Source organism: Stappia stellulata (assembly GCF_020176715.1).
Taxonomy (GTDB): domain Bacteria; phylum Pseudomonadota; class Alphaproteobacteria; order Rhizobiales; family Stappiaceae; genus Stappia.
Genome location: NZ_JAIVMF010000002.1, coordinates 1 through 110,332, shown reverse-complemented (window position 1 = coordinate 110,332; position 110,332 = coordinate 1). Strand labels below are relative to the sequence as shown.

Annotated in this window: 116 protein-coding genes, 1 tRNA gene, 4 pseudogenes and 1 other annotated feature (1 of these 122 cut by a window edge); of the genes and pseudogenes, 56 read left to right on the top strand and 65 right to left on the bottom strand. The window is 63.6% G+C overall.

Going from position 1 to position 110,332, the window contains the following annotated elements; all coding sequences use genetic code 11:
* The 3 genes from LC092_RS03555 to LC092_RS03545 all read right to left on the bottom strand — a co-directional run.
* Nucleotides 1–180: the 5' end (the start) of an aldehyde dehydrogenase gene (locus LC092_RS03555; protein ID WP_224805061.1), read on the bottom strand. It extends 1,320 nt beyond the left edge of the window; the window shows 180 of its 1,500 coding nt (coding positions 1–180); the start codon lies at nt 178–180; its stop codon lies beyond the left edge, outside the window.
* 499 nt (nt 181–679) lie between these two features.
* A complete protein-coding gene (locus tag LC092_RS03550; protein ID WP_224805060.1) occupies nt 680–2,092 on the bottom strand; it encodes an amidase in 1,413 nt (470 codons plus the stop codon).
* Nucleotides 2,089–2,367 (bottom strand): hypothetical protein, encoded by a 279-nt coding sequence (locus LC092_RS03545; RefSeq protein ID WP_224805059.1) that lies wholly within the window; start codon nt 2,365–2,367, stop codon nt 2,089–2,091. The genes LC092_RS03550 and LC092_RS03545 overlap by 4 nt, the downstream gene beginning before the upstream one ends.
* 566 nt (nt 2,368–2,933) lie before the next feature.
* Between LC092_RS03545 and LC092_RS03540 the strand changes: the two genes are divergently transcribed.
* Complete coding sequence (locus LC092_RS03540; RefSeq protein WP_224805058.1) at nt 2,934–3,506, top strand: UbiX family flavin prenyltransferase; 573 nt, start codon at nt 2,934–2,936, stop codon at nt 3,504–3,506.
* A 300-nt stretch (nt 3,507–3,806) separates the two neighbouring features.
* Here LC092_RS03540 and LC092_RS21330 read toward each other — a convergent pair whose 3' ends face one another.
* Nucleotides 3,807–4,265: a helix-turn-helix domain-containing protein gene (locus LC092_RS21330; protein WP_224805057.1), complete on the bottom strand. Its 459-nt coding sequence runs from the start codon at nt 4,263–4,265 to the stop codon at nt 3,807–3,809.
* Between the two features lie 570 nt (nt 4,266–4,835).
* Here LC092_RS21330 and LC092_RS03530 point away from each other — a divergent pair.
* The 5 genes from LC092_RS03530 (at nt 4,836) to LC092_RS03510 (ending at nt 9,173) form a co-directional block, all read left to right on the top strand.
* A complete protein-coding gene (locus LC092_RS03530; RefSeq protein ID WP_224805056.1) occupies nt 4,836–5,504 on the top strand; it encodes a hypothetical protein in 669 nt (222 codons plus the stop codon).
* 524 nt (nt 5,505–6,028) lie between these two features.
* Nucleotides 6,029–6,472, top strand: a complete 444-nt coding sequence (locus tag LC092_RS03525) for a hypothetical protein (RefSeq protein ID WP_224805055.1) — start codon at nt 6,029–6,031, stop codon at nt 6,470–6,472.
* Nucleotides 6,469–7,785, top strand: coding sequence for a relaxase/mobilization nuclease domain-containing protein (locus LC092_RS03520; protein WP_224805054.1), 1,317 nt, complete (start codon nt 6,469–6,471; stop codon nt 7,783–7,785). Before LC092_RS03525 ends, LC092_RS03520 begins: the two co-directional genes overlap by 4 nt.
* Before the next feature lie 264 nt (nt 7,786–8,049).
* On the top strand, nt 8,050–8,271 hold the full coding sequence (locus tag LC092_RS03515; protein ID WP_224805053.1) for a hypothetical protein: 222 nt from the start codon (nt 8,050–8,052) through the stop codon (nt 8,269–8,271).
* Nucleotides 8,229–8,345 (top strand) — a sequence feature (AL1L pseudoknot). Its footprint overlaps the gene before it by 43 nt.
* Entirely contained in the window at nt 8,271–9,173 is a 903-nt protein-coding gene (locus tag LC092_RS03510) for an IS3 family transposase (RefSeq protein ID WP_224805052.1), read from the top strand. Its footprint overlaps the feature before it by 75 nt. Before LC092_RS03515 ends, LC092_RS03510 begins: the two co-directional genes overlap by 1 nt.
* Nucleotides 9,174–9,183: 10 nt before the next feature.
* On the opposite strand, the gene LC092_RS03505 is transcribed toward LC092_RS03510, so the two are convergent.
* The 8 genes from LC092_RS03505 to LC092_RS03470 all read right to left on the bottom strand — a co-directional run bounded on the left by LC092_RS03505 (nt 9,184) and on the right by LC092_RS03470 (nt 17,429).
* The gene (locus LC092_RS03505; RefSeq protein ID WP_224805051.1) at nt 9,184–9,471 is read right to left on the bottom strand and encodes a hypothetical protein; all 288 of its coding nucleotides are present in this window, start codon (nt 9,469–9,471) and stop codon (nt 9,184–9,186) included.
* Between the two features lie 553 nt (nt 9,472–10,024).
* The gene (locus LC092_RS03500; RefSeq protein WP_224805050.1) at nt 10,025–10,717 is read right to left on the bottom strand and encodes a GntR family transcriptional regulator; all 693 of its coding nucleotides are present in this window, start codon (nt 10,715–10,717) and stop codon (nt 10,025–10,027) included.
* A 90-nt stretch (nt 10,718–10,807) separates the two neighbouring features.
* Nucleotides 10,808–12,226 carry a M20 family metallopeptidase gene (locus LC092_RS03495; protein WP_224805049.1) on the bottom strand — a complete coding sequence of 473 codons (1,419 nt, stop codon included), beginning with the start codon at nt 12,224–12,226 and terminating at the stop codon, nt 10,808–10,810.
* Between the two features lie 34 nt (nt 12,227–12,260).
* Entirely contained in the window at nt 12,261–13,025 is a 765-nt protein-coding gene (locus tag LC092_RS03490; protein WP_224805048.1) for an ABC transporter ATP-binding protein, read from the bottom strand.
* On the bottom strand, nt 13,006–13,869 hold the full coding sequence (locus LC092_RS03485; RefSeq protein ID WP_224805047.1) for an ABC transporter ATP-binding protein: 864 nt from the start codon (nt 13,867–13,869) through the stop codon (nt 13,006–13,008). The genes LC092_RS03490 and LC092_RS03485 overlap by 20 nt, the downstream gene beginning before the upstream one ends.
* The gene (locus LC092_RS03480) at nt 13,862–14,782 is read right to left on the bottom strand and encodes an ABC transporter permease (RefSeq protein ID WP_224805046.1); all 921 of its coding nucleotides are present in this window, start codon (nt 14,780–14,782) and stop codon (nt 13,862–13,864) included. Before LC092_RS03480 ends, LC092_RS03485 begins: the two co-directional genes overlap by 8 nt.
* The gene (locus LC092_RS03475; protein ID WP_224805045.1) at nt 14,782–15,855 is read right to left on the bottom strand and encodes an ABC transporter permease; all 1,074 of its coding nucleotides are present in this window, start codon (nt 15,853–15,855) and stop codon (nt 14,782–14,784) included. Before LC092_RS03475 ends, LC092_RS03480 begins: the two co-directional genes overlap by 1 nt.
* A gap of 2 nt (nt 15,856–15,857) precedes the next feature.
* On the bottom strand, nt 15,858–17,429 hold the full coding sequence (locus tag LC092_RS03470) for an ABC transporter substrate-binding protein (protein ID WP_224805044.1): 1,572 nt from the start codon (nt 17,427–17,429) through the stop codon (nt 15,858–15,860).
* A gap of 222 nt (nt 17,430–17,651) precedes the next feature.
* Between LC092_RS03470 and pip the strand changes: the two genes are divergently transcribed.
* Together pip and LC092_RS03460 are read left to right on the top strand one after the other, a co-directional pair.
* A complete protein-coding gene (gene pip / locus LC092_RS03465; RefSeq protein WP_224805043.1) occupies nt 17,652–20,426 on the top strand; it encodes a prolyl aminopeptidase in 2,775 nt (924 codons plus the stop codon).
* Complete coding sequence (locus tag LC092_RS03460) at nt 20,423–22,072, top strand: amidase (protein ID WP_224805042.1); 1,650 nt, start codon at nt 20,423–20,425, stop codon at nt 22,070–22,072. Before pip ends, LC092_RS03460 begins: the two co-directional genes overlap by 4 nt.
* Before the next feature lie 30 nt (nt 22,073–22,102).
* On the opposite strand, the gene LC092_RS03455 is transcribed toward LC092_RS03460, so the two are convergent.
* The 9 genes and pseudogenes from LC092_RS03455 to LC092_RS03415 all read right to left on the bottom strand — a co-directional run bounded on the left by LC092_RS03455 (nt 22,103) and on the right by LC092_RS03415 (nt 30,715).
* A complete protein-coding gene (locus tag LC092_RS03455; RefSeq protein WP_224805041.1) occupies nt 22,103–23,065 on the bottom strand; it encodes a Gfo/Idh/MocA family oxidoreductase in 963 nt (320 codons plus the stop codon).
* A 325-nt stretch (nt 23,066–23,390) separates the two neighbouring features.
* Nucleotides 23,391–24,314, bottom strand: a complete 924-nt coding sequence (locus LC092_RS03450) for an acetamidase/formamidase family protein (protein ID WP_224805040.1) — start codon at nt 24,312–24,314, stop codon at nt 23,391–23,393.
* Between the two features lie 90 nt (nt 24,315–24,404).
* Nucleotides 24,405–24,524, bottom strand: a pseudogene (locus LC092_RS03445) (IS5/IS1182 family transposase); the annotation flags it as partial.
* A 125-nt stretch (nt 24,525–24,649) separates the two neighbouring features.
* Nucleotides 24,650–25,951: an amidase gene (locus LC092_RS03440; protein ID WP_224805039.1), complete on the bottom strand. Its 1,302-nt coding sequence runs from the start codon at nt 25,949–25,951 to the stop codon at nt 24,650–24,652.
* Nucleotides 25,952–25,975: 24 nt separating this feature from the next.
* Nucleotides 25,976–26,740, bottom strand: coding sequence for an ABC transporter ATP-binding protein (locus LC092_RS03435; protein WP_224805038.1), 765 nt, complete (start codon nt 26,738–26,740; stop codon nt 25,976–25,978).
* Between the two features lie 3 nt (nt 26,741–26,743).
* Entirely contained in the window at nt 26,744–27,469 is a 726-nt protein-coding gene (locus LC092_RS03430) for an ABC transporter ATP-binding protein (protein WP_224805037.1), read from the bottom strand.
* Complete coding sequence (locus LC092_RS03425) at nt 27,466–28,386, bottom strand: branched-chain amino acid ABC transporter permease (protein WP_224805036.1); 921 nt, start codon at nt 28,384–28,386, stop codon at nt 27,466–27,468. The genes LC092_RS03430 and LC092_RS03425 overlap by 4 nt, the downstream gene beginning before the upstream one ends.
* A 7-nt stretch (nt 28,387–28,393) precedes the next feature.
* Nucleotides 28,394–29,395, bottom strand: coding sequence for a branched-chain amino acid ABC transporter permease (locus tag LC092_RS03420; RefSeq protein WP_224805035.1), 1,002 nt, complete (start codon nt 29,393–29,395; stop codon nt 28,394–28,396).
* Nucleotides 29,396–29,488: 93 nt separating this feature from the next.
* The gene (locus LC092_RS03415; RefSeq protein ID WP_224805034.1) at nt 29,489–30,715 is read right to left on the bottom strand and encodes an amino acid ABC transporter substrate-binding protein; all 1,227 of its coding nucleotides are present in this window, start codon (nt 30,713–30,715) and stop codon (nt 29,489–29,491) included.
* A gap of 148 nt (nt 30,716–30,863) precedes the next feature.
* Here LC092_RS03415 and LC092_RS03410 point away from each other — a divergent pair, with 148 nt between their 5' ends.
* Nucleotides 30,864–31,736, top strand: a complete 873-nt coding sequence (locus LC092_RS03410) for a helix-turn-helix domain-containing protein (RefSeq protein WP_224805033.1) — start codon at nt 30,864–30,866, stop codon at nt 31,734–31,736.
* A 217-nt stretch (nt 31,737–31,953) separates the two neighbouring features.
* Here LC092_RS03410 and LC092_RS03405 read toward each other — a convergent pair.
* A pseudogene (locus LC092_RS03405) lies at nt 31,954–33,213 on the bottom strand (NAD(P)/FAD-dependent oxidoreductase).
* Nucleotides 33,187–34,087 (bottom strand): annotated as a pseudogene (locus LC092_RS03400) (IS3 family transposase); the annotation flags it as partial. The pseudogenes LC092_RS03405 and LC092_RS03400, both read right to left, overlap by 27 nt.
* Before the next feature lie 167 nt (nt 34,088–34,254).
* Here LC092_RS03400 and LC092_RS21325 point away from each other — a divergent pair.
* Complete coding sequence (locus LC092_RS21325; RefSeq protein ID WP_412103520.1) at nt 34,255–34,641, top strand: DNA adenine methylase; 387 nt, start codon at nt 34,255–34,257, stop codon at nt 34,639–34,641.
* Nucleotides 34,638–34,934, top strand: a complete 297-nt coding sequence (locus LC092_RS21110) for a DNA adenine methylase (protein ID WP_318245903.1) — start codon at nt 34,638–34,640, stop codon at nt 34,932–34,934. The genes LC092_RS21325 and LC092_RS21110 overlap by 4 nt, the downstream gene beginning before the upstream one ends.
* A 230-nt stretch (nt 34,935–35,164) precedes the next feature.
* On the opposite strand, the gene LC092_RS03390 is transcribed toward LC092_RS21110, so the two are convergent.
* A complete protein-coding gene (locus LC092_RS03390) occupies nt 35,165–35,917 on the bottom strand; it encodes a hypothetical protein (RefSeq protein WP_224805032.1) in 753 nt (250 codons plus the stop codon).
* The gene (locus LC092_RS03385) at nt 35,917–36,288 is read right to left on the bottom strand and encodes a hypothetical protein (protein ID WP_224805031.1); all 372 of its coding nucleotides are present in this window, start codon (nt 36,286–36,288) and stop codon (nt 35,917–35,919) included. Before LC092_RS03385 ends, LC092_RS03390 begins: the two co-directional genes overlap by 1 nt.
* A gap of 190 nt (nt 36,289–36,478) precedes the next feature.
* Between LC092_RS03385 and LC092_RS03380 the strand changes: the two genes are divergently transcribed.
* Nucleotides 36,479–37,033 (top strand): recombinase family protein, encoded by a 555-nt coding sequence (locus LC092_RS03380; RefSeq protein WP_224805030.1) that lies wholly within the window; start codon nt 36,479–36,481, stop codon nt 37,031–37,033.
* A 192-nt stretch (nt 37,034–37,225) separates the two neighbouring features.
* Here LC092_RS03380 and LC092_RS03375 read toward each other — a convergent pair whose 3' ends face one another.
* Complete coding sequence (locus LC092_RS03375; RefSeq protein WP_224805029.1) at nt 37,226–37,699, bottom strand: recombinase family protein; 474 nt, start codon at nt 37,697–37,699, stop codon at nt 37,226–37,228.
* A gap of 475 nt (nt 37,700–38,174) precedes the next feature.
* Between LC092_RS03375 and LC092_RS03370 the strand changes: the two genes are divergently transcribed.
* Nucleotides 38,175–38,714, top strand: coding sequence for a hypothetical protein (locus LC092_RS03370; protein ID WP_224805028.1), 540 nt, complete (start codon nt 38,175–38,177; stop codon nt 38,712–38,714).
* Nucleotides 38,715–39,045: 331 nt separating this feature from the next.
* On the opposite strand, the gene LC092_RS03365 is transcribed toward LC092_RS03370, so the two are convergent.
* A complete protein-coding gene (locus tag LC092_RS03365; RefSeq protein ID WP_224805027.1) occupies nt 39,046–39,348 on the bottom strand; it encodes a hypothetical protein in 303 nt (100 codons plus the stop codon).
* A complete protein-coding gene (locus tag LC092_RS03360; protein ID WP_224805294.1) occupies nt 39,348–39,740 on the bottom strand; it encodes a hypothetical protein in 393 nt (130 codons plus the stop codon). Before LC092_RS03360 ends, LC092_RS03365 begins: the two co-directional genes overlap by 1 nt.
* Before the next feature lie 13 nt (nt 39,741–39,753).
* Here LC092_RS03360 and LC092_RS03355 point away from each other — a divergent pair, with 13 nt between their 5' ends.
* The 3 genes from LC092_RS03355 to LC092_RS03340 all read left to right on the top strand — a co-directional run bounded on the left by LC092_RS03355 (nt 39,754) and on the right by LC092_RS03340 (nt 41,322).
* Nucleotides 39,754–39,960 carry a relaxase/mobilization nuclease domain-containing protein gene (locus LC092_RS03355; protein ID WP_263626990.1) on the top strand — a complete coding sequence of 69 codons (207 nt, stop codon included), beginning with the start codon at nt 39,754–39,756 and terminating at the stop codon, nt 39,958–39,960.
* Entirely contained in the window at nt 39,957–40,109 is a 153-nt protein-coding gene (locus tag LC092_RS03350) for a type II toxin-antitoxin system RelE/ParE family toxin (protein WP_224805026.1), read from the top strand. Before LC092_RS03355 ends, LC092_RS03350 begins: the two co-directional genes overlap by 4 nt.
* A gap of 472 nt (nt 40,110–40,581) precedes the next feature.
* Nucleotides 40,582–41,322 (top strand): hypothetical protein, encoded by a 741-nt coding sequence (locus LC092_RS03340; protein WP_224805025.1) that lies wholly within the window; start codon nt 40,582–40,584, stop codon nt 41,320–41,322.
* 153 nt (nt 41,323–41,475) lie between these two features.
* On the opposite strand, the gene LC092_RS03335 is transcribed toward LC092_RS03340, so the two are convergent.
* The 3 genes from LC092_RS03335 to LC092_RS03325 form a co-directional block, all read right to left on the bottom strand.
* Nucleotides 41,476–43,368 (bottom strand): ParB/RepB/Spo0J family partition protein, encoded by a 1,893-nt coding sequence (locus tag LC092_RS03335; RefSeq protein ID WP_224805024.1) that lies wholly within the window; start codon nt 43,366–43,368, stop codon nt 41,476–41,478.
* Nucleotides 43,310–43,819: an antirestriction protein ArdA gene (locus LC092_RS03330; RefSeq protein WP_224805023.1), complete on the bottom strand. Its 510-nt coding sequence runs from the start codon at nt 43,817–43,819 to the stop codon at nt 43,310–43,312. The genes LC092_RS03335 and LC092_RS03330 overlap by 59 nt, the downstream gene beginning before the upstream one ends.
* A 541-nt stretch (nt 43,820–44,360) precedes the next feature.
* A complete protein-coding gene (locus tag LC092_RS03325) occupies nt 44,361–44,942 on the bottom strand; it encodes a hypothetical protein (protein WP_224805022.1) in 582 nt (193 codons plus the stop codon).
* Nucleotides 44,943–45,261: 319 nt separating this feature from the next.
* Between LC092_RS03325 and LC092_RS03320 the strand changes: the two genes are divergently transcribed.
* Genes LC092_RS03320 through LC092_RS03290 form a run of 7 tightly spaced genes read left to right on the top strand, consistent with a single transcriptional unit; the run spans nt 45,262 to nt 49,614 of the window.
* Entirely contained in the window at nt 45,262–46,554 is a 1,293-nt protein-coding gene (locus tag LC092_RS03320; protein ID WP_224805021.1) for a DUF4407 domain-containing protein, read from the top strand.
* A 38-nt stretch (nt 46,555–46,592) separates the two neighbouring features.
* A complete protein-coding gene (locus LC092_RS03315; RefSeq protein ID WP_224805020.1) occupies nt 46,593–47,126 on the top strand; it encodes a hypothetical protein in 534 nt (177 codons plus the stop codon).
* A gap of 35 nt (nt 47,127–47,161) precedes the next feature.
* Nucleotides 47,162–47,590, top strand: a complete 429-nt coding sequence (locus LC092_RS03310) for a hypothetical protein (RefSeq protein WP_224805019.1) — start codon at nt 47,162–47,164, stop codon at nt 47,588–47,590.
* The gene (locus tag LC092_RS03305) at nt 47,587–47,931 is read left to right on the top strand and encodes a hypothetical protein (RefSeq protein WP_224805018.1); all 345 of its coding nucleotides are present in this window, start codon (nt 47,587–47,589) and stop codon (nt 47,929–47,931) included. Before LC092_RS03310 ends, LC092_RS03305 begins: the two co-directional genes overlap by 4 nt.
* Nucleotides 47,931–48,734, top strand: a complete 804-nt coding sequence (locus tag LC092_RS03300) for a hypothetical protein (RefSeq protein WP_224805017.1) — start codon at nt 47,931–47,933, stop codon at nt 48,732–48,734. Before LC092_RS03305 ends, LC092_RS03300 begins: the two co-directional genes overlap by 1 nt.
* A 30-nt stretch (nt 48,735–48,764) precedes the next feature.
* Entirely contained in the window at nt 48,765–49,334 is a 570-nt protein-coding gene (locus LC092_RS03295; RefSeq protein WP_224805016.1) for a type IV secretory system conjugative DNA transfer family protein, read from the top strand.
* Nucleotides 49,324–49,614, top strand: coding sequence for a hypothetical protein (locus LC092_RS03290; RefSeq protein WP_224805015.1), 291 nt, complete (start codon nt 49,324–49,326; stop codon nt 49,612–49,614). Before LC092_RS03295 ends, LC092_RS03290 begins: the two co-directional genes overlap by 11 nt.
* A 62-nt stretch (nt 49,615–49,676) precedes the next feature.
* On the opposite strand, the gene LC092_RS03285 is transcribed toward LC092_RS03290, so the two are convergent.
* Complete coding sequence (locus LC092_RS03285) at nt 49,677–49,928, bottom strand: hypothetical protein (RefSeq protein WP_224805014.1); 252 nt, start codon at nt 49,926–49,928, stop codon at nt 49,677–49,679.
* 62 nt (nt 49,929–49,990) lie between these two features.
* On the opposite strand from LC092_RS03285, the gene LC092_RS03280 reads away from it, so the two are divergent.
* The 3 genes and pseudogenes from LC092_RS03280 to LC092_RS03270 form a co-directional block, all read left to right on the top strand.
* A complete protein-coding gene (locus LC092_RS03280; RefSeq protein ID WP_224805013.1) occupies nt 49,991–50,470 on the top strand; it encodes a hypothetical protein in 480 nt (159 codons plus the stop codon).
* A gap of 126 nt (nt 50,471–50,596) precedes the next feature.
* Nucleotides 50,597–51,322, top strand: coding sequence for a hypothetical protein (locus LC092_RS03275; RefSeq protein WP_224805012.1), 726 nt, complete (start codon nt 50,597–50,599; stop codon nt 51,320–51,322).
* A gap of 481 nt (nt 51,323–51,803) precedes the next feature.
* Nucleotides 51,804–52,808: pseudogene (locus LC092_RS03270) on the top strand (recombinase family protein); the annotation flags it as partial.
* 547 nt (nt 52,809–53,355) lie between these two features.
* Here the strand turns inward: LC092_RS03270 and LC092_RS03265 are convergent.
* A tRNA-Ser gene (locus LC092_RS03265) sits at nt 53,356–53,445 on the bottom strand.
* Nucleotides 53,446–53,671: 226 nt separating this feature from the next.
* Here LC092_RS03265 and LC092_RS03260 point away from each other — a divergent pair.
* Both LC092_RS03260 and LC092_RS03255 read left to right on the top strand, forming a co-directional pair.
* Nucleotides 53,672–54,394, top strand: coding sequence for a helix-turn-helix transcriptional regulator (locus tag LC092_RS03260; protein WP_224805011.1), 723 nt, complete (start codon nt 53,672–53,674; stop codon nt 54,392–54,394).
* A 149-nt stretch (nt 54,395–54,543) separates the two neighbouring features.
* The gene (locus LC092_RS03255; RefSeq protein ID WP_224805010.1) at nt 54,544–54,768 is read left to right on the top strand and encodes a hypothetical protein; all 225 of its coding nucleotides are present in this window, start codon (nt 54,544–54,546) and stop codon (nt 54,766–54,768) included.
* Nucleotides 54,769–54,964: 196 nt separating this feature from the next.
* Here the strand turns inward: LC092_RS03255 and LC092_RS03250 are convergent, their stop codons facing one another.
* Together LC092_RS03250 and LC092_RS03245 are read right to left on the bottom strand one after the other, a co-directional pair.
* Entirely contained in the window at nt 54,965–55,234 is a 270-nt protein-coding gene (locus LC092_RS03250; protein WP_412103515.1) for a hypothetical protein, read from the bottom strand.
* Between the two features lie 212 nt (nt 55,235–55,446).
* Nucleotides 55,447–55,599: a hypothetical protein gene (locus tag LC092_RS03245; RefSeq protein ID WP_224805009.1), complete on the bottom strand. Its 153-nt coding sequence runs from the start codon at nt 55,597–55,599 to the stop codon at nt 55,447–55,449.
* 67 nt (nt 55,600–55,666) lie between these two features.
* Between LC092_RS03245 and LC092_RS03240 the strand changes: the two genes are divergently transcribed.
* Nucleotides 55,667–56,089, top strand: coding sequence for a DUF2147 domain-containing protein (locus tag LC092_RS03240; protein ID WP_224805008.1), 423 nt, complete (start codon nt 55,667–55,669; stop codon nt 56,087–56,089).
* Between the two features lie 81 nt (nt 56,090–56,170).
* On the opposite strand, the gene LC092_RS03235 is transcribed toward LC092_RS03240, so the two are convergent.
* From LC092_RS03235 to gatB, 4 genes are all read right to left on the bottom strand, one after another.
* Nucleotides 56,171–56,884, bottom strand: a complete 714-nt coding sequence (locus tag LC092_RS03235; RefSeq protein ID WP_224805007.1) for a glutathione S-transferase N-terminal domain-containing protein — start codon at nt 56,882–56,884, stop codon at nt 56,171–56,173.
* Between the two features lie 216 nt (nt 56,885–57,100).
* Nucleotides 57,101–57,796: a class I SAM-dependent methyltransferase gene (locus tag LC092_RS03230; protein ID WP_224805006.1), complete on the bottom strand. Its 696-nt coding sequence runs from the start codon at nt 57,794–57,796 to the stop codon at nt 57,101–57,103.
* The gene (locus LC092_RS03225) at nt 57,793–59,028 is read right to left on the bottom strand and encodes a DUF3419 family protein (RefSeq protein WP_224805005.1); all 1,236 of its coding nucleotides are present in this window, start codon (nt 59,026–59,028) and stop codon (nt 57,793–57,795) included. Before LC092_RS03225 ends, LC092_RS03230 begins: the two co-directional genes overlap by 4 nt.
* Before the next feature lie 90 nt (nt 59,029–59,118).
* Nucleotides 59,119–60,603: an Asp-tRNA(Asn)/Glu-tRNA(Gln) amidotransferase subunit GatB gene (gatB, locus tag LC092_RS03220; RefSeq protein ID WP_224805004.1), complete on the bottom strand. Its 1,485-nt coding sequence runs from the start codon at nt 60,601–60,603 to the stop codon at nt 59,119–59,121.
* Nucleotides 60,604–60,852: 249 nt separating this feature from the next.
* Here gatB and LC092_RS03215 point away from each other — a divergent pair, with 249 nt between their 5' ends.
* Together LC092_RS03215 and LC092_RS03210 are read left to right on the top strand one after the other, a co-directional pair.
* On the top strand, nt 60,853–61,368 hold the full coding sequence (locus LC092_RS03215; RefSeq protein WP_224805003.1) for a twin-arginine translocation pathway signal: 516 nt from the start codon (nt 60,853–60,855) through the stop codon (nt 61,366–61,368).
* A 5-nt stretch (nt 61,369–61,373) separates the two neighbouring features.
* The gene (locus tag LC092_RS03210) at nt 61,374–61,985 is read left to right on the top strand and encodes a ferric reductase-like transmembrane domain-containing protein (protein WP_224805002.1); all 612 of its coding nucleotides are present in this window, start codon (nt 61,374–61,376) and stop codon (nt 61,983–61,985) included.
* Nucleotides 61,986–62,001: 16 nt separating this feature from the next.
* On the opposite strand, the gene LC092_RS03205 is transcribed toward LC092_RS03210, so the two are convergent.
* Complete coding sequence (locus tag LC092_RS03205; RefSeq protein ID WP_224805000.1) at nt 62,002–62,265, bottom strand: EscU/YscU/HrcU family type III secretion system export apparatus switch protein; 264 nt, start codon at nt 62,263–62,265, stop codon at nt 62,002–62,004.
* Nucleotides 62,262–63,485, bottom strand: coding sequence for a flagellar hook-length control protein FliK (locus tag LC092_RS03200; RefSeq protein ID WP_224804998.1), 1,224 nt, complete (start codon nt 63,483–63,485; stop codon nt 62,262–62,264). Before LC092_RS03200 ends, LC092_RS03205 begins: the two co-directional genes overlap by 4 nt.
* A 181-nt stretch (nt 63,486–63,666) precedes the next feature.
* Here LC092_RS03200 and LC092_RS03195 point away from each other — a divergent pair, with 181 nt between their 5' ends.
* A complete protein-coding gene (locus LC092_RS03195) occupies nt 63,667–63,921 on the top strand; it encodes a DUF6455 family protein (RefSeq protein WP_224804997.1) in 255 nt (84 codons plus the stop codon).
* Nucleotides 63,922–64,016: 95 nt separating this feature from the next.
* On the opposite strand, the gene LC092_RS03190 is transcribed toward LC092_RS03195, so the two are convergent.
* Both LC092_RS03190 and LC092_RS03185 read right to left on the bottom strand, forming a co-directional pair.
* On the bottom strand, nt 64,017–64,361 hold the full coding sequence (locus LC092_RS03190) for a DMT family transporter (RefSeq protein WP_224804996.1): 345 nt from the start codon (nt 64,359–64,361) through the stop codon (nt 64,017–64,019).
* A gap of 115 nt (nt 64,362–64,476) precedes the next feature.
* Nucleotides 64,477–64,779 (bottom strand): phosphatidylglycerophosphatase, encoded by a 303-nt coding sequence (locus tag LC092_RS03185; protein WP_224804995.1) that lies wholly within the window; start codon nt 64,777–64,779, stop codon nt 64,477–64,479.
* A gap of 311 nt (nt 64,780–65,090) precedes the next feature.
* On the opposite strand from LC092_RS03185, the gene LC092_RS03180 reads away from it, so the two are divergent.
* A complete protein-coding gene (locus tag LC092_RS03180) occupies nt 65,091–65,348 on the top strand; it encodes a YjhX family toxin (protein WP_224804994.1) in 258 nt (85 codons plus the stop codon).
* 298 nt (nt 65,349–65,646) lie between these two features.
* Here the strand turns inward: LC092_RS03180 and gatA are convergent, their stop codons facing one another.
* The 5 genes from gatA to LC092_RS03155 all read right to left on the bottom strand — a co-directional run bounded on the left by gatA (nt 65,647) and on the right by LC092_RS03155 (nt 69,330).
* Nucleotides 65,647–67,122 carry an Asp-tRNA(Asn)/Glu-tRNA(Gln) amidotransferase subunit GatA gene (gene gatA / locus LC092_RS03175; RefSeq protein ID WP_224804993.1) on the bottom strand — a complete coding sequence of 492 codons (1,476 nt, stop codon included), beginning with the start codon at nt 67,120–67,122 and terminating at the stop codon, nt 65,647–65,649.
* A 27-nt stretch (nt 67,123–67,149) separates the two neighbouring features.
* Nucleotides 67,150–67,623 (bottom strand): GNAT family N-acetyltransferase, encoded by a 474-nt coding sequence (locus LC092_RS03170; RefSeq protein ID WP_224804992.1) that lies wholly within the window; start codon nt 67,621–67,623, stop codon nt 67,150–67,152.
* A 3-nt stretch (nt 67,624–67,626) separates the two neighbouring features.
* Nucleotides 67,627–67,914 (bottom strand): Asp-tRNA(Asn)/Glu-tRNA(Gln) amidotransferase subunit GatC, encoded by a 288-nt coding sequence (gatC, locus tag LC092_RS03165; RefSeq protein WP_224804991.1) that lies wholly within the window; start codon nt 67,912–67,914, stop codon nt 67,627–67,629.
* Between the two features lie 150 nt (nt 67,915–68,064).
* A complete protein-coding gene (locus LC092_RS03160) occupies nt 68,065–68,547 on the bottom strand; it encodes a hypothetical protein (protein WP_224804990.1) in 483 nt (160 codons plus the stop codon).
* A 75-nt stretch (nt 68,548–68,622) separates the two neighbouring features.
* A complete protein-coding gene (locus LC092_RS03155; RefSeq protein ID WP_224804989.1) occupies nt 68,623–69,330 on the bottom strand; it encodes a metal-dependent hydrolase in 708 nt (235 codons plus the stop codon).
* Between the two features lie 127 nt (nt 69,331–69,457).
* Here LC092_RS03155 and ruvX point away from each other — a divergent pair, with 127 nt between their 5' ends.
* From ruvX to LC092_RS03095, 12 genes are all read left to right on the top strand, one after another.
* Complete coding sequence (gene ruvX, locus LC092_RS03150; RefSeq protein WP_224804988.1) at nt 69,458–70,003, top strand: Holliday junction resolvase RuvX; 546 nt, start codon at nt 69,458–69,460, stop codon at nt 70,001–70,003.
* The gene (locus tag LC092_RS03145) at nt 70,000–70,926 is read left to right on the top strand and encodes an AEC family transporter (RefSeq protein WP_224804987.1); all 927 of its coding nucleotides are present in this window, start codon (nt 70,000–70,002) and stop codon (nt 70,924–70,926) included. Before ruvX ends, LC092_RS03145 begins: the two co-directional genes overlap by 4 nt.
* 95 nt (nt 70,927–71,021) lie before the next feature.
* A complete protein-coding gene (locus LC092_RS03140) occupies nt 71,022–71,978 on the top strand; it encodes an aspartate carbamoyltransferase catalytic subunit (protein ID WP_224804986.1) in 957 nt (318 codons plus the stop codon).
* Nucleotides 71,979–71,989: 11 nt separating this feature from the next.
* On the top strand, nt 71,990–73,291 hold the full coding sequence (locus LC092_RS03135; protein ID WP_224804985.1) for a dihydroorotase: 1,302 nt from the start codon (nt 71,990–71,992) through the stop codon (nt 73,289–73,291).
* Between the two features lie 33 nt (nt 73,292–73,324).
* Nucleotides 73,325–73,945, top strand: a complete 621-nt coding sequence (gene plsY / locus LC092_RS03130; RefSeq protein ID WP_224804984.1) for a glycerol-3-phosphate 1-O-acyltransferase PlsY — start codon at nt 73,325–73,327, stop codon at nt 73,943–73,945.
* Nucleotides 73,942–75,093 carry a DNA-processing protein DprA gene (gene dprA / locus LC092_RS03125; protein ID WP_224804982.1) on the top strand — a complete coding sequence of 384 codons (1,152 nt, stop codon included), beginning with the start codon at nt 73,942–73,944 and terminating at the stop codon, nt 75,091–75,093. The genes plsY and dprA overlap by 4 nt, the downstream gene beginning before the upstream one ends.
* A gap of 832 nt (nt 75,094–75,925) precedes the next feature.
* Nucleotides 75,926–78,646, top strand: a complete 2,721-nt coding sequence (gene topA, locus LC092_RS03120) for a type I DNA topoisomerase (RefSeq protein ID WP_224804980.1) — start codon at nt 75,926–75,928, stop codon at nt 78,644–78,646.
* A gap of 65 nt (nt 78,647–78,711) precedes the next feature.
* Entirely contained in the window at nt 78,712–80,991 is a 2,280-nt protein-coding gene (gene rnr / locus LC092_RS03115; RefSeq protein ID WP_224805280.1) for a ribonuclease R, read from the top strand.
* On the top strand, nt 80,988–81,458 hold the full coding sequence (locus tag LC092_RS03110) for a DUF983 domain-containing protein (RefSeq protein ID WP_224804978.1): 471 nt from the start codon (nt 80,988–80,990) through the stop codon (nt 81,456–81,458). Before rnr ends, LC092_RS03110 begins: the two co-directional genes overlap by 4 nt.
* Nucleotides 81,455–82,198, top strand: coding sequence for an NUDIX hydrolase (locus tag LC092_RS03105; RefSeq protein ID WP_224804977.1), 744 nt, complete (start codon nt 81,455–81,457; stop codon nt 82,196–82,198). The genes LC092_RS03110 and LC092_RS03105 overlap by 4 nt, the downstream gene beginning before the upstream one ends.
* Before the next feature lie 151 nt (nt 82,199–82,349).
* Nucleotides 82,350–82,517 carry a 50S ribosomal protein L33 gene (rpmG, locus tag LC092_RS03100; protein WP_224804975.1) on the top strand — a complete coding sequence of 56 codons (168 nt, stop codon included), beginning with the start codon at nt 82,350–82,352 and terminating at the stop codon, nt 82,515–82,517.
* A 675-nt stretch (nt 82,518–83,192) separates the two neighbouring features.
* On the top strand, nt 83,193–83,831 hold the full coding sequence (locus LC092_RS03095; protein WP_224804973.1) for a DUF2799 domain-containing protein: 639 nt from the start codon (nt 83,193–83,195) through the stop codon (nt 83,829–83,831).
* Nucleotides 83,832–83,856: 25 nt separating this feature from the next.
* Here LC092_RS03095 and LC092_RS03090 read toward each other — a convergent pair whose 3' ends face one another.
* Together LC092_RS03090 and LC092_RS03085 are read right to left on the bottom strand one after the other, a co-directional pair.
* Complete coding sequence (locus LC092_RS03090; RefSeq protein WP_224804971.1) at nt 83,857–85,299, bottom strand: PleD family two-component system response regulator; 1,443 nt, start codon at nt 85,297–85,299, stop codon at nt 83,857–83,859.
* Nucleotides 85,300–85,315: 16 nt separating this feature from the next.
* On the bottom strand, nt 85,316–85,684 hold the full coding sequence (locus LC092_RS03085) for a response regulator (protein WP_029057504.1): 369 nt from the start codon (nt 85,682–85,684) through the stop codon (nt 85,316–85,318).
* A gap of 154 nt (nt 85,685–85,838) precedes the next feature.
* On the opposite strand from LC092_RS03085, the gene LC092_RS03080 reads away from it, so the two are divergent.
* The 3 genes from LC092_RS03080 to LC092_RS03070 are packed head-to-tail and all read left to right on the top strand — an operon-like array spanning nt 85,839 to nt 88,174.
* The gene (locus tag LC092_RS03080; protein WP_224804970.1) at nt 85,839–86,138 is read left to right on the top strand and encodes a DUF3572 domain-containing protein; all 300 of its coding nucleotides are present in this window, start codon (nt 85,839–85,841) and stop codon (nt 86,136–86,138) included.
* Nucleotides 86,131–86,796, top strand: coding sequence for a hypothetical protein (locus LC092_RS03075; protein ID WP_224804968.1), 666 nt, complete (start codon nt 86,131–86,133; stop codon nt 86,794–86,796). Before LC092_RS03080 ends, LC092_RS03075 begins: the two co-directional genes overlap by 8 nt.
* A gap of 40 nt (nt 86,797–86,836) precedes the next feature.
* Entirely contained in the window at nt 86,837–88,174 is a 1,338-nt protein-coding gene (locus LC092_RS03070; RefSeq protein ID WP_224804966.1) for a DNA polymerase IV, read from the top strand.
* A 21-nt stretch (nt 88,175–88,195) separates the two neighbouring features.
* Here the strand turns inward: LC092_RS03070 and LC092_RS03065 are convergent, their stop codons facing one another.
* The gene (locus LC092_RS03065) at nt 88,196–89,053 is read right to left on the bottom strand and encodes a cell envelope integrity EipB family protein (RefSeq protein ID WP_224804964.1); all 858 of its coding nucleotides are present in this window, start codon (nt 89,051–89,053) and stop codon (nt 88,196–88,198) included.
* Between the two features lie 212 nt (nt 89,054–89,265).
* On the opposite strand from LC092_RS03065, the gene LC092_RS03060 reads away from it, so the two are divergent.
* From LC092_RS03060 to LC092_RS03045, 4 genes are all read left to right on the top strand, one after another.
* The gene (locus tag LC092_RS03060) at nt 89,266–89,730 is read left to right on the top strand and encodes a RidA family protein (RefSeq protein ID WP_224804962.1); all 465 of its coding nucleotides are present in this window, start codon (nt 89,266–89,268) and stop codon (nt 89,728–89,730) included.
* A 36-nt stretch (nt 89,731–89,766) separates the two neighbouring features.
* Nucleotides 89,767–90,531: a glycerophosphodiester phosphodiesterase family protein gene (locus LC092_RS03055; RefSeq protein ID WP_224804960.1), complete on the top strand. Its 765-nt coding sequence runs from the start codon at nt 89,767–89,769 to the stop codon at nt 90,529–90,531.
* A 114-nt stretch (nt 90,532–90,645) separates the two neighbouring features.
* Complete coding sequence (locus LC092_RS03050; RefSeq protein WP_224804958.1) at nt 90,646–91,908, top strand: GNAT family N-acetyltransferase; 1,263 nt, start codon at nt 90,646–90,648, stop codon at nt 91,906–91,908.
* A gap of 178 nt (nt 91,909–92,086) precedes the next feature.
* Nucleotides 92,087–92,515 (top strand): HIT family protein, encoded by a 429-nt coding sequence (locus LC092_RS03045; protein WP_224804956.1) that lies wholly within the window; start codon nt 92,087–92,089, stop codon nt 92,513–92,515.
* Nucleotides 92,516–92,618: 103 nt separating this feature from the next.
* Here LC092_RS03045 and LC092_RS03040 read toward each other — a convergent pair whose 3' ends face one another.
* From LC092_RS03040 to LC092_RS03015, 6 genes are all read right to left on the bottom strand, one after another.
* On the bottom strand, nt 92,619–93,254 hold the full coding sequence (locus LC092_RS03040) for a glutathione S-transferase family protein (RefSeq protein ID WP_224804954.1): 636 nt from the start codon (nt 93,252–93,254) through the stop codon (nt 92,619–92,621).
* A 110-nt stretch (nt 93,255–93,364) separates the two neighbouring features.
* Nucleotides 93,365–93,709, bottom strand: a complete 345-nt coding sequence (locus LC092_RS03035) for an AzlD domain-containing protein (RefSeq protein ID WP_224805279.1) — start codon at nt 93,707–93,709, stop codon at nt 93,365–93,367.
* 2 nt (nt 93,710–93,711) lie between these two features.
* Entirely contained in the window at nt 93,712–94,491 is a 780-nt protein-coding gene (locus tag LC092_RS03030) for an AzlC family ABC transporter permease (RefSeq protein ID WP_224804952.1), read from the bottom strand.
* A gap of 161 nt (nt 94,492–94,652) precedes the next feature.
* Entirely contained in the window at nt 94,653–97,085 is a 2,433-nt protein-coding gene (clpA, locus tag LC092_RS03025; protein WP_224804950.1) for an ATP-dependent Clp protease ATP-binding subunit ClpA, read from the bottom strand.
* Nucleotides 97,086–97,094: 9 nt separating this feature from the next.
* On the bottom strand, nt 97,095–97,424 hold the full coding sequence (gene clpS, locus LC092_RS03020) for an ATP-dependent Clp protease adapter ClpS (protein ID WP_224804948.1): 330 nt from the start codon (nt 97,422–97,424) through the stop codon (nt 97,095–97,097).
* A gap of 532 nt (nt 97,425–97,956) precedes the next feature.
* Nucleotides 97,957–98,286 (bottom strand): phasin family protein, encoded by a 330-nt coding sequence (locus LC092_RS03015; RefSeq protein ID WP_224805278.1) that lies wholly within the window; start codon nt 98,284–98,286, stop codon nt 97,957–97,959.
* 612 nt (nt 98,287–98,898) lie between these two features.
* Here LC092_RS03015 and LC092_RS03010 point away from each other — a divergent pair.
* A complete protein-coding gene (locus tag LC092_RS03010; RefSeq protein WP_224804946.1) occupies nt 98,899–100,389 on the top strand; it encodes a D-alanyl-D-alanine carboxypeptidase in 1,491 nt (496 codons plus the stop codon).
* A 46-nt stretch (nt 100,390–100,435) separates the two neighbouring features.
* On the opposite strand, the gene LC092_RS03005 is transcribed toward LC092_RS03010, so the two are convergent.
* On the bottom strand, nt 100,436–101,149 hold the full coding sequence (locus LC092_RS03005; protein WP_224804944.1) for a DnaJ domain-containing protein: 714 nt from the start codon (nt 101,147–101,149) through the stop codon (nt 100,436–100,438).
* A gap of 113 nt (nt 101,150–101,262) precedes the next feature.
* A complete protein-coding gene (locus LC092_RS03000; protein ID WP_412103514.1) occupies nt 101,263–101,988 on the bottom strand; it encodes a VWA domain-containing protein in 726 nt (241 codons plus the stop codon).
* Between the two features lie 150 nt (nt 101,989–102,138).
* On the opposite strand from LC092_RS03000, the gene panC reads away from it, so the two are divergent.
* Nucleotides 102,139–102,993 (top strand): pantoate--beta-alanine ligase, encoded by an 855-nt coding sequence (gene panC, locus LC092_RS02995; RefSeq protein ID WP_224804942.1) that lies wholly within the window; start codon nt 102,139–102,141, stop codon nt 102,991–102,993.
* Between the two features lie 12 nt (nt 102,994–103,005).
* On the opposite strand, the gene LC092_RS02990 is transcribed toward panC, so the two are convergent.
* Complete coding sequence (locus LC092_RS02990; protein ID WP_224804940.1) at nt 103,006–103,440, bottom strand: DUF1489 family protein; 435 nt, start codon at nt 103,438–103,440, stop codon at nt 103,006–103,008.
* Between the two features lie 144 nt (nt 103,441–103,584).
* On the opposite strand from LC092_RS02990, the gene LC092_RS02985 reads away from it, so the two are divergent.
* The gene (locus LC092_RS02985) at nt 103,585–104,475 is read left to right on the top strand and encodes an NAD-dependent epimerase/dehydratase family protein (RefSeq protein ID WP_224804938.1); all 891 of its coding nucleotides are present in this window, start codon (nt 103,585–103,587) and stop codon (nt 104,473–104,475) included.
* 18 nt (nt 104,476–104,493) lie between these two features.
* On the opposite strand, the gene LC092_RS02980 is transcribed toward LC092_RS02985, so the two are convergent.
* The 3 genes from LC092_RS02980 to LC092_RS02970 form a co-directional block, all read right to left on the bottom strand.
* Entirely contained in the window at nt 104,494–106,431 is a 1,938-nt protein-coding gene (locus LC092_RS02980) for a biotin carboxylase N-terminal domain-containing protein (protein ID WP_263626987.1), read from the bottom strand.
* Nucleotides 106,432–106,491: 60 nt separating this feature from the next.
* On the bottom strand, nt 106,492–108,057 hold the full coding sequence (locus LC092_RS02975) for a carboxyl transferase domain-containing protein (RefSeq protein ID WP_412103519.1): 1,566 nt from the start codon (nt 108,055–108,057) through the stop codon (nt 106,492–106,494).
* A gap of 181 nt (nt 108,058–108,238) precedes the next feature.
* Nucleotides 108,239–108,883: a glutathione S-transferase family protein gene (locus LC092_RS02970; protein WP_224805274.1), complete on the bottom strand. Its 645-nt coding sequence runs from the start codon at nt 108,881–108,883 to the stop codon at nt 108,239–108,241.
* Between the two features lie 93 nt (nt 108,884–108,976).
* Here LC092_RS02970 and LC092_RS02965 point away from each other — a divergent pair, with 93 nt between their 5' ends.
* Nucleotides 108,977–109,549 carry a hypothetical protein gene (locus LC092_RS02965; RefSeq protein ID WP_224804935.1) on the top strand — a complete coding sequence of 191 codons (573 nt, stop codon included), beginning with the start codon at nt 108,977–108,979 and terminating at the stop codon, nt 109,547–109,549.
* Between the two features lie 13 nt (nt 109,550–109,562).
* Here LC092_RS02965 and LC092_RS02960 read toward each other — a convergent pair whose 3' ends face one another.
* Both LC092_RS02960 and LC092_RS02955 read right to left on the bottom strand, forming a co-directional pair.
* Nucleotides 109,563–109,979: a rhodanese-like domain-containing protein gene (locus LC092_RS02960; protein WP_224804933.1), complete on the bottom strand. Its 417-nt coding sequence runs from the start codon at nt 109,977–109,979 to the stop codon at nt 109,563–109,565.
* Between the two features lie 144 nt (nt 109,980–110,123).
* Nucleotides 110,124–110,332 (bottom strand): hypothetical protein (locus LC092_RS02955; protein ID WP_224805293.1); only part of this gene is annotated, 209 nt, incomplete at its 5' end.

Genomic DNA, 110,332 nt, shown 5'->3' with positions numbered 1-110,332 from the left:
GCGTGCCGCAGCAACGGCGCGGTCGATATCGGCAGCCCCGTCCTCGATCAGCGTCGCGACCCGGCCTCCGGTTGCCGGATAGAAGACCGGGATCTCAGCCCCACCGCCGCGCACCGGCGCACCATCGATCAGCGCCGTCACCGTTTGCCGGATATCGCTGTCAGCAAGCGGCAGCTTCATCGTCCCTCGCCCATCTTCATTCTTATCCTCCCGCTTGGTGTCGACAATCTGCGCAGAAGCCGCCTCGATCGAGCCCCTCGCACCGCGCCGCAGCCACGCGACAATGCGCATGCCCGGGGCAACGACAACCACAGCACGATGATCATGCCTTGGCCGCCTCAATCTGTTAACACTTTGCTATCACAACCCTATGACATGGGTCAACATGACGCAGCGGCAATGCGCCATATCCTGATCGCGCAAATGCCATGAGCGCATGACCCCGCCGGGAATTAAATGCGCTGCAAACGGCGTTAGGTGCAACAAGAATCCGTCATATGTCATTGTAGTAAATTGAATATTATAACTTCTTCAAGAGCCTTTGCACTTCCACCATCCGTCCTGAGCGTCCGGCTTCCGGCCGGATCAAGCGCGGCACGAGGGCCTCTCGCCTGGCTGCAGAATTTCGAGCACTCAACCCTATACAAACCAAAAGTGTTAACAATTTTGGAGATCGCGATCAGCCCGCCGGATCCGGCAGTGCGGTTGGCAACCCCTCCTCCCAGGCAAAACCCGGCGGCGTGCTCATCCGGCCGAGAGCCCGCTCCAGGCCGTCGGCGATCCGCAGCAGGCGTGCCTCGCCATAGGGATGCGCCGAGAGCTGAACAGCGAGCGGCAGACCGGTCCTGGACAGTCCGACGGGCATCGACAGCGCCGGATCACCGAGAACATTGAAGGGCGTGCGCATGTGGCGCCGATAGGTCGCGCCGAGCGCGGCCGGATCGTCGATCCGGCAGGGAAGCGTGAAGGAAGACAGGCCGACCACGGCGTCGACCTCCGCCGTCGCATGCCGATAGCGCGCGATAAGCTCGGCGCGCGCCTGTTGTGCGATGATGAAGTCGGACGCGCCGAGGGTCGCACCGGCCTGCAGTTTTTCGCGGCTGATGGCGCAATAGTCGTCGGGCCGCTCAGCAAGCCAGGCCCGGTGCACCGTATAGGCCTCCGCGCGGTGGATCGTCAGCGCCGTGGCCTGAAACGCAGCAAAGGGCGGCAAATTGTTGATCACGACGATCTCGGCGCCGGCATCACGCAGGGCGGCAAGGGCATTGTCGAAACCCGCCTCGATCTCCGGGTCGACCGCTCCCCCGGCCGCCTCGTGAAAGGGGTCGAGCGTGCCGATGCGCAGACCCTTGAGGCCGTGCCCGAGTTCCGAACCATAGGAGCGGCCCCCTCGGGCGGGCTCGGCGATAACGTCCATGACGAGCGCGCAGTCCTCCACAGTGCGGGTCAGCGGCCCGACATGGTCGAGCGAAAAGGCAAGCGGGAAACAGCCCCGGCGCGGCACCACATCATAGGTGGGCTTCAGGCCGACGAGGCCGCAGGCCGTGGCTGGACTGCGCACGGATCCCAGCGTATCCGTGCCAATCCCCGCCATGGCGAGCCCGGCGGAGACGGCAGCGCCCGACCCGCTGGTCGAACCGCCCGGATGATGGTCCCGGTTCCATGGATTGCGCGCCGGCGGAAAAGGCAGGTCGAAGGTTGGGCCGCCCGTGCCGAATTCGTGCAGGGCGGTCTTGCCCAGGAGAACGCCTCCGGCCGCGGCGAGCCGGGCGACAACGGCGGCGTCAGCGGTCGCCGGCTCTTCGGGCACAATCCGCGAATGGCATGTTGTGACCATGCCCGCGACGTCGAAGATGTCCTTCAGGCAATAGGGGATACCGTGCATCGGGCCATGGTCCATGCCGGCGCGAAAAGCGGCGTCGGCCCGTTCGGCCGCGGAAAGCGCCTGCTCTTCCATAACGACCAGATAGGCATCGACCCGATTATCAAGTCGCGCAATCCGGTCGAGATGAAGCCGGGTCAGGTCGACACTGGTGATCGCGCCGGCGCGCATGAGGCGGCCGGCCTCGGCAATGGTCGGGTACGAGGTCATGATGCGCCCGTCCCATTGTCTGGCGCGAAGTTAGGCACGAACCGGTAGGCCGGCTCGGCAGTCGGATCGAGCGCAATTCCGGGATCGAACAGGGCGCGGTGATCGCGTCCGCCGTCCGGTCGGACCAAACGGCCCATGGCCTCAGCGATCGGACCGGTCTGCCGGGCCTTCGCGGCCGACTGCCCTGCCGGCCCCTGGCCGATCGTCTCCAGCCCGCCCGTCCGCGCGCCGGTGCCATCCCCGCCTTCTGTCGTGTTGTCATCGTCTCTCGTCATGTCCTGCCTCCCTTCCTGTCTCCCCCCGCCCCTTGAAGGACCGGCATGGTGCGCGCCCAGACGCACATGCCTTGCCAGCTTGGGCCTTTCCATCCGGTACCGCCTTGATTAAAGTGTCAACACTTTTCAAGCAATGTGCCGTCACGTCTATCAGGCTGGTACAGACCCGCAGGCTATTGCGAAGGACACAGAGGGAGACAGCGCATGGATTGCGAACGACCAGCCTGGCGGACAGGCCTTGCCACGGCGCATGACAGCCGGCACTTGGCGCGTGTTTCGACCGGATGGAATCGTCTGATCGAAAAAAATTCACGCAAGTCCAATGCCTTGAAGCATGTTGTCGTAGGAAGAAACGGTCAACTTTTCCGCAGTTTGCTCATGGTTCTTGCCGTTGTCCGATCCGAAGGAATGCGGCCGCTCAGGCAACTGGCTTTCGGTCGGCCTGGAGCAGTCCATGCATCCGCGGCCTTTCGCGAATGGGACCTTCCCGCAGGCGCCATCGTTCCCCCCGCATTGCCTTGCGCTTTCACGCTCCCCGCCGCTTCCGATCAGCGCGTGGTCCCTTCATGACAGCATCGCTGCCCATGATCGTCGGCATTTCGGGAGCCTCTGGCGTCATTTACGGGATCCGGGCCCTGGAAATCCTGCGCACGCTTGGCATCGAGACGCATCTTGTGGTCACCAAGTCGGCGGAAATGACCATGCGCTCCGAGGTCGACATCGCGCCGCGCGACGTGAAGGCGCTTGCCGATCACTGCCATCCAATCGGCGATGTCGGCGCATCGATCGCGTCTGGATCGTTCCGCACGCGCGGCATGCTGATCCTGCCCTGCTCGATCCGCACGATGGGCGAGATCGCCACGGGCGTGACGTCGTCGCTTCTGCCCCGCGCCGCCGACGTCATCCTCAAGGAGCGTCGCAGGCTGGTGCTCGGCCTCAGGGAAACGCCGCTTCATCTCGGCCATATGCGGTCCATGACGGCCGTCACGGAGGCCGGCGCGATCGTTGCCCCGCTGGTGCCGGCCTTCTACACCCGTCCCACTGAGATCACGCAGATCATCGACCATTCGGTCGGCCGGCTTCTCGATCTGTTCGATATCGATGCCGGCATTGCCGGTCGCTGGGCGGGGCGGGGCTGATCCTTGGCCGATGGCTGGCGCATGGTCGTCGTCGCCACCACAACGCTTGTCATTGCTGCTGCGGCAGGGCTCGGAGCGAGCCTCCCCGGCCGGCCTTTGCCGTGGCTCCTTGGGTCCCTGATCGGGACCGCCATCCTCGCCGTCAGCGGCTTTCGGATTGCGGGCGAGCCCACGGCCTTTCCCGAACGGATCCGTCCGATCGCCGTGCCGGTGATCTGCGTCACAATCGGCGCGAGCGTCAGCGCCGACGTCTTCTCCGCTCTCTGGAGTGGTGGCCGAGCCACATGCTGCTAGTACCGTTTATCTAAACGATGCAACTGGTGAACTTCGCCGTTTTCCATCGCCTCGGCGGTTACGATCTGCCGACGGCCTTCTCGCAGCATGCTTCGGCGGTCTTATCGAGTCGGTGCCGATCGGCAAGAGTCGCCGAGTCACGTCCGCTCTAATGAGCCTGCAGCATTGCAGCGGCATCGCGCTCAGCGTGCCCACCATTCCTGTCCCGTCACCTTCGTCACCGACCAGAGCGTCGAAAGCGCCGCCTCGCGCCAGGCTTTCGCCGCCAGAACGAAGCGGCAGCCTCGAGAGGTTCGCGAACCCAGCTTCGCCCTCGGCCCGAAAGCGCGCGCGCCAATTGAACACCGTGCGCTCAGACACCTCGAACGCCGCCGCGATCTCACGCACCAGGACGCCCGCATTGTAACGCGCCACCATTCGGGTTCGCGCATAAGGCGTCGTTCTGGCATTGATATGACTATTCATCCGGGCTCTCCCCTCACTGCTGACTGTCTCGCAACAGCCAGCTTCAGGTGGTCAGCTCGGATGAACAGCCTTATGAGGCATCACAGCTAGCCGGCGGTCACGCCCCGATCGCTCCATAGGACCCAATCGCTCAATCGATTTTTTTGCCATTTGATCGAGAGCGCCGCGCGATCTGATTTTACGCGCTACAAGACAATCGACAACCCGTTCGGCACGAGGTTGTAACCCATGTCTCCGGTACAAACCGTGACCTATGTCTCCGGATCGGACAGATATGCAAAAAGGGAAAATGGCGGAGAGCCGAGGAGAGACTTCGAACCGCCTTGGTTATCTTGAAGACGACCTTTTCAAGGAACTGGAGAATTGGGAAGCGATATTGAATGCGCTGCCTGATTTGGAAGTGGATGAAAATTGCATACCAATCCAGGAACTGAATTAAAGATGTCGTGAACGGTAGTTTCGGGGCTGCAAGCGATCATTCCCAGCAGAATAAATGCGTGTAAATCAGATGTTCAATCCCATCGCGGGATAGGCAGAATTTCGACTAGCGGACCGTAGTGGAGGGCTCGATTGCAGACGGACGATCCTCCCAGCTACCGCTTCACTGCGAAGGTCCAGGGGCGCGATGCCGCGCAAAAGGTCGAGATGGCCTACGTCATCGAGCGCCGGGGCCTGTCGGTGATGCAAGGGAGGGCCGTCCGCCTCGTCCCGTGGACGTCGCTTCGATTCCTGCACCTCCATGTCACGAGTGGGGTCGGCACCACTGGCTTTCCAGTCTACAGCGCGCGTCTGAGGACGCGTTTCATGTCATGGGAAATCTCCTCACTCGATTGGCTCGGAGAAACGGCGGTTGATCGATCCGCGGAGTACGTTCGCTTCATGGAAGAACTGATTCCGGTTGCGGCCGCACGGAACCCACTGCTCCGCTTGCGATACGGCGGCGACCCGTTGTTGGAAACAGTGATACCGCTGGTGCTGAGCCTCATCGCAGCCCCGCTCATTTTCCTCCCATTCTTGATCCTAAAGGTGCCGGCCGGGTTTTTTGCAATCGCGGGGAAGAATTCCCTTGGGAAGCTCGTGGCGGGGCTTCTTAGCGTAGGGTTCGCCGTGGTGTTGCACGCGCTCCCCTGGTCCAGCGGGAAACCCTTCGAGGCGCACGATCTGCCTGCGCCCGAACTTCCGATGAGATATCGGAAAGGTGCTGTCTACAAGGGGCATGTCGATCTTGACCAACGGTGACGCACTAGCCCCGTACTATTACTCTCGGGGATCTCGCGCATAGCAGCTTGGCTGGCACACGCAACGTCGCCTTTGCCCGTTCAGGCCCTGAAGCTGTCCCGGCGCGAACCACCCAACCACGACATCGATCCCAAGCACGCACACGGCTGCTTTGGGGAAAATTTCCGGTCTGCGTGAACGGCCGCAATGGCGGCGCTTAGCTGCCATTCGTGTGTGTGCGTCTAAAGGTTACCACGGGGCGCAAAGCGTCTGATTGAGAGTTTTTGCGTTGTCGCCCGGAGAACGCCCACTTACAAAAGTAGACAGGATTATCGTGTCTCGAAAATCTTGCAACTTTGCTCCGGTGGGATCACTCACGCCGGAGACAACATCGTTTTATGGAAAATGGCGGAGACCGAAGTAGTAACTTCGAACTCCCTATTCGAAATACTTGAAGACTGGAATAGGCAGCTTAAAGCTGAAAATCATAAGTTCAATCAGATTGCCAAGGCACCGCGTACCCCGCGCCGCAGAGGGCCGTCACCATGACCGCGGTAGATGACGCGAGCGGGACACGCCAAAGCAATCGCTCCGGTAGGTCGGCGACGGTAGAAAAGGGGCTTCGGTGTCCGGCTCCCTTTTCAATACGCTTCTCTTTCGAGGAAAGGGCGCGGCTGGACGATGAACGGGGCAACAAGCCACTAAGCGTCTATGTTCGCGAACGGCTGTTCGGCGAGGGCGCCGCGCCGCGTAAGAAGCGCGGCAATGATCCTCTGAAAGATGCCGAGGCCCTGGGCCGCGTCCTGGGGGCCTTGGGCCAGTCGCATCTTCCATCGAATCTCAACCAGCTTGCCAGAGCCGCGAACACCGGCTCCTTGCCGGTTACACCGGAAACCGAAGCCGAACTGAAAGACGCTTGCCGAAAAGTGGCTGACCTGCGGGCCGATCTTTTGCGTGCGCTCGGTAGGCACCCGGGGGACAGCGAGTGATACTCAAGGCCAAAGAGCGCGGCGATGCCCGGCAACTGGCCGGCTACCTGCTGGCGATACGCGAAAACGAGCATGTCGAACTGCATGACGTGCGCGGCTTTGCCAGTGACGATTTGCGAGGCGCTTTCCACGAGGCAGATGCCATCGCATCGGGCACGCGATGCAAGAACCACCTTTTTTCGATGAGCCTGAATCCGCCGATGGGTGCAAGGGTTGGCGTCGACGCTTTTGAGCAAGCGATCGCAAAGATCGAAGATAAGCTTGGGCTGACAAACCAGCCTCGCGCCATCGTCTTCCACGAGAAAGACGGTCGGCGTCACGCCCATGCGGTCTGGTCGCGGATCGACCCTCAGCGCATGCGCGCGATCAACCTTGCGCATTACAAGATCAAGCTCCGCGATGTATCCCGAAAACTCTACCTGGAACATGGCTGGACAATGCCGCGCGGCCTGCAGGATCGCAGCTTGCGCGATCCGCTTAACTTAACGCGCGAAGAGTGGCAGCACGCGAAACGTGTCGACCGCGATCCCCGCGAAATAAAGGCCGCCGTTCGACAATGCTGGGAGAGGTCCGACAATCGGGCATCATTCGAACGGGCACTCAAGGAGCGCGGTTTCTGGCTCGCAAGAGGCGATCGACGCGGCTTTGTCGCCGTCGACTATCGCGGCGAGATCTATTCGCTCTCCCGCTATGCCGGGGTCAAAACCAAGGACATCGAAGCAAGGCTCGGTGATCGCGAGCGGCTGTCATCGGTCGATAAAATCAAGGCCGAAATCGCGAGCGGCATGCCCCAGAAGCTCGCGGGTTTTATCGAAGAGGCAGAGCGCAATGCAAAGCAGCGGTTTGCCGTGCTGGCGTTTCGCAAGATGGAAATGATCGCACGGCAGCGGGACGAACGCAGAAACCTCCGGGACGCACACGAAAAGCGCTGGCAGGCCGAAGCGATCCGCCGATCGCGCCGCGTTCCAAAAGGCCTTTCCGGCATCTGGTATCGTCTGACGGGGCAGTATTCAAAAGTGAAGGCGCGGAACGAGCATGAAGCGCTCGAAGCACATCGTCGCGACCTTGCGGAAAAAGATAAGCTGATCTTCAGGCAGCTTGAGGAGCGAAAAACGCTCCAGCAAGACATCAAAGCTCAACGCGCAACGGCGCATGAGGCGTTGATGCGGTTGCGAGAGGATGTGACAAACTATCGAAATCTTGAACTCTATGACCGCGACCATCGGCACGAAGGCTGCCGTGACAATGATGATGAGCGCAAACGGCGAACGCGCGATCAGCACCCACGTCGCCGCAGGGGCTTTGAGCCATAAACTTCCCAAGAAGCAAGCAGCTCCGGCTCAGAAAGGCGACTGAACAGGCTAGGCGTGACGGAAACATCCATGCTAGCAGCCTCAATTTCGAAGCATGCAGCAACTCGTTTGAACCGCGCCGGGTTTGCCGGAGGCTCCAGCTCCTGAGTAGGATGGAGTATCATGAGCAAGACGACGAATAAGTTTTCCCCTGAAGTGCGCGAGCGTGCGGTTTGGTTGGTTCTCGACACTGAGGGTCAGCGCCCGTCGCGGTAGCAGGCGATCGTGTCGATTGCGACGAAGATGGGCTGCACGCCGCAGACCCTCCTCGAGCGGGTCAAGAAGGCAGAGGTCGACAGCGGCCGACGCGCGGGCGTCTCCACCGAGACAGCCGAGAAGATGAAGGCGATGGAACGCGAGAACCGCGAGCTTCACCAGGCGACCGAGATCCTGCGCAAGGCGTCAGCGTATTTTGCGATGGCGGAGCTCGACCGCCGGTCGAAGTGATGGTGGGGTTCATTGACGCGCATCGAGATGCGCATGGGGTCGAGCCGATCTGCGCGGTGCTGCCGATCGCCCTTTCACCTACTACGATCGTTTGGCGAAGCGGGTCGATCCGACGCGTCTGTCAGACCGTGCCCGTCGTGATGTCGCCTGCGGCCCGAGATCCGGCGCGTTTGCGAAGAGAACTGGCAGGTCTGCGGTGTCCGCAAGTCTGGCGGCAGCTCGTCCGCGAAGGGTTCGACGTTGCGCGTTGCGCGGTGGCTCGGCTGACGAAGGATATGGGCATTCAGGACATCATCCGTGGCAAGCCACACCGAACGACGATCCCGGACAAGAAGACGCCGTGTCCGCTGGTCAAGGTTAACCGTGAGTTCCGGGTCCCAGAGCCCAACATGCTCTGGGTCAGCGATTTCACCTACGTCGCAACGTGGAAGGGCTTCGTCTATGTCGCCTTCGTCATCGATGCCTATGCGCGAAAGATCGTTGGTTGGCGCGCCAGCACGTCAGCGCAGACTGGTTTCGTGCTGGATGCCCTGGAACAGGCGGTCCATGATCGACGGCCGACGAAGGCCATGGGGCTGGTTCATCATAGCGACCGCGGTTCGCAGTACCTGTCCATTCGCAACACCGAGCGACTGGCCGATGCCGGCATCGAACCTTCGGTGGGCAGCGTCGGTGACAGCTATGATAACGCCCTGACCGAAACCATCAACGGCCTCTTCAAAGCGGAAGTCATCCATCGCCGCGCTCCCTGGCGCAGCTTCGAGGCGGTCGAATACGCGACGTTGGAATGGGTCGACTGGTTCAACAATCGTCGCATCCTCGAGCGCATCGGGAACATCCCGCCAGCCAAGGCTGAGGCCAACTCTTACGCGGCTCTGGAAACGAAAGGCATGACCGCGTAACTAACCGCATTCAGCCTCCGGCCGGTTTTTTCTCCGGCTCGGCCGCCGGGACGACATGTTCGAGGTGGATGTAGGGCCACTGATTATCACTGGCAAAATCCTCCGACAGGTCTCGGATATCGACCGATTTGACCGTGCCGGAACCGTCGTAGACCCAATAGTCGATGACCTCCGTGCAGGTGGTCGCCCCGCTGCTTGTCACACAGCCCGCCTCTGCGGCCGGGGTCAGGCTCGTGGCCGAAAGAAGGACGGCCAGGACCGGCAGGGCGACCGGTCGCGACATCGCAGATCTGGTCATGAAAATAATCCGGTGGGGACGATAGGAGGGTGCAGGAGACAACGATTCGATTAAGATTGCCTATCCTACCACATTGCCTTTTCTCGCGAGGAAGCGAAACCATACCGCGCCTGCAAGGCGCGCTGCGTTCGGGCACGAACCTTCGTCGATGGCGGCCGGGCCGTCGCACGTCATGCGCGCGTGCAATGCGGAAGGATGATCAAGCCCAACCGTTGGCCGAAGTCCCCTCGATGCGGCGCGGTCGCCGCCTGGACGCAAGACCGGTGATGTGATGGCGAGCGGCGTTGGCGTGCTCCGGCGGGAGCCAGCGCCCGCCCCGCGCACAGCGAGGCCGCGCCGCGCTGCCGCCGGTTTGGCGCGCGCATGCTCCGCCCTTGGGCGGACCGGAGACATACCGTCTGCATCAAACGGTCTGACCGCGCGCATCGTCGGCACTACGGGAGAGCCTACCGTCGCACCTCCGGTCGGCGAGCATTCGTAAGATCCGATGTAGGTCCCAATCCCGCGCGACTTGAATGCGGCCTCGGCTCCGCAAGGAAGCCGCGACCAAGCCTCAAGCCGTGTCTCGATTCAACTGGCGGAGCGCGGATTTCAACGCCATCTGCAAATAGCGACGCAATTCGATCTCGGCGTTCACCACGTCCCGCTCTGCGACTTTCTGAAAGATCCGATCGAACTGATCCACGCCGGCCATGGATTGCCCGGGCCAGGAGATCGCAAGCGAACGCAGCAATTCGATCCGCGCGTTCAAATGCGCCAGGATCTCGCCCGCAAGATGGTTATCGGCGGTCTCGTTCATAAAGGTGATGAAGCGAGCGGAATGCTCGATGATCCTCTCGACATCCTCCTCCAGCGCCGCCTTCCTGATGCGCTTCAAAATCTCGTTGAGATGGTCTATCTGGCGATCGGTTGCCTTGACGACAAACGCCCGAAGGATCATGACCTCCAACTCGGCGCGAACCTCGTAGATCTCGCGGACCATTTTCTCGGTCAGCCGGACGATTCGCAGCCCCTGGTGCGGCACGACCTCGCCGAGGCGCTCGGCATCCAGTTGACGGATCACTTCGCGTGCGACGGTTCGGCTGACACCATACGCCTCGCACAAGCTTCTCTCCGTAACGCGCGCGCCCGGCTTGAGATCTCCGGACGCTATGGCACGGCGCACCTTGCCCAAGACTTTCTGACGCAGAAGATCGGAGCGGGATGCGCCGTCCAACTCCTGCGCGGCGCGACGTGTCTCAGGCATGGGCTCTCGTTTTTTTCGCGTGTTACGGCCCACCAATCGTGGCCGGGCAGACGCTATGTATCGTTTCATCTGCCCGGGATCAAACGAACGTCAGCCAACGGCGATCGGCGGGCGCGTGTCGGGCGGGATCGGGCAGGCATAGGGATAATCCGCCAAATACTCCTCATGCACCTTCTTCGCGCTCGCCAGAAGCGCTTCGTCGGCGATCACACGGCGCGCCGTGGCCGCCATCACCTTGGCGGCGTGCTCCATGCCCTTGTGCGCGAACGGCTGTTTTCCCTGGGCCGTCAACTGCCACGTGTGGAACGGCGTTCCCATCGCGCAGGTGGCGACGCGCGCCTGAACCGTGGGAACCGCCCAACTGACGTCGCCGACATCGGTCGACCCCATGCCGCCGGCAAACGGCCGATCCAGCGGCGCGACGAAGTCGCAAAGCGCCATATCGAAATCGGGTTTCATGCTGAGGCGTTCGAACGTATCGGCGATATCGTCCCGCGTCAGCGTCTCGCGGATCTGGCGGGCGAACGCGAGATCGTCCTCGTCGAACCGCACCGGTCCGAGTGCCTCGAACTCGGCCTGCATCGCCTCCTCGAGGGGGCGGTTGCCGATCAGGTTTGACACCGCGGAATAGACTTTCGACTGCACTTGCGTGCCCGACATCTGTGCCGCGCCGTCTCCGATCGCGCGCACGCGCGCAACCAGATCCGCCAGCCCCTGCAAGTCGCGGCTCCGGACCAACTGGCGAACAGTCGCCTTGGCCTGCACGACGTTGGGCGCAGGTCCGCCGGCATCGAGATAGGCATAGTGGACCCGCGCATCATCGGGCATGTGCTCGCGCATGTAGTTGACGCCGATGTTCATCAACTCCACCGCGTCGAGCGCGCTACGCCCCAGTTCGGGCGCGCCCGCGGCATGTGCCGCCTTGCCGGTGAATGTGAAGTCGATGCGGGTGTTCGCAAGCGATCGGGCATCGTCCACGCCATTGAAGCTGGCCGGATGCCAGGTAATGGCGACATCGACATCGTCGAAGAGCCCGTCCCGCACCATGTAGGTTTTCGCGGCTCCGCCTTCTTCGGCCGGACAGCCATAATACCGCACGCGCGCCTCGATACCCTTGGAGGCAATCCAGTCCTTCACCGCGGTGGCCGCCAGCATCGCGGCAGAGCCCAGCAGGTTGTGACCGCACCCGTGGCCGTAGCCGGTGTCGTTGACGCTCCTGGGCTCGGCAAGACCGGCTTCCTGGCTCAGGCCCGGCAGGGCATCGTACTCCCCGAGGATGGCGATCACGGGGCCACCCTCGCCCGCCTCGCCGATCACTGCCGTGGGAATACCCGCCACGTTCTGACGCACGCGAAAGCCTTCCGCCCGGAGCATCGCGGTGTGTTCGGCGCAGGAGCGGGTTTCTGTATAGGCGATCTCGGGCATGTCGAAGACACGGTCCGACAGGCCGATAAACTCTTCCACCTTGGCTTCCACGTAGGGCCAGATCGGATTTTCGTTTGTTGACATCTTGCTATTCTTACCCTTCCTGCAAGGTGATTGATCAATCTGCGGTCACGGCCGCACGGCTCGCCGCGATTAACGTGCGTGTGTATGGCTCTTCTGCGCGCTGAGCCCGCAGGTCCTCGACGCTCAATTCCTCGACGATGCGGCCATGGGTCATCACGGCAATGCGGCTGCACATATGCGCCACGACCCGCAGGTCATGACTGACCATCACGTAGGTCAGGCCGCGCGCGCGGCGCAGCGCGTTCAAGACGTTGAGAACACCGGCCTGAACCGAAACATCGAGTGCCGATGTCGGCTCGTCCAACAGCAGGATACGCGGCTCCAGCAGCAACGCGCGCGCCACGGCGACCCGCTGACGTTGCCCGCCGGATAGTTGATGCGGATAGCGATAGGCATACTCGGGCGCCAGCCCGACGTCCGACAGAGCCTGAGCGATCCGCGCATCGCGGCGGTCGAGACCGTAGATCTCCAACGGCTCCATCAACGTCGCGCGGATCATGCGGCGCGGATGCAGAGAGCTGTAGGGATCCTGAAACACCATCTGGACCGTCTTGAAGAAGTCCCGGTTGCGCGGCCGCGGCGCCATCTGGCCATCGATCAGCACATCGCCGTCGTAGTTGTCATGCAACCCGGTGATGGCACGCAGGATGGTGGACTTGCCGCTGCCCGACTCGCCGATGATGCCAAAGGCCTCGCCGGAGCCGACACGAAAATTCGCCCGATCCACCGCCAGGACGCCCGAGCGTCCAACTCCGAAGGAGATGGAGAGGTTTTTGATTTCAAGGCTTGGGATGCTCATTCGTTGTCTCGGTCAACCAGGATGGGTCGTACTCAGGCACAATCAACTCTTCCACGGCGTGATCGAGCGGCGGCAGACTTGCGTGCAGGGACACGGTGTAGGGATGGCGGGCTCGGGACAGATCTCGCGCGGCGAGTTCCTCCATGACCTGACCGCCATACATGACCAGAACCCTGTCGCAGAAGTCGCTCACGAGCGGCAAGTCATGGGAGATCAGGATCAGTCCGGCACCCTGCGCCTCGACGCGTTCGTTCAGGATTTCGAGGATCTGCCCGCGCACTGTCACGTCAAGCGCCGACGTTGGCTCATCCGCAATCACAATTTCCGGAGAGGCGATCAGCATCATAGCAATCATGACCCGCTGCCCCATGCCGCCGGAAAGCTCATGCGGATAGAGGCCGGCCACCCGCCCTGGATTGTGGATATGAACATCCTCCAGCATCGCCAGCATGCGGTCGCGCGCCTCTGCCCGACTTGCCTTGGTGTGGATGCGATAGGACTCCATGATCTGGGACCCGGCCGTCTTGAGCGGATTGAGCGCATACCGCGGATCCTGAAGGATCATGGCGACACGACCACCGCGAATATCACGCATTTCGCTTTCGCGCGCCGCCAGGAGATCGACATCTGACAGTCGAAGAACATCGGCGGTGACCCGTGCCTTGGCCGGCAACAACCGCATGATCGCGCGCCCCGCCGTCGACTTGCCCGAGCCGGATTCACCGACGATGCCCAGTTTCTCGCGCCCGAGGGTGAAGGAAATGCCCCGCAGTGCGTCCGAGTAACCGTGGGCCGATGGGTAAGCGACGCGAAGATTGCGTACCTCGAGCAAGGGATCAGTCATTTCGCGGGTCCAGAACATCGCGCAGGCCGTCGCCCAACAGGTTGAACGAAAGGCTGACAAGCATGATCGCGGCACCGGGGGTTGCCGCCAGCCACCAGCTCGTCAACATGAACTGACGGCCCGAGGCCAGCATTGCACCCCACTCCGGGCTGGGCGGCTGCGCGCCGAGGCCGAGAAAGCCGAGCCCGGCTGCGGTGAGAATGATGCCTGCCATGTTCAATGTCACACGCACCACCACGGAGGGTAGGCAGATCGGCATCACATGCTTCAGGATCAACCGCATGGAGCTCGCCCCCTGAAGTCGGGCCGCGGCGATGTAGTCGGATTTTCGCACGGTCAGCGCTTCGGCGCGCGCGAGCCGCGCGATCGGCGGCCAGGCTGAAAGCGAGATGGCGATCACGGCATTCTCGATGCCCGGGCCCAGCGCGGCCACGAACGCCAGTGCCAGAATAAGCGAGGGAAAGGACAAGAAGATATCGACCAGCCGCATGGAAACGATATCGAACCAGCCTCCGAGATACCCGGCGGTCGCTCCGACCGCCAGGCCGACCGGCCCCGCGATCGCCGCTACCAGGAGCGCCATCATCAGCGTGATCCGCGCACCGTGCAGGATGCGGGTCAGGATATCCCTGCCCAGATCGTCGGTGCCCAGCCAGTGCAGCGCGGAGGGCGGTTGCAGCCGCGTGCCCAGGTCCTGCCCAAGCGCCGAGTACGGTGTCAGCCACGGTCCGACTGCCGCCAATGCTACCAATAATGCCAACACGACCAGCCCGGCCAGGGCCGCACGATTGGAGATCAGGCGTAGCCAGCCGCGCCAGACGACCTGCGCCCGGGCTTGCCTGGGCGAGTTCGCGGTCGGTGCCTGCAGCCAGTCGCGCAAGCTTTCGCGCGCGGGTGTTGCGGGTGCATCCATTATCGGGTTCTCGGATCGAACATGCGATAGAACACATCGCTGAGAAGGTTGAGGGTGATGAAGATCAGACCGACGAGCATCGTGCAGCCCAGGACGGCGTTCATGTCCGCGCGCAGCAGGGCCGTCGTGAGGTAACGTCCAAACCCCGGCCAGGCGAAGACGGTTTCTGTCAGCACAGCCCCTTCCAGAAGGAAGGCATAGGACAGGGCGACCACGGTGACGAGTTGCACGGCGATGTTCGGAAAAGCATGCCACCAGATGACGCTCGAGCGCGAGGCGCCCTTGGCGCGTGCTGCGATGATGTATTCCTGGCTGAGCTGCTCAAGCATGAAACTGCGTGTCATGCGACTTATGTAGGCCATTGCCCCATAGGCCAGGATGGAGGCAGGCAGCACGATGCGGCTGAAGACGTCTGCAAAGATATCCCAGTGTCCGGATATCGCCGAGTCGATCAGGTAAAGACCCGTCCTGACCTCCAGATCGTACTGATAGACGATGCCGATGCGCCCCGGCGCCCCGACCCAGCCAAGGCCGGCGTAAAAAACCGTCAGTCCGAGGAGGCCGAGCCAGAAGATCGGCGCGGAGTACCCGATCAGGGACACGACGCGCACAAATTGATCGACCCAAGTGTCGCGGTTGGCAGCAGCCAACACGCCCAGCGGAATACCGAGCCCTGTTCCTAGGATCATCGCCAGCGTGGCAAGCTCCAGTGTGGCCGGAAACACCCGGAGGATATCCTCGATAACGGGTCGGCCGCTGGTCAGCGACGTTCCGAAATCGAACTGCAGGCTGTTCCAAACGTAGTTCAGGAACTGTTCCCACAACGGTTTTTCGAGACCCAATTTTTGCACCATCCGGTCATAAGCTTCCTGACTGGCATCGTCGCCCAGGATAGCCAGAACCGGATCGAGCGGCAGCAGCCGCCCGATGAAAAAGGTCAACACAAGCAGGCCGAGGATCGTTACGGAAACGGAAACAACGGTCCTCAGAAACTGTCCCCCTATCCTGCCCCATCGAAGCGATGAGACAAGATGGGGGGACGATTCCAAGCCGGCAGGATCGCTTGCCGACATGCTCAGTCTTTCTCGACGTCGGAGTAGTAAGCGCGGAACGCATTCCATTTCCACGTCGTCACGGCCTTGCTCAAGGCCGCGGTATCGAGAAGCTGGAAGGAGTAGGCAAAGGGCCCCTTCTGCATATGATCCCTCTGAATCTGCTTGTACATCTCGATCTGCTTGGCCTCGTCCCGCTCGAACAGCGCCTCGTCGATGCGCCGGTTGAAGTCCTCGCTGAACCACGAGGCGCGCCAGGTCGGGAACATCGTCAGGGAGGCTTCGGCCGAATTGTCCGGGTTCACGGCATGACGCGACAGCATGCCGTGCGCATGCGGAACGGCGGTCTGCCACGACAACATGACGGTGTCGAACTCACGCCCCCGGAAGGCCGAGAAGAGCTGCGCGTTGGCCATCTGCTCGATTTCGAGATCGATGCCGACCTGGGCGGCGTTTTCTTGCACGTGCTGCGCGATTGGCGACGCATAGGGAAGCGTCCCGATAAACAGCCGGGCCGAGAAGCCATCGCCGTAGCCCGCCTCGGTCAGCAGCGCCTTGGCCTTATCCAGATCGAGCGAGAACGGCTGTCCCTCGGCTTCATCGAGCGCGCCGAGCGCCCCCAAGGGCACCACGCTTGCGCGCGGCATCCCGAGAAAGGCCATGACCGTCTCGGACATCGCGTCGTAGTCCATCAGATACTTGAACGCCAGCCTGACGCGGTCATCGGCGAACTTGGGATCGGCGTTGTTGAACCCCATGTAGTACAGCTGATGCATCGGCGCCGAGACGACCTCGATGTCAGGGTTTTCGTTCAGATCGCGAAGATCTTCGGCTCCGAGGTCGCGCGCCACATCGATATCGCCCTGCTCCAGCAACAGGCGCTGCGCCTGCGCTTCGGCCACATGCCGGATAATGATGCGGTTCATCTTGGGCGCCGGACCGTAGTAATTCTCGTTTGCCTCGAGAATGACAACTTCGCCGGCATTCCACTGGCGCAGCGCATATGGTCCGACACATGCGCTCTGGGTGGTGAGGTACTTGTTGCCGAGATCTCCGTCGACTTCCTTGTCCATCAGATATTTGCTGTCGAGCACATTGGCCACCCGGTTTGCGGCAATGGCCTGAAGAATCAGCATGACCGGATACGGTCGCGACAGGTTCATCTCGAACGTCGCATCGTCGATCGCGACGAAATCGGTCTCCGCGTTCTCGGCGGTGAACCCGTACTCGGTCAGCGTTGCCGCATTGCCGAAACCAAGCGTCAGAACGCGCTGCAGGGACCACGCCACGTCGGACGCGGTGACCGGATTGCCCGACGGAAAGGCCGCGCCTTCAACCAGGTTGAAGGTGATCTTCAAGCCGTCATCCGACACCGTCCAGTCCTTGGCGATCGAAGGGACAACAGCGGCCTCGTCCTCGGGGTCGATTTCAACCAGGCTGTCGCAGATGTTCAGAACGATCTCATTGGTGACGACCTCGCCGATCTGGGCGGGGTCGAAGGTGCTGATCGCGTCTATGTTGCGCGCCATGATCAGCGTGTCGGTCGGCGTTTCCGCAAGCGCGGTTGGCGCGCCCACAAACGCCGCCACGGCCACGCACCCCGCAAAATTCCAAAACCTATTCATGGTCGGCTCCCCTCGTGTGAAAAATTGCTCTTTGTGCGGACCGAACGAAAGATTCTTGCTACAGAAGCCTTGCGTCCCAAACTTTGTATGACAATACATGTGCGATGGGGGTAGTCAAGGATAGACAGTTCGTCGCTTTGGAGACCCGCTCCGTACTCCCGCCTGGCCCGTTTTCAGCTCAAAGGAAAACCGATGAACAATGAGGCACTTTATCCACCGATCCAGCCCTTCGCGATGCATGAGATTTCGGTCGCGGCGCCTCATGTTCTTTATGTCGAGGAATCGGGAAACCCGGACGGGGTTCCGGTGGTGTTTCTGCATGGCGGGCCGGGCGCCGGCTGCAAACCCGCGCAGCGACGAAGCTTCGATCCCGCCCGCTATCGAATCGTGCTGTTCGACCAGCGCGGCTGCGGCCGCTCCTCCCCCTCGGCCACGCTGGAGGGCAACGACACCCAGGCTCTGATCGGCGATATCGAGCGGATCCGCGACCACCTCGGGATCGACAGATGGATGGTCGCGGGCGGGTCCTGGGGCAGCTTGCTGTCTTTGGCCTACGCCATCGCCCACCCCGACAGATGCCGCGCCCTGCGTGTGCACGGTATCTTTCTGGGCCGCCCGCAGGAGGTCCGTTTCTGGTTCTATGGCATCGGCACCCTGTTTCCCGATGCGTTCGAGGCCTTCGCGAATCATGTCGAACCGCACGAGCGAGGCGATTTGCTGACGGCGTATCATACGCGTCTGATCGACCCGGATCCGCAGGTGCACATGCCCGCCGCGCAGGCGCTGCGCGGATTTTCCGCCCGCACGCAGACCCTGTTGCCCAGCGATGCGCATGTGAACGCGCTGACGCAGCCAAAGGCGGCGTTGGAGATTTCGCGCATCTTCGCGCATTACTGCGCGAACGGGTTCTTCCTTCCCGAAAACCACGTTCTGGACAACATCGCGCGCATCCGGCACCTGCCCTGCGAGATCGTACAAGGCCGCTACGACGTCGTGACGCCCATGCAAGGAGCATGGGATCTGCACCGCGCCTGGCCCGAGGCGCGCTTTACGCCGGTCGCGCTCGCCAACCATGTGGCAACCCCCGAAGCCCCCGATCTCAGCACCGCGTTGCGCGCGGCCTCCGACAGGTTGGCCGATGGGACGGACCTGCCGCCGATCGAAACCTACCTCGCCGCGCGCGCCCACCATTCCCCGGCCGTGTCCGAGGATGGCACCGTGTTGGCTTGGCTGTCCGACGAAACCGGGTTCGATCAGCTCTGGTCGCGCGATTTGACCGTCGCGGATGCGCCAGCGGTTCTGCGCACCTCCCTCACCGAAAGGGTCTGCGGGTTCGCCTTCCGCCCCGGCAGCCGCGACATCCTGTTCACCACCGACAGCGGCGGCGACGAGCATCACCAGCTCAGCCTTCTGCGCGAGGGGGCTGCCACGGCCGAACCGCTGACGGAGGCGCCGGGCGTTGTGCACAACTGGGGCTGCTTCGATGCCAGCGGCAAGCGGATTGCCTATGCCAGCAACGCGATCGACGCCACGGCGATGCAGATCCATGTGCGTGATCTGGAAAGTGGCGAGGATCGGGTGATCCTGAGCGGCCCTGGCTACCGCACGCCGCGCAACTTCACCCCCGATGGATGCGCCCTGCTGATCGAGGACAACCGCGACGGCATGTATGATGCGGCTCTCCATCTGCTGCCGCTCGACGGCGGTCCATCGAAGGAGTTGCTCGCGGGCAAGCAAGGACACGGCAAGGGCGCGCACATCAATGCGGCGCGCTGGGTCGACAAGGGCGCGGGACTGCTACTGGCCACCGATCACGGGCAGGCCTTTCACGGCGTTGCCCAGATCGATCCGCAGAGCGCCGCCCTCACCTGGCTTGCACAGCCCGACGGCGATGTGGAGGCGATGGCCGTCAGCCAGGACAACGCCACCATCGCCTATGCCTGGAACGATCGGGGCTACAGCCGAATCGTGCGGCTCGATCGCGCGACGGGGACCGAGACCGAGCTGTCCCTGCCGGCCCCCGGCAGGGTGACGACGCTGGTGTTCGCGCCCGATCAGGCGGCACTGATCGTCGCGCTCACCGGGTTTCAGGCGCCCTCGCGGATTGTGCGCCTCCCGCTGGACGGCCAGACCGCCACATCCCTGTGCCAGGGCGCGCCCGTCCTTGCACCGCAGGACACGGTCGAGCCTGAGATCGCGCAGTTCACGAGTTTCGACGGGGCCGATGTTCCCGCCTTTGTGTTCACACCCACCACAGCGGCACCGCCTGAGGGGAGGCCTGTGTTCTTCATCGTCCACGGCGGGCCGGAATCGCAATATGCGGCACATTGGCGATCGGACGTGCAGTATCTTGTGCGGCGTGGATGGCTGGTTGTCGCGCCGAATGTGCGCGGCTCTACCGGCTACGGGCGCGACTGGCAGGCCGGCGACGATCTCGAGCGGCGAATGGATCCGGTGCGCGATCTCAAGGCGATGCGCGACGCCGTGGCGGCCCGTACCGACGTGGATGACCGGCGCATGGTGGTCTCCGGGCAAAGCTACGGCGGTTTCATGGTCCTCGCAGCCATCACCGAGTATCCCGACGACTGGTGTGCGGCGGTCGATCTTTACGGCATCGCCGATTTCAACACGTTGCTCGCCGCGACCGGCCCCTGGCGGCGCAAGCTGCGCGCGGTGGAATATGGCGACCCGGATACGGAGGATGGCCGCGCCATGCTGGCCGCCCTGTCGCCCTATCGCAAGGTGAACGAGATCCGCACACCGCTGTTTCTGGCCCATGGCGGCGACGATCCGCGCGTCACCCCGGCCGAAAGCGAGTTGGTGTATGCGTCGCTCCGCGGACGGGGCCACGATTGCGAACTGATCCGCATCGACCATGAAGGGCATGGGTTCACGCGCCGGACCAACCGCGAAAAGGTCTTCGGCGCAATGATGCGGTTCGTGGAAACCCGTGCGAGGAGCGCATGATGGAGCGAGAAGACATCACCCCCGAGACCGTCGCCGCCGCGGAGCCGCTGGCAGGCGTCGACTTTTCCGATGCCGAGCGGGCGCAGATCGCGGTCCTCATGCCCCAGCAGAAGGAGGCCACCCGGCGGCTGCGGGCGCTGGGCATCGGGAACGGCGTTCCGATGGCCTGTCGGTTCGATCCGCGCCTGCCGGGGTTCCGGATGCCGGATCTCGCCGACACCCAAGTGTACAGCGCGATCGATCCCGGCCCCCTGCCCGCCGACCCCGCCGATATCGCCTTTGCCCCGGTCACGCGGCTGTCCGCATGGCTGGCCTCTGGCGCGATCGACAGCGCCGGACTGACCGAAATCTACCTCGATCGGATCGACAGGATCGCGCCGATGCTCAGATGCATGGCCGCCGTCACCGCCGATCTGGCGCGGGAACAGGCAGCGATGGCGGACGCCCGGCGCGCGCGGGGCGATATCCCCGGTCCGCTTCTCGGCGTTCCCTATGTGCTCAAGGATCTTTTCGATACCAAGGGAATCGTCACCGGTTGGGGGGCCGAGCCCTATCGCGACCGGATACCGGAGGAGGATGCCGCACTCGTTTCGAGGATGCGCGAGGCCGGCGCGGTTTTGCTGGGCAAGTCCTCTCTGGGTGCGCTGGCCCGCAACGACGTGTGGTATGGCGGCCGCACGAACAATCCATGGAACCTGAACGAAGGCTCCAGCGGATCGAGCGCGGGCTCCGCCTCGGCCACCGCGGCGGGCTTGTGCGGCTTTTCCATCGGGACCGAAACGCTGGGCTCGATCATGAGCCCGTCACAGCGCTGCGGCACCACCGGCCTGCGCCCGACCTTCGGCCGGGTGTCGCGCCGCGGCGCCATGGTTCTGGCCGCCACGCTGGACAAGGTCGGGCCGATATGCCGTGCGGTCGAGGACACGGCCATGGTCCTGTCGGCACTGAACGGCGTCGATCCCGATGACCGGGGGTCGATTTCGGCCCCGTTCCATTTCGACGCCAACGCGCGCATCGACGACCTGCGCGTCGGCTATCTGCCGGAGGCGTTCGGCGATGGGGCGACCGCCACCGACCGCCGAGCCCTGGAGACCGTGCGAGGGCTCGGCTGCACGGTCGTCGAGACCGCCTTGCCCGATCTGCCCTACGACGCGCTCCGCCATATCCTGATCGCCGAGGCGGCCGCGAACTTCGAGGACCTGACCTTCAGCGACCGCGACGAGTTGCTGACGGTGCAGACCGACGAGGCCTGGCCCAACACCTTTCGCCGCGCGCGCTTCCTGTCCGCCCCGGATCACGTGCAACTCGACAAGCTGCGATACCTGACGATGCAGGCGCTCGACGCCCTGTTCCGCGACGTCGACGTGTTGATCGGTCCGCTGTCGACGGGTCCGATGATGGTCGCCTCGAACTTCACCGGACACCCCTGCCTGCACCTGCGCGCCGGTTTCGAAGAGCGTCCCAACCGACCGCCCTCCGGCCCCGATCGCCCGGCCGAACCCGGCGAGCCGCTCCATACCGTCCCGATGGGCATCTCGCTTTGGTCCGGGCTGTTTCGCGAGGACCGGATCCTGTCCCTGGGGCTGGCGCTGGAGCGCGCCTTCGACGTGGCGGACCGGCGCCCACCGGCTGCCGGTCCGGCATAGGACGGGGAACGCGGTCCGCCGCCGCCGATATCAGGCCTTGCCGACCAGCATCGCCTCGATGAGGCGCTGTACGCTGAGCGCCTCTTGCGGTGTGGCGAGTGGGTGCGGCTGGCCCTTCAGGCACAGCGCCAGGGCGTCGAGTTGCGCCTTGAGGCTCGCCGCGCGGGTGTCGGAGGGCGCAGGCTCCAGCGGCGCGAAGGGGCCGCCGTCGGAGCGCGTCAGGATGCTGAACTCGCTGATCCGGTAGCTGGCGCGCGCGCCCTTGACGGTGACCTCCTGCCGATCCGGCTGAGCTCCGCCGACGCTGGCCATCACGGTGACGGGAACGCCCGCAGCGGCCTCGAGCCGGGCCTGCATATGGGTTTCACAGAGCGACGGATCGGCGGGATAGGACGGCTTCGCCCACATAAGGGTCAATGGCCCGACGACGCGTTCGGAGAAGAACAGGAAATGCGACAGGACCTCGCGCGTCATCCCGCCCTCGGCGCGAAACCGCAGCCAGTCCGCAGCCTTTTGCCAGGCCCGCGGCCATGCAGGATAGGTCACGACGATATCCACGCCGACGACGTCTCCCATGGCGCCGGACTGTGCGGCCTCGGACACTTGTGCCAAGGCGGAACCGGCAGCTTGGGTGAAATTGACCGCGGCCGGAACACCAAGCCGGTCCAGCCCCGCCACGAGGGTTTCGCTTGCCGCGACATTGACGCCGAGCGGTTTTTCAAGAAACAACGCCTTCCCCCCGGCGGCGGCTTTCAACGCATAGGTTTTGCGCGGTTGGGGCGGACACGCAAGATAGACAAGATCCGCGGCCTCGATCGCGTCGTCCGCGCTTGGCGCGACCGATGCCTCGGGCGCGAGGGCCAATGCGGCCGCGCAAGCCTTTGGGTTCGGATCCCACAGGATATCGGGTGCATATTCCTCATGCACCCGCATGTGCTCCAGCATGCGTTGCCCCATGATGCCCAATCCGATGATCGCGGTTTTAGTCGCCATGCGCTGTCGCCTCTATTTGCTGATTTTTGAAATAATATTCGATGAAGTGTCCCATGGGTTTCGCCCGTGAAGACTTGCTATCCGGGCAACTTGTTCGCAAATCGCCGCAGCCAAGTGCAGCCTCTGATGCGATGCCGATCAGTGGGCCTGCGCGCAAAAATGACTAGGCCTCGTTGACGCCCCCGTCTGTTGCCATGACGCTGTCTGACGGAACACGAACGGCGGCTTCCGGTGTCGAAGCGCTTGGCCTTGGTGTCCCCCGGACCGCCACCGCGCGACCTTGCAGTCCGCCGGCGCTTTGCCGGCACCGACCTGAGATCACAGGTCAGAGCAACGCTTTTTCCATCATCATATGCACCCCTTTTTCGCGGTTCACCGTCTGTGTCACGCGAAGGTTTCCGGCCAGCGAACACAGCATGTAGGCCTCTGCCGCGCCAATCGCTGCGCGTTTGGAAACGACGTCAATCATACGGCGCACTGCGATTTCGACACAGGTATCCAGATCGGCATGCATGCCCATGGTGATCAGATGGGTGGGTGTTTCAGCCTCGGGGTAAGTGATGTCCAGATCCCGGCGCACCGTCAGGCGGAACCGGCCTTGCAACGCCGTCTCGACGGCAGTCACGCAGACCTCGCCATCGCCCTGTGCGCCATGCCCGTCGCCGCATGAGAAAAGCGCGCCGTCATTGAAGACCGGCAGATACAGCGTCGTCCCCGCGACAAGTTCCTTATTGTCAAGATTGCCGCCATGCACGCGCGGTTCGATCGTTGAAATCCGTCCCCAAGACAAAGGCGGCGCCACCGCCATCACACCGAAAAATGGCGCAAGAGGCAGTGTCTTTCCCCACGGCAGCGTCGCCTCGCCCGCCTCTGGATCCAAAGGCAGGATCATCATGTGTCGCTCTGGAAAGTCCAGTGGCAGTGTTCCAGCTAAAGGCCTCACATACGTATAGCCCCAGTCCTGCCGAAGCTTCACATCAAGAATATCAATCTGAAGCACATCGCCGGCTTTGGCACTTTCGACGGCCACTGGCCCTGTCAAAAGATGGCCCGGGACAGACGGCGCGCCCGCGGCATGAATTGCGCGCAGTTCGGGCGGGACATGAAAGCCATCACCGGGAAGTACTTCAGGTCCGCCGGACACCGTATTGATCGTCACCTCCGCTCCGCTTGGCACCGTAGCGACAGGTTTTCGCGTGGCGTCAAAATACCCCCAATGGCAAGTGTCGGGTCCCGCATCGACCATCATACCGGCATTCCTTGTTCTGTTGGGGTGCGCAAATTGGCACAGTGCACCCCGATCCTATGGTCTTCAGCGTCATCATCAGGCGGACGCACCGCCGGCCCTAAGAACATGGATGATGCCAGGGATCACCCTGCGATCGCCACCGCCGTTCCTCGGTAAGATCGGCTCAATCACGGCCCATTGTCTATCCGACAGCCAAAACAGGTGTCCAATCGATGCCTCCAAATCACTGATTTCGCAATTTGAATCTGATTAGCTACATCAAATCAATGCTATCAAAGGTTGTTGAACCTAGTGACTGTACTCGTTCAGTTCGCCCCGATCAGAACAACCTGCATTCATGACCTGTTCAATAATTTTTCGACTTCATCTGCAATCGCCAGAAGCTTTGGGTCTTGTCCGTGCGGCAACGCGAGTTGGATCCCGATCGGCAGAGACTGCGTCGGCACCGGCAACGCGATGGCGCAGAAGTTCAGGCAATTGCCCAAACGCGTGTAGCGCGACATCGGGACTTTGCTTTCATCCACGCGATCAACGGTCGGCGCCACCATCGGCGTGCCCGGCAAGAGCAGAGCGTCGACACCTTCAAACAAACCGAGACTCTCTTGCCGCATCGCCTGCAACTCGATCAACCTTTGACGATATGTTGCCTCGCTGATCGTGGCGCCATATTGCACCCGCTGCCGCACGAACTGGTCCAATTCGGCCGCGTGGTCGTCCACGAGGGCCCTGAGCTGACGATACGCTTCGAAGGCGACGATATCGCCGTTCAACTGCTGGAACTCGACGAATGACATCGGCAGCTTGACTTCCTTAAAGGTCACGCCCGCCTCGCAGAGTTGCGCGAGCACCCGTCGATATCCCTCGAGTACGGCAGGTTCGATCGGCGCCAGATCCGCCTCGGACACGCGGATCATGCAAAGACCGTCTAGAGCGACGGCGGGGTGTTCGAAACGAACGCCTGCCGCGGCTTCGGCGGCGCGCTTGGCATCGGCGATCGAACGTGCCAGCGGGCCCAGCGTGTCGAAGCTGGGGCCGGTCGCCGCGACGCCCTGCAAGGGAATGAGGCCGTAACTCGGTTTGTAGCCCACCACCCCACACAGGGTTGCGGGGATCCGAATGGAGCCGCCCGTATCGCTTCCAAAGGCAACGGGCGCGAAGCCCGCCGCGACCGCGACGGCCGAACCGCTGCTCGATCCGCCCGTGATACGATGGTTCTCCTTGTCCGCCGGATTCCACGGCGAGCCCTGAACCGCGTTCGTCCCCCAACTGCCCACCGCGAACTCGACCATGTTGGTCGTGCCAAGAATAATGGCGCCTGCCGCTTCCAGTCGGTCGATGAGCGGGGCGTTGCGCGCGGCCGGTCCGCTCGCATAACACAAGGAGCCGAACCCCGTGGGGTGGCCGACGATGTCGACCAGGTCCTTGATCAGGACCGGAACGCCATGCAGAGCGCCAAGCGGCTTCCCCTCGCGAGCGTCCCGATCCAGCGCGTCGGCCCTTTGTCTCGCGGCCTCGGCAAACACGGTCGAGACGGCGTTCAGCTTCGAGTTGCAATCATTAATCAAAGCGATACATGCGTCGACCCGTTCGCGCGCGCTCGGTCCAGTTTCTGATTGGGGTGCTACTTCGAGTACCATGTCAATCTTCCGTCTCTCAACGCATCAGTCGATCTGATAGTCCAGCCATTCCTGGATCATCGCCTTCAAGCCCTCGTCATCGCCGAAATCGGCGCTGGCGCCTTCGGCGCGGTTTGCGCCCAAATCAAGAACGTAGAGGTAATCCGAAACCGCCGCGCACTGACGGACGTTCTGATCGACCAGAACGACGGTGACGCCTTTTTCCGGCAGGCCCGAGATAAAGTCGTACAATTCCCGGCTTACCTTTGGCGCCAGCATGGCGGTGGGTTCGTCCAGCATGATGATATCGGGATCGATCACCAGCGCGCGGGCGAGCTCCAGAAAGCGTTGCTGACCGCCCGACATGGAACCGGCGGAATCGTGTCGCTTGTCCTTGAGGATAGGGAACATTTCGTAGGACCGCTCAAGCGCTTCTTGAATGCGTGCCTTGTCGCTCCGGATCCCCCAACAGCCCAGACGCAGATTGTCCTCGACCGTGAGATCGTTGAACAGGCTCCGGTTCTGCGGAACGAAACTGACCCCGCGCCCCACCATATCGGAAGGTTTGGTCCCGTTGATGCGCTGACCGTTGTGACGAACTTCGCCTCGAGAAACCTTCAAGAAGCCGTAGAACGTTTTCAAGGCTGTCGATTTGCCTGCGCCGTTAGGGCCGATAATCCCGGTGACAATCCCCTCGCGAACTTTGATATTCAGTCCGTTCAGGACGGAAATATCGCCATGATAGGCGGCGTAGACGTCTTTCAGTTCCAATGGCACGGGGCCGTCAAGTCTCCGGACAGTGGCGTTCATGGCCTAACCTCCCAAATAGGCTTCGACCACCTTGGGGTCGTCGCGGATGTCGTCGACACCGCCTTCGCAGATCACTTCGCCCTGATTGAGGACATAGATGTGATCGGACAGGCGATAGATGGAAGTCAGGTCGTGGCTCACCAGAAGAAAGCTGATACCCGCTTCTTTCATTTGCAGGATCTTGTCGGTAATCAGGGTGCAAAGCGTGGGGTTCACGCCGGCAAAGGGTTCATCCAACAGGATCAGCTTCGGCTCCAGCATCATGACGCGGGCCAGCTCCAACAGCTTTTGCTGGCCGCCCGAAAGTTCCTCGCCGTTGTTCATCTTCAAGTCGTGAAGGTTGACTTCCGCCAACCCCGCCTCGGCGAGGGCGATCAGTTCGTCTTCCGACTCCGGCCGGTTCAACATGGGGATCATCAGATTGTCGATCAGCGTCAGTCGCTCGAAGGTCCGGGGAACCTGGAAGGTTCGTCCGATGCCGGCCGCAGCAATCTCGTGCGGCGTGAGTCCGATAAGGTTTTGACCATCGAACTCCACACGCCCCTCGTCGGCCCTGTACATGCCTGCAATGCAGTTCATCAACGTCGATTTGCCGGCACCGTTGATGCCGATCAGCCCGACGATGGTCCCGCGTCCGACCTCCAACGTGGCCTGGTTCACCGCCACGTTGCCGCCGAAGCGTTTCACAAGGCCATCGACCACGAGAATTGGGTCACTTGTCCAGCTCATCGCATCACCTTCCGTCCGAAGAGGCCTTCGGGTTTGAACATGACCACGGCCACCAGCATCACGAAGCCGACCATCTGGGCGGCCGACTGCGGTAGAAGGACATTCGAGAACTGCTCGACCATGCCAAACAGCATCCCGGCGAGCAGCGCACCGATCGGGTGGCCAAGGCCGCCCAGCACGATCACGATGAACGCAAAGAGCGTCAGCGGAGCGCCGCCGTTGGGGTCGACCGAGGGGATGACCAAGGTAAGGATCACGCCGGTGACACCAGCAAGGGCTGCGGCCAACCCGAACGCGTTCGCCGAAAGACGATCAATGTCGATGCCCACCACCTGGATGGCATCCCGGTTCATGATCGCACCGCGCAGCGCCTTGCCGGGAAGCGTTCGGTATATGAACCAGGTCATCGCGGCGATGATCGCCAGGTTGATCACCAGCGCCACCAGACGTGCGGTGGGCACGAGAACTTTGCCGTCGCGGCCCTTGCCATAGGCGTCCTCCACCGTGAGCAGCGCGATATTCACCGGATCAAAACTGAAGTTCACCGGACGGATATCGGCGCCGTAAATCCAGGTGATCGAAGAAACCAGCATCAGCGACACACCGAACATCAAAAGAAAGCTCGATGTCTCGGCGTCGTCTGAGTATCGCAGGCGCGGAATCAGCAGGTAGTAAGCCGCAACGCCACCGAAGAACATCGCGATCGCCACCACCGGCAACGCAGCGAGCGGGTTCAGTCCGGTCAGACTGAACACCGAGTAGGCCAGGAACGACCCGATGAGGACAAATTCACCGTGGGCGAAATTCACAACGCGCAGGACGCCCATCATTACGTTCAGGCTTGCTCCGATCAGTGCGTAGATCGCGCCGAACACCAGACCGCCGATGAGCGCATTGTAGAGAAGGATAGAGCTCATGGTGTCCTCACATGAAGTAGTTGCGCAGGCGCGGATAGCGGCGGATCAGCGTGCCGATGATTCCGCGCGGCGCAAAGAGAATGAGAAGTGCGATCACCAGTCCCAACAGGAAGCTGTTGAGCTCGGGGAAGGCGCGCCAGACGAGCTCGTCCGCCCAGACCAGCACAACCGTGCCCACGACAGGGCCGATCACCGTGCCCAGGCCGCCCGCCATGGCGTAGATGATCGCCTTGGCCGTAACCAGCACATCGAACGCCGTGAATGTGTCGAAGGCTCCGGTAAACCAAGCCTGCACTCCGCCGACAAGCGAGGCGAAGAATGCAGACACCAGCCACGCGTATAGTCGCGAGCGCACCACGTTCACGCCCATGGCGTCCGCGGCCTCGGCATCTTCGCGGATTGCCTTGAGCGATCGTCCCAAACGGGACTCGGCCAGCCAGGATGCGGTCAAAAGCGCCATGACCAGGACGACCAGCATCGCGTAGTAGCCCTGGATGCGATCTGTGAGCACGCCGATGTTCATGCCGAGGCTGCCGCCGGTGATCTCTTCTGGCATCAATGCGATGCTGCGCTGCAAGATAATTGCCAGCGACAGGCTCACGATCGCGAAGTATATCCCCGACAGCCGAAGCGTGGGCGCGAACGCCAGCGCCAGGAGGATGCCCGCACAACCGCCCATCGGCACTGCCAGATAGACCGGAATGCCCAAGAGTTTCACGGCGATCCCGGTGACATAGGAGCCCAGGCCGTAGAAGGCGACGTAGCCGAAGGGCATATACCCTGTGAAACCCGCAACGAAGTTCAGTCCCGTCGCCATCGTCGCCCCCAGCATGAAGGCGAAGTAGATCGACAGGTTGCCGTCACGGACGGGCACCATCGCGCACCAAATGACAATGGCCAGGATCAACGCGTACCAGATCGCGCGTCGGATCCGGCGCTGTCGTTTGATGTCACTGCCTCGCCCCAGCGCGCCTGTCGCGGTGGGGGCCGTTTGGGAAAGATCAGCCATTGAGCGCTTGCCCTGCATCCATGAGATTGAGGAAAGGTCAGAAATGTCCAAGTGGCCGCCGCGTTGCGCGGCGGCCTCATGGGATGCCGCCGGTCACCGGTCGCTATAGGCCGGCGCCGGGAAGACGGGGTCCGCAGTGGCGACCGCAGGCGGAAAAATCACCTCTAGGTTTCCCTCGCCTTGGTTCTGCATGACAACGAACTCCATGGACACCTGCTTGCCCGTTTCCTCGATCGCGTAGGGACCGGTCATCACGGTCAGGTTGCCCGACAGGTCGATGGCAGCCTGTTTCATCTCTGCCGGGTCGGTGGAGTCGGCCGCCTTGATGACTTCCTCCAAAACGACGCCCGCACCGTAAGCCAAGGCCGTCTGGAAGTCCGGCTCATAAGCCGCATCGGGGAAGAGCGCCTCATACCGCTCCATCATCTCGGCACGTGTCAGGCCTGCGGTAACGTCCCAGTTGACCTTGGGATTGATCAGCGTTTGCGAGAAAAGGAACTCCGCATCCTCACCGATTTCGAGGAACTGCGGCTGCGCGCCATAGAACATACCGACAGCGTCGAAGTTCGCATCCAGCTCGCGCAACTGGCGGGCGATAATCATCTGATCGCCCTCGTAGGACGTCGGAATGAACGCCTGCGCGCCGGAGGCCAGCGCCTTCTGGATCAGGATCGAGTAGTCCTTGGTGCCGGTCGAGAAGCTCTCCACCATGGTCACCTCAATGCCATTCGCTTCAGCCCATGCCTGCTGACCCTTGGCGATGCCCGCCGGGAAAGGTTCGTCCAGATAAGCAATGGCCACGGACTTCACACCATTGGCGTGCATCGCCTTGATGGTCGGCAGTCCCAGAAGGGATGCGGCAAGCTGCGTGCCGGACACAACGTTCCGGTACCCCTGGGCATAGATGCTGTCGGCGGACGCGGACCAGATCATCAGGAATTTGTCGAACTGCTCTGTCGTGTTTGCGGCGGCACCGGTCAACGTCGATCCGAAGGGTCCGAAGAGGATATCGACCCCTTCTTCCTTGATCAGCGTTTCATACACCCGCGGGACAAGCGCCTTGTCCGAACGATCGTCAAGCGCAACCAATTCGACCGGACGCTTCTCGCCGCCGACTTCGATGCCACCGCGCGCGTTCACGTCGTCCAGCCAAATCTGGAGGCCGCGTTCGCCCGATTGCGCGGCCAGAGCAAAACGACCGGTTTGCGAAACGGTCATGCCGATCTTGATCGGTTCCTGCGCCATAGTGATATCCGCGCTTGCAAGGGCGCCGATTGATACCATGGCCAAGGCAAGCGTCGCCTTCCTGAGAATAGACATGTTACCTCCATCTGTTGTGTTGGATGCCCAAGGTGATTTGCCCCGGCCAAACAGTCTGCAGCTGACGACAGTTCGCGCCTAAACTGCCCGCGAACTGACGGGACCAGTATCGAATCCGTTCGTCGCGTATTGCAACGACATGACGAATATGACCATGTCGCTTGTTGACGCGATTCAAGGATCAAGCAGCGACATGTCCGACGATGAGTTTTCGTTCCTGCCGATGAATCTGAAATTCGCCGCGGGTTACTATCCGTCGGTGTCCGAGCTGTGCCGCAGGCTGGGAATCAACCGGCAACAGTTCATGAAGTACCTCTCCGGCGCCGCGTATCCTTCCCGCAGGAGCCTACGTACGATCTGCGACTTTCTGGGCGTCGATGAGTTCGAACTGCTGCTGCCGCCGGATCAGTTTCGAAAGATCATCGCGCTCCGTCCGACCAAGAAATCCGACTTGCCCCCGGTTTTGAGCACGGTTCCCGATCTTCTGTCTCTCTCACCCCAGCAACGCAGCCAGGTCGCGAAGATCCATGGGTACTACTACGAGTATTATCTGTCGTTCTCGACGCCCCAGCACATTTTGCGCGCGCTGATCCACATTTACCCATCGGACACCTACACCTTCTTCAAACGCATCGAGAGATTGCGGATGGATGGTCAGGACGGCCCGCCCGATGTCTACAAGTACGAGGGGATCGTCACCAATGTCGGCGACCGCTTCTACCTGTTCGATCAAGAGTCGATTACCGGCTCTGAGCTATCCCAAACGATTTTGTTCCAGAGCTACCGAAACCGCGTGTCCTACTTGTCGGGCTTGCGGATGGGCGTTTCAGGCGCGGATGGACACGAGCCGGTGGCGTCGCGCATTGTCTTGGAGTTCATCGGAGGCTCGGTGAACCGCAGAGAGGCAATGTCCGGCTGCAGCATTTACCGTGTCGGTTCGCCTGAAATACCATCGGGGATACGCGAACACCTGACCGCTGGCGGCCGCATGTCGAACCCGCTTCGGGGGGCGATCTTTTAGCTGCGCAGCCGAAACAGGGCACCCATACCCCGCGGAGGCGTGATGTCAGGCGCGTCCGGAACCGCACGTGCGCGACGTGTGGTGCCGCCGGTGGATGCCGAAGGCGTCTTCCCGCACGCGGCAGCCGATGCACAAAGGTTTGCCTCAGCGTGCAATCGCCACGATCATCATGCGCGGACCCGGAGAACGATGGTTGACCGGGCAAGTTCGTTTGCCGTTATCGGAAGCGATCCGGCGAGAAGGGAGCGAGGTCCAAGGTAGGAGGCAAGCCGGCGATCAGACGTGCAATCTGCGCCGCGCTCGCTGGCCCGACGACCATGCCGATGTGGCCGTGACCGGAGGCGATGAAAAGATTGTCCCAGCCACCAGGGCGCCCCAAGATCGGCAAGCAGTCCGAGGACGAATCCCGGTCTCCGTACCATCTCGAAACGACCGAGCCCGCGGGCCTGTTCAAAACGCGGAAGGCACGCTCGACCAGCCTCCGGGAGAGCGCCCATTTCGGAGGGGACGTGCGTCAGCACAGTTCGGAGCCGGTGGTGAACCGCAGACCATCGTGCATCGGACTGATCACCACTCGGTCATCGGATGCAATGACCAGGATGCGGATGTTACCGGCCGCGGGAGCGAATGTGAAGTGATAGCCGCGTTCGGCCTGAACCGGGGTCGCAATGCCCAACGGGCGTGTGAGATCACGCGAAGCGGCGGCGGCCGCGATCACCACATGGTTGACCGCAGTCGATCGGGCTGAAAAATCCACGTGCGAGATCCGGCCCTCCGAGCTGGTCAGCCCGGTTGCCTGATCCGCGACGACGCTTCCACCGTTGCGGCGAAAGGCGTCGACGATGGCCCACACCAATCCGGCGGGATCACGCAAATACCCGCCGTCGGCGTTGAAGTAAGCATAGCGGATCGACGGTGATATACCGGGCTCGATCTCGTGGGCCTCGTCGCCTGTCAGACGGCGGACAACGATGCCCCGCTCCTGCCGGCGCCGTTGAGCTGAATGCGCGGCGTCGAACTTTTCCTTGGTCCGGAAGACGACGAGGCGCCCGCAACTGCTGATGAACTCCGCTCGTTCCGCCGGCGACAACAGATCGTCATAGCCCTCGAACGCCCGTGACGTGAGGCTCCAGAGAGCCTTGCACTGCAGCTTGTCGCAGGAGTTCCAGAATCGCATCAGCCATTCGGCTGTCCAGGGCAACTGCATCAGGCGCACATCGAGCGGATGATGACGGTCGAGCAAGTACGAGAGCGCGTTCAGCCGTATGGACGGTCTCGGAATGGGCATGAAAGAGCCGATCCCGATGTTGCCCGCATTGCCCGCCGAGCAGCCGCCGGCCCCGAGGTCGGCTTCGATCAGGGCGACGGACAAACCCAGCTTCTGGCAAAGTTGCGCGACGCTGGCACCGACGATCCCACCTCCGATGACATGAACATCATGGACGCTTCGGGACATGAGCCGTTTTCCGGATGCGATGTAGTGCAATTCCACCCGATGATCCTTCGACCAGGCGAGGATGGCGTTCGAGGTGAACTCGGTGCCGTGGTCGGAAACGATCATGCCTGGCTTGCCGCGGCGGCCGATCAGATTTGTCAATTCCCGTGCGACGCGTCTACCGGAGATCGAGGTGTCCGGGATGGCAGCCAGACACTCGCGCGTCACGTCATCGACGATGTTGAGAACGCGAAAGCGCCGGCCGCAGGCGAACTGGTCGTGGACAAAGTCCAACGACCAGCGGGCATTGGGCAGCGCCTCGACCAGGATGGGGGCGCGTGTACCGACTCCGCGTCGTCGTGCCCGTTGCTTGCGCACCGCCAAACCTTCCTCACGGTAGAGCCAATAGATGCGGTTGATGCCGGACGGTTCGCCCTCGCGCCTGAGCAGGATGAACAGCCGGCGGTAACCGAAACGCCGCCGTTCATTGGCAAGATCACGCAGCCGGCCGCGCAGCTCCGTCTCAGGCGGCCGGCAGGGTCGGTAGCGGATCATCTTGCGATCGGCACCAACGATCGTGCAGGCCCGCCGCTCCGACAGGCCCATGGCGGACCTCAGATGCGCGACGGCGTCGCGTTTTGCAGCGGGCCCTAGCATTTTTTTGCAAGCAGATCGCTAAGTGCCGAGGCTTCCAGCATCTGATCGGCAAGCAGCTTCTTCAGCTTCGCGCTCTCGTCCTCCAGAGCCTTCAAGCGCTTGGCGTCGGAAACGTCCATCCCGCCATACTTCGCTTTCCAGTTGTACAGCGTCGCCTCGGAGATACCGTGCTTGCGCGCAAGATCGCCCGCCTCGCTCCCGCCTCATGCTCGCGCAAAACCGCGATAATCTGCTCTTCCGTAAATCGCTTTCGCTTCATCCGTCCATCCTTCAAAACGAGGCCGGACTCTAATCCAATCTGGAGGAAATTACCCGTGGCAGGTCAAAATGGGCAACTGGAAAGCGCTGGCTGTTTGATAGTGAACAGTTTGAAGCTCCCCAATTTGACGGCAGTTACATCGAACCGTTTTTGGGTGACGGCGCTGTATTTTTTTCAGGCTTGCTCCTGAAACCGCCGTCCTCAGCGATGCGAATTCGCGCCTAATCGAGCTATATAACGTTGTCAAAGTGCAACCTATTGCTTTCAAAACACCCCTAAAGAGAAATTCAGACGAGAATATTGAAAACTACTACCATGAGGTCAAAGCGACTAATTTTTTCTCCGAATTGGAGCGTGCAACTCAGTATCTGCACTTGAACAGTACCTGCTATAATGGTCTGTATTGTGAAAATAAACTTGGACAGTTCAAGGTTCCTATCGGCACGAAAGACACGGTGGTGTTTGAGACGGATGATTTTTATGCCTGGTCCGCAGCGCTTCAAAACGCAAACCTGATTTGTTGCGATTTTGAGTTAACGATAGACGGCGCATAGGAAGGGGTTTTGTATTCGTGGATCCACCTTACACTGTGATGCACAACCTCAACGGGTTCGTGAAATACAACCAGAACATTTTCGCATGGGAAGACCAAGAGCGGCTGTGCAAGGCATTAAAGCGAGCATCCGAGCGCGGCGTGATGTTTGCCCTAACCAATGCTGATCATTACAGCATTCGAAAGCTTTATGATGGCTTTGGAACGCAAAGAAGATTGAGCCGCTATAGCATGATCGCAGGCGGTGCCAACTACCGTTCCAAATCAACCGAACTTTTTATCACCAATTACTAAGCCGATTTTACAAAGACTGGCCGGGGGGATGGAACGGGGGCGCGCAGCGGGCCCCCTTCCCAAGATGGTTTTGTACTACAAGACACATCTTGCGCGCGTTGCGGAAACGAGCTGTTCACGCGGTCCGTTGTGGCAGTTTTTCTATAGCAAAAAAGGCTCATCGGTGGTTCATATGACCCGAGTTGCACCGGATAAGGTCAGCTCGCTTAGCACTTGCTGCTGCGCTTATCTTATCGCCCCATGCCCGGGATCGGGCCGGTCGAGATCATGTCGGGGCTGATGCTGAGGTCTTCGGCGGCTGCAGGGTCCGCACGCCCGGAGGCCAAGTCTCTCTCGGCGCCTGCGTCGAGTTGCAGACCGGGAACGCGGGCCCGTACGGCATCCGGGGCGTGTTCCTTGAGATCCTCGCGCAGCGCGTCGAACTCCTCCCGTGAAAGATCGCCGGCGTCGAGACGGTCGCGGGCGCCGTCAAGCCGGGCCTGGTAGTCGAGAAGGTCCATTCGCTCCTGTGTGAGATGCTGCTCTTCGTCAAAGGTAGCCTTGTAAGCTTCCCATCGCGGGCGAGCGTCGTCGATCTCCTGCGGTGCGATGGTCTGCGCTTCGATGGCGTTGCCGTGCTCGTCGAACACCTGCAGGCCGTCTTCGGTCTTGAACACGCGGCGTCCATCCGGCAGGACATGCGCCCTGGCAAGCATCGCGTCCAGACGGTCCCGGACCTGCTCCAGCGCCAGACCGTTTTCCTGCAGGGCGGCAACGGTCGCCGCATCGTATGTTTCAAGCTCGACCCGGAAGTCCGCGATCTCGGCGGCGGTTACGACCAGAACCGCCGCATCGAGCATGTCGGACATATCGTTTTCGGCTTTTTCCGCCTTGGCCTTGCGCTCCCGCTCCTCGTGCAGGCGAAACATGTGCTGGTGACGGCGCAGGGCGTCGGCACTGCGCGTGAATTCCCGTCCCAATGTCCCTGACGCCACGATCTGCATTATTCGCCGCACTCCTTCTTCACCATGGCCGCGATCACGACCCACGGCGCGTAATCCGAGTATTTTTCAAAGGTGCTTCGAATTCTCAACGAAACCCCTCTATTCTCGTGAAACCAGTCGCGGATGCAGTTCGATCCGGTTGTGACCCTCTCCCCGGCTGCGATCGTATCCTTGCGAAACCGTGCGTAGGCCAGACCCTCGACGATCCCGCCCACGAACCAGACGAACTCGTTCGGTGGCAATTCCTTCAGAACCTTGCCCGCCGTCACATACTCTTCTTCTGCCTGAGCGCCGGGCGCTGTCGAGAGCACCACGCCGCCCGCCAGAAACGCGACTACCGCATTGATAAAAAGTGGCTTTCTGCGCTGCATAAAGGAACCATTTTGCTAAATTTCCATTACACAATCGCGCTATGGTAGAATCGAAAAAGACATTGGAAGAACCGCCGGTCCGCGCATGCAATGCGACGTTCGGCAGCGACAAACACAAGATGAGCAGAAGGGTTCCATTCTGCTCGATGGAAAAGGAAGTCCCGGAAAAACGCTATCTGACTGAAACGAAATGAAAAAACTTGGATATTTACGCATATCCACGCATGAACAGCGGCCCGACCGGCAAATCGACGGGTTGCACGGCCTGTGTGACGAACTCCATATCGAGACGCTTTCCGCCGTCTCTGCGCATCGTCCGGTTTTCGACACTCTCCTGTCCAGACTAACGACCGGGGACCGGCTCATCGTCTGGGATCTCGACCGGGCGTTTCGCTCGACCATCGATGCCATCGTCACCGCCGAAGCCTTGCGCGAGCGCGGTGTGGGGTTCCAGGTCGCCACGCTGATGATCGACACGGAAACGCCGGCGGGCGAATACACCTACACGATCATGGCCGCGACGGCGCAGTTCGAGCGGCGCAATCTCGCCAAGCGCACAAGGGAAGGGATGGAAGCCGCCCGCAGGCGCGGCGTGCGGCTCGGCAGGCCGCCGCTCTTGAGCCATGACCAAGTCGAGGACGCCAGACGGCGCATCGACGCCGGGCTCGCCGATGCCGCCACCCTTGCCACGGAGTTCGGCGTATCCAGATGGACGGTGGAGCGGGCGGTGCGACCTCAGGGATAGCAGTCATTTTTGGAAGCCGCCTTCAAGAACCTCATGAAATCACATGTTTATTTCCATGGAACCGGCCGGCGAAAATCTGGTATAGTTGAACGATGAGCAAGACTGACACGATCGACGCCAATAACCGGCGGGAAATGGGATTTGTACCCGGTTTCCGTGACCGGCAAAGCTTGGCGGGTATAGCTCACGATCTCAAGATGAGCAAATGCGATTCCGCCCATCTGGCCGCACCAGGCCGCGCAATAGCGAATTTTGAGGGCAATACGCGCCCTTGTCTTCGAGATCCCGCACCCTTCCGATCAAATGCGGGAGCGACCGTCCAAGACGATCGAGCCGCCAAACAGTAAGAACGTCGCCGGGCGCGAGCGACCGCATCAGCTTTGCCAACCCCGGCCGTTTCTCCGATGCGCCGGAGGCCGTTTCGGTCACGATCGTTTCACATCCCGCCGTCGTCAGTGCGTTGCGTTGTGCGTCTGGATTCTGGTCGATCGTGGAAACGCGAGCATATCCGACTTTCATGCGGATATTTTGCGACAAGATTTTGCAACGCCCAAGTGTTTGATTTTGTTCATCCACAAGTGGCGTTGCAAAAAGGATCGTTTTCGCAAAAATCTTTCCGAGATTAAGCAGAAGTAAACAGTGTTTGATCTGAAAAATTCGCTTCAATATTTTTAACGATCTTTTCGAGTTCTACTTTTGCTTCAGCTTGTAAACCTAGGCAGACGCTACTCTGGCGGTAAATCGCCCTGCAAAGCGGGGCGATTTTAATTTTCACTCTTGGTTCGCTCCTACTCACCAAAGATCAGGGGGCGGATTTCCCTTTGACCTCCCCGCCGTCCTCTTCTCGCTCCCCATGCCACCAGTCAGCCAGCCCCGACAAGGGACGCTTCGCTCAAGCCCTTGTCCGGTCTGTCCGCCTGTCGGCTTTTTATGGGGGCGAGGACGGCTCCGAAGATCAGGGAAATTCAAAAGCCACAGATCAACAAAACCACATTTGTGGTTTTGTGCATAACCCTGAATAGACGCTTTCAATCCGCCATTGGTTCGAGGATGAAAGCGTCCGACCGCCTGGGAGGCGATCTCTTTTTTTCGGTTTAAATAAATATTTGCATAAAAAAGAATTAATGCTTACAATAAAGCTATGAAATTCATATTTTTATTGAATATCGCATTTATTTTTATTTCCTTTAATTCATCTGCACAAGCAGCGTGCAGTTCCCCGCCAGGCCAAGCCAGCCAAACACGCTACGATTTCACTGCAAATAAATTATATTATTGCAATGATACGGATTGGGTTGAAATGGGTGGCAGTGGTGGCGGTTCTTCAATAGTACCGATTGATGTAAAATTAACGACTGCGGCAAATAACGGAAATTTTGGCGGTTTTTCTGGTATGAAGTCTTTCATTGAAGCAAATGGATGTACCGGGTATCAGGTTTGCACAGGTAATAATATTTTTCGATACATGGAAAATGGAGGAACATCACCATCAGAAATGGTGTGGTTATCTCCAAACAGTGGAAATTGGATCTCCACTTGTAACTCTTGGACTTCAGTAGATAGTTCGTGGACTTTCCATGGGACTGTTTGGGGAACGCCTGTTAGCGGAGGAAGTATCAATCCCGGAGTAGGTAACCACCGCTGTTCAGACACATTCAAGGTGGCTTGCTGTAAGTTTTAATAGCTTGTTTTCGGGTGTTGATTTGAAAAATTCAGGCCTTTTAAGCCCTTCGGGCTATCTGAGACAGAATACCCCAAATAACTGATCCAATGAAAAGGTAGAATCCTCTCTTCACCATTTCGCCAGTCGTTGCCCCATAGCGCCGATCATAGAATGCTTGGGCTTGGGCCATGGCCTCATCGGTCGGTAAGTTGAAGCCGAGAAAGATGCCCATCCCCAGAAAAAGAACCCCAAATACAAACCCCAGCCACGCCAGCACTGATCCAATACGAACAAAAAACATCATTCTCTCAATCGTTGTTACAAACGCATTAGTCTAATGCGCCAAGAACTAAAACGGGATTTCATCCGATTCCGATCCAGATTGCCCTTCTGAGGGCTTCTCTGGCTTTTTAGGGATAAAGGATAGGCCAAGGGCTTTCTCTGCCGTGCCGATCGCCTCAAGTCCCTGATCGAGGGCATTGGCGATCACCTGCAATGTCCCGTTCTGATCCTCACCGGCATGAATGCGGGTCATGGCCTGCAACATCGCTTCGTTCATGGCTGACCAGGCGACGTGCAAGGCCTTTTCCTCCGGCTTTTGAGCAAACTTCGCCGCCGCATCCAGGTAGAGATCCTCGCCCCTCTCATCCATCAGAATTCGGCCTTTTTCACACCCTGGGACGGATCATGCTCTTTCGGTGCTGGTTTGCCGACCTCGGCAATAACCTCATTCATCCACACCACATATTCGGGCGCATGGTACTTGTTGACCATGTAATCCAAATCCTCGCCCCATCGGCCATAGGCGACACGAAGCCCCGACACACCCATGAAGTGATCGCCCATCACCGTATTGAATGCGCCGATATTGACGGCCTCGCCTTGAACTTCATAGCCGATGCGCATCCCGTGATAATGCTGGTGATCGAAGATCAAATGGGCAACCTGGAGCGTGTCCGGCTTGGCAATGATTTTCAGCTTGGGATGGCCTTTCAGCCATGCCCAGACCATCGTCAGAACGACAACAACGCAGAGAATAACCATCGGGATTGCCGCTTTGGGCTTGTCCGATCGGCAAGCCCTGATCGTTTCTCACAACGATACCGCGCATCCTCATGTGCACGTGATCGTCAACCGTGTTTGCCTTGAAACAGACCGCGCGGCGATCATGGGCAAGGTCGAGACCGGCCTGCGTGGCCCGGCAGCGACCAAAGCTACCAAGGCCGAGATCCTGGCGGAGCTTCGCGCCGAACGGGGCGCATGAACTATCAGCTTTCCGAGCAAGCCCGCACCGATATCAAGGAGATCATCCGCTACACGATCGCGCATTTCGGCGAGGCGCATGCGGACGAATACGCCGACGGGCTCTTCTACAGCTTCGATCTGTTGATCTATAATGCGCCAGATTTTTAAAAGATCGGGTTGGGTCCATCGGCCTGGGGCCAAGGGGCTACGGAACCCATTCGCTAAAACGGACCAAGGCGGCTCAGATCTACAAGAAGACCGGAAACTTGAGGGCTATTCAACTTCTGCTCGGCCACACAAATATGGACAGCACAATCCGATACCTCGGTGTTAATCTGGAAGACGCGCTTGCGATCACGGAGGGCCTCGAAATCCAATGAAGCGGCGGGTTGTCGGCCAATCCGGTGACCCGCTCTCCATTGCCGCCATTCACCGCGCGATCGAAGGACCGGAGCGCGGGACAGAGCGGTCGTTCCGAATAGAGAGCTTTGCAACCGATTTTCATAAATTGTGATTTCATCGAACTGAGCGTCACAACGATTTGTCGCGAAGTAACGGCTCGACCTTTGAACTATCTGGTGCTCTGCCGTGATATGGTTACAAAACTATATATGTTCGATGCGCAGTTCCGATTCTAGGGATGGATAAGATGGTGATAGTTGAGACTGAGCTGTGGGGTAAAAACAACCCGCTTTTCATGTATGGTAACCCAGAAAAGCTTGACGACCTTCTGGGTAGGGCATTTGGTGAAGTAGTCACAGGATTTGAAAAATCCGCGGCGAAGTCCGTTGGTAGTCAAATGGAAATGGCTGCCAAATTTGGTTCATTTTTGTCAATTCTAGGGTTAGGAGAAATAGAAGGTAAAATATCTGGAGAATTTGATTCTTCGAAAGCGAAAACAGTATTATCAAAAATTCCATTCGATCAAAAATTGAAGGCACTTGAACAATACGCACTTACGCAGGATTTTTTTCCCTACTTAAACGCATTTGAAGGGAAATCACTTGAAAGGCGACCGGGACAATTAGTTCAATCTTGGCCTTCAACTACAATTGGCCCGGAACATCAGGTCGATAACATAGGGCAGATTCTGGGAATTTTTGAAGCCGAGAGGCTTGTTCCGCCGCACGACGACAACGCTAACATAGGTAGTGAATATTTCGGATCGCAGGATACTTGTTGGCTCTTGAGATCTGTAAGTGACTCGGTTGTCTATGTTGAGATGCCCATATTCTTGAGACACACTAGATCAAACAGTCAACACGGGGTTATGGCCTTCATCAAATCCAACGGACGTTACAAAATCGAGTGCTTTGGGCTTTTGACCTGGTCTGACGACAAGGTTACAACCGATCCGATAGCATGGCGCCTATTCTATTAGATTCGATTTCTTAGTGGTTACATAAAAGATCGACTTCACGCGAAGCGAGCGTCTCCTTTGGGCTCAAAGCGGTTATTTGTTGCAATCAAGACGAAGGTGAACCCGAAACGCAAATCCGCCCGCTGGCCGATGCCAGCGGGCGGATTTTTTGCCTTAAGCCGCGTGTGTCTTGATCGCCTCGGCGAACGGCTTGGCGGTTTTGATTGCGTCCAGTCCTCCGCGCTCGGTGTAGCCCCGCATCGGGAACCCCATGTAGCGCGGTTGCCAGTCGGTCTTGCGCGGTTTGCGGGAGCCGTCCAGATGCTGGCGGATGATGCTTTTCTGCACCTTAGCCGTGGAAGCGGTGTGCGCCTCCGCCGTGTGTTTGCCCGCCACCTCTTCGACCATGGCGTTGATCGCGTCCTTGTCGCGCAGGAGATCGAAGAACGTCTCGTCCGGCGTCCAGTGATTGCGCATGTCGGTGCCGAGCCTGTCGCCCAAGGCCTCCACGAGACCGGAGCCGCAGCACAGCGTTTCGGCGACGGCGAAGGTGAAGATACGCCGCACCGTGTCGTCATTCAGCCCGCACAACCGCCCGAAGATATCCGCGAGATCGTGCCCGCGCCCGTAATCGGCCTTCCGGCAGACAAGCATGTCGGCGTTGCTCTTTTCAAGGCCGAGAAGAGTTCGGATCTCCTGCCGCTCGGCGTCGAAAGCGGTGTGTGCCGTGTTGTCCGGCAGGCTTTGCGCGATGGCCTCGCTGTTCGCCCGTTGCGGATCGGCGTGCACCTGCCAAAGGGCGGAGCCCGCGATGATCTGCGCTGTTGCAACGCGCAAGGCAAGGCCCTGATTTGAGAGCAAATCCAGCCGGACGGCGGCATGACGGTGCAAGGCCAGATAGTTCTGCATCGCCTTTGTCAGTTCGGGCCTGCCCGGTGCGTCCGCACCATCGCCTGCATCTCTTGCCCTCTCGCGCCGCCGGGCTTCGGTGTCGGTGATCCAGCCTTCATGACAGGTGACCTCGCCGTTATGGCCGATCTGGATGTAGACGCGGCCTCCCTCGGCCTTATCGGCTTCCCTGTGCTCCCATTTTGGCCAGTGCCGGCCGATATCCAGTACGACAACCTCTTGCCAGCCATCCGCGAGATACGCGGCCTTGCGTTTGGCAATGGCGGCGTTCTGCAAGGCCCAGAATTTCGGCGCATCGTCGAACCGCCGCGTATCGTCAAACAGGTCCGATACGATGCTTCCGTCATATGCGTCCTCGTCGAAAAGCGCGTTTTCGACCGGGATGTCCGCCCCGCCAAACAGCCAGTTCCGCAGCGCGTATCCTGTCGGGGCGCGGGCGGTTTCGTCCTTGAACAAGGCCCACCATTCCTTTTGCTGGCGCCTTGTCGCCATGGTGAGGGTGCGGATCGTCTGCGCGCCGATGTCTTCGCGGCGATAGGCGTTCAGGATCGGGTCGATCACATTGGCGATTGCCAAGCGTTGGGTGACAAGCCGCTCCGTCACGCCGAACCGGGCCGCGATGTCGGCCACGCTGCCGCCCTGTTTGGCGAGCGCGGCGAAGGCCTTGTACTGGTCGATCTCGTCCATCGGCAGGCGGGCGATGTTCTCGGCCAAGGATGCCTCGACGGCCCGCGCATCTTCGCCGTCTTCCATGATGATGCAGGGGACGGGGTCGGATGGGGTGTTTTCGGCCAGCTTGGCAAGCGCATGAAAGCGGCGCTGTCCGGCGATGATTTCATATCCTTCACAATTCGCCCGCACCAAGAGCGGCTGCAAGAGCCCGAGCGAGCGGATGCTCGGCAGGAGATCGGCAATGTCCTTGCCGCCGCGCTTTCGGACATTGACGGGCGCGGGCTTCAGTTGGTCGAGGGTGAGATGGGTGAGTTTCATGGGTCTGTCTCCTTTTTTGGTCGGTTGAAAATCGGTGCGTCCTTGCACCATCGGACGGCCTTGGCTTCGTGGGGCCGCAACCCGTGCGGGCCGTCCTGTGCTGCGAGGATCAGTCGAAACGAACAATGAGGCGCTCGCCCGCGACGATGGCCTCGACGAAGCCGTCATGCTGGAGATCGCGGGCGATGCGCTCGAAATCGAGATAGGGGGCAAGCCGCTCGGGGATGTCGCCGAAGAGCCCCTCGTCGACGAACTCCTCGGCGAGTTCGGTGAGGGTCGCGGTGTGGTAGACGGTGAGATCGATGCGACCGGGCGCGTCGATCACCGCCGCAGGCGGGTAGCCGCCAAGACGGATCGCGAGGATCGCGTCGCGCTTGTCCTCGTAACTCCAGTCGTCAATGGCCTCGATGAAGGCCGCGATCCCGGCCTGTCCGGGCTGCCATGCCTCGAAAAGCTCAAGGTCGATCTGCCCACCCTCGATGACCTGGAGTTCGACTTCCTCGACCGGCTGGCAGAAACTGTCGGTGAGCTTGGCGATTTTTTCGCGGTATTGATCGATCGTCTGGAAGTAAAAGCCCTCGACGGAAATGGTGTAGGGCTGGGCGTAGAAAAGCATCATGGTGGCCTCGCTTTGGGTAAGGGTTGAAATCGAGCGAAGCCCTTCGAACGAAACGCCGCGCATGCACCCTTGGCCAGCGCCGAGCGTCCAATCAGACTCATGTAAAACGCCGCCCCCGGCCCCGGTCGGGGGCGATCCGCATATGGACGGGAGACCGCAAACACGGGCGCCCCAAAGCCGCACCGCTTGGCGCGCGCGCGCAAGCGCGGTCCGACCCACACGGGAGCCGAGCGTCACGCGAGGCGAAGGGAGCGGGCCGGGAGGACTGGGGCTATTGGATCAGGCGGCCTGTGGCGGTGTAAGCTGGCAGGACGGGTGCCAAGCGCGGGATATCCCGCGCGGCAAACTTCATATACGGCGGCACATGTGCCGCCGCAGCCATCGCCTTTTCTGTCAGGGATCGTCACCCGCATGGGCCGGGACGCTGAAGACAAAGCCGAGGCGGCCCGGTGACGCCGCAGGGGCATTGCCTCCCTGCGGCGGAATAGAGCCCGGCCTCATCCGCGATGAGGGACAGCGGGACTTTTCCTCGTTCCATCCTTCAAAGCGGATCATTCGCCAGATCGGTCAAGAACACATCGATCAACGACCCGCAGGCAAGGTAGGACATGTCCGTGGGGTCGAGGAGACCGGTCTGGAGTTTTCGCGAATGGTTGAGCACCGTGCCGACGACGGTGGTATGGAGCAATCGAAGCCGAAACAACCGAACCGGATCGTGCCCTTTTTCAAGACGCAGACCCAGCCGCCGGTAGAGTTCGTGAACGGCGTCAATCAACGCGAGGGCATCGGCTTTCGTTTGGTCGGTCTGGAATTTTCCGGGCAAGGGGCAGGAGCGGCACTGACGCGCCTTGCGATTGCCGAGGGTCCAATTCCGGTGGCATGTCTGATTGAAGTAACACTCCGCCAGAACATCAAAGAACGTCACACGGACAAGGGCCTCATGGCCCGGATCGACGAGCTTGAGAAGGCGCCTGTGTGTCCCGTGCCAGCGATTGAAAACGGGCCGCGTCAGGCGATCCCGCAACTTGAGAAAGACGGTGCGAACCGTCTTTTTCGACAGACGCGTCGAGCGCGCCGTGATCTCGATACTGATCCCTTGCGCAAACATGTAGATGAGCCGCATGAGCGTTTCGTCGCTCAGCTTGCTTGACGCCCGGAACTGGCTCGCAGGTGTCTTCGACATGCTTTGGGTTCCGCTCGACAGCCTCGAATTTCCATCATCCAGAAATCAATGTCATTTCAGCACGATAATGCAGTCACCCTGAAGCTTTTCTTCCATAACTGATTAGATCGACCCGGGCAGTGCTTGATCGCGCTTGCCCCAGCGCCGACTATTTAGATCGACGCTTTTCCAATCCCTTCAAAAAACGACCGCGCCTTGAAAGGCGGAGTCCGCCTGCGTTCCGGCGGTCGCGGTCTCATCGGCAATGAAGGGATACATCATGCCAAATCAGCACACTGACCTATCCACCGCCCCGACCCGCCGGGAGCGCGGGCCGGCCATGGGGTTCACGGCGGCGATCCTTGCGACCACGGCCGTGTGTTCGGGCGGCATGATGGCGCTCGGCCTGCCGAACATTTTGAGCGGCGACGGGCTGTGGCTTGCCGCCAAGGTTTCTCTGGTGACGGTGGCCGCGACGGCGATCGCCTTTGCGGTCAACAAATTCGCGATCGAGCGCGGCGCCCCGCTCACGGTGATCGGCTATCGCTCGGCCGGCGCGGTCTCGCTCGCCTCGATGCTTGCGGTCGGCGGTACGATGTTCGCCGCGACCTATCCGGGCCTTGTGCACAAGGACGTGGCGTTCTTGGCGCTGCAGAGCCATGGGGAGGCGTTGAGTGCGGGGATTGCCGCGCGCAATGCCGCCGCCGGGCGGGCGGCGCGCATCATGCCGGTGGTCGATGCCGGGGTTGCCGATCTGTCGCGCACGCTGGAGTGCGAGATCCGCGCCTCCTGTATCTCCGGGCGGGGTTCGGGCGGCTACGGCCCGGTCGCTAGGGCCATTGAGGAAAAGCTCGGACGCGCGCAAGGCGTTGCCGGAGAGATGGCGCGGGGCCGGTCGGCGCGCACGCAGGCGCTCAAGGAGCTCACCGGTCTGATTGCGGACTACCAATCGGTTCTGTCTGACACGACGCGGGAGATCGCGGCGCGGCGCGTCGCGCTCAAAACCATCGATGCGCGGCTGCGCCAGCGGGCCATCGATCTGCGTGAAGCCTTGCCGCTCGCCCTGATCCGCGCCTATGCGGCGGACCTTGAGGCAGGCGCCTCCATCCCGGGGCGAACGGAGGCGACGCGGCGGCTGAGCGCGGTTTTGGCAAGGCACGGCGCGGCGCTGCGCGAGGTGCTTTCGACGGCTGAGACGGAGGCAGCGGCCTTTCCGCCCTTTCCGGGGCGCACGGGCGTCAGCGCCACCTTCGGCCATATCCCGCACTTCCTGCCTGTCGCGGCGGTCGCCGCGCTGGTGGAGCTGGTGCTTCCGCTCACCTTGTGGATCTACACGCTGCTGACGCTCTCCTGGCGGAGCTACCGCCGCGAGCGCCCCCGTCCGCGCCCGGCGACCAGGGTCGATCTGATGGCCGAATTTTATGCCGACGACGCGAGGGACGACCCAGCGCCGGCAGACGACCGCACGGACGCAGGCGCCCCGCACAGGCCGCGCCGCCGCGACCGATCCGATCCGCGCGCAAACGGGCGCTGGCGCGATCCGGGCCACCGCCCAAACGGCGGAACACGCTGAGCTGAACCGGAACCCCACACATTCCAACGGAGAGACCCATGATCCAGGATGGACACGGACTGCCGATCGCGGGCGGCGCGCTTGTCGCCGCTCTTCTCTACGGCCTGACCTCGGCCTTTGTCACCGGGCCGCTTGTCGGCGCGCGTCTGATCGACAAGGCCGACTGGGCCCCACGCTGCGAAGCAGGCTTGCACGTCGCGGCGGCGCGGCGCGATCCGCCCGCCGCAAGACTTCCGAAGATCGGCTGCAACACGATCTTCGGGATATTCGGCCGCGACGGCGATGCCTATTGCGCGGTCCATGGCCATCGCTTCGGTCGATTGCCGGGCGCCGATCTGCTCGATCAAATTCAGACACAAGCCGAGGACGCCCGGCGAAAGCGGCTTGAACATGCGGCGTCCGAGGCCGGGACGCGCTGTGCCTGCGCCAAAACCACGCTGCTCGAAGACAAGCGCATCGCCTTTGCCCTGCATGCGGGATCGCTGCGTCTGCTGACCCCGCCTGCGGTCGAAAGCCTCGATGCGCAGCTCGCCCGCACGCTTGCAAGCCCCGCCTGCAGCCTGAACCCGTGAATCCGTCCCGTGATTTGGCCCCATGACTTGACCCCATGACAGGAGACTTCGCCATGATCTTCGGCTCCATTCGCATCGACACCAAGGCGGGCTGCGTCGTCACCCACCGCGACAGCTATCTCATGCGCGCGCTCACGGTCGTGTCCGTCCGCCGCCCGCTATTTGCCGGCGGGCTCGTGTTCGGCGCCGGCCTTGCCGGGTTCGGACTTGCCTTTGGCGATCTGCTCTATCCGGGCGAGATCGCCGCCGCCATCCTTCTCGGAATTGCCGCGCTCGGGATCGGCTGGGAGACGGGGCAGCTCAAGCTGCTCTCACGCGATCTGCGGGGCACGGATTTGTCTGGCGTGATCTGGGGCCGCTACGGGCGGCTCAATACCGTGCGCCGCGAGATCGTCGATGCGATCCGGGCCAGCGACCACGCCGACGATCCGTCCGAAACGCGCGCCCGGGAGGCGGGATCATGACCGGCGCGCCGCGAGCGAACGCATCGCCGTCACCCTTGCCCTTTGCCCGCAGCCGGACGGGCGCGGTGATCGCGATCAACGTCAATTTGCTGGCCGCCGCGCTATTTGCCGGTTTTGCCTGGGCGATCTGGCCGGAGAACGGATATCTGTGGTGGCCGCTTTACCTGCTGTCGATTGGAAGCGCGATTGCAGGCCTTGGAACCCTGATCGTCGCGGTGAAGACGATGATCGCCCTTCGGGCCCGCGCGGTGGAACTTGCGCGGCTGGAGGCGATGGGCGGGGCGCTCAAATCCGCCCGGCTTGCCGGTCTGGACGATCAGATAAAAGCGGGGATGCGCTGATGGCCGGGTCCGTCCGCCGCATCCTCGGCCTCGACTTCGACGGCAGGCCGATCTTCGCGCCCAGGCACGCGCATTCGCTGCTGCTTGCCGCCGCAGGCGGGGGCAAGACCACCTCCGGCGCCATTCCCTGGCTGCAATCGCTGATCGCCGATACGAGCCGCGCCATCGTGGTCACCGATTCCAAGGAAGGCGAGATCGCCGCCCAATGCGCGCCACTTTGCGCCGGATACGGGCGCAAGGTCGCGATCGTCGACGATTTTGGCGTGCTAGGCCCCGAGACGCCGTGGCGGGTCGCGCTCAACCGTCTGGGCGCGATCACGCGCAGTCACGAAGCTGCGCGCCGCGAGTTGATCTTTGCCACGGAAACGGCCTGCCACGCGCTGATCGAAGAGCCGCCGCGCGATGAACGCAACCGGTATTTCCGGGACGAACCGCGCACGCTGATCGAATATGCGATCTGCTCGCTGCTCCATCGCACGCCCCGGCTGGTCACGCCGGGCGGGGTGTGGACGTTGCTGTCCGATCCCGAGTTGCTCTTGCAAGCAGCCGCGATCGATGCCGAGGAAGGCGACGAGGCCTTGCGGGCGCTCGCCCGCCATGTGCTCGGCATGAGCGGCAATGAGGAGCACTTCCCGCAGCATCTCGCCGCCGCCTTGAAGGCGCTGCGCATCTATGGCGCGGGCAGCGCGCTGCATCATGCCGGGATCGGCGCGACGCACACCCATGACGATCTGATCGCGGGCAAATACGTGGTCTTCCTGGTCGGGCCCGTGCGTCATATGGAGCGGCTCGGGGCCGATTAAGCCCTGCTGCTTCAGGGCTTTCTAGAGGCCTTGCTGACGGGCAAGGCCGGGCCGGTCGTCTTCGTGATGGACGAGTTCACGAACGCGCCCCTGAAGGCGTTGATCGCACAGCTCACCACCATGCGCGGCTATGGCGGCACCTGCCACATGATCGCCCAGTCGCGCTCGGAGATCGAACGCCGCTACGGCGAGAAGGAAGCGCTGACCATCGACGAAAACGCCGTGGTCAAGCAGTGGTTCGGCTTTTCTTCCTATCGGGAGGCCGAGCGCGTCTCCAAGGCGATGGGCGATGCCCTGTCCGTGTCGCCGTCGATCGGGGTCAATTCCGACCGCATGGCGTTTTCCGGGAATCTCTCACTCGGCAAACAGCCGCTCTTCACGCCCGATGAATTGATGCGCCTGCCGGCGGACGAACAAATCCTTCACGTCAAGGATGTCGGCTTCATCCATGCCCGCAAAGTCCGGCAAAACGAGATCGCCCCGACCTGCTTCGATCTGGCGGACAATCCGCTCGAAGGGGCGGCGATGACGCCCGACCCGAAGGTCGCGCTGCCGGTCCCGGTTCCGAACCAGGGAGACGGAGGCGAAGATGAGACGTGATCCGACCAACGCGCCGCGCGTCCCGCTCGTGCGGGTGAGCTACTTCGTGTGGGTGATCGTCCCCGTCGCCGCCTGGCTCGGGATTGCCGCCGTCGGCCTGCCGCATGTGATCTGGTTCTATGACTGGCAACCGCTCGGGCCGGACAGCTACGGCGATCCAACGCAGCGGCATTATACGCGCTGCAGCTATCTCGGGCCTTATGGGCGTCTCACCGAACGCCCGGCGGATGGCCGATGCGGCTGGCTGCGCTTTGTCCGCGACGGGGAGGCCCGCCCATGACCGGACACCCGATGACCGCCGGCTCAATGACCGGAAGACCAATGACCGGAAGGCGTGCTGCGTCAGTGCATCGACATCGTCTCGACATAGCTGCGCCGCTTCAGCCGGTAGCGCTGCGTCAGTTCGACCCGCGTCAGCCCTTTGAGGAAGGTCAGCATCTCCTCGGTCGTATCCACGCCGCGCATGATCTCCTCATCGCAGTGATCGCGATCGGGCAGATCGATCCCGTAAGGCGCGATCGCGTCCCAGAACTGCAGATAACCGAGCGGCTCCAGCCATTCGATAACGTCCTCGACATCGTCAAAGTCTCTCATGGCACAAGCATAGAAAATCGGGGTGCCCGCGCGCAAATTCACGCCCGAAAGGCAGGCCTGCCATGGCGTTGAGCCTGTCGGAGACGCTGCGCCGAACCTTCCATCTGGCGGCACTGCGCCGGGAAATGGATGTCCTCCGGACGGGACGTCAACGCGAGGCCGCGCGCCGGCTGATGCACCGCTGTGAGGATTTGCGCCAGCGGGAAATCCGACGATTCCGCGATCTCTACGACACGCGCGTGGAACGGGCCCGCCGGCGGATCATCGACCGGGCCGGCGCACGGCACCGGGACCTGACGCCCGCCTTTGCCGGCGAGGACCGCTTCTCGCCCGCCGACACGCTGCGCCTGGCGCAGCGCGACGTGCGCGCCGCTCATGAGCGCCGCCTTGCGCGCATCGATGAAATCGAGACGCGGGGCCTGGAAACCCTGATGCGGGGTGCCCTGCGTCAGACGACGCTGCGCGGAACGGTAAGAGCCGACTTCAAACGGGCAAGCAACCGCCGCTCGGGGCAAGACCGCAGGCGGGGGCCGACGCGATGATCGGCACGATGACCGGAGTTACGGGAAATAGAACGCAAGAATCTTGCGCGGCTTTATCTTGGAGAAATAGGAAAGTATACCTATCATGTTCATGAATTGTTCTCAACACACGAAAGGAGCGAGACCATGACAGAGCAACAGGAAACCACACAGACAAGAGACACCGAAGCGGACCGCATCCGCGCGGCGCGGGAAAGCTTCTCGGGCCGTCTTCTGACCAACCGCCAGTTCAAGGAGGCGGTCGCGGTCACCCGCATTCTGGAAGCGGAAATCCAGCGCTCGGGCACCTTCAGGGAAAAGCTCGGCGATTACGCCTATGCCTTCGCGCGCACCGAGCGCTTCGATGCGATGAAGGGCGAGACGATCCTGCGCGATCTCTTCAAGGAGCGCACCGGCCAATCGATGAACGAGATGCGCAAGGCGTTTGTCGAGAGCGAGGAGGCGCTCACCGACGATCACCGGGCGCAGGCCTATCGGCGCGCTTCCGGGATCGAAGGGATGATGGAAGCGGGCGACAAGCTCGGCTTCACCCGCGCCGCCGCCCATCAGGCCGAAGCGCTCGCCCGCGAGATCGGCATCACGGACGCCTGCGCTATGCGCGTGATGGCCGAGGCGTTCGAGGCCGCCCGGGACATCGCGTTCCGCGACTGGGGCAAGGAGCTCGACGAACGCATCTACCGCCCGCAGATCGAGGCGGAAAAGCAGACGCGCGAGCGCAGCCGCACGCGGGGCGGGTCCGATCCGGAGGACCGCCGGAACGGGCAGACGGACGACCCGCAGGGCGATCTGATCGGCACGGCGCGCACCGACGCCCCGCGCCGTGCCGCCCGCACCCGCCAGCCGTCGCCCTAGGGAGAGAGACGATGCCGAAGAGATACCCAAAGCCCGCCGCCAAGTGCGAAAAACCTGCCATGGCGCTCGCCCCTAGAGTGCGTGGCGATGCGGCCAAAAGCGCTGTCCAGACCACCGATACGCGGGGCACGGTGGAGTGTTCCCCCGCACGCCCGGCCCTCACCCTCGACGTGGCGCGCTACGAGGCCATGCTCGACGACCCGGCCCTGACCGAGGCCCAAAAACGCGACTTCCTCGAAACCCTCTGGTCGATCATCACCGCCTTCGTCGATCTCGGCTTCGGCATCCATCCCGTGCAGGCCGCGCAAGCCGATGCCCACGCCGACCCGAACCATCTACCGGTCCAGGCATCGGGCCAGACGCCGGGCGAATTGGCACGCACCGCCGCGACCATGCTAGGATCGGACAACTCATTGCCGACCAACATCAATTTTAATCCGGCGGATGGCCCACACGGGAATCGCGCGGAAAGGAGAAAGGAATGACCGAATTTTACGACCGCGCGGCGCGCGATGCGCCACGGGACTTGAAAGCGATTATTTATTGCCGGGTCTCCAGCGTCGCGCAGACGAAAAAGGGCGACGGGCTCGCCTCGCAGGAAACGCGCTGCCGGGAATATGCCGCCTATAAAGGCTATACGGTGGTCAAGACGGTCGTCGACCGGGCGGTCTCCGGCGGCGTGCTCGACCGGCCCGGGATCAAGGAGCTGATCCAGTTCCTCAAACGCGAAAAACACGCCGATCGATATGTCGTGCTCTTCGACGATATCAGTCGGTTGGCCCGCGATATCCGCACCCATCTCGATCTGCGCGATGCGATCTTTGCGACCGGCGCGCAAATGGATTGTCCGACGCTGGAATTCCGGCAGGATTCCGACGGGCTCTACTTCGAAGGCATGCAGGCGTTGAATGCCGAACATTACCGCCGCAAGAACGCCGAGCAAACCAAGAACCGCATGCGCGCCCGCGCGATGGGCGGGTATTGGCCGTTTCGGGCGCCGCCGGGATACAGGTTCGAGAGGGTTGCCGGCCACGGGAATCTGCTGGTCCGCGACGAACCGCTGGCCTCTATTCTTCAAGAGGCGCTCGAAGGCTTCGCCTCGGGCCGTTTCGAGACGCAAGCCGAAGTGAAGCGCTTCCTCGACGCACAGCCGTCCTACATGGCGGGCCGCAAGAACCGGGAGCTGCGCTATGAGGATGTCATTCGTCTTCTGACCCGCCCCCATTATGCCGGTTATGTCGAGATCGCCGAATGGGGTGTCACCTTGCGCAAGGGGCATCACGAAGGCCTCATCGACCTCGCGCAATTCGAGAAAATCCAGGCGCGCATCCGTGATGGCGCCCGCGCGCCTGCACGCAAGGACCTGAATGAAGACTTCCCCTTGCGCGGGTTTGCCACCTGTGGCGATTGCGGCAAGCCTCTGACCGCCAACTGGTCGAAAAGCAAGACCGGGGCGAAACACCCGTACTACATGTGCTTTGCGAAGGGATGCCCGAGCTATCGCAAGTCGATCCGGCGGGCGACGATCGAAGGCGACTTCGAGGCGTTGCTCGCGCGCATGACGCCGACCGTGACGACCTTCGAGATCGCGCGCGCCATGTTCCGCGAGGCCTGGGATACGCGCCTTGCGCAAGCGAAGGAGATCGCGGCGACGCTCAAGGCAGATATCGCGAAAATCGACAGGCAGATCGACCAATTGCTCGACCGCATCGTCGATGCGGGAAGCCAAAGCGCCGTCACGGCCTATGAGCGGCGCATTTCGAAACTCGAAAAAGACAAGCTGCTGGCCGCCGAAAGGCTTGCGAAAAAGCCGGGATCGCAGCGCGACTTCGACGAGATGTTCGAACTCGCTTGCCGCTTCCTGTCAAACCCTTGTAAAATATGGATAAACGGAGATCTGGCCCTGCGCCGGACGGTGCTGAAACTGGCTTTTGCCGCGCGCCCGGCCTATTGCCGGAAAGAGGGGTTTCGAACCCCGAAAACCACCTTGCCGTTCAAGGTGTTAGGGGCGATTGGCGTAGGCAAAAGAGGAATGGCGGAGAGGAAGGGATTCGAACCCTCGATACCGTCTCCGGTATACTCCCTTAGCAGGGGAGCGCCTTCGACCACTCGGCCACCTCTCCGACGTGATCGGGATAGGCGGAATAGCCGAATGGGTCAAGGCATTTTCGGGCAGAAGTACACAGGCACGATGCCTGGCCGGAAGGATGCCGGACAGGGCTGACAAGAGCCGGAACGTCAGCGCGCACACCGCCGCAAGGGATCTCCCGAAACCGCCGATAAACGTTTAAGCTTTGCCTGGTGAAAAAGCTCGCTATGCGAGCATCAGGCAAAGGCGGACGAGAGCCGGTGCATCACGACACGTTCCTGCAACTCCTGGAGCAGATCCGGGATGCCTCCGACGAGACCGCGATCTGCGGCGCCTTGCTGCGCCTCGGCGGCCGCTTCGGCCTCACGCAAGTGTTGTGCGGCATCGTTCCCAAGCCGGACATCCCCACCCCGGCGGCCCGCGCGCAAATCCTGTTCAATCGCTGGCCGGAACAATGGTTCCTTCGCTATTTCGACGAGGGGCACGTGCAGCGGGACCCGGTGATCCATCGCGTTCTGACATCCGAGCGGGGATTTCGATGGTCCGACGCGATTGCCCAGGCGCCTTCCCGCGCCGCGGACCATGTGTTCGGCGCCGCGCGCGAACACGGGCTCGCCGAAGGCGTGGCGATCCCGGTGTTCAACGCCGACGGCGCGAGAGGCAGCCTGTCGCTGGGAGGCGCGCGGGTCGACCTGAAAGACACGGAAATCGCGATGCTGGAGATTGCGGCAAACCTCGCCGTGGAAACCGCAACCGCGGTGGCCGGGCATCGCAAAACCGCCAGGGATCTCGGCCTGACGACGCGCGAGTACGACTGCCTGCGGTGGACGGCGGACGGCAAGACCGACCGGGACATTGCAGATTTGCTGGGTCTCGCCGTTCGCACGGTCGAGGATCATGGCGCGTCCCTGCGCCGCAAGCTCGATGCGGTCAACCGGGCGCATCTGGTGACCCGGGCGTTCCGGTCCGGCCTGCTGCGATGACGTGGCAGGATTGGCAGGACACCGGACACGTGGGAATCCACGATGGCCTCCCGCGTCTCAAGTGTGAACACTTCCGGCCACGGGTTGGTGGGACCACCGCATGCCGGTTCCCGCAAGCGACGCTTCAGGAACGATGCGAGGTTGGCGGCGTGTCGAGCGACAGCAAAAACGACGGAAAGAGACAAAGAGAGGCGGCGCACACCATCGTCGAGAGGGCGGATCTGCTGATCGATGCCCTTACGGAGGATGAAGAACTGCTGGCGTTGAAAGAGAAACTCAAACAGGCGCAGGCCGTTGCGCGTCTGCTGTCCTTGCCGGACGGCGAAGCCGTGTCACGCCCGCTGTCGCAAAAGAAGCGACGCGACGAACCGTGATCCACATGCACGCGTTTCAGAAGACACGAAGCGCGGACTGGCGGCAGGACGGATCCTGAATGGCGCCTCGGGCAGCCGCGCGCGGGCAGGATCTGGCGACCGCGACGTCTTGTCCGTCAACAGGGTCAGACGTCGCGATCGATTGTAGAACGGTGAAGCGGTGCGGCCCACTGCGCCGGGCCGGGCGCCGGACCGCTCAATTCAGGCTGAGCCATTCGCGTGCGGCGCGCTGCGCTTCGGCGATCTCCGCGCGGCTCATTTCCTCGGCGATGTCGCGGCGGTGGCGGACGGCATCCGCATTGCCCTTCATCGCGGCCAGATTGAACCACTTGTGCGCGGACACGAGGTCGGTCGACCCGTGACGGCCGCAGGCGCAATCGAGCCCCATCTGCAGCAGGATATCGGGGCCGGCGGGCTGACCGCCCATGATTGCCAGGTCGGAATTTCCAAGATCAAGACGGGCCATTTCACACTCCGTTTCTGTTCAACGCTTGGTCTTCACATCATGCGGGACCAAGAAGGGTGAAAGACGCCGTTCCGTTTTCTTGTGTGTGCATCTTTCAACGTCGAGTGTGTCGCCCGCCTTTCAACGAGCGCTTAAAATTCGCGATTAACAAGACGCAAACACAATTAAAATTTTCCGTAAATTTAACGGAGGATTCACCGCAATCTCCGGAATCAGGCAGTGAAATCAACTTGGCTTTCCGAAAATCCGACAGATGTCGTCAACCAGTGATTCACCATCGCGGCAATGAGGATTTTTTTCCGCACAGCCATGGACTGAAGAAATCCGAAGCCTGCCGCTACGTCACCGGTGGTCAGAGCCGTCATCCTTCGTTAGATTCCGTTTACGTAAAGGGCAGGAGAAACCATCTGCCCGTGTGGAGGAGACGATGACATGAGCCGATTTCCTGTCGCCGCGGCGGTCCTGGCCGCAGCCTACCTGTCGCTGGCGCCCCTGCCCGCGCTTGCCGCGGATGCCACCGGCGTCTGGCAACGCCCGAGCGGCACCTCGCGCATCGAGATTGCCCCTTGCGGCTCGGCCCTGTGCGGAACGCTGGTGTGGCTGAAGGCACCGCGCAATGACACGCAGAACCCGGATCCGGCAAAGCGCTCGCGACCGCTGCTCGGCACGCGCACGGTGATGGGCATGACCCCGACGGGCAATGCCGGCGTCTGGAAGGGCAAGGTCTATAACGCCGAAGACGGCAAGACCTATTCCGGCCGCATGACCCTGGAAGGAGCAAACAAGCTCTCCCTTAAGGGCTGCGTGCTCGGCGGGCTGATCTGCCGGGGCGAGACCTGGAGCAGGGTCCGATAACTCGGCCCGACAATAGAAAGGGGCGCCCGACCGGTGTCGAGCGCCCCATCCGCGCCATGTCGTGCTTCGAAGACTGGCCGGTCAGCGCGCGCGCTGGCCAAACAGCACCGATTGCGCGTTCTTGTCACCGGCCAGGTTGAGCTTCTCGCGCTCTTCCTGACCGACCGCGAGACCGCGTTCGACCGCCGGGCGTGCCATCAGCGCCTCCAGCCAGCGCTTCACATTTGGAAAGTCGGCGGCAAGATCCATCCCCTGCCGCTCCCAGCCCTTGGCCCAGCCGACGATGGCCATGTCGGCGATACTGTACTCGCCGGCGACGAACTCCTGACCCTCGAGCTGCTTGTTCAAGACGCCGTAGAGCCGGTGCGTCTCGTTGAGATAGCGCTCCATGGCGTAAGGGATCTTCTCCGGGGCATAGACGCGGAAATGATGGTTCTGGCCGAGCATCGGACCGAAACCGCCCATCTGCCACATCAGCCATTCCTCGACCTTCACCCGCGCGCGCTCGTCGGTCGGGTAGAACTTGCCGAACTTGCGGCCGAGGTATTGCAGGATCGCTCCGGATTCGAACACGGAGATCGGGGAACCGCCCGGCCCTTCCGGATCGACGATCGCCGGCATGCGGTTGTTCGGCGCGATCTTCAGGAAGTCGGGCTTGAACTGGTCGCCGGCACCGATGTTGACGTATTTGATCTCATAGGGAACGCCCAGTTCCTCCAGAAGGATCGTCACCTTCCAGCCGTTCGGCGTCGGCCAGTAGTGGACTTCGATGGGCTCTTTTTGAGAAACGGTCATTGTTGTCTCCGAACGCTGATGATGCGATGTGCGGTTGGTCCCGCCGTCGCCCCTAGACATAGGCAGCCGCGACCCGTCCGGCAAAGGCTGATTGCGCGCGGGCTCAAGCGGACCTGCCAGGATGTACGCTCGATCAAGTGGCCTGAACGCCATGCCCCTTTCCGGCGGAAACGAGCGTGGTGGCGATCCTCTCCGGCATGCCGGTCGGAAAAAGGCTCAACCGTTCGGGGAGCCGGACATGGCAGAACCGCCGACACGCCCATAGACGGCATAGCCGCCATGAAGCGTCTCCACGCGCGCACGGGCGCCATGCCTTTTGGCAGCCGCTTCAAGCACCTGCGCGAGATCGGCGCGCGGCGTGACGTGAAAGGCGGCAAGCCAGGCCCGGAAGGGGCCGCGCAGGACCGCCGGATAGCGTTGCATCTGGCCAAAGTCGACGCAGGAGAGCTCCCCGCCCTCGCCCAGCACGGCCAACCCGGCCTCGACGCTCCGCTGCCAGGGCGGGATCATGGACAGCGCATAGGAGATGAACACCCGGTCGAAGGTCCCTCGCCCGAAGACAATGCGCGGGTCAAAGGCGCTTGCATCCGCTTGCGCGACGACGACCCGCCCGCCGAGTCCGGCCCGGTCGATCGAGCGCCTCGCCCGGTCCAGCATGACGGACGACAGGTCGATCCCGAAAAAGCGCACATCGGGATAGCGCCGCGCGGCGGCAATCAGATTGCGCGCCGTGCCGCAGCCAAGCTCCAGCACCGTTCCGCCATCGGGCGGTTGCAGGTCGGCAATCAACCGGTCGCGGCCAAGCAGATAGGGTTTTCGCGTTACATCGTAGATGTGCCGCTGCCAGCCGTAGATCCGGTCCATCAGCACCGCACCCGCGGCGCTGTCCTGCTTCAGCCCCTGCCCGCTCATGCGTCCCTCAGACGATAGAGATGCACCCCGCCGTAGATAGAGGACCGGTCCCGCAGGGTGCAGCGGGCGGATGTCTCGGCGTCATAGTCCCATTGGTCGAGAATATCGGCTGCGACCCGCCCCGGCAGCAGCGAAGGCTCGGCGGCCGTGCGGAACACGACCCGCGCGCCGGGACGTGCGGTGCGGGTGATTTCGGCCCAAAGCTCGTTGAGCGCGCCGTCCGACATCCAGTCCTGCGCGTCGAGCAGCACATATCGGTCGACGCTCTTGCCCGGCTGTGCGGCAAGATGGTCGGTGAACGAGCGATTGGCCACCTGCACGCGATCGACGCGGGCGCGCACCTCGTCGAAATGGGCGCGGCGGAGATAGGGCGGCAGCGGCCCGGCGTCATCGTCGGCATAGCCGCGACCGAAGGCCTGCCAGGCGAAATAGTTCTCCGACAGCGGAAACCCGCAGGCCAGCCGCTCGAGCCTTCCGCGCAGCACCTCGGCCATGCCGTCGGTGCCGGCAGACGCCAGCGCCTCATATTGCGCCGGCGGAATGCCGAGACCGTAGAGCGAGACCTTCTTCGAGGTCGCCCAGCGCACCATGCGCTTGTCGAAGAGCGGGGCGAGCGCCGTGTCGAAGAAGCTGCGCTGCTCGTCCATCGTGCGCGCCTTGACCAGGTCCCTGGGGTCGACGCCATAGAGGCGTGCGATCCCGTGGCCCAGACCGATGAAATAGCCGAGCAGGCCATGATGGTAGAGGTCGCGGGCAAACAGCGAGATCCGCTTGCGGCCGGTGAGATCGCGACGCTCCCAATAGGCGCGGCTCTCCGCATCCAGCGCCGGCTGGAGGAAGCGCTTGTAGGCCGCCACATTGGCGGCCTCGTCGGCCTTGCCGAAGAACCGGTAGAACGCATCATAGTTGGGAAGCTGTGCGGCGGCGGTCAGCTTCAGCCGCGTCAGCGCGACATGCGCCTTGTTGAGGTCGACGGCGGTGATCGCGCGCGGATCGGCCGTCAGATACGACAGGATGTTGCAGCCGCCGGAGGCGATCGCCACGATCGTGTGATCGCGCCCGATCGCGAGCGCCTCCATGTCGATTTCAGGGTCTTCCCAGATCTGCGGATAGACGAGCCCCTTGAACGCAAGGGTGAAGGCGCGCTCCAAAAGCCCTTCGCCCGAAAGCGCCCTGTTTCGATGCACGGCCTTTTCGAGCAATCCGCCCGCGCCCGTCTGTCCTGCCTTCATGCCCGTTCTCCCAAATCATGGATCACCATGACTTGAGCCGGGTAAGCCGTCTGCGTTACGGGAGCATGACAAACGCGCGCGGGCCGCGCATTACTCGATGCCGATCTTCGCGCGGAGCAGGTCGTTGACCGCCTTGGGGTTGGCCTTGCCGCCGGTCGCCTTCATCACCTGACCGACGAACCAGCCGAGGAGACCTGGCTTTTCCCTGGCCTGTTCGACCTTCTCCGGATTGGCGGCGATGATCTTGTCGACCTCCGCCTCGATGGCGCCGAGATCCGTGACCTGCTTCATGCCGCGCGTCTCGACGATCTCCGCCGGGTCGCCGCCCTCCGTCCACAGGATCTCGAACAGGTCCTTGGCGATCTTGCCGGAAATCGTCCCGTCCTTGACCAGGTCGACGAGCCCGCCGAGCTGCGCCGCCGACACGGGCGTCTCGCCGAGATCCAGACCTTCCTTGTTGAGCCGGCCGAACAGCTCGTTGATCACCCAGTTGGCCGAGAGCTTCGCATCGCGCCCCTTCGCTACCTGTTCGAAGAAGTCGGCCGAGGCCCGCTCCACGATCAGGATGTCGGCGTCATAGGCGGACAGGCCGTAGTCGGCGATGAAGCGCGCCTTCTTGTCGTCGGGCAGTTCCGGCAGGTCGGCCGCCAGCGCGTCGACATAGGCCTGGTCGAATTCCAGCGGAAGCAGGTCGGGATCGGGGAAATAGCGGTAGTCGTGCGCCTCTTCCTTGGAGCGCATCGAGCGGGTCTCGCCCTTCACCGGATCGAACAGGCGGGTCTCCTGGTCGATGGTGCCGCCGTCCTCCAGAATGCCGATCTGGCGGCGCGCCTCATAGTCGATGGCCTGACCGACGAAGCGGATGGAGTTGACGTTCTTGATCTCGCAGCGCGTGCCGAAGGCCCCGCCCGGCGCGCGCACCGAGACGTTGACGTCGGCGCGCATCGAGCCCTGGTCCATGTTGCCGTCGCAGGTGCCGAGATACCTGAGGATCGTGCGCAGCTTGGTCAGATAGGCCTTGGCCTCGTCGCCGGAGCGCAGGTCGGGCTTGGAGACGATCTCCATCAGCGCCACGCCCGAGCGGTTGAGATCGACGAACGACATGGTCGCATGCTGGTCGTGCAGCGACTTGCCGGCATCCTGCTCCAGATGCAGCCGCTCGACGCCGACGGTGACCGTCTCGCCATCGCCCATTTCGAGCAGGATCTCGCCCTCGCCGACGATCGGCTGCTTGAACTGCGAGATCTGGTAGCCCTGCGGCAGGTCGGGGTAGAAATAGTTCTTGCGGTCGAACACGGAGCGCAGGTTGATCTGCGCCTTCAGCCCGAGGCCGGTGCGCACGGCCTGGGCGACGCATTCCTCGTTGATCACGGGCAGCATGCCGGGCATGGCGGCATCGACCAGGCTGACGTTGGCATTGGGATCCTTGCCGAATTCGGTCGAGGCCCCGGAAAAGAGCTTCGCGTTGGAGGTGACCTGCGCATGCACCTCCATGCCGATCACGATTTCCCAGTCGCCGGTGGCGCCCTTGATGAATTTCTTCGGATCGGGGGTGCGTGTGTCGACGATGCTCATGCCGCTTCAGGTCCTGATTTTTAAAACACGGGCGTTGACGCACTGCCTACGCAAAACCGGAGAAAAGGTCCATCCCTTATGGCGGGGAGTTTCGGAGACTGTTTGGAAATGGTCTTGCAAGGCGCGCGTTTCCGACGCAACGCCCCCTCGACCTTCTCCTCATCCGCACCACATTCCCCCGCGTAGACTGGATACGCGCGGATCGCCTCCCCGACTGCGCGCGAGAAAACAGCCACAGGAGCGAGCGAGATGACCAAGCTGATCATGCCAACCCGCCGCACCGTTCTTCTTGGCGGCGCGGTCGCTGCGAGTGCCGCTTTGACCGCCGGCGCGTCCCGCCTGATCGTGCCGGCGCAGGCGAAGGGTGTCGCGCCGACGCCGTCGATGCGCGGCGGGGCCAACAACTATCGGCCCGGCGCGCCGGTTGTTGAACGGATCGGCGGCGGCGGATTCCTGATGACCGGCACCGTACGCCGTGCCGGCGACGGTGCGCCGCTGGCCGGCCGACGCATCCAGATCTGGGCGCATACCACGGAAGGCCACGAGCGCGACCCGCACAGTCACGGCGCGACGCTGACCGACGAAAACGGCGAATTCCGCATGGACATGCCGCAGATCGTGCCGGCCTTCGGCCAGCCGCACGGCCACCTCGCCTATGACGCCGAACATGACGGCGGCGGCTTCAGGACGGTGTTCCTGCGACCGGTGATGCGCAGCCCCGACGAGACGACGCTCGCCGCCCATTTCGTGCTCGAGCCGGCCTGAGTTCCGTGACGCGCCTCAGCGCGGGCCTGATCTGGCTCGCCCTTGGATGTGCGATTGCCGTACCGTTCGCCATCGCGGCGACAAGCCCGCTGCTTGCCTGGCGCCAGCCGGTCTATATCGCGGCCGGTCTTGCCGGCGTCGTCGCACTCGCTTTGATGCTCCTCCAGCCGCTTCTCGCCGGCGGTCACCTGCCCGGTCTTCCCGCGCCGCGCGGGCGCCGACTGCACCGTCTCGCCGGCATCCTGCTGATCGCGGCCGTCGTCGTGCATGTCGCGGGGCTTTGGGTCACCAGCCCGCCGGATGTGATCGACGCGCTTCTCTTCGTCTCGCCAACGCCGTTTTCCGATTGGGGCGTGATCGCCATGTGGGCGCTCTTCGCCGCCGGTCTTCTGGCCGCCCTGCACCGATGGTCAAGGCTGCGCCCCAGGATCTTCCGGCTGGCGCATACCGCGACGGTTTGCGTTGCCGTTGCCGGCAGCATCGCGCATGCGTTGCTGATCGAGGGCACGATGGGCGATGTGTCAAAGGCTGTGCTTTGCGTCCTCGTCGTACTGGCACTCGCCAGAACGATTGCGGGCCTGCGGACCTGGACGCTGCTGCGCCGGCGCAGGGCATGAACGAGTGCTTGCCGCGTCATTTCACCGACAGGATGAACCGCAAGACCGCTGCCACGGCCTCATAGAGTTCGATCGGGATCTCCTCGTCGATCTCGATCTGCGCCAGCGCCTGGACCAGGGCCGCGTCCTCCTCGATCGGAACGCCATGGGCGGCGGCGGTCTCCAGGATGCGCGCCGCGACCTCGCCGCGGCCCTTGGCCGTCACGCGCGGCGCGCCGGTGTTGTCGTAGCGAAGCGCAACGGCCAGCGCCTTCGGCGGATCTGCGGGCGCGGTGCTCATGAGACCTGGTTCACATATTGGCCAGACGCCGCCGGCGGATTACCAGGCAGGCCCGGCAGCACCTTGAGCTCCACCACCTCGAGCCCGGACCCAGCCAGCATCTCGCGCAGCTCCGACAGTCTTTCGGCAAGCGCGGACGCCGTCTCGCCGCGCTCCGCCCAAAGGGTCGCGAACAGGCGCGTGCCATCCAGACCGACGACCGCCTCGACCGGGCCGCTCGCGCCAGTGTCGATGCCAAAGCGCACCCGCCATGCGGGGTGACTGCCCTCACCCTCGTGACCGGGCGTGTCGTCGCGCCCGATCTGCAGGCTGATCACCCCCGTCTGCGAGCCGAACACAAACGGCAGGTCGAGCGTGCGGTCGAAGGTCGACCCGTCGCCCGCGCCATCGCCCAGCACCTTGAGCGAGGTCAGTCCGGACAGCCGGACCCGGGCCAGCGCCGCGTCGCTCTTTCCAAGCAGCAGCAGGGCGGCGACGGCAAGATCGCCCCGCGCCAGCGCCTGCATCAGTTCCAGACTGGCGCGACCGGACGGCTGGGCTTGCGGATGACGGGCAAGGCTCGGTGGCGCCGGAGGCGTTCCCTCCCGCGCGATCCCTTCGCCGCCCTTTGCAAACAAGCGCAACGCGTCGCCGAGATCCTTGAGCACGCCCGGCAGGCCGCGCCCGCCTTCGCTTTTGGGCGCGCCGGCAGCCGTTGCGATCGCGCGTTTCAGGCGGGCGCCGTCCAGCTTGTCATCGGCAACGAGGCGAAGGCCGAACAGCGCTGCCATCGCGGCCGCGACCGGTTGCGGCAGCGCGGCCGATGCCGGCGCGGCCGCCGCGGCGGAGAGACCGGAAAAAAGCGGTGCAAGTCCGTCCTGCCGGGAAGCGAGGTCAGCGGCCATGCCGGAAAGGCGCTGGAGCGCGGCCTGCTCGCGCGCCACCGCGGAGCCGGGAGGCGCAGCACCCTGACCCGGCACATCATCGGCGCCGGCGCTGACCTGATAGGACACCCCGCCCTCTGGACCGCGACTGACCTGCAGGGAGACCCGCGCGCCGACGGGAAACATCTCCTGCCCCGCCACGTCGAGCTGAAAATTGCCGGACACAAGCCGCATGACGCCATCGGTCATATGACGGGCGACGCGCATGGCGATGACATCGCCAACGGACAGCGGCGGAAGCCGGGTGACGGGCGTGACGGCGACGACGCCCGTCGGGGTCGACACGCGCGAGACCATCGTCACTCTCCGGCGTATGCGCTCCTGATCTCTGCAACCTTACCAGATTCGGCGAGAAAGTGACGCAAAGCGCTGCCGGTTTGATCTGGCTCAATTCGTTTCATCTGCAACCACTTCAGGATGGGAACCGTCACATAGGGTGTCGGTCCGGCGCCGACAGCGCATCGCAAGGGAGACAGTCATGGGATTTTTGAAGCGGCTCGACGAACGGGCGGGCCTGATGGGCCGGATGATGCGGACGGTCGGAGCGACCGAGGGCATGCCCGCCGACATCACGCTTGCCAACAGCCTGCGGGCCGCTGCCAACCGTTGCATGGGTTGCGAATGCCCGGGCGAATGCGCGACCTGGCTGGATGACCATGCCGGTGGCGCGGAAAAAACCCCGGACTACTGCCCGAACGGCGATCTCTTCGCCGAATGGCGCGCCCAGCGCTGAGGCGATCCGTCCGACCTTTTGAAAACGGGCACGGGGACAGCCCCGTGCCGTCGGTGTCGCGCGCCCGTCGCGCCACACCCGCGCTGCGCTGGCCGTCAGTGCGACACGGACTTGGAAAAGACGTTGACGACGATGACGCCGGCGATGATCAGGCCCAGGCCGATCCAGGCGGCAAGGTCCAGCACCTGGCGGAACAGGACGATCCCCACCAGCGAGATCAGCACGATGCCGAGACCGCTCCACATCGCATAGGCGACGCCCACCGGCACCCTCCGCAGCGCGATGGACAGACAGTAGAAAGCGGCCAGATAGCACCCGCCCATGACCAGGGTCGGCACGGGTCTTGTGAACTGCTGCGACTGCTGCAGCGCCGTGGTGCCGACGACCTCGAACACGATGGCGACGGCAAGCGCCACATAGGACACCGCTGCAGACGACATGAGAGATCCTTGTTGAGGTGTCGCGATGCGGCCGCGAACGGGTCCGGCATCGAGGTGGCGGGCGTAGCGGGATCGCCGCGAACTGCAATCTCCGCCGGCACTGTCCGCCCGGTGCCTAGCGCCCGCCGCGCATCCGGTTGCGCATGCCATGCACGAAGGCGGCCGCAAGTGCGGCTCCCACGAAGCGGAACGGCAACACCGCAAGCGGCCCGCCGTCGTAGCCTCCCACCGGCGGCACGCCGCTGAAGTTCATCGAGGCGTCGAGCAGGACGCTCAAGGCGGCGGCGGCAAATCCGGCGATGAGCAGCTTGGCGCGTGCATCGGCAAACCAGCCGAGCACAGCGCCGATCATCAGCGCGAAGGGATTGACCAGGCCCGCGAGGCCGAAAAGGACGGAAATCGATTCTGCCGGTGTCATGGCGACAGTTCTAGAGCCAGATCGGCAAAAAGGAAACGGAGCGAAGCGTCGCAAGGCCGATTTTGCCACCGATCTCCTGCGCTTCTTCTGCAACAGCCTCCGTCGAAGCCGAGGCATACAGGGCAAAGCAGCTTGATATTTGCCGCAAGCGCGTCCACCTAGATCTTGCAAACCGATGGAGTTTTGATGCGCGGACGCCGCGAGGCCCGATAGGGCCGGCCCAGGTTTTCGGGTCGGCCACGAGACTGCTCCCCTCCGCAAGCGTACGGGCTGCGGACACCGGAGCCGTGCATCAAGATTTCCGGACCATCATGGACATTTCGAAAGCCGAGCAGCGGGTGCTTCACCTGCTGGCCCAGGGCGGTCGCGTGCTCGTCGAGAAGGACGCGCGCAACCGCATCATTCATGCCACCTGCGTTACGCGCGAGGGCTGGCATTCGCCGGGGCTGGATCTGGCCCTGTTCAAGAAACTGAGGCGCCGGCGCTACATCGCCTCGAAAAACGGCGGTCCCTACCGCGTCACCCGATTGGGATTGCGCCGCGTGCGCGCCCAGCCGGACAACCGCTGACCCACGAAAAACGCCGCCGGGGGCCTCCCGGCGGCGTCTGACTGCTGACGAAGAGTGCGACTGCTCTCCCGCGTCATACCGGGCAAGCGAAAGCGCGACCCGGTATCGGAGAGCCAAAAACCTATCCGTTTTAAGGAGTTGCCAACCGTGACACCGTGTCTCCCCGATCCCGGATCGCAGCTTACGCTGCGTCCGGGAGGACGAATTCGGTGAGTTTGTCATCATCCTCAATGCCGTCGGGAGGCTCCCGGCGGCGTCTTGTTCACATGCCTTGACTTGCGCGCTTCGCGGCGAAGCGTCAGGCCCACCAGCGCTTCGGCGTGAAGCGGCCCGCGGCCTGTTCGATCACCGATCCCAGGCTGTAGAGCGTTTCCTCGCCGAAGGGGCGCCCGATCAGCTGCAAGCCCAGCGGCAGGCCGTCGCGGTTGAGCCCGGCCGGCACCGCAAGCCCCGGAAGGCCGGCCATGTTCACCGTCACCGTGAAGATGTCGTTGAGATACATGGCGACCGGATCGGTGATCGCGCCGGGTGCAAAGGCGGCATCCGGCGTTGCCGGCGTCAGGATCGCATCCACGCCCGCCTCGAAGGACTGGTCGAAATCGCGCTTGATCAGCGTGCGGACCTTCTGCGCCTTCAGGTAGTAGGCATCGTAATAGCCGGCGGAAAGCACATAGGTTCCGACCATCACGCGCCGCTTCACTTCCGCGCCGAAGCCGGCCGCGCGCGTGTTCTCGTACATGTCGGCGATGTCCTTGCCGTCGACCCGCAACCCGTAGCGCACGCCATCGTAGCGGGCGAGGTTGGACGAGGCTTCCGCGGGCGCGACGATGTAATAGGCCGGCAACGCGTATTTGGTATGCGGCAGGGAGATCTCGACGATCTCGGCACCCGCGTCCTTCAGCCAGTCGATGCCCTGCTGCCACAGAGCGTTGATCTCGTCGGGCATGCCGTCGACGCGATATTCCTTGGGAATGCCGATCCGCAGTCCGCGCACCGACTTGCCGACGGCAGCCTCGTAATCGGGTACCGGCGCGTCGATGCTGGTCGTGTCCTTGGCGTCGACGGAGGCCATCGAGCGCAGCATGACCGCATTGTCGCGCACCGTGCGGGTGATCGGTCCCGCCTGGTCCAGCGAGGAGGCGAAGGCGACCGTGCCCCAGCGCGAGCAGCGGCCGTAGGTCGGCTTCATGCCGACCGTGCCGGTCAGCGCCGCCGGCTGGCGGATCGAGCCGCCGGTGTCGGTCGCGGTCGCGCCAAGGCACAGGGCGCCGGCAACGGCGGCGGCGGAGCCGCCGGACGAACCGCCCGGCACCAGCGCCTCGTCCGATCCGGTCCGCTTCCACGGATTGACGACATTGCCGTAATAGGAGGTCTCGTTCGACGAGCCCATGGCGAATTCGTCCATGTTGAGCTTGCCGAGCATCACCGCGCCATCGGCCCAGAGATTGGCGGTCACGGTCGATTCGTACGGCGGCTTGAAGCCGTCGAGGATATGGCTGCACGCCTGGGTGTGCACGCCCTTGGTGGCGAAGAGATCCTTGATGCCGAGCGGAATGCCCTCAAGCGCGCCGCCCTCGCCCTTGGCAAGCCGCGCGTCGGAGGCCGCGGCCATTGCCCGCGCCTTGTCCTCGGTCACCGCCACATAGGCGTTCAGCGCCTGATTGCCTGCCGCGATCTCGCCCAGATAGGCGTCCGTCAGTTCGCGGGCGCTGAAGTCGCGCGCGGCAAGCCCGTCTCGCGCCTCGGTCAGGGTCAGTTTCGTCAGCTCGGTCATTGTTTTCGTCTCGCTGGGCTGTTCGCGTCACGCGTTAGAAAGAAGCGGTTTTTCGAAAAAGGCGGTGTACGGCGTGTCGGAATATCCGAGCACCGGGCCACATCGCCGGAAGCCGGCCCGCTGGTAGACCCGCTCAGCGGCCTTGTAGGTGTTGCCGGTCTCAAGCACCAGCCGCGTGAAGCCTTCGCTGCGCGCAAGCGCTTCGATCCGCGCCAGGATGCGCCCGCCGATCCCAAGACCCCGCGCCTCGGGACGGGTGTACATGCGCTTGACCTCGCCGACCCCGCTCGGATGGCGCAACAGCGCGCCGCAGCCGAGCATTTCTCCACCGTCGCCGTTGCGGGCAACGAACACGGTGGTGTCGTCTCCCGCCATATCCTCGACGCTCATGTGAAAACAGGCCTCGGGCGGCGTCAGCGACAGCAGAGCGGCGTTCAGCTCCGCGATCAGGGCGCGCATGTCGTCGGTGAGCGGGCACTCAACGCCGATGACAACCGTCACGGCCTATTCCACCACCTTCGGCACCATGAAGAAATTGTCTTCCGACATCGGCGCGTTGGCGACCACATCCTGCGGATAGCCGCCGTCGTCGACCACGTCGGCGCGCTTCTTCATCTCCTGCTTGACGACCGATGTCATCGGCTCCACGCCGCTGACGTCGACCTCGTCAAGCTGCTCGACGAAGGCGAGGATGGTGTTCAACTGGCCGGTCATCTCGTCGGCCTCGGTGTCCGTGACCTTGATGCGCGCAAGATGCGCAACGCGTTTCACCGTGTCGATATCGACGGACATTGGATTCTCCGGATTGCCTCGTGCGCCGGGGACGCTTGCGCGAAGGCTTTTTCTCGCGCGAGGCATCCTCGACAGGTGGCCTATATCATCGGGATCAAGCCGCCCGCAAGCCAAAGGGCGCCGGCGCCGCCACCGGTCCGGCAAAAGCCGTCACGCACCGAGGGGGCGCGCCGCCATCACCGCCGAAGCGGACGCCGGCAGCGACGGGACCAGGAGCGGCCCGCGACGGCGCGGCGCGGCGACGTTTCGGGCAAACAGCCGCGCAAGCGCATCGCCGCGATACTGCCGCTCCTCCGCCACCTTGCCATCCGACCAGACCTGCACATGGAAAACCTCCTCGCGCACCACCCGCCCGTCGATGTCGACACCGTCGATCCGGCAAAAGAAACGCACCCGGCCCGTGGCGCGATCGCAGGTCAGTTCGTCGAAGGTGCCGCGCACCATCGCGAAACGCCTGAGCACCGGCTGCAGCTTGCGCAGCACCGTCCGCTTGTCCCGCGCGACCAGAATGTCGTTCTCGTAGAGCCGCGCGTCGGCCGCATAATGCGCCCCGACCGCATCGAGAAGGTCGCCCCTGGCAAGGCTCAGGAGAAAGTCGTCAAGGTTGGCGCGAAACGGGATGTGGTTTGACATGGCCTGTCCGGACGCTGGAATCGGAATAGAACATTACGTGAACATTCAGGTCCTGTCCAGCGCCCGGACAGTGCGTCAGACCTCGAAGGAGCCGCCCGGAGCCGTGACCTTCACGCGGCCGGATTCCGCCCCCATCTCGGCGAGGAAGCCGTCGGCGGACTGGTCGAGGATCGGGAAGGTGCCGTAGTGGCACGGCAGGATCGTCTTGAAGTCGAAGAACCGCTTGCAGGCGATCGCCGCCGTTTTCGCTCCCATGGTGAAACGGTCGCCGATCGGCACGATGCCAACCTTCGGGGCGTAGAGCTCCTCGATCAGCGCCATGTCGCCGAAGAGATCCGTGTCGCCCATGTGGTAGAGGGTCGGTTGTCCTTCGGCGCGCACGATCAACCCGTTCGGCTGGCCCATGTAGACCGGTGGCCATCCGCCGGCGAGCGACGAGGAGGTGTGATGCGCCTGGGTGAGCGAGACGGTGAAGGGACCGACATCGACGGAGCCGCCGCAGCCCATCGGGTTGATGTTCTCGTGCCCCTGCGACTGCACCCACATGGCGATCTCGAAATTCGCGGTGACCTGCGCGCCGGTCTTGCGCGCGATCTCCAGCGTATCGCCGATGTGGTCGTCATGCCCGTGGGTCAACAGGATATGCGTCACGCCCTCGCTGACCCCGTCCACGCTCAGCGTCTCGGGAAAGGACGGATTTCCGCTCAGGAACGGGTCGATGAGAATGGCGGCGCCCGGAATGTCGAGACGGCAGGCGGCATGGCCGAGATATGTGATCTTCATGATGGGTCTCCCTCTTGTCGCGTGTCGCGGAAGCTGCCGCGAACTGTCCCCCGGAATCTATCCGGATGCGGCGCGCCTGCAATCCCGCTCTCTGTTCGCGCGGGCGGGCGCGTGCTAAAGCCTCGACATGGCGCAAGATCCCCTCCTCTCCCACGATGACTTTGCCGCGCGTCTTCCGCGCGTCGGCCGGCTGATCGGCCTCGATCTCGGAACCAAGACCATCGGTCTTGCACTGTCGGATCTCGGACGCGGCATCGCCAGTCCGCTCGAGACCATCAAGCGTAAGAAGTTCGGCGTCGATGCCGCCGCCCTCCTCGAGATCTGCAAGAAACACGAGGTCTGCGGCATGGTGATCGGCCTGCCGCTGAACATGGACGGCTCCGAAGGCCCGCGCGTCCAGGCGACGCGCGCCTTCGCCCGCAACCTCCTGCCGCTCACCGATCTGCCGCTGACCGCATGGGACGAGCGCCTGTCGACCGCTGCCGTCACACGCACGCTGATCGATGCCGACCGCTCGCGCGCACGACGTGCGGAACTGGTCGACAAGATGGCCGCCGCCTACATCCTGCAAGGGTGCCTCGACCGGCTGTCGCGGATGCGCCGCGACGCGGACGAACAAGCCGCCCCCGCGGGCGACAGATACAAGGTCTATGACGGAGACGACCCGCAATGAGTGTGGTCGTCAATGCGCTGCTTCCGGTCCTGCTTGTCATCGCCACCGGACACCTCGTCGCCCGCATGGGGATCATCACCGGCGAGCAATGGCGCGGCATCGAGCGTATCGCCTATTTCGTCCTGTTTCCCGCGATCATCATCGCCACCGTCGCTCAGACCGACTTCATGGCCCTGCCCGCCTTCGAGATGAGCGCCACGCTGGTCGCATCGGTCGTCGCCATGGCGGCCATCGCCCTTGCCCTGCAGCCGCTGCTGCGGCGCGTCTTTGCCATCGACGGCCCGCGCTTCACCTCCGTCTTTCAGGGCGCGACCCGCTGGAACACCTTCGTCGCGCTTGCCATCGCCGACGAACTGCTGGGCGCGGACGGCGTCGCGCTTCTTGCGGTCGCCATCGTCGCCATGGTGCCGCTCCTGAATGTCATCTGCGTCCTTGTGCTGTCGCATTTCACCAGTGGCCCTGCACCCGGCATCCGCAAGATCCTGCTCGACCTCATCCGCAACCCGTTCATCTGGTCGACGGCGACCGGCCTGCTCTTGAACGTCACCGGCCTGCCGCTGCCGCGATTCGCCTGGTCGACACTGGAAATCCTCGGCAGCGCCGCCCTGCCGATCGGCATCGTCTGCGTCGGCGCCGGCCTCGACCTCAACGCATTGCGCCGCCCGGGCCCGGCCCTGACCTCCGCGCTTTTGCTGAAACTGGCGCTGATGCCGGTGCTGGGTTTCGGCTTTGCAAGTCTCATGGGCGTTGAGGGCCCGGCCTTTACCGCCGTGATGATCGCCATGTCGGTGCCCAGCGCCGGCGGCTCCTACCTGCTCGCCCGGCAGATGGGCGGGGACGCCAAGCTGATGGCGGAAATCCTCACGCTGCAGACGCTTGCCGCCGCCGTGACCATGCCGATCGCGCTGCTCGTCGCCGTGTGAGCGCCGCGCGGCAGATCCCCGCCCCGCAAAAAGCTTGCGCAGACGCCAAGCCGCGCTTGAGCCCGCGCGCGCTTGCGCCTATAGGGTAGCCTTTAATGAGCGCACAAACCTCCCCCCTCGCGGATGCCTATCCGCACCGTCACCTGCTCGGGATCGAAGGTCTCCAGCCGCACGAAATCCTTGCCCTGCTCGACCGCGCGGAAGCGGCCGTGGAGATCAGCCGGCAGGTAGAAAAGAAGAAGGCCGTTCTGCGGGGACGGACCCAGATCAACCTTTTCTTCGAAGCCTCCACGCGCACGCAATCCTCCTTCGAGATCGCCGGCAAACGGCTCGGCGCCGACGTGATGAACATGTCGGTCTCCTCCTCTTCGGTAAAGAAGGGCGAGACGCTGATCGACACGGCCGCGACGCTGAACGCCATGCATCCCGACATCATCGTGGTCCGCCACCATGCGGCCGGCGCGGTGCATCTCCTTGCCCAGAAGGTCGGCTGCTCCGTGATCAACGCCGGCGACGGTGCCCATGAGCACCCCACGCAAGCGCTGCTCGACGCCCTCACGATCCGTCGCCACAAGGGCAAGATCGCCCGCCTGACGGTCGCGATCTGCGGCGATATCCTGCATTCGCGGGTGGCGCGCTCGAACATCATCCTGCTCAACGCGCTGGGCGCACGGGTCAAGGTCGTTGCGCCCTCCACCCTTCTGCCGAACGGCATCCGGCAGATGGGCGTCGAGGTCTGCGCGACGATGCGCGAGGGCCTGGCCGACGCGGATATCGTGATGATGCTCCGCCTTCAGCGCGAACGCATGGCCGGAGCCTTCATCCCCTCCGTGCGCGAGTATTTCCGCTACTACGGGCTGGACGCGGAAAAGCTCTCCGCCGCCAAGCCCGACGCGCTCGTCATGCATCCCGGCCCGATGAACCGGGGGGTGGAGATCGATCCGGAAATCGCCGACGGCCCGCAAAGCCTGATCCGCGAGCAGGTCGAGATGGGTGTCGCCGTGCGCATGGCCGTGCTCGAGGCCCTCTCAGCCCATTTGCCGAACCGGTGAGGACGAACCACATGGCCCGCGAGACGGCACAGCCCCCCATTCTCTTGACCAACGCGCGCGTGATCGATCCCGCCCGCCGGCTCGATGTGGCCGGCGCCGTGCTGGTGGCGGAGGGCGTCATCGTCGCCGCCGGACCCGAAGCGCTCAACCAGGGCGCGCCCGAAGGCGCCACGGTCATCGACCTCGACGGCGCCATCGCGGCCCCGGGGCTCGTGGACATGGATGTCACGGTCGGAGAGCCCGGCGCGGAGCACCGCGAGACGCTGGCGAGCGCCAGTCTGGCGGCCGCCGCAGGCGGCATCACCACCATCGTGACCTCGCCCGACACCGACCCGATCATCGACGATCCGGCGCTTGTGGATTTCGTCCTGCGCCGCGCCCGCGACACGGCCTGCGTGCGGGTGCACCCGATGGCGGCCCTGACCAAACGGCTGGCCGGCGAGGAGATGAGCGAGATCGGCCTGCTGCGCGAGGCCGGTGCCGTCGCCTTTTCCAACGGCAACCACTCGATCACCCATTCCGGCGTGATGCGCCGGCTGATGACCTATGCGCGCGACTTCGACGCCCTCGTCGTGCATCACACGGAAGACCCGGACCTGTCCGGCACCGGCGTGATGAACGAAGGCCTGAACGCCAGCTGGAAGGGCCTGCCCTCCACGCCGCGCGAGGCGGAGATCATCATGCTGGAACGCGACCTGCGGCTCGCGAAGCTGACGGGTGGCCGCTATCACGCCCGCTCCCTCTCCTGCACCGACAGCGTCGAGGCGCTGGCGCGGGCCAAGGCCGCCGGCCTCGACGTGACCGCCGGCATCTCAATCAACCATCTGACGCTGAACGAGAACGACATCGGCCCCTATCGGACCTTCTTCAAGATGGCGCCCCCCTTGCGAAGCGAGGACGAACGCCGCGCCATGGTGGCAGCGCTCGCCGACGGCACAATCGATGTCATTGTCTCCGCCCATGATCCGCAGGATGTGGAGACCAAACGCCATCCCTTTGCGGAAGCCGCCGACGGCGCCATCGGTCTGGAAACCCTGCTTTCGGCCGGGCTTCGCCTGGTGCATTCGGGCGATGTCGACCTGATGACGCTTCTGGCGGCGATGACCTGCAATCCGGCGAACCGGCTCGGCCTGCCGGTCGGCCGGCTGTCGGCCGGCGCGCCGGCGGACATCGTCGTGTTCGATCCGGACCGCCCCTGGGTGCTCGACAAGACGAAGATCCGCTCAAGGTCGAAGAATACCCCTTTCGAGGACGCCCGTTTCACCGGCAAGGTGCTCCAGACGATGGTTGCGGGACGCCTGCTCCCGTCCTAGTCTTTGCAACGATTGCGCAACCGGAGGCTGCACGTGCCCGATCCGATCAGCTGGGCCCACGCCTGGCCCTATTTTCTGGCCGCCCTTGTTTTCGGCTATCTGCTGGGCTCGATCCCCTTCGGCCTCGTCATCACCCGGCTCGCGGGCGAAGGCGATATCCGCGCCATCGGCTCCGGCAATATCGGCACCACCAACGTCCTGCGCACCGGCAAGAAGCATCTCGCCGCCCTCACCCTGCTGGGCGATGCGCTCAAGGGAACGCTCGCCGTCCTGGTCGCCTTCCGATACGGCGGCCCGGATGCCGCGGTGATCGCCGGCTTCGGTGCGTTCATCGGCCATATCTTTCCGGTCTGGCTGCGGTTTCGCGGCGGCAAGGGGGTCGCGACCTACCTCGGCATCCTGCTCGGACTGTTCTGGCCGGCAGCCCTCGCCTTCGCCGCGATCTGGGTCAGCATGGCGGCCCTCTTCCGCTACTCCTCGCTCTCCGCGCTGGTTGCAAGCCTCATCACACCGCTGCTGCTCTATGTCGCCTTCGACCGGGTCCAGATTGCCGAGCTGATGGGCGTGCTCACCGTCATTCTGTGGGCGAAGCATCACGAGAACATCGCCCGCCTGCTCAAGGGAACGGAAGGCCGGATCGGACAGAAGGGATGAGCGGCAGCCGGTCCGAACCGGCACGCACCCGCGTGCTCACGGATCGGCAACGGCTCGCCTGGCTGCGCCTGATCCGCTCCGAAAACGTCGGCCCGGTCACCTTTCGCGCCCTGATCAATCATGCGGGATCCGCCGAGGCGGCGCTCGAGGCGCTGCCCGACCTGTCACGGCGCGGCGGCAAGCGGACCATCCGCGTCGCGTCGCAGGCGGATGCCGAAGACGAGATCGAGGCGCTCGACCGGCTGGGCGGGCGGCTGCGCGCCCTCGGCGAATACGGCTATCCCCCGCTTCTGAGATATGTGGACGGCGCACCGCCGCTGATCAGCGTGCGCGGCAGCGACGATTGCCTCGCCGAAGAGGCAACCATTGCCATGGTCGGGGCCAGAAACGCCTCTCTGGCAGGCCTGAAGATCGCCGGCGAGATCGCCGCGGACCTCGGGGCGGCCGGCTATACCGTGGTGTCCGGTCTGGCGCGCGGGATCGACGCCGCCGCGCATCGTGCGGCTCTTGGCAGCGGAACGATTGCCGTCATGGCCGGCGGGATCGATGTCATCTATCCAAGCGAGAACCGCGACCTGCATTGGTCCATCCTGGAAAACAACGGCGCCGTCATCAGCGAAATGCCGCTCGGATGGAAGCCGCGCAGCCGCGACTTTCCGCGCCGCAACCGGTTGATTTCCGGGGTGTCGCTCGCAACCGTGCTGATCGAGGCCGCCCGTGGCTCCGGGTCGTTGCACACCGCCCGCTTCGCCGCTGACCAGAACCGCGACGTGCTTGCCGTTCCCGGCTCTCCCCTCGATCCGCGCTCGGAAGGCGGCAACCGCCTGATCCGCGACGGGGCGACATTGGTGACCAGCGCCCGCGACATCCTGGAGAGCCTGGGACCGCGACGCCCCTTCCCCGATCTTCCGCCGATCGAGATCGAGGAGCCCGGACAGGACACGGATCCGCTAAAGGTGCGGGTCGCCGACAGCGACCGGGGACGGGTGCTCTCCGCGCTCGGCGGCGCTCCGGTGGAAATCGACGAACTGATCCGCCACACGCAGCTTGAAGCCCGCGTCATTCACGTGATCCTGCTGGAGCTGGAGCTCGCCGGACGGCTGGAGCGCCACCCGGGCCAGAAGGTCAGCCTGATCGACGGCAGATAGTCACCCCGGTGCCGCCACCTTGAAGCTCCAGCACCCGCCAAAGTCTCCTCCGGCGGGGTCCGCCCGCGCATGCGCGCAAGAAAGGGCCCGCGCGCAACGCGGCATTGCCACCTGCGAGCATCCCGCACGACCAGCCCCACAGGGGTTGAGGCCGGACCGTCCCGGCAGGATCGTGCCGGCACCCCAGCCGTCCGGACATGGAGGACAGCGCCCCGCTCCGGGGTCTGACTCACCGCACATAATCCAAGGTTGCATGTCAATTTTTTGCACTATTTCCAGAAAAAGACCTCAAGAAAAATCTTCTGAATTTAGAAAATCTGAAAATACAACCGAAGAGAGTGTTGCCCGAAACGGCGTTCAACTATCTTCGCTTTGTTGAAACTCAACATGTTTGTCGTATGCCTCCACCCGCGCCATTTCGAGCAAATAAGCTAGAAATGTCAGGTCGTTATTCGTTGCCAAATCCCGCAACTCGCGGCAAATCTGGGCCGAGTATCGGGCGGCTTCGGCTCGGTCTGAGAGGGAATCTGTCGGCATTTCATGACCCGGCAGTTGGCCGCGAAACGCGGCGGTCAACAGTTATACAACCAATGGTTTTCTAATTTCATACTACACGTCATATGCAACCCAACGCAAGGTTCTGGTGACGGACAGCCGGCCATGGCGCCTTTTTCCCGCGCCGGGAATCCATCTCTTGACCCGGGCGACACGAATGGTCATTTGACAGTTGCTATCTAATTGGGGGATCGTCCGGCGCCGTTCGTGCGCGTCGGAGCCGCGCGTCTTCGCGCCGCCCATGCCGCAAGGCGCTTCTTTTCCTGCTTGGGGTCTCATGAATATCGTCATTGTTGAATCGCCGGCCAAGGCCAAGACCATCAACAAGTACCTAGGCTCGGACTATCATGTCCTCGCCTCCTACGGTCACGTGCGCGACCTTCCGGCGAAGGACGGATCGGTCCGCCCCGACGAAGACTTCGAGATGAGCTGGGACGTCGACGCCAAGTCGCAGAAGCGCCTCAACGACATCGCGAAGGCCGTCAAGGGCGCCGACCGGCTGATCCTCGCCACTGACCCCGACCGCGAGGGGGAAGCGATTTCGTGGCACGTGCTTGAAGTTTTGCGCAAGAAGCGCCTGCTCAAGGACATGCCCGTCCAGCGCGTCGTCTTCAACGCCATTACCAAGAAGTCCATTCTCGAGGCGATGGAGAACCCGCGCGACATCGACGAGCCGCTGGTCGACGCCTATCTCGCGCGCCGCGCCCTCGACTATCTGGTTGGCTTCACCCTGTCCCCGGTGTTGTGGCGCAAGCTTCCGGGCGCCCGCTCGGCTGGCCGGGTGCAATCCGTGGCGCTTCGCCTCGTCTGCGACCGGGAAAGCGAGATCGAGCGCTTCGTCAGCCAGGAATACTGGTCGGTCCTGGCCAACCTGAAGACGGCGGAAGGTTCCGCGTTCCAGGCCCGCATCGCCGCGTTCAACGGCAAGAAGCTCGCCCGCCTCGACATTCACTCCAAGGCGGAAGCCGACGAGATCGCCGCCCATCTGAACGCTGCGGCGCTCACGGTCGCAAGCGTCGATTCAAAGCCCCAGCGCCGCCATCCGGCGGCTCCCTTCACCACCTCCACGCTGCAGCAGGAGGCCTCGCGCAAGCACGGCTTCGCGGCGGCGCGAACCATGCAGGTCGCGCAGAAACTCTATGAGGGCGCCGACATCGGCGGCGAAACCGTCGGCCTCATCACCTATATGCGGACCGACGGCGTCCAGATCGCCGGCGAGGCGATCACTTCCGCCCGCGAGGTGATCGGCGCCGATTACGGCACCGATTACGTTCCGGAAAAGCCGCGTCACTATTCCTCCAAGGCCAAGAACGCCCAGGAGGCCCACGAGGCGATCCGCCCGACCGACCTGACCCGCCGCCCGCGCGACGTGGCCCGCTACCTGGACCCGGACGCGGCCCGTCTTTACGAACTGATCTGGAAGCGCACCATCGCCTCGCAGATGGAATCGGCCGTTCTGGAGCGCACCACCGTCGATATCGACGCCAAGGCCGGCGGCAAGGGCGCCACCCTGCGTGCCACCGGTTCCGTCGTGCGCTTCGATGGGTTTTTTGCGCTGTATCAGGAAGGCAAGGACGACGAGGAAGACGAAGAAGGTCGCCGCCTGCCCGCAATGTCGCAGGGCGAAGCCGTCAGCCGCAACTCGATCGAGACCGCCCAGCATTTCACCGAGCCGCCGGCGCGCTTCACCGAGGCAACGCTGGTGAAGAAGATGGAAGAGCTCGGCATCGGCCGTCCCTCCACCTATGCCTCCACGCTGCAGACGCTGCGCGACCGCGATTATGTGGAGATCGAGGGCAAGCGGCTGATCCCGCAGGACAAGGGCCGGCTTGTCATTGCCTTCCTCGAGAGCTTCTTCAACCGCTACGTCGAATACGACTTCACCGCCGCGTTGGAGGAGAAGCTCGACCGCATCTCCGCCGGCGAATTGTCCTGGAAGGACGTCTTGCGCGATTTCTGGCGTGACTTCTCCGCCTCGGTCCACGACATCAAGGACCTCAGGGTCTCCGAGGTGCTTGAAGCCTTGAACGAAATGCTCGCGGCCCATGTGTTCCCGGACCAGGGCAACGGCGAGGATCCGCGCAAGTGTCCGGCCTGCGGCGAGGGCCGCCTCTCGCTCAAGGTCAGCCGGTTCGGCGCCTTCGTCGGCTGCTCCAACTACGACAAGGAAAAGCTCGAGGGCAAGACGCCCAACGAGAACCCGCCCCATTGTGGCTACACCCGCCAACTGTCCGCCTCCGGCAAGGATGGCGACGCCGAAGTCGCCGACGGACCCAAGGTGCTCGGCCAGGATCCCGAAACGGGTCTGGACGTCAGCCTGCGCACCGGCCGCTTCGGCCCCTATGTCCAGCTCGGCGAGGAAGCCAAGCCCAAGCGCGCGTCGCTGCCGCGCGGCTGGCAGGCGTCGGAAATGGACCTCGACAAGGCGCTTCAGCTCTTGTCTTTGCCGCGCGAGGTCGGACCGCACCCGGAAGACGGCAAGGAGATCCTCGCCGGCATCGGCCGCTACGGTCCCTTCGTGCTCCACGACGGCACCTACGCCAATCTGGAAAGCGCGGAAGAGGTGTTCACTGTCGGCATCAACCGCGCCGTCGATGCCCTGGCGCAGAAACGCGCCAAGGCGGGACGCGGCCGGGGCAACACGCCGCCGCTGAAGGAACTGGGCGATCATCCCGATGGCGGTCCGATCACCGTCCAGGACGGGCGCTACGGGCCTTACGTGAAATGGGCCAAGGTGAATGCGACGCTTCCCAAGGGCAGCGACCCGCAGGCCGTGACCCTCGACGAGGCGCTTGCGCTGATCGCCGCCAAGATCGAAAAGACCGGCAAGGGAAAGCCGGCGGCCAAGAAGGCGACCGCCAAGAAACCGGCAGCGAAAAAGCCCGCCGCGAAGAAGACCACCGCCAAGGCGGCTGCGACCAAGAAACCGGCCGCGAAGAAGACAACCGCAAAGAAGACCGCCACCGCCAAGACGGCCGTGGCAGAGGATGACGCTTGACCGCCAACCGCCCGAAGAAGACGAAACCGAAGAAGACGGCGACAAAATCGGCCGGCACGCCGCAGATGCCCGGACGCGACGAGATCATGGCCTTCGTCGCCGACAATCCCGGCAAGGCCGGCAAGCGCGAGATCGCGCGGCATTTCGGGATCACCGGCGGGGCGCGGATCTACCTCAAGCGCCTGCTGCGCGACATGGCCGACGACGGCCTGCTTGAAAAACGCCAGAAGAAACTGATCAAGGCCGGCGACCTCCCCGCGGTGCTGGTGGTCACGGTGGTCGCGCGCGACGCGGACGGCGAATTGATCGCCGAGCCGGCGAGCTGGGACGTGGAGGAACAGGGCGCTCCGCCAAAGATCCTCGTCGTCCCGGAGCGCCGGCAAAGCCAGCCGCGCACGGCCGGTCTGGGCGACCGCCTGCTGGTGCGCATCAGCGGCGACGAAACCGGACCGGAAGCGACCCGGGCCGGACGGATCATCAAGCTGCTGGAACGCCAGGCCGCCTCCATTCTCGGCATTTTGCGCATCGCGCGCGGGCGCACCTTCCTGGAGCCGATCGACCGCAAGCAGCGCGAACTCGACATCGACACCAGCGACCTCAAGGGTGCGGAGGACGGCGACCTCATCTCCGTCACCACCATCAAGGGCCCGGGCCGCTATGGCGACACGCGCGCCAAGGTGCTCAAGCGCATCGGGGCGATGCATTCGGAGATGGCCGTTTCCGAGATCGCGCTGCACACCCATGGCATCCCGCACCGCTTTCCCGACCGGGTGATCGAGGCGGCCGAACAGGCCGTGCCGGCGACGCTCAAGGGCCGCGAGGACTGGCGCAAGTTGCCGCTGATCACCATCGATCCGGCCGACGCAAAGGATCACGACGACGCGGTCCATGCCGAGCCGGATCCCGACCCGGACAATCCCGGCGGTCACATCGTCACGGTCGCGATTGCCGATGTGGCCTTCTATGTCCGCCCCGGAGAACCGCTCGACCGCGAAGCGCATCTGCGCGGCAATTCGGTCTATTTCCCCGACCGCGTCATTCCGATGCTGCCGGAGAAGCTCTCCAACGGCCTGTGTTCGCTGAAGGAAGGCGAAGACCGCGCAGCGATGGCCGTGCGCATGATCCTCGATGCCAAGGGCCAGAAGAAGAGCCACAGCTTCCACCGGGTGATGATGCGCTCGGCCGTGAAGCTCTCCTACCAGCAGGCGCAAGGCGCCATCGACGGCGAGCCGGACCACACCAGCGAGGCCGTGTTGAATGACATCCTCAAGCCGCTCTGGGCCGCCTACGAGAGCCTGAAGATCGCCCGGCGCGACCGTGAGCCGCTCGACCTCGACCTGCCGGAACGCAAGATCCGGCTGAAGGAGGACGGCACCGTCAAGGATGTCTTCGTTCCCGAACGCCTCGAGGCGCACAAGCTGATCGAGGAGTTCATGATCCAGGCCAATGTCGCCGCGGCCGAAACGCTGGAGCGGGCCGGCGTTCCCCTGCTCTACCGGATCCACGACGCCTCGAGCCCGGAAAAGCTGGAGGCGCTGAAGGAGTTCCTGTCGACCCTGGACATCCGGCTTGCGCCCTCGGGCGGCCTGCGCCCGGCCACCTTCAACGGCATCTTGCGGAAGGTGAAGGGCCTGCCCGACGCTGAGCTCGTCAACCAGGTGATCCTGCGCAGCCAGGCTCAGGCGGAATATTCGCCCGACAACATCGGCCATTTCGGGCTGAACCTGAAGCGCTACGCCCATTTCACCTCGCCCATCCGCCGCTATGCCGATCTGATCGTGCACCGGGGCCTGATCCGGGCGCTGAAGCTCGGCGACGACGGTCTGCCCGACGGCATGGAGACGAAACTGGAAGCGATTGGCGCGGATGTGTCGGCTGCCGAACGTCGGGCGATGCTGGCGGAGCGCGACACGGTCGACCGGCTGATCGCCCTGTGGCTGTCCGACCAGGTCGGCGCCCGGTTCACCGGCCGGATCTCCGGCGTCGTGAAGTCCGGCCTGTTCGTGCGTCTCAACGATACCGGCGCGGATGGTTTCGTGCCGGCCTCAACGATCGGCGACGACTACTACCACTATGACGAATCGTCGCATTCCATGTCGGGGCGAACCACAGGAGAAACCTTCTCTTTGGGCGATCGCGTCGAGGTGCGACTGGTGGAAGCGGCCCCCTATGCCGGCTCGCTGCAGTTTGAACTTTTGAGCGAAGGTCACTATCACAAGCGAAAGAGTTCCCGCGAACGCAGCTTTGCCCGGCAAAGCAAAGGCGAGCGACAGCACAAGGGCCGGCCCCGCAGCGGAAAGAGCGCGCCCGGCCGCAGCCGAAAGTCGAAAGGTCCACGGACATGACAGTCACCTATGCAGGCCTGACCGATCTCACGCCCGTTCCCGCATCGAAGCCGAAGCGCGATGTGGGTCGGGCGATGCTGCTCGGCGCCAAGGGTCTGTGCCCGAACTGCGGCGAGGGACGCCTCTTCGGCAAGTACCTGAAGGTCGAGCCGACGTGCAAAGCCTGCGGCGAGGAACTGCACCACCACCGCGCGGACGATGCGCCCCCCTATTTCACGATCTTCATCGTCGGCCATATCATCCTGCCGATCGCCCTTGCCGTCGAGGTCGCCTTCGTCCCGGACATGTGGGTGCATTTCGTGCTCTGGCTGCCGCTGATCGTGATTTCCTCTCTGCTGGCGCTGCCGCCGATCAAGGGCGCGCTCATCGGCCTGCAATGGGCCAACTACATGCACGGCTTCGACCCGAACGCGATCGGCGACGACCAGCCGATGTATGATTTTGGCGGCGGAAACGAGGGACGATGAGCGAGGACCTCGTCCGGCGCCTGTCGGCGGCAGAACGCCACACCAACAATCCCAATATTCGCCCGAAGGATGCGGCGACGCTTCTGGTGCTCGACCGCAGCCAGGGCGGCAGCCCGCGCGTGCTCATGGGGCGGCGCCATCAGCGCCACCGCTTCATGCCGGGCATGTTCGTCTTTCCCGGCGGGCGGGTCGATCCGCAGGACAGCCGCATCCCGGTGACGGGCGCCTATCACCCGCAAGTCGCCCACAAGCTGATGCACGCGATGAAGGGCCCGAAGACGGAAGCCCGCGCGCGCGCCTTTACCGTAGCTGCGGCGCGGGAGACCTATGAGGAGGCCGGCGTTCTCGTCGGCGCCCCGAGCGACACGCCCTGGACCGGCACCGGCGACATGGCCGCCTTCTCGGATCGCAGCCTGCTTCCGGATCTCACGCCTGTGCGACTGATCGCCCGCGCGATCACCCCGCCGCGCCGTCCGAGGCGATTCGACACGCGCTTCCTCGCCGTGTTCGCCGATGCGATCGCAGACCGCCTGCCCGAGGGCACCGGCCCGTCCGGCGAGCTTGAGGATGTGCACTGGCTGACGCTGACCCAGGCCAAGGATCTGGAACTGCCGACGATCACGCTGACCATCATCGAAGAGCTGGAAAACCGGCTTCGCCACGACCCGGATCTGGATCCGGCAACCCCAGTGCCGTTTTATTATTGGCGAGGCAGCGGCTTCACCCGGGAGGAAGTCTGACGGCTCGCAGACCGTCCGCGATCCCGCTTGACTTATGCCGCGCGAAACGTATGGTGCGCGCAAAGTTTCCCAAGATTTTCCGGCGGAACGTGATCTTCGATGTCTCGGGGTTCGCAACGCGGTGCCGGACACCAGTGCAAGGACAAGAACGATGGCCAAGGCGAACACCATCAAGATCAAGTTGCTGTCGACGGCCGACACCGGCTTTTTCTATGTGACCAAGAAGAACTCCCGCACCATGACCGACAAGATGGTCAAGCGGAAGTACGATCCGGTCGCGAAGAAGCACGTCGAATTCCGCGAAGCCAAGATCAAGTAACGATCCGGCGCGCCCGGCAGACTCAGCGCCGCCGCTGCGAACTGTCTGGAACGACACGCAAAAAGGTCCCTCATGGGGCCTTTTTTCGTTTGTCGGGAACACGCGGCATGACGCAAGGGTGCGGCGCGCGAAAGCGCCGACAGGATACCGTCGGCGCAAAATGGAATAACCAGTCGTGCCGGGAGTGTGCGGGGCGGCCGTGAAAGAAGGCGACCGGTGCTCCCGCAGGCATTTCAAGGAGGCCACTCCTGCCTGCCGGGGCACCGGTCAACCCCACGGTGTCAGGAGATGCGGCGGACCTGAACCTTCCGTGGGACGCTTCTGTCGACCCGTTGCAGCCACTGCATCGGGACGATCATGAAATGATGCGAGTTGACAAACGCATCTGATCACAACCGGCAGCCTACCCAAACCCCGTTGCGAATCAATACAAACCCGGTGCCGTTAGCATTTTATTTACAATTTATGTAAACGAACGCGGTAAACACCCGCCTGGCTTCCCGAAACGGCGCCGGCACTGTCCCGAAACCGCAGCGCCGGCGCGGGCGGATTCCGCGTCTCGTCTTCAGCTCTTGCGCCCGGGGAACCAAACGGTTTATTTCAACCAAAGACACGCATGAGTGGAATTCTGACCGGCCTTTCGAAAAACCCATTTGAAACAAGCGGATTTGCATCATGAAGATCTGGGGCTTCGTCGCGGTGGCCGGTGCCGTCCTTTTCCTTGCCAGTTGCGCGACCGTCTCTCGCGAACAATGCGAGGCCGGCGACTGGCCGGCGATTGGCAAGGCCCATGCATTGCAGGGATTTCCGGCATCGCGCCTGGACAACGTTGTCGAGGATTGCGGACGCCACTCGATTGCCGTCGACACGGATGCCTACATGCAGGGCTGGCGCATGGGTGTGCGCGCCTATTGCACGCCGCGGCGCGGCTTCGAGGACGGGCGCAACGGCAAACGGCCGTCGTTTTCCTGCCCGGCGGATCTCGCGGTCGACTACGACGATGCGCGCCGGCTCGGCGACCGGCTGAAAGAGGCCGACGAGGATGTCAGCCTGAGCGAAAGCAGCCTCGAACGCTCCCGGCGCGAAGTCGACGACCTTGGAGAGCGCATCGCCGCGCTCGACTGCATGCAGGAGGATCGCGCGGCAAGGCGCGCCTGCCGCCTTGAGCGCGAAAGCCTCCGCGATCGCCGCTCCAGCGCGCGCTATTTGCTCGAGTCTAGCCGGCGGGACCTGCGACAGGCCCAACGCGAACGCGATGCGGTGTTTGAGGATGTGATGGCGGCCTATGCCCGCCGCTTTTCCCGGGAACCCTAGCACGGATACCGGAGCGGGAACGGCGTCAGCCCGTCCCGGTGCGCGTGTCCGGTCGTCTGGGCGCGTCCGGCGCGCCCTGCGCGGTCTCAACGGCATCGGAGCCGTCCGGGAAACAGACGACGCGGTTGCGCCCGGCTCCCTTGGCGCGATACAGCGCCTGGTCGGCGCGTTTGATCAAGGCATCGCCGCTGTCTCCGGCGCCTTCATGCGCCGCAACGCCGAGGCTCACGGTCACCGAAAGCCCCTCGCCCGTCGCCCCGGGCAATGTGAAGGGCTGGCGCTCGATCACCGCGCGCAGGCGCTCCGCGACCTTCCCGGCGGCGGAGACGGGTGTCTCCGGCATCAGGATGAGGAATTCCTCGCCCCCCAGACGGCACACCATGTCGAGCCCGCGCACATGACCGCGCAGCCGCCCGGCGAGTTCCCTGAGCACCGCGTCCCCTGCATCGTGGCCATGGGTGTCGTTGATCGACTTGAAGCGATCGATGTCGATCATCACCACAGAAAGAGGCAAATCGGCCTCCCCTGCCTGCCGCACGAGCCGCGACAGATGCGAGGTGAGGTAGTGGCGGTTGCGCAACCCGGTCAACGGATCCGTGATCGCCATGGCAATGGTCTGCTCGACATCGCTGGCGAGCCGGTCGTTGGCACGTTTGCGCGCGATCTGGGTACGCAGGCGCAGCACCAGCTCCGTGCGTTCGACCGGACGGAGGATGCAGTCGTTCACACCCAGTTCCAGCGCCCGTAGCGTCCGCGTGGACTCGTCGGGGTCGGCGATCAGGATGATCGGCACGAGCCGGGTGCGCTCCAGCGCGCGGAGCTGCGAGACCAGCCGCAGGGCATCGGACTTCGCGAGCCCGAGATTGATCACGATGGTCTCATAGCCGCGTTCCGCCGCCGTGATCAGGGCCTGCGCGCCGTCAACCTCCAGCTCGACCCGGCAATTCTGCCGCAGGATCGCGGTGAGGTGTCGGGACGACGAGGCACAGTCGTCGACAAGGAGCACCCGGCCTTCCGCCTCCATCGACGGCTCGATCTCCGGCACCAGCCCGAATTGCGAGCCGGTCTGCGCGCGCAGCCGCAGTTCGTCGCTCGCCCGCTTGAGCGACACGAGGTTCTTCACCCGGGCAACCAGCGCGATGTCATTGACCGGCTTGGTCAGGAATTCATCCGCGCCGACACGCAATCCCTTGATGCGGTCGTCGACCCGGTCGAGTGCCGTGATCATCACCACCGGAATATGGGCGGTTCTCGGGTCGGCCTTGAGCCGCCGGCAGACCTCGAATCCATCCATTCCGGGCATCATCACGTCGAGCAGGATGATGTCGCACGGCCAGGTCGCGACAATCGACAGCGCTTCCGCACCGCTCGAAGCCGTGCGAACGTCGAAATACTCGGCGCCGAGCCGGGCCTCGAGCAGCCGGACATTGGCCTTAACGTCGTCGACGACCAGAATGCGCCCTGTCATGCCCCCTCGCGTGGCGTCAATCGCCCAGATAGGAGCGAACGGTTTCCAGGAATTTCGCCACGGAAATCGGCTTGGAAATATAGGCCTCGCATCCGCCCTGGCGAATGCGCTCCTCATCGCCCTTCATTGCAAACGCCGTGACCGCAATGACGGGAATCGTCTTCAGATCGTCGTCTTCCTTGATCCACTTCGTGACTTCCAGACCGGAGACCTCCGGCAGCTGGATATCCATCAGAATCAGATCGGGACGATGCGCGCGCGCAAGCTCAAGCGCCTCCATGCCCGTGCGGGTCTGGAGGGTCTCATAGCCATGAGCTTCCAACAAATCATGAAACAGCTTCATGTTGAGTTCATTGTCCTCAACAATCAGCACGGTCTTTGCCATATCAATCGCCTTCGTCCCCGTGCCGTGCCCACCTTGTCCCAACCGGATCCGTCCTTGCGAACGTCCCGCGCACAAGCGTGACTGGCGTTGGCCCCTTTCCCACGATAGGTACCATATATCGTAGAGGGAATTCGTTTCGGAAAGGCAAACGCAAATGAACCTGGGACAGCGATCCCGCCTCAGCGCCGAGGAAGCCGAAACGCTCGCGGCCGACGCATTGGCATATCTGGCGGGCGACATGGAGCATCTTGGCCGCTTTCTCGCCCTTGCCGGCATAGGTCCGGCCGAGCTCCGGGACGCCGCCCAGGAAGACGGCTTCCTGATCGGCGTGCTGGAATTCTACATGGCGCATGAAGCGCTGCTGCTGGCGTTCTGCGAGGCCCGCGGCCACCGGCCGACCAGCATCGCCATCGCGCGCCACGCGCTTGACGGATCCGCCCTGTCCGATGGCTGAGCCGACGCCTGCGCTTGCCGAGACGCTGCGCCAGATCGAGACCCTCGACACCAGCGAGCGTCCGCTGGTGGTCTGCGACGTCGACGAGGTGGCGCTGCATTTCATCGCGCATCTGGAAGAGCATCTGGAGAGCCTTGGCTTGGCCTTCCTCAGCCACGACTACAAGCTGACGGGCAACATCGCAGACCGCAATGGCGCGCCATTGCCCGCCGACGAGATCAAGGGTCTGCTGCAAACCTTCTTCGACACCTGGACGCACAGGCAGCAGCCTGTGGAGGGCGCGCCGCAGGCGCTGCGCCGCCTGTCGCAGGACGCCGACATCGTGTTCCTGACCAATCTGCCGGGGGCCTGGAACCGGGACACACGGGCCAGGACCCTCTCGCAGCACGACATGCAGTATCCGGTGATCACCAACACCGGGCCGAAGGGCGGCGCGGTCGCAGCCCTTGCGGCCGGGCGCCCGGGACCGGTCGTGTTCATCGACGACAGCCCCCAGAACATCCGCTCCGTTCAGACAACTCTGGCCGATTGCATCCTGATCCATTTCGTCGCCGACAAGCGATTCTTCGCAACCTCCGACACAATCGCCGGCGTGCATCTGAAAACCGATGACTGGGGCGCCGTCGAGGCCTATATTTCGAGATGCCTTTCCGACTAGATCCGGAAACGCCCTCGCGCTGCGCGTCGGAGCTCCTGGAATGTCGCCCTCTCCCACAGACAAGGACGGATCCCCGGCGGGCCGGACGCCCGCGCAAGGCGGGTCGATCTGCCGCGATTGCGGCACGCGCCTGAGGCCGGCCGCGCGCCGCTGTAGCGCCTGCGGCAGTCCGCGCCTCCTCGCCCATGACGAACTCGACACGCTCTCCATCGCCCATGTCGATTGCGATGCCTTCTATGCCTCGGTGGAAAAGCGCGACAATCCGGAGCTTCTCGACAAGCCGGTGATCGTCGGCGGCGGGCGGCGCGGCGTCGTCTCGACCTGCTGCTATATCGCGCGCATCCGCGGCGTGCGGTCGGCCATGCCGATGTTCAAGGCGCTGGAAGCCTGTCCCGACGCCGTGGTCGTGCGCCCGGACATGGAGAAATACGCAAGCGTCGGGCGCGAGATCCGCGCACGCATGCTCGCGCTCACGCCGCTGGTCGAGCCGCTGTCCATCGACGAGGCCTTCCTCGACCTCACCGGCACCGAGCGCCTTCACCATGCAACGCCTGCCGAAACGCTGGTGCGCTTCGCCCGCGAGGTGGAGCGCGACATCGGCATCACCGTGTCCGTCGGCCTCGCCGCCAACAAGTTTCTCGCCAAGATCGCTTCCGATCTCGACAAGCCGCGCGGCTTTTCCGTGATCGGCGCGGCGGAAGCCAGGACCTTCCTCGCCGACAAGCCGGTGGGGCTGATCTGGGGTGTCGGCAAGGTGTTTCAGGACAAGCTCGCCCGCGAAGGCCTGAAGACCATCGGACAACTGCAGGCAATGGAGGCAACGGATCTGGCCCGGCGATACGGCGCGATGGGGCTGAGACTTGCAAGCCTCGCCCATGGACGCGACGAACGCCGGGTGTCGCCGGAGCGCGACACCAAGAGCATTTCCAACGAGACGACCTTCAACACCGATATCGGCGATAACGGCCAGTTGCGCGCCATCCTGCGCCGGCTCTCAGAGCAGGTCTCCGAGCGGTTGAAAGCCGCCGACATGGCCGGGCGCACGGTGACGCTGAAACTCAAGACCGCCGAGTTCAAGACGCTGACCCGGGCCCGCAGCCTGCCGGCGCCGACCCAGCTTGCCGACCGGATCTTTCGCGCCGGCGACGATCTTCTGCGGGGCGAGACGAACGGACGCCGGTTCCGCCTGATCGGCATCGGCGTCAGCGAGTTCGCCGATCCCGTCCATGCCGACCCCGACGATCTCGTCGACGACGGCGCCGGACGCCGCGCCCGCGCGGAGCGCGCGGTCGATGCGCTGCGCTCGAAATTCGGCAAGAGCGCCGTCGAACTCGGTCTCACCCGCTCAGGCGACATCCGCCGCCAGCGGGATCGCTGACGGCCGTATCGCCGCGGGTTCCTATTGCTTGCAGGTCACCGGATCGATCAGCGTCAGGTCCGACAGATTGCCGCGCAGCTCGAAGTCGCCGTAGTCGAGCTTGAGCCGCCGGCTGACGCCATTGTCATAAAGCAGGAACCCGAGCTGATAGGCCGGCATACGCTCGCCCGTGTCCTCACTCTCGCTGTCGAAATAGGCGATCGTGACCGGCCAGTGGGGATGATCGCCAATCTTCGCCACCGCACCGGCGTCTTCCTCGCCAGGGCTGCCCGGCCCGTCCCGCCGCGCGCCGATCACCGACGTCGTTTCATAGACCTTGTCACCCGTCTCCGACCCGTCGAACAGGTCCGCCACGAGGATCGTTTCCCCCTTGTCCGCCGCTTCCAGCAGGCGCCGCAGGTGTTCGGTGGGGAACAATGCCGTCCCCGACAGTCTCACCTCGCGCTCGTCCGGCTTCTTCAGGTCGAGCGCAATGTGATCGTCGGCATGCTCCGCGCGCCCGCGGGTTTCCTCGCTGAGCTTGCGGTTCACATAGGTCTTCGACAGGAACTGAAAGGCTTTGCTGGCGGGATCCTCGAAGGAACTCGTCTGCAGGTCGGTCACACGCGTCTGGCCGCGTTCGTCCGACACCTGGATGACGAAGCGGAACGCGACGCTGTAGCCCTCGCAGGGACCGCCGGTGAATTCATAGACCATCCGCCCGCTGACGCCGGAAATGCCGGCCGCCTGCGAGGTTTCCGCCAGCGACAGGTCATAGACCGCGCGATGCGTCAGAAGCTCGGTCGGCGCGGCCTGCGCAGCGCCGGACAGCGCCGCTCCCAGGACAACCGCCGTCGCGCCGGTCCGGGCAGCGGCAACGCCAAGACGCGTTATGTTCATCGTTTACTCCTCGACAGAACCCCGCATCAATGTCGCGCATCCGGGCGGCGCCGACCAGTCCTTCCGTGAAGGGAATTTTCCTTTCCCGTTCCCGAGGTCGCCCGGAGACCCGTTCGACGCTTGAAGCGCTTCGGAAATTCAGTCACTCTCCCGGCGAATTTTGCAGGCGGCCGAAAATCGGCGCGACGCGGACAGACCAAAGGAATTTGCCAATGCCGGGTGAAATCGAGAACCACATCTCCTCGCTGGGAATCACCTTGCCCAAGGCGGCCGCGCCCGCCGCCAACTATGTCCCCTATGTCCAGACCGGCAATCAGCTTTTCATCTCCGGCCAGATTCCGATGGGGCCGAACGGCATCGAGCATCAGGGCAAGCTCGGCGACGACTATTCGCTCGAGAACGGCCAGGCGGCGGCAAAGCTGTGCGCCATCAACCTCCTCGCCCAGGCCAAGGCCGCACTCGGCGACCTCGACCGCATCGTGCGGCTGGTGAAGATCTCGGGTTTCGTCAATTCCACGCCCGATTTCACCGACCAGCCGAAAGTGATCAACGGTGCGTCCGATTTCCTGGTCGAGGCGCTCGGCGACAAGGGCCGCCACGCCCGCGCCGCCGTCGGCGTTTCCGGCCTGCCGTTCGGGGTTGCAGTCGAGATCGACGCAATCTTCGAGGTCGCCTGACCGTTCCGCGCCATTCTTCAACGGAAACTTGCAAAGATGCGCGATCTTTCCTGGCTGACCGAGCGCCCGATCGCGCATCGCGGCTATCACGACAAGGCGCGCGGCTGCGTCGAAAACACGCCCTCAGCCGTTGCCGCCGCGATGGAGAAGGCATTCTCCATCGAGGTCGACCTGCAGCAAAGCGCCGACGACAGGGCCATCGTCTTTCACGACGACACGCTGGACCGGCTGACCTTCGAGACCGGACCGGTCAAGGCCCGCACGGCGGCGGACCTCCGCACGGCGATGATGCGCGGCACCGACGACCGGCTGTGGCTGCTCGACGAGTTGCTCGAGCTGGTCGACGGCCGGGTCGGCCTGTGCATCGAGATCAAGTCGCGCTTCGAGCGCCACCCCAAGCACGCCTATATCGCCGGCATCGCCGAAAGCCTGAGGCGCTACAAGGGACCTGTGGCGGTGAAGTCCTTCGACCCCGACATCATGCAGATGATGCGCGAGGCCGCACCCGACATTCCGCGCGGCGCATTGGGCGACGGCGCCCGCGACCTGAAGGAGTGGGGCCGCGCCAGCCGGATCGAGCGCTTCATGCTGCGGCACATGCTTTATGCCCCGCGCATCCGCCCGAGCTTCGTGTCCTATTGGGTCAAGGATCTGCCCGCCTTTGCACCCGCCACCCTGCGCCGGGTGTTCGGCCTGCCCTTGATCGCCTGGACCGTGCGCACGCCGGAAGATCGCGCCCGCGCGAACGCCTTTGCCGACCAGATCGTCTTCGAGGGCTTCGACCCCGACGCCGCCCTGTGACGAGTGGAGGGGAAGTGGCGCGCAGCCCCTCCCCTTTTTCGGCAGCCACCCTAAGTCGTGTGGGGGCGCGCTGCGCGCGATGGATACTCTCAACGACATGAAGGCACAGGTTTCGTGAGCGCAAGCGACGACGAGACACAGGAATTCGGATTGCGGGCCATTCCCTCGCTTGCGGAGATCTCCCGCCGCGACTGGGACGCGCTTGCCAATCCGCACTGGACACTTGGCGAGGGCGGGCGCGTCTCGCCCAGGGCGACGCCTGAATCAGCACCTGAAGGCGGCGATTCAATCTCTGAGGAAACGGAATTCAACCCGTTCATTTCTCACGACTTTCTGTCGATCCTGGAAGAGTCCGGCTGCGTCAGCGAACACACCGGCTGGCTGCCCCAGCACCTGGTGCTGGACGGACCCGACGGAACCCCGGTCGCCGCCCTGCCCTGCTACCTGAAAAGCCATTCCATGGGCGAATATGTCTTCGACCATTCCTGGGCCGACGCCTATCACCGCGCCGGGGGCAGCTATTATCCCAAGCTTCAGTCCTGCGTGCCCTTTACCCCGGCAACGGGCCGGCGGTTCCTGAGCGGCGCCGGCATCAACCGCCCGGCCGCCATCGCCGCCCTTGCCGACGGCCTGCGCGAATTGTGCCGCCTGCGCTCCGCTTCCTCGGCGCATGTCACCTTCCTGAACGCGGCCGAATGGGAGGTCGCCGGCGAGCGCGGCTTCCTGCAACGCACCGACCAGCAGTTCCACTGGCTCAACAAGGGCTATGGCAGCTTCGACGACTTTCTCGGCGATCTCGCCTCGCGCAAGCGCAAGCAGATCCGCAAGGAACGGCGCGAGGCGCTCGCCTCCGGGCTGGAGATCGAATGGGTCACGGGCGCGGACCTGACGGAAGCGCATTGGGATGCGTTTCACGCCTTCTACGAGGACACCGGCGCGCGCAAATGGGGCCGCCCCTATCTCAACCGCCGCTTCTTCTCCCTGCTCGGCGAACGGCTGGCGCACAGCGTGCTGCTGGTGATGGTGCGGCGCGAGGGACGGATGATCGCCGGGGCGCTCAACCTGATCGGCTCGCATGCGCTCTTCGGGCGCAACTGGGGCTGCCTGGAGGACCACCCGTTCCTGCATTTCGAGGTCTGCTACTACCAGGCCATCGAATTCGCGATCGAGCGCGGGCTGGCGCGTGTGGAGGCCGGAGCGCAGGGCGCACACAAGCTGGCGCGCGGCTATCTGCCGACGCCGACCTACTCGTCCCACTTCATCGCGCATCCGGGCCTGCGCGCTGCGGTCGCGGACTATCTTGAGAGCGAGCGTGAAGCCGTGCGCCGCGAAGGCGAAGCGATTGCCGAGGCCTATTCGCCCTTCAAGCGCGGCTGAGGATCCTCGCCCAAGCGATTCAAAAGACTCATCTCTTTCGCCGCACTTGAATCTTTTCCTCAAAGACCGTTCAGTCGGCGCATGCAACCATGCTGAATCGGCATGTGAACGTGAAGCTGATTCAGAACTTCAAGCGGAGACGGCGTCTGCCGGACCGCGCATTTTCAGGGAACCTGCCATGTCGGTGCCATATGACGACCAGAATGTCTTCGCCAAGATCCTGCGCGGCGAGCTGCCGAGCCAGACCGTCTACGAGGACGACAAGACGCTCGCCATCATGGACATCATGCCGCGCGGCGACGGCCATGTGCTGGTGATCCCCAAGGCCCCCTCGCGCAACATCCTGGACATTGCCGAAGACGACCTCAACGCCGTCATGGCAACGGTGCAAAGGCTCGCCCGCGCCGTGATGAAAGCCTTCGACGCCGACGGCACGACGATCCAGCAGTTTTCCGAAAGTGCTGGCGGACAGGTGGTGTTTCACACCCACGTCCATGTGATCCCGCGCTTCGACGGCGTAAAGCTGCGCCCGCACACCGGCGACATGGCCGACGGCGAGGTGCTCGCCGCCCATGCCCGCAAGATCCGCGGCGTGCTCGGCAACTGAGGGCGTCGCGCGCGCAACGCAGATAAGCCGGGCGACAAGCGCTTTCTCGTGGAGTCGGGGCGCCAACCTCACCAAGCGCCCCGACCTCCACCTCACCCGCCGCTCAGGCGGCGGCAGCCTCGTGTTCGGCATCGAGCCGCGCCTCGTCCTCAAACAGGCGCTGGAAGCTCGGCCGCGCGGTCACCCGCGCTGCATAGTCCCGAAAGACCGGACGGTCCGGGATCGCCTTGAACTCCAGCGCCCATTGCAGCGACGCGCCCCACTGGATGTCGGCGACCGTGATGTCCTCACCGAGGATATAAGGAGCACGCGCGAGCTGGTCGGCCAGAGCCTCAATCACCTGATCGAAGGTGCCATAGGAGGATTCGTTTGCCGGCGGCACATGGCCGTACATCCTGTCGCTCAGCGCCGGCTCGAAGCTTGCGGCATAAAACACCATCCATCGCAGATAGGCGCCGCGGCGCGGGTCGCCCGGCATCGGCGTCAGTCCGGCCGCGGGGAAGAGATCGCCGAGATAGAGCGCGATGGCGATGGATTCCGTCAGCACCGCATCGCCGTGGCTGAGGGCCGGCACCTTGCCGAACGGATTGATCGCCAGATAGGCCGGCGACTTCTGCTCGCGCGCGCGGATGTTGAGGACATTCAGCTCATGAGGCGCGCCTAGCTCGTCGAGAAGCGCGCGAGTGGCGCTGGCCCGGGACCGGGGGGCATAGTGAAGCGTCAGCTTTTCGGTGGACATTGCAGGTCTCCGTGTCAGATGGGCGGCGCATCGGCGCGCCATGGGGAGACCATGACAGGGTCCTGCTGACAGCATCCTGTCAGCAGCATGGCGCCGACCTCGATCTGTCCTCAACTTCCGCCGAGAAGGAGCCATCCGCCGATCAGCACAACCTCGGCGGCCAGAACGCCGACAATGACCCGCTGACCGAACAGCAGGAAGGCCGCGAAGCCGGAGACCGCGGCCGCCAGCCGCAGCACGACCGGTGCGCTTTCCAGCGCGCCGGCGGGAAACAGCACCAGCTTGGAGATCACACCGGCGACAAGCGCCGTTGCGACGCTGCGGATGAAGACCATCAGCTCGCTGTCTTCGCGCAGGCGTCCGCTGAACAGCACACCCAGCCAGCGCCAGACATCGGTCGCGAGCCAACCGGCAACGACGATCATCGCATAGGGCCACCACCACAGCTCCGCCATCGTCATCGCACTCCCCGTCGGGCCAACCGCGTGGCGACATAGGCGAGCGTGCCGCCAACCAGCCCGGTCAGGAGCAGATCCAGCTCCGGCGCGAGAAGATAAAACACCGGCCCGAGAACAAGGCCTGCGAGCATGGCGGCCTTGTCGGCGGAAATCCGCGACGCGCCCCAGAGCGAACAGAGGAAATAGACCGGCGTCAGCATGAAGAGCCCGCCGGCGACCATCGGCGGCAGGCTGCCGACCATCACATAGGCCACGCCCGTCATGCAGAACACGAAGCCCGTCAGGCTGGCGCCAAACCCCAGAAAGAACGGCAGGCGCGCCTCGCGCGGAAGGTCCTGGACATTGCGCATGGCGAACACCCAGGCGGTGACCGCGACGAAATGCGAGGCTATCAGCAAATGCCAGCGCTTCGTCTTGCCCTCAACGCGCAACAGCGGCATCAGCGCCATGGTCATCGGCATCAAGCGCACGGAGGCAAGCGCCACCGCAAGGCCCGCGGAGATCATGCCCATGCCGCCGGTGATCGCGCCGGTCAGGACGACGATGCTGGGCAGAGCCCACACGAGACCCGTCATCATCAGCGTCTGGTCGAGCGTCAGCCCGCTTTCGCGCGCAAGCCCCGCATAGCCGACGAACGCCGCGGTCAGGATCAGCGCCGGGATCGAGACGGCCGAGCGCATGCCGCGCAAGGCCCATCCCAGCGAGGTGACAGGCGGCGAGGACGGCTCGACCGGAGGCGGGGCGCCCGATGCGCCCGAAGGATCGGAAGGTGACGTCATGACAAGGCACTGGAAACCGGGAGGCGTCGCGTCGGGCACGCGCATCAGGCTGAAGGGAACCATTCCCTTCTAGCAGGCGTCGGGCCGAATGCAAAACGGCACCCCGCAGGGTGCCGTTTCACGATATCGGGAGCGGGGCGCAGGCCCCGGATCGGGCGACGTCAGTCCGCCAGCGGAACCTTCGGGATCAGGCTTTTCTTCGCCGGTCCGTCGCCCTTGCGGCTTGCGCCCGTGGAGGCCTCGGTCTTCTTCGCCGCCGGCTTGCGGCGCCGCTTCGGCTTGGCGGCCTTGGGCTTTTCGGCCTTCGGCTTGACCACCGTTTCCTCGACGCTTTCCAGCAGCAGACCGGCTGCGTCTTCCGAAACGGAGACCTTGACCGTACCGCCCTTGCGCAGCTTGCCGAAGAGCACCTCGTCGGCGAGCGGCCGCTTGATGTGCTCCTGGATCACGCGCGCGAGCGGACGCGCGCCCATGCGCTCGTCGTAGCCCTTCTCCGCCAGCCAGGAGACCGCCTCCTCGGTCAGCTCGAAGGTCACGCCGCGGTCGGCAAGCTGGGCTTCCAGCTGCATGACGAACTTCTCGACGATCCGGTGCACCACCTCGGTCGGCAGATTGCCGAAGGCGATGACGGCATCGAGACGGTTGCGGAACTCCGGCGAGAACAGCCGGTTGATCGCCTCCTGGTCCTCGCCCTGGCGCTTGACCCGGTTGAAGCCGATCGGCTCCTTCGCCATGTCGGAGGCGCCCGCGTTGGTCGTCATGATCAGGATCACATTGCGGAAGTCGACCTGCTTGCCGTTGTGGTCGGTCAGCTTGCCGTGGTCCATCACCTGCAACAGGATGTTGAAGAGGTCCGGATGGGCCTTCTCGATCTCGTCCAGAAGCAGCACGCAATGGGGATGCTGGTCGACGCCGTCGGTCAGGAGACCGCCTTGGTCGAAGCCGACATAGCCCGGAGGCGCGCCGATCAGCCGCGACACCGTGTGACGCTCCATATACTCCGACATGTCGAAGCGCAGCAGCTCCACGCCGAGCGAACTGGCGAGCTGACGGGCAACCTCCGTCTTGCCGACGCCGGTCGGACCGGAGAACAGATAGTTGCCGATCGGCTTGTCCGGCTCGCGCAGCCCGGCGCGCGACAGCTTGATCGCCGACGACAGGGTCTCGATGGCGTCGTCCTGGCCATAGACGACGCGTTTCAGCGTGGCGTTGAGGTTGGACAGCACCTCCTCGTCCGACTTGGAGACGGATTTCGGCGGGATCCTGGCCATGGAGGCGATGGTGGTTTCGATCTCCTTCACGCCGATGGTCTTGCGGCGACGGCCTTCGGGCAGCAGTTTCAGCGACGCGCCGGATTCATCGATCACGTCGATGGCCTTGTCCGGCAGCTTGCGGTCGTTGATGTAGCGGGCCGACAGCTCGACCGCCGTCTTGATCGCATCATTGGTGTAGCGGACCTTGTGGAAGGTCTCGAAATAGGGCTTCAGACCCTTCAGGATCTCGACCGCATCGGAGATCGTCGGCTCGTTGACGTCGATCTTCTGGAACCGCCGCAGCAGCGCGCGGTCCTTCTCGAAGAACTGGCGATACTCCTTGTAGGTGGTCGAGCCGACGCAGCGGATCGTGCCGGAGGCGAGCGCCGGCTTCAACAGGTTGGAGGCGTCCATCGCCCCGCCCGAGGTGGCGCCCGCGCCGATCACCGTATGGATCTCATCGATGAACATCACCGCGCCGGGATACTCCTCGATCTCCTTGACCACCTGCTTCAGGCGCTCCTCGAAATCGCCGCGGTAGCGCGTGCCGGCCAGCAGCGCGCCCATGTCGAGCGAGAAGATCGTCGCATCCATCAGCACGTCGGGGACGTCCTTGTCGACGATGCGCTTGGCAAGCCCTTCCGCGATGGCGGTCTTGCCGACGCCGGGATCGCCAACGAACAGCGGATTGTTCTTCGACCGGCGACACAGGATCTGGATGGTGCGCGAGATCTCCGCATCGCGCCCGATCAGCGGGTCGATGCGCCCGGCCTTCGCCTTCTCGTTCAGGTTGACGCAATAGGCCTCGAGCGCATCGGTCTTCTGCTTGGGCTTCTCGCCAACTTCCTCGGTGGCAGCTTCCTCGTCGGCACCGGTGACGGGACGCGCCTCGGACATGCCGGCGCGCTTTGCGATGCCGTGGGAGATGTAGTTGACCGCGTCGTAACGGGTCATGTCCTGCTCCTGCAGGAAATAGGCCGCGTGGCTTTCGCGCTCCGCGAAGATCGCCACCAGCACATTGGCACCGGTCACCTCCTCGCGCCCCGAAGACTGGACATGGATCACCGCACGCTGGATGACGCGCTGGAACCCGGCCGTCGGCTTGCTATCGTCGTCTCCGTCGATGACGAGGTTTTCAAGCTCGGAATCGATGTAATCGACGAGATTGCGTTTCAGAATATCCAGATCGACGTTACAGGCGCGCATCACGGCGGCTGCGTCCTGGTCATCGACCAGGGCAAGCAGAAGATGCTCGAGAGTCGCGTATTCCTGTTGCCGCTCGTTTGCGAAGGACAGCGCTTGATGCAGCGCCTTTTCGAGGCTTCGGGAGAATGAAGGCACTGGCGACCCCTATTTCTTTTCCATCACGCACTGAAGAGGATGCTGGTGTTTGCGGGCAAAGTCCATCACCTGTGTAACCTTGGTCTCGGCGACCTCGTAGGTGAACACCCCGCACTCGCCCACTCCGTGATGATGGACGTGCAACATGATGCGTGTCGCTTCCTCGCGATTCTTCTGGAAGAACCGCTCCACGACATGCACGACGAATTCCATCGGTGTGTAGTCGTCGTTGAGCAACAGAACGCGATACAAGTTCGGCCGCTTGGCTACCGTACGCGTTTTGGTAACGACCAGACCGCCTGTGTCGTCGCCGTCCCCGCGTTGAGGTCCTTTCGTCATTCCTGCTCCATAGCCTGTTTGCAACGGACCTTCTGGTGCGAACACATGCGATCAGCGGTGTTTGCCCGGCTGTCCGCTTCGTTCGAGGCTCGCGCCGGATGCGCCCGAAGCGCGAGTCCGGCAAAGTCATTTTGAGCGCGCGCCGGCCCGAATTGCCACACGAGGCAAGGGACGGTCTCGTCGGCGAGCGCGTCTCTCCAATATCCTAGCGCGCTGCGGCGGTTCACCAACCCCTCGGGCGCGCGGACGCAGGCATATTTCCCGGCTCCGCCGCACCGCTCCGGCGGGCCTCGCGGCGACGGACGACCGGAGGCTGCCCGTTCACTCTACAGTATGTATGATCATTTTCATCGGCAACAATGCCGTTGGACATCGAACGGACCGGGAAAACGAAGACCGGGGCGTTTGGTTCAGGAGACCGTGGGCACCCGCGGCGCGGCCCTCCCCGCAAAACGAAAAAGCCCGGCACGGGGCCGGGCTTTTACAGGCGGAGCCGAGGCCCCGCGAAACATGTCGCAAAACGACGAAGGACTTACTTGGCGACCTTGGCGATGACGCCTTCGTAAGGCTTGTAGGTGTCCTTGGCGAGTTCCGAATACATGTCGCCGATCTTCGTGACTTCGCCGACGAAGCCTTCGTATGCGGTCTTCATGAAGTCGCTCTGGGCTTCAAACGCCTTGTCGAGCGACTTCGAAGCGACGAGCTTCTCCATGGCCGCAGTGCTTTCCTCGAAGGACTTCTTCTGGTAGTCGGCCACTTCGGACGCGATCGCTTGCATGCCCTTGGTCATGGCGCCGATGCTCTGCATCATCACGTCCATGTTGTCCTTGCTGAGCTTCTGCATCTCTTCAAAATTGTTGATCATGATAACCTCGTTGGCGTGTCTGGTCTGTGGACCGCAGCACGGATACCCGTCTTGCGCATGCGCAGCCGGGTTCGATACCAATGGAACGACGCCGACTGTCTCACTGTCCCTTGGGTATATATGCAGTGCACAATTTATGTCAACGATCCATTTTGCGCCGCAACATATTCCTTCGTCCTAAGAGAATTCCCGGTCGTGTCCGCGCAACCGCGACGATAGTTTGGCGGAAGACCGCGCCCTGTCCACAGGTCGCCAAGCGACACGTCATTTGATACAGCGGACCGGCATCGGGTAACGGCGCATTAACTGCCATTTGCGAATCTGCGGGAACGACATGGCGGAAACAAACCGGCAGAACAACACGGAAACCGGATTTCGCAGGCGCTCGCGTTTGCAAATTCGTAACCCTGTTTGCGCTAGCCTTCCGTCCGCGGCGAGGGTCATCGCGGCATCCGGACCAACCGGAGCCGACGAGGGCGCCGCAACCGAAACACCTGGCCCGAATGGGGTGACATTGTGCTGAGTAAAGGTGTGCGACGCGCCGCGCGCGTCCTGACAAGCGGAATTCGCGGTTCTCTGATTGCGACGATCGCGGTCGGGTGCCTGGCATTGACGCCGGCGACGGCGAATGCGAATTCGAAATATTCCGGCATCGTGGTCGACGCCAAGACCGGCAAGACCCTGTACAGCTACAAGGCGGATACCAAACGCTATCCGGCGTCGCTGACCAAGATCATGACGCTCTACATGCTGTTTGAGGAACTGGAAGCCGGCCGCATGTCCCTGCGGACGCCGCTCAAGGTGTCCAAATACGCCGCGAGCCGCCCGCCGTCGAAACTCGGCCTCAAGCCGGGCAGCACCATCCGCGCCAAGGATGCGATCCTGGCGCTGGTAACCAAGTCGGCCAATGACGTCGCCGTGGTGGTCGCGGAAAACATTTCCGGCTCCGTGTCCGCCTTCGGTCGGCGCATGACCCAGCGCGCCCGCCAGCTCGGCATGAAGTCCACCACCTTCAAGAACCCGTCGGGCCTGCCGAACAGCAAGCAGGTCACGACCGCCCGCGACATGGCGGTTCTCGGCCGCGCGATCCAGGAGCGCTTCCCCAAGTACTACAAGTACTTCGGCACACGCGTTTATTCCTACAAGGGCCGCCGCTACGGCAACCACAACCGCCTGCTGGGCCGGGTGAAGGGCGTCGACGGCATCAAGACCGGCTACATCCGCGCGTCGGGCTTCAACCTGGTGACCTCGGTCAAGCGCAACAACCGGCACATTGTGGCGGTTGTCATGGGTGGCCGGTCGGGCGCCTCGCGCAATGCCCAGATGAAGAAGCTGATCGCCAGCTACCTTCCCAAGGCCTCGCGCGGCAAGCGCACCGCACCGATGCTGGTTGCCCGTGGCACCTCGGCGATCCCGCGGTATGCCGAACTGCGCAACATTCCGGTTCCCGACACCAAGCCGGTCCTGCTCGCCCAGGTCGAGGTTCCCGACACAAAGCCGCTTGCCTTCGCCAGGCCCGCCGCCATCGCCGAGGTTCCCGACGCCAAGCCGATCATCGCCGCCACGCAGCTCGCCCATGGCGACATCGTGACCGGGTCCATCGTTCCCGTGCCGCAGAAGGCGGATCTTAAGGCGGCCCTGCGCCGCAAGAGCCTGGCCTTCAACAGCGGCGCCGGCGTCCCGCTTCCCCCGGCCGCAGCCCCGCGCGCGCCGAAGCGCAGCGAGCCCGTGATCCGGGCCGTGCGGACGCAGACGATCCAGGTGGCGAGCGCGGCCAGCGGCGCAGCCGCCCTTCCCGCGGCTCCGGCGAATGCCTCCGTGACCGTTGCCGCCAACAACACCGCCGATCCCGAACCCGGCTGGCAGATCCAGATTGCCGCGGCCGAGACCGAGGACGGGGCGATTTCGATGCTGAAGAAGGCTCAGGGCCGTGTCGGACGCACGCTGCGCGGCTACGACCCGCACACCGAGCCGGTCGAGGCGGACGGCACGACCCTCTACCGGGCCCGTTTCGTCGGCTTCAAGTCCAAGACCGCGGCGTGGGATGCATGCAAGACCCTCAAGCGGAACAAGTTCAACTGCTACGCGGTCTATCAGTAGACCGCGTCGGCAACACCAAGATCAACTGTCACGCGTATTGGTGAGTTCAATGACGATCGAGAAGCAGGTCCTTAGCCTCGTTGAGTTTCGCAGCGAGAAAGCCGCTCCCCCCCTGGTCGGGATGAACACGTTTCATAAGGCGGCGATGCGCCGCCCGGATTTCCGCCTCGCTGGCGCCGTGCGAAAGCCCCAGAACCTGGTAGGCCTCCTCCTCGGTCATGGCGCCCGAGCCCGGCGCGGGTCCCTGCCCCGTTGCGGCATCCGCCTCGAAGTCTACGCGCCATCCGGGCTGCCGGCGGTCGAGATAAGCTTCGAATAACGCCCGGCTGTCCGGATCGCCCGCGACCTCGCCGTAAAACGCCTGAAGCTCCGACGGAGCAAGCCCGTCCAGCCGGCGCCCCTCGAAAGCGCCGGCCAGAACCTCCCCGTCCATATCGCCGGTCTCGTGATCGAGCCGCATTTCCAGATAGGCGGACCTGACCACCGACGTCTGGCCGGCACCGGCGGTGGAGCCGCTCCCTCCGGCGCTGCGAAACCCCTTCGCATTCCTCAGCCCGAGCAGCGACAGTCCGGCCATGCCGGCGAAAAACGCCAGATCGAAGCGCTTGACCAGCATAAACGCGACCGCAGCGACGAGAAGCGCGATCCCGCCTGCGGTCTTCAATTGCCGGGCAAGGCGCGCCGGATCGGCCGAGGCGATGGAATTGCCGAACGCCAGGACGAGCCCCAGTGCCGCCACCCCCAGCAGCAGATATCCCATGTCATCTCCCAGTGCAGCGCTTGCCGCACACCGTCAGCGTGTGAAACCTTCCCGCTCCATATAGCGGGGGACGCACCGCAGTGCGAGGGGGTGCCGCACGGCTTGAGGCGGCCTCAGCGCAAATGCGCCAGCAAGCGCCGCGCGCCCGCATCCCCGCCCTTGGTCAGCTTTTCCAGCTCCGGCCGACCGCCGGTCGCAAAGACCGCCGCGGCCTTCAACAACGCAGCCAGCTCCCCCGGCGCGCTTTCGTCCAGACGAAAATGCGCCCCCCCGGTCAGCCGCGCGATTTCGCGAAAGGCCGTTTCGGCGTGCCCATCGCGCCCGTCCTGGAAGATGAAGGCCGGCACCCCCAAGAGGCCAAGTTCACCGGCCCGCGCGCACAATCCGTCGACGTCTTCCTCCACGCAATCGCCGATATAGACCAGCGCCTGGACCTTTTTGCGCTTGGTCTCGTCGATCGCATGGCGCAGCACCTTGCGGATCTGCGTCTGTCCGCCGCGGCAGTCGATGCGGGTCATCAGCCGCGCCAGCGTGTCCCCATCCTGAACCCATCTGGACGCCGCGCATTCGCCGAAGCCGCGAAAATACACGAGCTGCATCGTCAGGTGCCCGACCTTTCCGGCGGCTGCGAACATCTCGCCCTGCAGCGAGCAGGCCCGGTCCCAGGTCGGCTGCCGGCTCATCGTCGCATCGAGCGCGATCACCAGCCGCCCGGCGCGCGCCACGTTGGTCGTCGCATTGGCATCCTTGAGAAACGCGGCGATTTCGGAGCCCGCCGATGCCCGTTCGACCGGAGAGGTTTGCTTGCTCTTGAGGTCGATATCGCGCTTGTTCGTCACCTGCGCCTCCTTCCGCCCGTTTCAGACCGTGGCAATTGCCCGCACAGTGCGATATGGCCTTCGCATCGGAAAATGCCAAGGCATGCGCAGCGGTTTCGCGGAAAGGCCTGGCGGTCCGGCTGACCTTTTTTTGCGACGGAGCTAGCGCCCATGACACGCCCCCGCATTTTCGAAACCATCGCCGGCCTGCGCGCGGATGTCGAGGCCGCCCGCCGCAGCGGCCGGCGCATCGCCATGGTGCCGACCATGGGCGCGCTGCACGAAGGCCACCTGTCGCTGGTGCGTGCGGCTCAGGCCAAGGCTGATCTCGTGATCGTCTCGATCTTCGTCAATCCGACGCAATTCGCGCCAAACGAGGATTTCGACGCCTATCCGCGCGACAACGACAGCGACATCGCCAAGCTTTCGGAGCTCGGCGTCGATGCCGTGTTCCTCCCGACCGTCGGCGAGATGTATCCGAAGGGCTTTGCGACGGGGGTCAGCGTCGGCGGACCCTCGCAGGGCCTGGAAAGCGTCACCCGCCCGCATTTCTTCAACGGCGTCGCCCTGGTGGTCACCAAACTGCTGCTCGCCGCTCTCCCCGATCTCGCCATCTTCGGCGAGAAGGACTATCAGCAGCTTTGCGTGATCCGGCAGTTCGTGCGCGACCTGAACATCCCTATCGAGATCGAGGGCGCCCCGACCGTGCGCGAAGACGACGGTCTGGCGATGTCCTCGCGCAACCGCTACCTCGGCCCGGACGACCGCAAGCGGGCCGCGCTGCTGCCCGCAGTCCTGCGCGAAACGCTTCAGGCCCTCGACGCGGGGACGCCGGTTGCCGATGCCCTTGACCGGGGACGGAGCAGGCTGACCGACGGTGGCTTCGAGGTCGATTACCTCGAGCTGCGGACCGCCGATACGCTCGCCCCGTTCGACGATGCGACCCGCGAATTGCGCCTGCTGGTCGCCGCGAAACTGGGCGCCACGCGGCTTATCGACAACATACCCTGGTCGCGCGCGTCCTGAGGGCGCGGGGCTTCAGATCAGGCAGAGTTCCAGAAGTTCCCGGCGCATGGCATCGGGAATATCCCCGCTCCCGTCCAGCCGGGTCAGATCGGCCGGCACGTCCTCGGGCTTGAGATAGCGCCAGCCCTGGAACGGACGGCGCGGATGCGGCCGCGTCGGATGCAGGATCGGTTCGAGCACCAGATCGCAGCGCTTGATGCCGGCGCCGTCGGTGAACGGGCGGATGTCGATCAGCCGCTGGCGCACCTGGATCGATCCCTTGATCACCCAATAGAGCGACCCGCCGTCGAGCAGCTCGTCACGACGGGTGGGCACCATCCGCGTGGTGTGGCATTGCTCCGGCGCCTCGCCGCGCGCGCGGCGTTCCTCAGCCCGGAAGTCGATCCAGGCCTGCAGGTCCTCGATGGAGCCGGCGCCCACACATAGTTTCAGCAGATGTAGCGTCATGCCTCCCGTTATAGAGCCTCCGGCCCGAGATCAAAGCGCCGGCGTGTCGGCCTTTCCCGCAATGCACATCTGTCTGCCATCCGGCGACCGCGCGCGTGGACGGGAGAGCTTGCGCGAATCGGTTGCGCGGCCTTTTAATTGGACATGCAGATCTTTCTCACAGGCGGAACCGGAACCATCGGGCGCGCGGTCCTCGCGCAATTGCTGGCCCGCGGCCACAGCGTCAAGGCGCTGGCGCGCTCAGCGGAGAGCGGCGCGCGGCTCAGGGCCGCCGGCGCGCAGGCGGTCTCCGGCGACCTGCGCGAGCCGCGCGGCTGGCTGGAAGAAGCCGCACGCTGCGATACGCTGGTGCACACGGGCGCGACATTCGACGCACAGGCCGTCACGGTGGAACGCCGCCTGGTCGCGGCGCTGAAGGCACTGCCCGCCGACCGGCCCCATCCCTTCAACGTGGTCTACACTGGCGGCGTCTGGCTCTATGCCGCAAGCCCGGTCGTTCCCTTGCGCGAGAACACGCCGTTTCACCCGCTCCCCGCCTTCGCCCATGTGGCGAATGCCATCCGCTCGCTGCTGCCGATGCGCCATATCGCCCTTTCGGTGATCCATCCGGCGCTGGTCTGCGGACGTGAAGACGGCCCTGTCGCCGATATGCGCCACGCGGCGGAAACCGGACAGGCGTTTCGCACCCGCGCCGGACTGGACACGCTGTGGCCGCTGGTTTCGGATGAGGATCTGGCGGATCTCTATGTCCGCGCCGTGGAAGCGCGCCGCTATCGCCTCAGCACCTTCGGATGCGGCGTGGAGGCCGTGCCCGTTTCCACGCTGATGCGCCTCGTGTCCGACAGTCTCGGCCTCAGGCTCGATCTGGAACATGAAGAGCGGGCGCCGGATCTTGACCCGCATCATGACGTCGCCGCCGGCTATGCCCTGTCGCAACGCGTCTCAAGTGCCGGCGCGGCCAAGCTGCTCGGCTGGAGCCCGCGCCACACCACCCCCGCGGATCTCGTCTACGCTCATACGCCGGTCGCGAGATAGCGCGCCGGTGCGCGACGCTCACTCCTCGACCAGCGAGACGATCGGCGCGCCCTGGTCGACCTGACCGCCTTCGATGACGAAGACCGTCTCCACCGTGCCGTCGCGCGGTGCGACGACGGCATGCTCCATCTTCATCGCTTCCACGACGGCCAGCCGGTCGCCCTTGGCAACCGTATCGCCGGCAGCCACATCGACGGCAATCACCTTGCCATGCATCGGCGCCTTGATCGCGGCCGCGCCTTCGGCCTCTTCGGCCACGCGCGCAAGCTGGTCGACCAGCGCGACCTTGACCGCGCGTCCGCCTTCCAGCGCATAGACCGCGTCGCCCGCCCAGCTCACGATGCCGGCGCCGCCGCCGGCTTCCGTCCCCTCCAGCGGAACCGGTCGCCCGTCCCGCCAGGCCACCTGGATGTCGCGCGCCTCGCCGTCGACCTCGACCCGCACGCCAACCGAACGCGGCCCGGAGAGCTGGAAGGCATCGCGCTGCGCGAAAGGATCGCACCAGCCAGAGTCCGCAACGACGTCGGCGCTCTCCTGTCCGGCGAGCAGCGCGGCAACCGCCATGGAGATCGTCGCCGGCGACACCTCGCCCTGCGTCAACGCTTCGAGATCGCGGTCGATCAGACCGGTGTCAAAGCCGCCCGCGCGAACCTCCGGGTGAGCGACGAGGCTCGCCAGAAAGGCCAAGTTGTTCTTCGGGCCGGCGATCCACGACACGCCGAACTGATGGGCGAGCCGGTCGAGCGCCTCCTCGCGCGTCGGCGCATAGGCAATGATCTTGGCGATCATCGGATCGTAGAAGGGTGAGATCTCGCCGCCGGCCTCGACGCCGCTGTCGATGCGAATGCCCTCGCCCTCCGGCAGCATCAAAAGCTCAAGCCTGCCCGTCGACGGCAGGAAGCCGCTGTCGGGGTCCTCGGCGTAGAGCCGCACCTCCACCGCATGGCCGTCGAGCCGGATTTCGTCCTGCGACAGCGGCAGGCCCTCGCCGGAGGCGATGCGGAACTGCCATTCGACCAGATCCTGCCCGGTGACCATCTCCGTCACCGGATGCTCGACCTGGAGGCGGGTGTTCATCTCCATGAACCAGAAACCGTCGGGGCGCAACGCGCCCGAGCCGTCGGCGATGAACTCGATGGTGCCGGCGCCGGAGTAATTGACGGCCTTCGCGGCTGCGACCGCCGCATTGCCCATCGCGGCGCGGGTTTCCTCGCTCATGCCGGGCGCCGGCGCTTCCTCAAGAACCTTTTGATGGCGGCGCTGCGCGGAACAGTCGCGCTCGAACAGATGCACCGCATTGCCCTTGCCGTCGCCGAAGACCTGGATCTCCACATGGCGCGGATTGAGGATGAACTTCTCGATGAGCACGCGCGGATCGCCGAAGGCCGATTGCGCCTCGCGCTGCGCCGAGGCGAGTGCCGCCTCGAAGTCGATGGCCTTGTCGACGCGGCGCATGCCCTTGCCGCCGCCACCCGCCACCGCCTTGATCAGCACCGGATAGCCGATCTCATAGGCTTTCTGCTTGAGGAATTCCGCCTCCTGCCGGTCGCCGTGATAGCCCGGCACCACCGGCACGCCGGCCTTTTCCATCAGCGCCTTGGCGCCGTCCTTCAGGCCCATGGCGCGGATCGCCGCCGCCGACGGCCCGACAAAGACGATCCCGGCATCGGCGCAGGCCTGCGCGAAGGCGGCGTTTTCCGACAGGAAGCCGTAGCCCGGATGGATCGACGCCGCGCCCGTCTGCCGGGCCGCCTCCAGAATGCGCGCGCCGACCAGATAGCTTTCCGAACTCGGCGCCGGCCCGATCGCGACCGCCTCGTCGGCCATGCGCACATGCAGCGCGTTGCGGTCGGCCTCCGAATGAACGGCGATGGTGCGCAGGCCCAGACGCCGCGCGGTCTTGATGATGCGGCAGGCGATTTCCCCGCGATTGGCGATAAGCACCGAATCCAGCATGGAGATCCTCTTGTCTTTCAGGCTTTGAGCGCGCCCGCCGGGATGCGGCGGGCCGCCATGTCACATGCGGAAAATGCCGAAGCGCGTCTCCGGGATCGGCGCATTCAGGCTTGCGGAAAAGGCGAGACCCAGCACCCTGCGGGTTTCCTGCGGCAGGATGATGCCGTCGTCCCAGAGCCGGGCGGTGGCGTGATAGGGATGCCCCTCCGCCTCGTATTTCTCGCGGATCGGCGCCTTGAAGGCCGCCTCTTCCTCCGCGCTCCAGCTGCCGCCGTCGGCCTCGATATTGTCACGCTTGACGGTGGCCAGAACGCTGGCCGCCTGCTCGCCGCCCATCACCGAGATCCGCGCATTGGGCCACATGAACAGGAAGCGCGGCCCGTAGGCGCGTCCGCACATGCCGTAGTTGCCCGCGCCATAGGAGCCGCCGACGATCACGGTGATCTTGGGCACCTTGGCGCTTGCCACCGCCGTCACCAGCTTGGCGCCGTCCTTGGCGATACCGCCGGCCTCATATTCGCGCCCGACCATGAAGCCGGTGATGTTTTGCAGGAAGAGCAAAGGGATCTTGCGCTGGCAGCACAGCTCGACGAAATGCGCACCCTTGAGCGCGGATTCCGAAAAGAGAATGCCGTTGTTGGCGATCACCCCGACGGGAATGCCCATGATGCGGGCGAAGCCCGTCACCAGCGTGGTGCCATAGGTCGCCTTGAACTCGTCGAACTCCGATCCGTCGACGATACGCCCGATGACCTCGCGAATGTCATATTGCTTGCGCAGGTCGACCGGCACGACGTCTTCCAGCTCGCCCGGATCGAGCACGGGCTCGCGCGCCGGCTGCAGGGCGAGCGCCGGCGCCTTCACCGTGTTGAGATTGGCAACGATGCGCCTGGCCTGCGCCAGCGCCTGATCGTCGTCGATGGCATAGTGATCGGCAACGCCCGAAACGCGAGCATGCACCTCGGCGCCGCCAAGATCCTCCGCCGAGACCTCCTCGCCGGTGGCCGCCTTCACCAGCGGCGGGCCGGCCAGGAAGATCGTGCCCTGCCGGCGCACGATGATGGTCTCGTCCGACATCGCCGGCACATAGGCGCCGCCGGCGGTGCAGGAGCCCATCACGACGGCGATCTGCGGGATGCCCATCGCCGACATGTTGGCCTGATTGTAGAAGATGCGGCCGAAGTGGTCGCGGTCGGGGAACACCTCGGTCTGGTTCGGCAGGTTGGCGCCGCCGGAATCGACCAGATAGATGCAGGGAAGCTGGTTTTCCATCGCCACTTCCTGCGCGCGCAGGTGCTTCTTCACCGTCATCGGATAATAGGTGCCGCCCTTGATGGTGGCATCGTTGCACACGATCATGCAGTCGCGGCCCGAGACGCGGCCGATGCCGGTGATCAGGCCCGCGCCATGGATCGCATCGCCGTACATCCCGTGCGCGGCTAGCGCGCCAAGCTCCAGGAAGGGCGTGCCGGGATCGAGCAGCCGTGTCACCCGCTCGCGCGGCAGCAGCTTGCCCCGCGACAGGTGTCGCTCGCGGGCGCGGTCGTTGCCGCCGCGCGCGGCCTCGGCCCGCTTTTGCGAAAGATCCTCCGCCAGTGCCGCCCAGGCACTGCGATTGGCATCCAGCTCCGCGCCCTGGATTGTGGAATTGCTGCGCAGGATCGCCACCCGTTCGCCCCCTCGGTTCCGCTTGTCGACCGCACCCGCACGGTCGAAGACCTCATTCGGGAAAAGACATTGAATGACGTTTACGTGCCAGTCAATGTCTTATGATTTAATTATAAATATCAGTAATTTACTGGATATACTAAACCTCATCCGCGTCAACGACAGCGGTTTCCTTGGCGGCGTCCGCGCACCATGCCTGCATCAGGGGATGCGCCATCACCGCTTCGGCGTAGGCCCGTTCCGTCTCGCTCATGTCCAGGCAATAGGTCAAAAACCGCGTGACCACCGGCGCATAGAAACAGTCGGCGGCGGAAAAGGCGCCGAAGAGGAACGGACCGCCGTCGCCGGCCCGGGACCGGCAGGTCGTCCAGATCTCGCGCACGCGCGCGGTGTCGCGGTCCGCCGTGGCGCCTTTGGGATGCGGTGCCGGCTCCCGGCGCAGGTTCATCGGAAACTGCCCGCGCAGGTCGGGAAAGCCGGAATGGAACTCCGCGCAGATCGAGCGTGCATGGGCACGGGCATGGGGATCGGCCGGCCAAAGCCCCGCATCCGGAAACCGTTCGGCCAGGTACTCGATGATCGCCAGCGTGTCCCACACGGCGAGATCGCCATCGATCAGCACCGGCACGCGGCCGGCCGGCGACAGCAGCTTGATCCGTTCGTAGAACTCCGGCGTGTCGAGGGGGAGCAGCTCTTCCTCAAAGGAAGTGCCGGTCAGCGAGAGCGCGAGCCAGGCGCGCAGCGACCAGGACGAGTAATTCTTGTTTCCGACAATCAGCTTCATTGCGGCCACGATCCATCTTCTGCGGGAAATGATTCGCCTTACGGAAGGCGGTGATGTTTAGTGTGGCCGAATTCCGATGTCTGCGACAGCCACATGATCCAGCTCCTTTCGCTCCGCCGCCTGCTACAAGTTCTGCCAGCGCTCGCCCTCCTGGTCGCGATGACGAACGGCGCGCTGTCGGACATGCTCGCGCCCGAGCCCTACACGGTTGCCAACACAGCGACACTCACCCGCTCCGATACCGGGATCGAGATCGTCCAGACGGGGTTCGAACAGCGCCTTGTGCATATTTCCGTGTGCGAGCGGGACAGCGAACTCGTGATCGACGCCGGCGCGTCCATGCGCCTCTGGCGCATTCCCACCGGCCTGTCGCGGATCGAATGGCCAGTCTCCGCAGGCGTCAGCCTGTCACGCGACGACGCGGTCGTCCTGGCCGGTGTCGCCACCCCGCAAGAGGTCTTGACCTGGGGCGCCGAGGTCGAATGGCCAGGGCTTGGCCCGGTTACGCTGGTCGTTTTCAGAATGGGTCCGGACCGGTTTGGCGGTCTTTTGTCGAGCATGCCCTCAGGCGTGCGCCAACTCCGCCAGATGGTGTTCCAGCGCACCTCTTCTCATGGCCGCCAGCGTCCGCAAAGCCGTCCCGTCGAGGCTTGCCCGGGCTGCTGACCCGCCCGGACGTTCAACGCCCTCCCCCGTCGGGCGCGGGGTCGTCGACCGGCCCGCCCTCAGCCTTCCACGCGCCGAAACCGCCGTCGATATGCGCCACGCGCGTCAACCCCATGTCCTGCACCGTCTTCGTCGCCAGCGCCGAGCGCCAGCCGGCGGCACAGAAGAAGACAAACCGCTTGTCCTCGCCGAACACCGGCTTGTGATAGGGGCTGTCCGGGTCGACCCAGAACTCCAGCATGCCGCGCGGGGCATGGACCGCCCCCGGCATCCGCCCTTCCCGTCCCAGCTCGCGGATATCGCGAATGTCGACGAAGACGACACCGGGATCGCCATGAAGCGCCATGGCATCGGCCACACTCAGCGTCTCGATCTCGGCATTGGCCTCCTCGATCAGCGCCTTGTAGCCCTTGGTCATCGCTCCCGACATTTTGTCCCCCTCCCGGTTTGAGCGCCTTGTATCTCCGCGCAGTCTTCGCCCATAGCGCGGGTTTTTCAAGACGCGATCCAGGACCGCCGGCGGGCGACGATGCGACCGGCACAAACAAAAAGGGGTGCGGCCTGGCCGCACCCCTCAGACTGCTGACAAACCCGTCGATTTCGGCGGGTTTGTTTTTTTCAGTTTTGGTTCTGAGGTTTTGAGCGGTTTTTGTTCAGGGTTAGGTTGGTCCAGCCACCTCAGGCTGGGGCTTGTTTTGGGGGCTTTGTGAGGGCCATTGCGATCTTCTTGATGTTTTGGGCTGCGGCGGCGAGCAGGCACTGCGTTTGCACGCGGGTCCGACT

What these genes read in the sequence shown, in the direction of transcription:
- LC092_RS03550 (WP_224805060.1), bottom strand. Translation starts at nt 2,092, where the DNA reads ATGACCTCGTACCCGACCATTGCCGAGGCCGGCCGCCTCATGCGCGCC.
- LC092_RS03545 (WP_224805059.1), bottom strand. Translation starts at nt 2,367, where the DNA reads ATGACGAGAGACGATGACAACACGACAGAAGGCGGGGATGGCACCGGC.
- LC092_RS03540 (WP_224805058.1), top strand. Translation starts at nt 2,934, where the DNA reads ATGACAGCATCGCTGCCCATGATCGTCGGCATTTCGGGAGCCTCTGGC.
- LC092_RS21330 (WP_224805057.1), bottom strand. Translation starts at nt 4,265, where the DNA reads ATGAATAGTCATATCAATGCCAGAACGACGCCTTATGCGCGAACCCGA.
- LC092_RS03525 (WP_224805055.1), top strand. Translation starts at nt 6,029, where the DNA reads ATGACCGCGGTAGATGACGCGAGCGGGACACGCCAAAGCAATCGCTCC.
- LC092_RS03510 (WP_224805052.1), top strand. Translation starts at nt 8,271, where the DNA reads ATGGTGGGGTTCATTGACGCGCATCGAGATGCGCATGGGGTCGAGCCG.
- LC092_RS03505 (WP_224805051.1), bottom strand. Translation starts at nt 9,471, where the DNA reads ATGACCAGATCTGCGATGTCGCGACCGGTCGCCCTGCCGGTCCTGGCC.
- LC092_RS03500 (WP_224805050.1), bottom strand. Translation starts at nt 10,717, where the DNA reads ATGCCTGAGACACGTCGCGCCGCGCAGGAGTTGGACGGCGCATCCCGC.
- LC092_RS03495 (WP_224805049.1), bottom strand. Translation starts at nt 12,226, where the DNA reads ATGTCAACAAACGAAAATCCGATCTGGCCCTACGTGGAAGCCAAGGTG.
- LC092_RS03490 (WP_224805048.1), bottom strand. Translation starts at nt 13,025, where the DNA reads ATGAGCATCCCAAGCCTTGAAATCAAAAACCTCTCCATCTCCTTCGGA.
- LC092_RS03485 (WP_224805047.1), bottom strand. Translation starts at nt 13,869, where the DNA reads ATGACTGATCCCTTGCTCGAGGTACGCAATCTTCGCGTCGCTTACCCA.
- LC092_RS03480 (WP_224805046.1), bottom strand. Translation starts at nt 14,782, where the DNA reads ATGGATGCACCCGCAACACCCGCGCGCGAAAGCTTGCGCGACTGGCTG.
- LC092_RS03475 (WP_224805045.1), bottom strand. Translation starts at nt 15,855, where the DNA reads ATGTCGGCAAGCGATCCTGCCGGCTTGGAATCGTCCCCCCATCTTGTC.
- pip (WP_224805043.1), top strand. Translation starts at nt 17,652, where the DNA reads ATGAACAATGAGGCACTTTATCCACCGATCCAGCCCTTCGCGATGCAT.
- LC092_RS03460 (WP_224805042.1), top strand. Translation starts at nt 20,423, where the DNA reads ATGATGGAGCGAGAAGACATCACCCCCGAGACCGTCGCCGCCGCGGAG.
- LC092_RS03455 (WP_224805041.1), bottom strand. Translation starts at nt 23,065, where the DNA reads ATGGCGACTAAAACCGCGATCATCGGATTGGGCATCATGGGGCAACGC.
- LC092_RS03450 (WP_224805040.1), bottom strand. Translation starts at nt 24,314, where the DNA reads ATGATGGTCGATGCGGGACCCGACACTTGCCATTGGGGGTATTTTGAC.
- LC092_RS03440 (WP_224805039.1), bottom strand. Translation starts at nt 25,951, where the DNA reads ATGGTACTCGAAGTAGCACCCCAATCAGAAACTGGACCGAGCGCGCGC.
- LC092_RS03435 (WP_224805038.1), bottom strand. Translation starts at nt 26,740, where the DNA reads ATGAACGCCACTGTCCGGAGACTTGACGGCCCCGTGCCATTGGAACTG.
- LC092_RS03430 (WP_224805037.1), bottom strand. Translation starts at nt 27,469, where the DNA reads ATGAGCTGGACAAGTGACCCAATTCTCGTGGTCGATGGCCTTGTGAAA.
- LC092_RS03425 (WP_224805036.1), bottom strand. Translation starts at nt 28,386, where the DNA reads ATGAGCTCTATCCTTCTCTACAATGCGCTCATCGGCGGTCTGGTGTTC.
- LC092_RS03420 (WP_224805035.1), bottom strand. Translation starts at nt 29,395, where the DNA reads ATGGCTGATCTTTCCCAAACGGCCCCCACCGCGACAGGCGCGCTGGGG.
- LC092_RS03415 (WP_224805034.1), bottom strand. Translation starts at nt 30,715, where the DNA reads ATGTCTATTCTCAGGAAGGCGACGCTTGCCTTGGCCATGGTATCAATC.
- LC092_RS03410 (WP_224805033.1), top strand. Translation starts at nt 30,864, where the DNA reads ATGACCATGTCGCTTGTTGACGCGATTCAAGGATCAAGCAGCGACATG.
- LC092_RS03390 (WP_224805032.1), bottom strand. Translation starts at nt 35,917, where the DNA reads ATGCAGATCGTGGCGTCAGGGACATTGGGACGGGAATTCACGCGCAGT.
- LC092_RS03385 (WP_224805031.1), bottom strand. Translation starts at nt 36,288, where the DNA reads ATGCAGCGCAGAAAGCCACTTTTTATCAATGCGGTAGTCGCGTTTCTG.
- LC092_RS03380 (WP_224805030.1), top strand. Translation starts at nt 36,479, where the DNA reads ATGAAAAAACTTGGATATTTACGCATATCCACGCATGAACAGCGGCCC.
- LC092_RS03370 (WP_224805028.1), top strand. Translation starts at nt 38,175, where the DNA reads ATGAAATTCATATTTTTATTGAATATCGCATTTATTTTTATTTCCTTT.
- LC092_RS03365 (WP_224805027.1), bottom strand. Translation starts at nt 39,348, where the DNA reads ATGGATGAGAGGGGCGAGGATCTCTACCTGGATGCGGCGGCGAAGTTT.
- LC092_RS03360 (WP_224805294.1), bottom strand. Translation starts at nt 39,740, where the DNA reads ATGGTTATTCTCTGCGTTGTTGTCGTTCTGACGATGGTCTGGGCATGG.
- LC092_RS03350 (WP_224805026.1), top strand. Translation starts at nt 39,957, where the DNA reads ATGAACTATCAGCTTTCCGAGCAAGCCCGCACCGATATCAAGGAGATC.
- LC092_RS03340 (WP_224805025.1), top strand. Translation starts at nt 40,582, where the DNA reads ATGGATAAGATGGTGATAGTTGAGACTGAGCTGTGGGGTAAAAACAAC.
- LC092_RS03335 (WP_224805024.1), bottom strand. Translation starts at nt 43,368, where the DNA reads ATGACGGCTTCGTCGAGGCCATCGTCGCGGGCGAGCGCCTCATTGTTC.
- LC092_RS03330 (WP_224805023.1), bottom strand. Translation starts at nt 43,819, where the DNA reads ATGATGCTTTTCTACGCCCAGCCCTACACCATTTCCGTCGAGGGCTTT.
- LC092_RS03325 (WP_224805022.1), bottom strand. Translation starts at nt 44,942, where the DNA reads ATGCGGCTCATCTACATGTTTGCGCAAGGGATCAGTATCGAGATCACG.
- LC092_RS03320 (WP_224805021.1), top strand. Translation starts at nt 45,262, where the DNA reads ATGCCAAATCAGCACACTGACCTATCCACCGCCCCGACCCGCCGGGAG.
- LC092_RS03315 (WP_224805020.1), top strand. Translation starts at nt 46,593, where the DNA reads ATGATCCAGGATGGACACGGACTGCCGATCGCGGGCGGCGCGCTTGTC.
- LC092_RS03310 (WP_224805019.1), top strand. Translation starts at nt 47,162, where the DNA reads ATGACAGGAGACTTCGCCATGATCTTCGGCTCCATTCGCATCGACACC.
- LC092_RS03305 (WP_224805018.1), top strand. Translation starts at nt 47,587, where the DNA reads ATGACCGGCGCGCCGCGAGCGAACGCATCGCCGTCACCCTTGCCCTTT.
- LC092_RS03300 (WP_224805017.1), top strand. Translation starts at nt 47,931, where the DNA reads ATGGCCGGGTCCGTCCGCCGCATCCTCGGCCTCGACTTCGACGGCAGG.
- LC092_RS03290 (WP_224805015.1), top strand. Translation starts at nt 49,324, where the DNA reads ATGAGACGTGATCCGACCAACGCGCCGCGCGTCCCGCTCGTGCGGGTG.
- LC092_RS03285 (WP_224805014.1), bottom strand. Translation starts at nt 49,928, where the DNA reads ATGAGAGACTTTGACGATGTCGAGGACGTTATCGAATGGCTGGAGCCG.
- LC092_RS03280 (WP_224805013.1), top strand. Translation starts at nt 49,991, where the DNA reads ATGGCGTTGAGCCTGTCGGAGACGCTGCGCCGAACCTTCCATCTGGCG.
- LC092_RS03275 (WP_224805012.1), top strand. Translation starts at nt 50,597, where the DNA reads ATGACAGAGCAACAGGAAACCACACAGACAAGAGACACCGAAGCGGAC.
- LC092_RS03250 (WP_412103515.1), bottom strand. Translation starts at nt 55,234, where the DNA reads ATGGCCCGTCTTGATCTTGGAAATTCCGACCTGGCAATCATGGGCGGT.
- LC092_RS03245 (WP_224805009.1), bottom strand. Translation starts at nt 55,599, where the DNA reads ATGACGGCTCTGACCACCGGTGACGTAGCGGCAGGCTTCGGATTTCTT.
- LC092_RS03240 (WP_224805008.1), top strand. Translation starts at nt 55,667, where the DNA reads ATGAGCCGATTTCCTGTCGCCGCGGCGGTCCTGGCCGCAGCCTACCTG.
- LC092_RS03235 (WP_224805007.1), bottom strand. Translation starts at nt 56,884, where the DNA reads ATGACCGTTTCTCAAAAAGAGCCCATCGAAGTCCACTACTGGCCGACG.
- LC092_RS03230 (WP_224805006.1), bottom strand. Translation starts at nt 57,796, where the DNA reads ATGAGCGGGCAGGGGCTGAAGCAGGACAGCGCCGCGGGTGCGGTGCTG.
- LC092_RS03225 (WP_224805005.1), bottom strand. Translation starts at nt 59,028, where the DNA reads ATGAAGGCAGGACAGACGGGCGCGGGCGGATTGCTCGAAAAGGCCGTG.
- gatB (WP_224805004.1), bottom strand. Translation starts at nt 60,603, where the DNA reads ATGAGCATCGTCGACACACGCACCCCCGATCCGAAGAAATTCATCAAG.
- LC092_RS03215 (WP_224805003.1), top strand. Translation starts at nt 60,853, where the DNA reads ATGACCAAGCTGATCATGCCAACCCGCCGCACCGTTCTTCTTGGCGGC.
- LC092_RS03205 (WP_224805000.1), bottom strand. Translation starts at nt 62,265, where the DNA reads ATGAGCACCGCGCCCGCAGATCCGCCGAAGGCGCTGGCCGTTGCGCTT.
- LC092_RS03200 (WP_224804998.1), bottom strand. Translation starts at nt 63,485, where the DNA reads ATGGTCTCGCGCGTGTCGACCCCGACGGGCGTCGTCGCCGTCACGCCC.
- LC092_RS03195 (WP_224804997.1), top strand. Translation starts at nt 63,667, where the DNA reads ATGGGATTTTTGAAGCGGCTCGACGAACGGGCGGGCCTGATGGGCCGG.
- LC092_RS03190 (WP_224804996.1), bottom strand. Translation starts at nt 64,361, where the DNA reads ATGTCGTCTGCAGCGGTGTCCTATGTGGCGCTTGCCGTCGCCATCGTG.
- LC092_RS03185 (WP_224804995.1), bottom strand. Translation starts at nt 64,779, where the DNA reads ATGACACCGGCAGAATCGATTTCCGTCCTTTTCGGCCTCGCGGGCCTG.
- LC092_RS03180 (WP_224804994.1), top strand. Translation starts at nt 65,091, where the DNA reads ATGGACATTTCGAAAGCCGAGCAGCGGGTGCTTCACCTGCTGGCCCAG.
- gatA (WP_224804993.1), bottom strand. Translation starts at nt 67,122, where the DNA reads ATGACCGAGCTGACGAAACTGACCCTGACCGAGGCGCGAGACGGGCTT.
- gatC (WP_224804991.1), bottom strand. Translation starts at nt 67,914, where the DNA reads ATGTCCGTCGATATCGACACGGTGAAACGCGTTGCGCATCTTGCGCGC.
- LC092_RS03160 (WP_224804990.1), bottom strand. Translation starts at nt 68,547, where the DNA reads ATGTCAAACCACATCCCGTTTCGCGCCAACCTTGACGACTTTCTCCTG.
- LC092_RS03155 (WP_224804989.1), bottom strand. Translation starts at nt 69,330, where the DNA reads ATGAAGATCACATATCTCGGCCATGCCGCCTGCCGTCTCGACATTCCG.
- ruvX (WP_224804988.1), top strand. Translation starts at nt 69,458, where the DNA reads ATGGCGCAAGATCCCCTCCTCTCCCACGATGACTTTGCCGCGCGTCTT.
- LC092_RS03145 (WP_224804987.1), top strand. Translation starts at nt 70,000, where the DNA reads ATGAGTGTGGTCGTCAATGCGCTGCTTCCGGTCCTGCTTGTCATCGCC.
- LC092_RS03140 (WP_224804986.1), top strand. Translation starts at nt 71,022, where the DNA reads ATGAGCGCACAAACCTCCCCCCTCGCGGATGCCTATCCGCACCGTCAC.
- LC092_RS03135 (WP_224804985.1), top strand. Translation starts at nt 71,990, where the DNA reads ATGGCCCGCGAGACGGCACAGCCCCCCATTCTCTTGACCAACGCGCGC.
- dprA (WP_224804982.1), top strand. Translation starts at nt 73,942, where the DNA reads ATGAGCGGCAGCCGGTCCGAACCGGCACGCACCCGCGTGCTCACGGAT.
- topA (WP_224804980.1), top strand. Translation starts at nt 75,926, where the DNA reads ATGAATATCGTCATTGTTGAATCGCCGGCCAAGGCCAAGACCATCAAC.
- rnr (WP_224805280.1), top strand. Translation starts at nt 78,712, where the DNA reads ATGCCCGGACGCGACGAGATCATGGCCTTCGTCGCCGACAATCCCGGC.
- LC092_RS03110 (WP_224804978.1), top strand. Translation starts at nt 80,988, where the DNA reads ATGACAGTCACCTATGCAGGCCTGACCGATCTCACGCCCGTTCCCGCA.
- LC092_RS03105 (WP_224804977.1), top strand. Translation starts at nt 81,455, where the DNA reads ATGAGCGAGGACCTCGTCCGGCGCCTGTCGGCGGCAGAACGCCACACC.
- rpmG (WP_224804975.1), top strand. Translation starts at nt 82,350, where the DNA reads ATGGCCAAGGCGAACACCATCAAGATCAAGTTGCTGTCGACGGCCGAC.
- LC092_RS03095 (WP_224804973.1), top strand. Translation starts at nt 83,193, where the DNA reads ATGAAGATCTGGGGCTTCGTCGCGGTGGCCGGTGCCGTCCTTTTCCTT.
- LC092_RS03090 (WP_224804971.1), bottom strand. Translation starts at nt 85,299, where the DNA reads ATGACAGGGCGCATTCTGGTCGTCGACGACGTTAAGGCCAATGTCCGG.
- LC092_RS03085 (WP_029057504.1), bottom strand. Translation starts at nt 85,684, where the DNA reads ATGGCAAAGACCGTGCTGATTGTTGAGGACAATGAACTCAACATGAAG.
- LC092_RS03080 (WP_224804970.1), top strand. Translation starts at nt 85,839, where the DNA reads ATGAACCTGGGACAGCGATCCCGCCTCAGCGCCGAGGAAGCCGAAACG.
- LC092_RS03075 (WP_224804968.1), top strand. Translation starts at nt 86,131, where the DNA reads ATGGCTGAGCCGACGCCTGCGCTTGCCGAGACGCTGCGCCAGATCGAG.
- LC092_RS03070 (WP_224804966.1), top strand. Translation starts at nt 86,837, where the DNA reads ATGTCGCCCTCTCCCACAGACAAGGACGGATCCCCGGCGGGCCGGACG.
- LC092_RS03065 (WP_224804964.1), bottom strand. Translation starts at nt 89,053, where the DNA reads ATGAACATAACGCGTCTTGGCGTTGCCGCTGCCCGGACCGGCGCGACG.
- LC092_RS03060 (WP_224804962.1), top strand. Translation starts at nt 89,266, where the DNA reads ATGCCGGGTGAAATCGAGAACCACATCTCCTCGCTGGGAATCACCTTG.
- LC092_RS03055 (WP_224804960.1), top strand. Translation starts at nt 89,767, where the DNA reads ATGCGCGATCTTTCCTGGCTGACCGAGCGCCCGATCGCGCATCGCGGC.
- LC092_RS03045 (WP_224804956.1), top strand. Translation starts at nt 92,087, where the DNA reads ATGTCGGTGCCATATGACGACCAGAATGTCTTCGCCAAGATCCTGCGC.
- LC092_RS03040 (WP_224804954.1), bottom strand. Translation starts at nt 93,254, where the DNA reads ATGTCCACCGAAAAGCTGACGCTTCACTATGCCCCCCGGTCCCGGGCC.
- LC092_RS03035 (WP_224805279.1), bottom strand. Translation starts at nt 93,709, where the DNA reads ATGGCGGAGCTGTGGTGGTGGCCCTATGCGATGATCGTCGTTGCCGGT.
- LC092_RS03030 (WP_224804952.1), bottom strand. Translation starts at nt 94,491, where the DNA reads ATGACGTCACCTTCCGATCCTTCGGGCGCATCGGGCGCCCCGCCTCCG.
- clpS (WP_224804948.1), bottom strand. Translation starts at nt 97,424, where the DNA reads ATGACGAAAGGACCTCAACGCGGGGACGGCGACGACACAGGCGGTCTG.
- LC092_RS03005 (WP_224804944.1), bottom strand. Translation starts at nt 101,149, where the DNA reads ATGGGATATCTGCTGCTGGGGGTGGCGGCACTGGGGCTCGTCCTGGCG.
- panC (WP_224804942.1), top strand. Translation starts at nt 102,139, where the DNA reads ATGACACGCCCCCGCATTTTCGAAACCATCGCCGGCCTGCGCGCGGAT.
- LC092_RS02990 (WP_224804940.1), bottom strand. Translation starts at nt 103,440, where the DNA reads ATGACGCTACATCTGCTGAAACTATGTGTGGGCGCCGGCTCCATCGAG.
- LC092_RS02985 (WP_224804938.1), top strand. Translation starts at nt 103,585, where the DNA reads ATGCAGATCTTTCTCACAGGCGGAACCGGAACCATCGGGCGCGCGGTC.
- LC092_RS02980 (WP_263626987.1), bottom strand. Translation starts at nt 106,431, where the DNA reads ATGCTGGATTCGGTGCTTATCGCCAATCGCGGGGAAATCGCCTGCCGC.
- LC092_RS02970 (WP_224805274.1), bottom strand. Translation starts at nt 108,883, where the DNA reads ATGAAGCTGATTGTCGGAAACAAGAATTACTCGTCCTGGTCGCTGCGC.
- LC092_RS02965 (WP_224804935.1), top strand. Translation starts at nt 108,977, where the DNA reads ATGATCCAGCTCCTTTCGCTCCGCCGCCTGCTACAAGTTCTGCCAGCG.
- LC092_RS02960 (WP_224804933.1), bottom strand. Translation starts at nt 109,979, where the DNA reads ATGTCGGGAGCGATGACCAAGGGCTACAAGGCGCTGATCGAGGAGGCC.